The organism is Lachnospiraceae bacterium JLR.KK008, from assembly GCA_037015955.1.
GTDB lineage: Bacteria > Bacillota > Clostridia > Lachnospirales > Lachnospiraceae > VSOB01.
Genome location: CP143548.1, coordinates 232,844 through 348,186 on the forward strand (window position 1 = coordinate 232,844; position 115,343 = coordinate 348,186).

Sequence of the window (115,343 nt, forward strand, 5' to 3'; positions counted from 1 at the left end):
TATTTACCCAACAGTATGACCGCCCTTTGTATTTGACAAATTCGCCCTCTGCGGTCTGATAATTCAGTAAAGCCGGATTATCAGTAAGAATGTGTCCTAACTTTGACGGTTCTAACAATCCTTTTCTTGTCACACAAAAGCCGCCAGTGATTTTGCTTCCAGTAAAAAGATAGACTTTTTTCTCTATTGTGGCGTTGTACTCTGTAAGAGCCTGTGTGGGGAGATGGATTGTCAAATCATCTCGTATCAGTGATTTCCCGAAAATAAATTTACCGCCTTTGTTCATTTGTGGCATATATCATCAACTCCTTTTCTTAAAAGTGGAAGTCCACTATACCACAAGAAAATTCAAATGTCACTAAGGCTCTCTAAAGTGTGGCAAGCTATTTTTCAGCATAGCGAGAATGATTAGTTGCCGGGATATATTTTTTAGAGAGAGTGCCTGTTGCCTCTAATTGTTTTCGGAAACGTTGTTCTCCGAGTAATAACGGAACGCTTTTACAATATAATCAGAAGCCCCTTTTCCATATTGACTGTCAGTCATGCTTTTAATATAATCGCTTGAATATGTGTCGATAAGAACATTGATATAGGGCTTATCAAGGGATACGTTAGAGCTGTTTTTCTGTATAAGCTGCAACAGTTCATCTACAATGGATTGTATGTTAGGGGAAGAAACATCTTCTGACAAATTGGCGGCTAATCTGCCATACAGTATATCAGACTGTTTTCCGATTTCTTTCACTTCTTCCGTTAATTGTGTTTCCATAAGTTTAGAGAAATGCTCTAAATTATGTTTCATGGCTTCGGTGTATTTTTCAATACTGCCGAATTGTTGAATGGCAAGTTTAGCTACCTCTGCTTCATCATCTTTATTTTTTTGAATAAACATATCAAAATTTTCAATGCTTCTCCAATGTTTGATAACATCATCAGTGCTGTTATTTTTAAAATCCTCTAAAGCGGTGATGTAATCAGACAGGTCAAATTCCTTAAAACTCATACATTGCTCTCCTTTCTCTAAGCGGCTAAGAAGCTGTATAAGTTTGTCTGTCCGATTGCGCTTCAGCAAAAGCAATTCTTTTTGTCTTTTGAAAGCATTGATCTTGTCAAAGTCGGGTTTTTGCAGAATTTCTTTAATCTCTTTCAGCTTAAATCCCAATTCCTTAAAAAACAGGATTTGTTGTAGCTTTTGCAAGGCTTCATCATCATATAGGCGATAGCCGGATTCGGTCAATTCGCTTGGCTTTAACAATCCAATTTCGTCATAATATTGTAGTGTTCGAGTGCTTATGCCTGTTAATTCTGCAACTTGGCTTATGGTTCGCATTCTTATCAGCTCCTTAAATTTGTGAAGAAGCAAGACAGAGATTGCCGGCTTATTTCTATTCTGCTCCTATGAGAAAAGAATACAGTATCACGTTACGTGGAAGTCAATACTTTTTGCTCAAAATTTTTATCACTCATTTTCGGGATATATTTTAACGGATATTCCCCGAACACCTTTTTTGACAATCTTACTGTCATCAAGAATACTCTGCTTAACAGCGTCTAAATCCTTTGAGAGTGCTTCAATCGCCCGTTGGTGTTCTTCCTCTGACGAGAAGCGTTCCGTATCATTCAAAAGGTTCTCCTGCAATTCTCTTGCTTTCATATATACGCCCAACTTATGATTGAGCAGGGAGTTCTTGAAGGATATTTTGATTGTAGCGGGATTGAAACTTCCGTCCTCGTATCTCTCTGCTTCAAAGTTCATATCTAATTGTTCGTCCATTTTCAAAATCAAAGACAATACATCTGACACTGTTTCTATATCAAAATCCATGAAAACATTGATACTGATACCCAAAGCATTTGCAATTTTCATCAGTTGGTCGGGCTTGGGATTGCGGATGCCATACTCGTATTTCTTTATTGTGGCGGAATTGATGCCGGAAAGCTGACCGAGCGTTTCCTGCGATATGCCGCGCAAATTCCGAAAGTGTTTAATCTTTTCCCCGGTAGTCATGCCAATACCTCCAATTTATGTGATTTTCGTCAGTGCTTAGTTCAATTCTATCACATTAGGACACATTTGTGTATAAAAAAATAAAATAAATACTTGACGTTCACAAAAGTGTACCGTATAATAGAAACATAAAGGTCACATATGTGTACCTAAAATAAAAAAGGAAAGGGAAGGACTATATGGAGAATGGAAAGAAAATGTATGTAACGGCAGAGGAAGCGGCTGAAATGCTTGGCGTATCAACGGGTTATGCCTATAAGATTATCCGGGGGCTGAATGAGGAACTGAAAGCAAAAGGCTATCGGACAATCTGCGGCAAAGTCCCGACAAAATACTTTGAAGAAAAATTCTACGGTCTGACCGTAGCCATGTAGGAAAGGAGAGATTTTATGTCAGCGACAAGGGACGGAAAGATGTGGCGTTGCCAGTTCTATTATAAGGACTGGCAGGGCGTAAGCCACAAGAAGAATAAGCGGGGATTTAAGACAAAAGCGGAAGCGGAGCAATGGGAGCGTGACTTTCTGCAACAGCAGCAGAGGAATTTAGACATCAATTTTGAAAACTTCGTACAAATCTATTATGAGGATATGGAACATCGTCTGCGTGAAAATACCATGCGTACAAAGAAATTCATTATTGACCTGAAAATCATTCCATATTTCAAGAAAAAGAACATGAATGAGATTAAGGCTTCCGACATTCGGGCGTGGCAAAATGCACTGATGAAAAAAGGATATTCGGAAACGTATCTGAAAACGGTCAATAATCAGTTGTCGGCAATCTTCAATTATGCGGTTCGGTACTATGACTTGAAAGATAATCCTTGCAGGAAAGCCGGGAGTATCGGAAAGAGCCACGCCGGGGAAAAGGAGTTTTGGACAAAGCAGGAGTTTAAGCAGTTTCTTGTAACTGTGGAGAACAAGCCGGAAACAAAAATGGCGTTCCTGCTCCTTTACTGGACGGGCATGAGGATTGGGGAATTGCTTGCTATAACCTATAATGATATTGATTTAGAGAAACGTACCATTTCCGTAAACAAATCTTATCAGCGGATAGAGGGCAGGGACATTATCACACCGCCTAAAACACCAAAGAGTAAGCGTATCATAACGATACCGCCGTTTTTGACGGAAGAATTAAAGGAGTACATTTCGCATTTATACGGAATTATGGCAGACGAAAGAATGTTCCGTTTTACAAAATCCTATATGGAGCATGAAATTATCAGGGGTATCAAGGCTTCGGGAGTGAAAAGAATACGCTTGCACGATATTCGTCATTCCCACGCTTCGTTGCTCGTGGAAATGGGTTTTACGCCATTAGCGATTGCGGAACGGTTAGGGCATGAGAAAATCGAAACAACATTAAATACTTATTCACATTTATATCCCAATAAGCAGGGGGAACTTGCAGATAAATTGGAGATTGAGAACAGCAGGGAGGAAGAAGAATGAGTGGAGTGCATAAATATCCGACAATCAGCTTTCGCATTTCCCCCAGAGAGAGGGAAGAAATCGAAGCAAAGATTTTGGCAAGCGGACTTTCTAAGAAAGATTATTTTGTCCGTTCCTGTATTTATAACCGGGTGTGCGTGGTCGGCAAAAAAGAACTGGTTTATCAGTTGGTAGAGGAACTAAAGATAATGCAGACCAATATCCGGGAAGTGACGGAACAGTTTGAAAAGACAGATGTAGATTTAACGCCGGAGGGACTGGAAGATATGCGGAATGACTGTCTTGATATGCTGAAAGCTATCCTGTGGGTATTGGACGGAGCAAAATATCTGTGGCAGGGAAGCACCAACGGAGAAGAAAAGAGCCCCGACAGCGGCAACTGTTAGGGCTGTGATAACTGGAAAACCTCTGTTATCAACAATCACACTATCAGTATAGCAGAGGTTTCTTCCAGTGGCAACGATTTTTCAGAAATGGAGGGCATTTATGGAAGAAACAAAAATCGAATTACAGTTGATTAAATTGTCAGAGATACAGTCGCAGGAAGTTTCTTGGCTTTGGTTCCCGTTTATCCCCTATGGCAAGCTGACTATTGTTCAAGGCGATCCGGGTGACGGAAAGACAACATTTATACTGAATGTAGCGGCGAAGCTATCTAAGGGAGCAAGTTTAGACGGAGGAATGAACTTTACAGAGCCTTTGAATGTAATCTATCAGAGTGCGGAGGACGGTCTTGCCGATACGGTAAAGCCCCGGTTAGAACAGGCAAAGGCAGACTGTGAGAAAATCTCGGTCATTGATGAAAAGATAAAATCCCTTTCTATGATAGATGAACGCTTGGAAGAAGCTGTTATAAAGACAGGCGCAAGGCTGTTGATTTTAGACCCGATACAAGCCTATTTGGGCGGCGGCATGGATATGAACCGGGCAAACGAAGCAAGGGATATGACAAAGAAATTAGCGGCACTTGCAGAGAAATACCAGTGTGCGATTGTCCTTGTCGGGCATATGAACAAGGCAGCAGGAAATAAAGCGGCATACCGGGGAATGGGTTCGATTGATTTCTTTGCAGTCGCTAGAAGCGTTCTCTTAGTCGGCAGGGTTGAGGGGGAAGAAAATATAAGGGCTGTTGTGCAGATTAAAAACAACCTTGCGGCGTTCGGACACCCGAAAGCGTTTGCATTGTCAGAGGACGGTTTTCAATGGCTCGGGGATTATGAGATTACCGCTGATGAAGTGTTAGGCGGCATTGCTCCAAAAGCAAATAAAATGGAACAGGCGAAACGGTTACTTCGGGAACTGGCAGAAACAAACAATGCCATGCAGAGCAATGAGATTTTCAATCTAGCGGACGAACAAGGCATATCGAAGCGGACACTGGAAAATGCGAAGAAAGAGTTAGGTGTCCGGGCAAAGCGCATAAACAACACATGGTATTGGGAACTGGATAAAATCAGACAGTGACGGACAGGCAAGGTAACAGCGCAACAATGCAGGGTATTAGAATTTTGCAGTCTTGGAATTGCGTTCTTGAAGATTGCAAGGTTGCAAAAATTATAGACATTGCAATGTTGCGCTGTTGGGAGAGAGCCGGAAAGCGGCGGTATCAAGGCGGCGAAAAGCTGCCCCGTCCGGTAGGACGGAAAAGCCCCCGGCAGGGCGCAAAACCCGCTTGCGGGTTGCATTTTTGTTGGCGTAGCTGACAAAAGTGCTTTTGCGTTACTTTCGCAGAAAGTAACAAAGGCTATGCGCCGTGTCCGGCGCTCATTACCCGATAGGGAGAAAGGGAAATTGATTGAAGCGGACTATCAGCGTTATGACAGGGAAAGGCTCTGTCAACCACAACAGCAGAAAATTCCACGCAAAGAACACTGACCCGGAACGGAGTTGTCTGAACGTGGAATACTGCAACGAAAATATCAAAGATGTTTACCATGAATTATTTGATGAAGCACTCGCCCGGTACAATGAGAAGCAGATCAGAAGTGACCGCCGGATTGATGATTACTATGAGAAAATCTGTTCCGGCAAACAGGAAAAGCCGTTCCATGAGATTATTTTGCAAATCGGGAATAAAGACGATATGGGAGCAAAAACAGAGGACGGACAGCTTGCGGCAAAAATACTTGATAAATATATGCAGGACTTCCAACAGCGCAATCCTACATTGAGGGTGTTCTCTGCCTATCTCCATATGGACGAAGCAACGCCACATCTGCATATAGATTTTATACCCTATACAACTGGAAGTAAGCGGGGACTTGATACAAGGGTATCATTAAAAAAGGCACTAGCAGAACTTGGTTTTAAAGGCGGTACAAGGAGCGAAACAGAGCGTAACCAGTGGGTAGCGGCGGAAAAGGAACGGTTTGCGGAGATTATGTTGCAACATGGTATTGAGTGGGAGAAAAAGGGAACACATGAGAAGCATTTATCCGTTTTGGATTTTGAGAAAAAGGAGCGTGCAAAAGAAGTTGCGGAACTGGAACAGACAATCTCCGGCAGTAAAGAGGAATTATCCAATATTCTTCATCAGCAGATAGCGGCAGGACAGGAAACGGAACAGATACGGAAAGAGGGCGAAGCAATCCGGCAGGAAGTATCAGAACTTTCCGCTACTAATTATCTGCTCAAAGAGCAGACGGAAGAACTGACAGAGGATAAGGAAAAGCTGTTATCCGAAAATGAGAAATTGGAAAAACAGCAGAAAAAGTTACAGCAGGAAATCAACAAAATGGTGCAGTCAAAAGAGGATATGGAGCGCAACATTCACGCCTATGATGAAGATGTGAAATGGCAGTTGGCAGAGCCGGGGGCATTGATGAGCGCAAAGAATTATCGGGATAAAAAAGCACTTCCGCTTGTGGAGAAATTGAAAGAGGTGGTAAAAAATCTGACTATCAAATGCGTACAGCTTACAGAACAAAGCAAGAAGCTGACCGCCAAAGTGGACGGGCAACAGAAACAGATTAGTCGCTTGACAGATAAGGTTATGGAGCAAAGCGACATCATAGAGCGATTGCAGGAAAAAGCAGTTGATTTGGGGCGTTTGGAGCGTCATTTAGGCAGGGAACAGGTACAGTTGATAGTAGAACGGTCAAGGGCATTAGAGCAGGCAGAAAGGGCAAAGAAACGCCCGAAGCGTGCCTTTGAAGTGAGCCGATAGGAAAGTGAGGATTGATTTGATATGACGGATATGGAGAAGAAAGTCATGGTGTGGCTGTGTACTAAAATCGTAGCAGAAACAGACCTATACGAAACGGACAAGGAAGTGCAGAATCTGATAGACTGGGTATGTTTATCGGAGCAGATAAAGGAAAATAATAATACAATTCGCAATCTGACCGGGGAATATAAGAAGATAGAGCCGGATTGCCGGGAGGGAGTGAGGGCGCAGTTGGAGCGCATGAAAGAACTCTGCAAAGAGCGGAATAATCTGTATGAGAAGCAGAATGACTTGAAAGGGCAGAAACAGAAGATTGAGAAGTCGTTGGAACGATAAAAGATGTGGGGCGTGGCGGTTGCTATGCCCTGTATTTTATAGTGGCAGATACCGGGAGAAAATGCTATAATCGAAAGCGTGATTTAAGATATGGGAGATGAAATGCAATGGAAATAAATGTTGGAGATATTTTTACGCTGTTATTTGATAGAAATAATAATACGGCATACAAAGCATTACAGACGTTAGAAAAAGAATGTGAGGAATCGGACAGGGTATATTGTTATATGGATCAGTTAGCTGATATGATTGACAGTGATAATTCCTACATTCGGACAAGAGGGCTTACGCTGATTGCCTACAACGCTAAATGGGATATAGATAATAAAATGGATGAAATTATAGACGAATATTTGAAGCATATAGAAGATGTTAAGCCGATAACGGCAAGACAGTGTATAAAATTACTGCCTATGATTGCAAAGAATAAGCCGGAATTAAAGTGTGATATTGTTGCCGCACTGCAAAAAGCAGATACATCTATTTATGCAGACAGTATGCAACCATTGGTTTATAAGGATATTCAAAATTCTTTGGCAGAGATAGAGAAGCTATAAATTTATTGAGATTTTAAGGAGTATAGAGTAATGGATAACTGGTTTACAATAGATAAGATTGATGAAAATACATATATTATCAGCGAATACCGCCATTGGGAGGAAACGCATTGCTATCTGTTGAATGGAAATATCCGAAGTCTGCTTATTGATACAGGGCTTGGCATTTCCAATATCTATGAGGAAGTGCTGAAACTTACCGATAAGCCAATTACGGCAGTAGCCACGCATATTCACTGGGATCATATTGGCGGGCATAAGTATTTCCCGGATTTTTATGCTCATGCTGATGAATTGGATTGGCTGAATGGTAAATTCCCTTTATTAATTGAAACGATAAGAGAGATGGTCATAGACCGCTGTGATTTGCCCGAAGGGTTTTGCGTGAGCGATTATGAATTGTTTCAAGGTATACCAACAAAAGTGCTGACAGACCATGACATCATTGATATTGGCGGCAGGGAAATTGAAGTGCTGCATACTCCCGGACATTCTCCGGGGCATTTGTGCTTTTGGGAAAAAAGCAGGGGATATTTATTTACAGGCGATTTGGTTTATAAAGATATTCTGTTTGCTTATTATCCGTCTACTGACCCGGAGGCATACCTCGATTCTTTGGAAAAAGTTGCGGCATTGCCTGTGAAGAAAGTGTTTCCGGCACATCATTCACTGGATATAGAACCGGAAATCTTAATCCGTATGCGGGAAGCGTTTAGAAATCTCAAGATGGACGGAAAACTTCATCATGGCAGTGGAACATTTAATTATGGGGATTGGGGAGTATGGTTATAGGAAATAGGCTGTGACAAAGATAATGTTCTCTTTGATAATAGTTATTACATGGTGCTAGCGCCATGTAACTTAAAGCAGATAAGGAAAATGGTAAAATGGCAGTTTGCAGTTATATGTGGATTGCCATATTTTTGTGGAAAAATGGGCGTTTATATGGTAATATATAGGGGCAAAGATAAAAACACAACGCAAGGCAATCTTGCAGAACTGGTAGGTAGTCCAGTCGCACCGATTTGGTGTAAGTAGCCCTCCCTCCTTAGGGTCGTCCGTTCTTTGTTCATTACAATTATTTTAAGGAGGAATTGTCATGGACAAAGTATCAGGAAAATTGACAGTATTTTTTGAAGCTCCCTTTTGGGTGGGAGTGTTTGAGCGGGTATCAGATGGAAAGTTAGCTGTGTGTATGGTTACGTTTGGGGCAGAACCAAAAGACTATGAGGTATATGATTTCGTTCTGAAAAATTACTATCGGTTAAGATTTAGTCCGGCTGTGGCAACTGATGTAAAAGAAGCTGGTCGCAATCCTAAACGGATACAGCGGGAAGTGCGGAAACAGGTACAGAATACCGGGATAGGTACAAAATCGCAACAGGCTTTGAAATTACAGCAGGAACAGTTGAAAACTGAACGCAAGATAGTGAGTCGAAAACGGCGGGAAGTGGAGAAACAGCGGCAGTTTGAATTGAAACAGCAGAAAAGGAAAGAAAAGCATAGAGGCAGGTAATGGTATTGGAATAACTAATTTAAAGGAAGTAAAAGAATGGAGAAAAGAATACGAGATATAGTGAATAATGTCATTGAGAAGTGTATTGAACTAGAAAAGAGTGTTCTACTCGAAGATGGTAGCATAAAAGAAGAGTATCAAGAAACATTAGTAGATAGATATTTAGATATTTTAATGATGCTTGAAAAGGAAATATCAGTAGCTGATTTGGGGATTTGTATTGAGAATGAAAGTGATAAAGTAAAACGGTTCTATATTGCGTATTATCTATTAGATGAAAGAATGTTTAGACAGTTAAATAAAGAACTGGGAACCGTACCTGGGTGGAAAGCAGAAGCAAGGATACGGCTCTATATGATGTATTTAAAAGTCTTTAGAGAAGTACTGTTTCTATTGGCGAATGGTTACTCGGATTGTGCTTTGGCAAGGACGAGGACGTTATATGAATTGGGGGTATATATTAGTATTATAAATAAGAATACAGATGTTTTAGCCGAAAGATTTTGCAGACATTGTAATGTTAAAAGTTTGAAGATGGCAAAGGCAATTTCAACAGAGGAAAGAATGAATAAAATTGAAGAATTTATAGATCAGTTTAATTATGAAAAAGGATACAAAAAAGATAATGGATGGGCAAGGGTGTTGTTACCTCATATAAATGACAAAAGCAATATTCAATTTCGAGATTTGATTTCTTTGACGGATTATAATCAATATGAAAATATGTATAAAATGGCATGTAATTTTGTGCATGGAAGTTTGTTTTCTTCATTAGAAAGCTTGGATAGTGCCAAAGAACAGAGAGGAAAAACATTTTGGAATACTTCTCCGAGCGATGAAGGAATAGAAGAAGTTATACATTTTTTGAAAATATATATTGTTATGTTTGTTTCAGAATATACCCGAGGATTAAAGGATAAAACAATTTTTGAAAATATGTTGACGCTTTTTTTGCTTGGGAAAGAAATTCTTCAAGATGGCAATGAATAAAAGGTTACATGATTATAAATAGCATTGCTATATAATCAAACTTTATAAAGGGGAAAACTATGGAAGAAGATATTATCAGTGAACAAAATGAAGAACAAGAAGATACTAAAAAAAATAAATCAAAAGACCAAAGCGAATCTAAAAAAGCGATGAACGGGCTTCAGGGTGGTATAATTTGTGGATTGCTTTTAGGAATTGGAGCATGGGGAGTATACCATTACTATCAATATGCTATTTGTAAAATATTATTTTGGACTATCATTGTCCTAATGGTAATTTGTTTTGCTGCTGCTGTAAGCTGTTTTGTTGATTGGAAATCAGCGAAGAAAAGAGAAAAGTTAGAAGAAGAAGCAAAAAAAGAAGAAGAGGAATTTTCAGAAATAGATCCAAGTAAAAGGGCACTAAGGGCAGAGAAAATGTTTAAATTGAATCAAAAAGATTTAATGAGATATTATGATATGAATTTGTCTCAAACAAGGTTTCTTTCCGGGCTTGGAATTGTGATGATAATTTTGGGTATATTGATAGTAGTAGCTAGCTTAGTTTTATATGTATATTTGAATTCAGATAGGATTTTATTATTTGTAGGAAATATAAGTGGTATTATTGTTGATTTTGTAGGGGCAATTTTTATAAAAATGTATACACAAAATGTTGATGCAGCTGTAAGGTTTCATGCTAAATTTGCAGAGAGTAATAATCTTCTGCTTGCTAATTCAATTGCAAATAAAATAGAAAATGAAGAACTAAGGGAAGCAACCTTATCTGAAATTTCAAAGCAAATTGTGGCGTTGAAACAAAATAGTAATACATAGTAATGGCTCTATTTTGGCTCTAAAAATTTTGATTGGCACAAATACGAGAGCAATTTTTGAAGAATATGGATAATAAATGCTTGAAAAATGAGGGAAAAACAGTCAGTTCAAGCTATCCGCCGAGGAGTTCGAATAAGCAAAAATGCTTAGTAAATCCAGTGTTTATGCGGATTTGCGGGCTTTTAAAAGGTCTTTTGATAACAAATTGATAACAGTCGTTGGAGTGTGATTATTCTTGCTGTCAAGTGGTTTATTGGTGGGAGAATGATTTGCAAGAGGTTTGGACGGCTGAAATAAATCCATATTAGAAACGCCCTTAGCTGTGGGTAGGAACTCATGGCTGAGGGCGTTTTTTGTCGCTTACGAATAAAATTCGCTGTTTACGATTTCAACTTGAAAGAGGCTGTAATGGGGAGCATCTGCCGAAGAAAAGTGTTTTGTTAATACAGGACATTCCTCTAACATCCTTTTCTTGATGGTTGGGTCAACACATTCGGTTGCTATGCCGCTTACCCTTACCCAGTCCCGTGTACCGTTTTTCAGTGCGACTATCTGAATTTTGTTATGTTTGGCAAGCTGTTTATACACTGATTTTGTGTCTGAGGTGGAAATGTATAGGTTGTTATTGTATTCCATAATTGCGCCAAACGGTCTGCCTGCTGGAAAATCATTATTAAAGGTTAATACGAAAAATGTACCACATTCTTTTATGAAGTTGTATATTTGGCTCATTTGCATACCTCCATGTATTAATCTTTTAACTGGTCTTTGAACGCTTCGACTAAGGCATTGTTCAATTCCTTAGAGGGGACTTCCGCCCAATGCTGCGTGGTGTCAAACTTCGGGTAATTGTACCGCCACTGGTCGTAATCTTCCCTGCTGATTTCTTCGGCGGAGAGCTTGTCTGCCTGCTCTTTCCAAGCGCAGAGCATTTTCAGCAGTTCGGCGGCATCCTTATTTTTGTTTTTGTTGACTTTTAAGCAGATTTCACCGTCTGATTCACTGACGGTAAGACCGTAAATGTCCTCTAGGGTAAATAAGGTGTGCATAAGCCCGATGTAACTGTCAATGTCGGGTATGTCAAGAGCCTGCGGCGCAACGTCAAGAGCCTGCGCCAGTGCAGCCGTCAAGTCTGCCTTTGGCTTGCGTGAGCCAGTTTCATACTGTGCCAGACGCACGTCTGCGCTCCGTTCGGGAAACCCGACAAGCATACCAAGATATTTCTGTGTCATGCCCCGCATGATGCGGAAAAAATGTATTCTTTCGCCAATTGCCATGATGTTTCACTCCTTGTTTTTATGTTTATGAGGAGTATAGCATATATGTTTAGAGAAAGTCAAGTATAAACGAAACAAAAAAGTTTAATATTTTCTTACAAACCTATTGACAGTAGCAAAAATGTTTAGTATTATAAATTAAGCAAAAACGCTTAGAAAAAGAAACGCCGCAAGGGCATACCTATATGCCCAGAGTACTGGGCGGCAATAAGGAAAGGAGAGGTTGTATGGACAACAAATTTATCCGTGTGGACGAGGTGGCGCAAGAGCTTTCCGTATCAAAGCCTTATGCTTACAAGCTCATCAAGAAACTGAATGACGAGCTGAAGGAGCAGGGCTTTATCACGATTGCGGGGCGTGTCAACCGCCAGTATTTTGAGGAAAGGCTCTACGTGGCAGGAGAAAAACAGGGAAAGGAGATGGAGTAAATGCCAGTATTTAAGAATGAGGGCAACGGCACATGGTATGTGATGGCAAGGTATGTGAATTGGAAGGGCGAACGGAAACAGAAATGCAAGCGTGGGTTCGCCACAAAGCGGGAGGCGCAGGAGTGGGAGCGGAAATTCCAGTTGCAAAATTCCGCTGACCTTGACATGGACTTTGAAGCCTTTACAGAGCTTTATGCGAATGATGTCAAGAACAGATTGAAAGAAAACACTTGGCTGACAAAGGAGCATATCATTCGGACGAAGATTCTTCCGTACTTCGGCAAGATGAAAATTAGCGGGATTGGCACAAAGGAAATCATTGCATGGCAGAATGAGCTGCTTGCCTACCGTGATGAAAAACGCAATCCTTATTCGCAGACGTATCTGAAAACTGTCCACAACCAGCTTTCCGCTATCTTCAACCATGCAGTGCGCTATTATGACCTCCGTTCCAACCCTGCGGCAAAGGCGGGCAATATGGGGAGCGAGGAATACAAGGAAATGCTGTTCTGGACGAAAGAGGAATATAAGAGGTTTGCGGATGAAATGATGGACAAGCCAGTTTCCTATTATGCGTTCCAGATGCTTTACTGGTGCGGAATCCGAGAAGGAGAATTATTAGCTTTGACCGCCGCTGATTTCAATTTTGATAAGGAAACGGTCACGATTAACAAATCCTACCAACGCCTGCATGGGGAGGACGTGATTACCTCTCCGAAAACAAAAAAGAGCAACCGCACAATCAAGATGCCAAAGTTTCTCTGTGAGGAAATGCAGGAATATATCGGTATGCTGTACGGCTTAAAGAAAAAAGACCGTATTTTCACAGTGACAAAGAGTTACCTCCATCACGAGATGGACAGGGGCGCAAAAGCCGCAGGGGTGAAACGCATACGGATTTACGATTTGCGTCATAGCCACATCAGTTTATTGATTGACATGGGTTTCTCGGCGGTGGCGATTGCTGACCGTGTAGGGCATGAGAGCATAGAAATCACTTATAGATATGCTCACCTGTTTCCGTCAAAGCAGGCAGAAATGGCAGACAGGCTTGACGATTTGGGAAAGGGGGATTTTTGATATGTCGGCAAAGAATTTAGACAACTGTAACCGTTGGAGAAATAAAACCGTCGCCTTTCGGGTATCTCCCGAAGAAAGTGAGCAGATTGACAAAGCGGTGCGGCTTTCGGGGCTTACCAAGCAGGACTATATCACAAGGCGGCTTTTATGCCAAGACGTGGTAGTGCAGGGCAATCCGAGGGTGTATAAGGCACTCCGCAATGAGCTTGTCGTCGTTCTTGCAGAATTGCAGAGGATTGAAGCGGGCGGGGGCGTAAATGAAGAACTGCTTGATACAATCGAACTGATTGCTGTTATCCTCGGCGGTCTGAAAGGAGAGTGTGAAGATGGCGAATAAAAAAGAAACGGCTGCCCCGAATGTATCTGTTGGCGCAGATACGGAGCAGCCAATTCATAAATGTAGTAGTAATAGTATAACCCTAAAAACCGAAAAATACAATATTTTCGTAGAAAAAGGCGGTGGCTGCAATGGCTGAGCTTAAAATTTTGAACATGGACGAGATACCTGCAACCGAGGTCGGGTGGCTTTGGTATCCGTATATTCCTTATGGAAAGATAACCATTGTCCACGGAGACCCTGGCGATGGAAAAACAATGATGATTTTACAGTTAGCTGCTATCTTATCAAGGGGAGATAAACTGCCTTGTGATGATACGGAGCGTGAGCCGATAAGAATTATTTACCAAACCGCAGAGGATGGACTTGGCGATACAATTAAGCCCCGTCTGCTTGCAGCCAATGCAGACTGTACGCAAATCAAGGTGATTGACGAGTCGGAAGCTGCACTCTCAATGCTTGATGAAAGAATTGAACAGGCAATTAATGAAACGGGCGCAAAGGTAATTATTTTGGACCCCGTACAAGCGTATATCGGCTCCCAAATTAATATGAACAGGGCAAACGAAGTCCGCAATGTTCTTTCGCAGTTAGGACGGGTAGCAGAAAAATATGGGTGCGCCGTTATCCTTGTCGGACACTTAAATAAAGTACAGGGCGGCAAAGCAAATTACAGAGGGCTTGGCTCAATTGACTTCCAAGCAACGGCACGAAGCGTACTCATTGTCGGCAGGCTCAAGGAAAACAAGGAAGTGCGGGTAGTTGCGCATGAAAAATCTTCCCTTGCGCCTGAGGGCGAGCCGATTGCTTTTGAACTGAGTAAAGAAACAGGATTTGTGTGGAAAGGTCATTATGATATTTCCATTGATGATTTATTGAACGGCATCAGCCGTGAAAAGAAATCCGAACAAGCAGAGAAATTAATTATGGATTGCCTGTCTGATGGGAAATACCAACAGCAGCTTATATTAAAGAAAGCACAGAATATCGGCATCTCAAAAAGAGTACTTGACGAAGCAAAAAAATCTCTCGGCGTTAAGTCAATAAAGGAAGGCAATGGGTGGTATTGGGAACTTCCCGAAGAAAAAGGAGTGAGTAACTGTTAAGGTTGCAACATTGCATATGTTTAGGACAAGTGCAATCTTGCAATGTTCTTTTTCGGTTTGGTGTGAGCGATATTGAAGTTTGGGGGAGAGTGCAGAGAGCGCCTTTTCAAAGGCGGCTCTTTGCCCCTCGGAGAGCGCAAAACCTGCTTGCAGGTTGCATTTTTGTTGGCACAGCCGACAAAAGTGCTTTTGCGTTACTTTCGGGAAAGTAACAAAGCCTACCAGCCGAAAAGAAAGGGTGTGATTTTATAAGACGGACGATTAGCGCAATGGTGGGGAAAGGCTCGGTCAACCATAACAGCCGCAAGTTTAAGGCTGAAAATGTAGATAGAGAGCGTTCACACCTTAATGTAGACTATTGCAACGAGAGCATCAAGAAAGTGTATCATAAGCTATTTGATGAAGCATTATGGAGATATAACCAGAAACAGACAAGGGCAGACCGACGCATTGCTGATTATTACGAGAAGATAAGGTACTCGAAGCAGGAAAAGCCGTTCCATGAACTGATTTTGCAGATTGGGAATAAAGAAAATATGAGTGCAGGAAGTGAGAACGGACAGCTTGCAAGGAAGATTTTAGATGAATATTATCATGGATTCCAAGAACGAAACCCGAACCTTTATGTATTTTCCTCTCATATCCATATGGATGAAGCAACGCCGCATCTGCACATTGATTTTGTCCCGTTCACGACTGGCAGCAAGCGCGGGCTCGAAACAAGGGTATCTTTGAAGCAGGCGTTGGCGGCGCAGGGATTCAAAGGCGGCTCCCGTGGCGATACGGAGTGGAGTCAGTGGGTACAGTCCGAAAAAGAAAACCTTGCCGCTGTGATGGGGCGGCATGGCATTGAATGGGAGCATAAAGGCACGCATGAGAAACATTTGTCTGTCCTTGATTATAAAAAGCAGGAGCGGGAAAAAGAGGTCATCCAGCTTGAGGGGCAGATTTCAGAGAAAAAAGAGGAATTTCAAGTATTGTCGGACAGGGTGGAGAATTACGACAAAGGAATGGAAAACCTAAAAACTCTGGAACAGGTGCTTGACACTTCTCCAGAGTACCAGTTGCCAGAGCCGCAGGGGTTCATGTCGGCGAAGTCATATAGAAATAAAGTGGCAGAGCCTTTAGTGCAAAAGCTGAAATCGCTTGTTAAAACAGCTCTTATAAGGTGTTTTGAAGTGTGGGACAGCTACTATCGGCTTAACGTCACAAACAGCAATCTCCACCGTGAGAATGAGGGGTTAAGGAGAACCAATGAGAAACTGGCAGGGGAAAATGAAAACCTCCGTGCGGAAAACAAAGATTATAAGCTACTCCGCAAGGCATTTGGAAGTAAGCAGATGGGCAGTCTTTTGGAGCAGGCAAAAGCAGTACAGCAGTCCAAACAACGTGGAAAACGCTTTAGAAATAATCAAGAGGAAAGGTAGGAAAAACACTATGGAAAACAGGATTTATGATGAAAATAGCGGCTTTTGGTATGCAAAGCAAGGCGAGTATTACTTCCCAGAGCTTGCATTACCTTCCAAAGAAGAAAAGCCGATTGGAATTTGGGGGCAACGTCATTTGCAGTATCTAAAAGAGCATAAGCAGTTTGTATATCTCAATCTGCTGACAAGCGGCAGATTTAATGAATACCTTGTAAGCATAGATGAACAGGCAGCGGATATGTTTTTTCGGCTGGTAAAGGAATATGCTGACAGGCAAGGTGTGACGGAACAGCTAAAAGCAGAAAATCAGCTTTTATGGATTCAAAAAATGAATAATATTCGGGTTTGTGTGAGGGAAGTAGTGGAGGAAGAGATTATTTGTGTATGGTAAGGATAGTGACACTTCTGTGTTAAGCAGGAGTGTCATCTAAAAGGTCTAATGTACTATTAGATTAAAGAATATACGTTCTAAAAACTCATATTTTCGTGAGATTATCTTGATATATAGAGGAAAGTGTGATATGCTAATACGAGTGAATAAAAGGTAGGGAAATATTATGCCAGTGTGTTATGATAAATTATGGAAATTATTAATAGACAGAAAAATGAAACGAACAGATTTAAAAGATATGGCAGGGATTAGTTTTAATGTTCTGGCGAAAATGGGAAAAGGAGAAGCAGTATCATTGGAAAGTCTGTATAAAATATGTATGTCACTGAATTGTAATATAGGTGATATAGTGGAATTTTCTGATGAGAAAATCAAGTAGAGATAATTTTTAAGATGATTGTGAGGAAGATATGAATATGAACATATATGTGAAAATCAAAGAACTTGCAGATAAATATGCATCAGAGCTTAAAAATCAAGTAGATGCTCGAATTGAGGAAATGAAAAGTGATGACACATCGCATTATTTGATATATAGAGTATTAGGGGTTACTAATGAAGAAGGAAATCTTATTGATTTATATCAGAATAAAGGACGATTCTTATATAAGTATGCAGGTGCCTTTTTGGAAGAAGCTGCTTGTTTGTGCATAAAGCATAAGTATTCTGAAGCTGCAAAAGTAAGAATTCCCAATACGCTAGGGAGCAGACCAAAGACCTTTGAAATTGATTGTTTGGTTAATGGAATGGCACATGAAATAAAATGGAGGGATGCAACAACGGATGGGGATCATATTACAAAAGAGCATACACGAGTTAAAGTTATAAATGAGAAAGGCTATACACCTATAAGAGTTATGTTCTATTATCCACAACGTTCGCAGGCAAAAAAGATTCAAGAAACTTTAGAAACGTTGTATAGGGGGATTGGCGGACAATATTATTATGGTGATGCTGCTTGGGAATATATAAAAGAATTGACAGACATTGATTTGCTGGATGTTCTTCAGAAAATTGCAGATTCAAGGAAGTGATAGTGAAATGGTAATACATGGAGATTGTTTGGATATTCTGAAACAGATAGATAGTAATTCGGTTGATATGATTTATTTAGATCCACCTTTTTTTACGCAGAAAATGCAATCTTTGAAAGATACACAAGGGACTGAATATTTTTTTGGAGACGTTTGGAATAGTCGAGAAGAGTATTTGGATTATATGAAAGTACGTGTATATGAGTTAAAACGAGTTTTAAAAGATACAGGAAGTATATTTTTGCATTGTGACGAAAAGGCATCACACTATTTGAGAATAATATTAGATGATATTTTTGGAGAAGAAAATTTTAGAAGTGAAATCATATGGACTTATAAGAGATGGTCTAATTCAAAAAAAGGATTATTGCCAGGACATCAAACAATTTTCTTTTATTCCAAAACAAATAATTATAAATTTAATATTATTTATACAGAGTATTCTCCAACTACTAATATTGACCAAATCCTTCAAGAGAGAGTGAGGGATAATAGAGGAAAAGCAATTTATAAGCATGATGACAATGGTGAAATTATTTTATCAAAGGAGAAAAAGGGGGTACCAATGTCGGATGTTTGGGAGATTCCATTTTTAAACCCTAAAGCTAAAGAACGAGTTGGATATCCTACGCAAAAGCCTATTGAATTACTAGAAAGAATCGTTCGTATTAGTACTGATGTAGGCGATACAGTGCTTGACCCTTTTTGCGGGAGTGGAACGACAATGGTTGCGGCTGAATTAGTTAATAGAAAAGGAATAGGAATTGATATTAGCCGGGATGCGGTAGAAATATCCGAAAACAGATTGAAAAATCCGTATAAAACAGAATCCAGATTAATGAAATTAGGTATTGAATCATATAAGACAAAAAGTGATGTTGATAGTGCTATTCTAAATCAATTGGATTGTGATGTGGTGCAAAGAAATAAGGGGATTGATGGATTTCTTAAAAAATATTATAAAAATGCACCTGTGGCAGTAAAAATTCAAAAAGCAACAGAAAGTTTTAGTGAGGCAGTGGAATTGCTAAAAAATGCAGGAAAGAGAAAGAAATGTAGTGCAACAGTTTTGATACGTACTCAAAATGACAATTTAACTAGGCATGTTGATATCCCATCAAATATGATTATAATTGATGATTATAAGATACAGCTTGAACATGAATTAGAAGAAATGTTTTTTGCTGTATGTGTATCAGTTATGTAAACATATTAGATTAAGAATGTATGCTTTGTTTAGAATTAGAAAGGAAGTGTATAGTGGAGTTTTTAGAAGTTGTGAAGAAAAATGTTGAGAATATAGGTAAAACAACTTTAACAATTGCGGGTGGTTTATTTACTATTCTCTCAATAGTGTTATCATTCATAACGTGGGAAGATGTGGGAATAACAAATATTTATGTAAAAATCTTGATTTTTTTATCAATTTTAGGTGTAGCATTGATTATGAGTATTTTATGGATATGCATAATAAAAAGAAATTATCTGATTTGGGATAATGGAGATGGAAAGATAAATATTTGTTATGCTGATATTATGAAATTGGGATTTCCTAAAAAAGATAAGACAAAGAAAATTGTAGTTATTCCTGTAAATACATGTTTCGATACTATTGTTGATGAAAACTTATCCTTATATGACAAACCACTTGTATCACCTACAACAGTTCATGGTTTGTGGGTAAAGAACATGATAAAACATGGATTCCAGGTAAGCGATATAGATTCTGCAATAGATAACTATCTTTCACTAAAAGGCATTATGCCTATTAAAGAGTTGAGTGAACAAGAAAAGAAACGTGGGAAACGAAAATGCTTTGAAAATGGAACGATAGTTGTTGTTGAAGGAAAAAATAATATTGAGTTTTTTCTATTGGCATTATCAGAATTTGATGAAAACAATAAAGCCCAGGCTTCAAAAGAAGAAGTTATTAAATGTTTGAAAAAGCTATTGGAATTTTATGATATAAATGGACAAGGGTATCAAATGTATATAACATTGATGGGAACTGGCAGGTCAAGAGCGGGTTTAACGCATTATGACTCGCTTCAAATTACAAAATCAGTACTTTCATTGTATAATGAAAAAATACATGGAACTATTAACATAGTAGTTTATCAAAAAGATAGAAATAAAGTATCTATCTTCGCTTAAATATGAGAGGAGAAATATTATGTACAGAACAAGGACATATATTGCGGCTGATTGGTCAGGAGATTACGATGCGGTGGAACAGTTACATAAATGGAATAATAGTAAGCATTGGAGTTTATCTTTTACAGATGCTCATGATTTAATGCAAGCACGAGATAATAGTTTGAATTGTAGTATCAAATCTTCGCTGAATAAAAGATTAGATGCTTCTAAAGCTTTCGTTTTGATTGTGGGTAATAATACAACAACAGTGCGAAGTGGAAGTTGTCAGTATTGTGGAAGTTACAATAGTTATACACACTCATGTGGACGAGGTTATTCTGTCGATTATCGAAGTTACGTCGAGTATGAATGTGAGAAAGCTGTTAGAGATGGCTTGAAAATTGTTGTTTTATATAATGCGGCAACAGTAAATAAGTCTAAATGTCCAGATGCGGTAAAAAACGTTGGAACTCATACAGCCATGTGTTATTATGAAAATGGACAGTATTATTGGGATTATCAAGCGGTTAAAAATGCTATTGGATAAATTCTCATTAGTGTTTGAATAAATAGGGAGCTTGGATGGAAGCCAATGATTTGGGTAAAATACTTATAAACCGTTCATGGCTTTTCTTATCAAAATTGCTTATAATTTAATACATAGCATATAGCTATTATCCGCAGTTACAAAGCAGATGTTATCAACAGCGATAACAAAATGATAACATTAGCTCATATAGGCAGGATAATATGGATAAATCAAATTATCAAAAGAAATGTAAACACGACAATGAATAATCTCTAAACAAAATTGATTAGTAATTGTCGAGTTTGAATAGTAAACAGAGAGCCGGGAATCCGCATAAACAGCGGACTTTCCGGCTTTTGATGTGGGGCGTGATACCTTTTTGATACCTATATTCTCAAATAAACTTATTTAGTATATTTCCTAAATAACGTTGCAGTAAATAACATCATGATTATAGAACCGCATAATAGTTCGACAGACATAGCTATTTGCGTAATACCAGATGTGGGAGCAGCACTGCCTTGTCCTACGGTTATAAGTGTAAAAAAGCTGAAATATAGACTTTGGAGCCAATCAAATATTGTCTGACGATTAATATCAAAAATGCAATTTCTAAAATAATTGATTGAACAAGTAGAGGAGTTGGGTGTAAATCCAGTAAACATATAAATAAAGCTGAATAATAGTATTAAAAAGATTATGCATTATAAATGCTTTGAATGGTTTTTCTCCATACCCTATTATTGCCTCTAATAAATAGTAAGGGAAAGCAGATATGCCTTTTTTGCTTCTTGTTTCCGCTCTTTTGCGTTGATAATAAAAATTAGCTATATGATTATCATCTTCCCGTATATGATTGGAAGTCCATATTTGTTCTACTGCATAAAATGTATCAGCAATTTCGCCATATGTCGAAGATTTGAATAATTTATATGTCCTATATTGACGAATTGTAAAATTAACAATGTCATGATAGCAAAAAGCAGTAATTTTGCACCTTGAATCAACATGAAAATCCTCCATTGAACCACGAAATATAATGTTGAAGTTATGTGAGGGTGAAAGAATGGAAGTCTGATTCATGATTGTCTTTCCTAAAAATACAACATGATTAAAATTCATTCTATGAAATACACATTTGCATAGGGTCATACTGTCAAAGATAGTGTGGGATAAAGAACCTATGCTGAAGAAAATATTATCTAAATTACATTTTTTAAAATGGCAATTATAAAAGTCACATGCGCTAAATCCTTGTTTAAAATCTGGAACTATAAAAAGACTTGGTGTTTTACAAGAAATTATATTTAAAAAATCGCAATTTCTAAAAATGCAATTATGGAAACATATCTTCTCTAAACAAATAGATTCAAAAATTACGTTATTGAATGTTATTCCCTCAAAAAAGGTTGAGGGCTTTATAGACGTAACTTTTAATTTGGGTAATTTGCTTAAAAATGCTTCTTGACCACTAAAATTATAATTATATTCTTTGTCAGGAAAACGTTGAAAGAATAATAGTGGTTGTCGAGAGATTTTCTTTGCCCACTCAAAGAAAATCAAATCATATGAATTATCAGTTAATTTTAATTCAGTATTGTAACAAATTTGCGTATATTGGTTATTGTCTTTGAAACTTTTGAAGAAAGGTTCTTTATAATGTACCCATAAGCGTGGACAATCTAATTAGTGTAGTCCCCTCATCTTAGGCATATCGTCAAGTCGGTTCCGACAGATTGGACAGTCACACTAATTGATCCCGCTTCCTTGGACATCAGCACGAATCCTACCCTTTAAATTGGACAGTCTCTTGCTCTGGCATGGTATAGTAGATACAGAAGGAGGATGCCATGAGCAGGAAACAGTTTACCGAAGAGCAGCAGCAAAAGCTGCGCCAGAATCCATATGTTTATAGCGTCACGGCCACGCGCCTTTCCCTCACAAGGGAGTTCAAAGAACTATTCATGGAAGCCTGCAGGGCCGGTGGAACACCCAGGAAGATCCTCGAAGACCACGGGTTCAGCGTTGGATTGATCGGCGAGAGGCGTTTCTTTAGCATCCCGCAGCACATACGCGAGGAATTCAAAAGGCACGGGGGATTCCGCGAGGGCTACAGCAGCCGCAGCAATGGGGGAAATGCCCTGGAAGGCCATCCGTCCGGCGATGACGAACTGAAACAGCTCCGGCATGAAGTCGATTACCTGAAGCAGGAAATGGAGTTCCTAAAAAAAATTTCCTCAATCAGGAATACAGGAAGGTAGGTGCACTGCTGATGAATGGATCCTCTTGCGCCTATGAGATCATCCAGGAAACCCTACAGGCCGCAGGCAACTCCCTGTCAGTCAGCTCCTTATGCTCCATGGCTGGCGTATCCCGGAGCGGATACTACGCCTGGCTCAAGGCTGCACCCATCAGGGAAGCGCAGGAGCAGAGGGACCGTGAGGATTTTGACCTGGTACTGGAAGCCTATCGTATGCGTGGCTATTCCAAAAGGGCAAAAGGCATATATATGGCCCTCCTCCATATGAACCCCCCGGTCATCATGAACCTCAAAAAAATACGGAGGCTCATGGACAAATACAACCTGTCATGCCCTGTTCGCAAGGCAAACCCCTACCGAAGGATGGCCAGGACCCTGAAGACCAGCAGCGTAGCGGACAACCTGCTGCGACGCGAGTTTGAATGCTACGGCCCGCGGATGGTGCTGCTGACGGACATCACGTACCTTCCATACAATGGGACGTTCGCCTACCTGTCGACCATGCTGGACGCATTCACGAAGCAGATCCTGTCGTATGTCCTCAGCCCGTCATTGGAAGTGGACTTCGTCCTGGAAACAGTAGAGCAGCTTATCAAAAGGCATGGTATCTCGCTCCATGCCGAGACGGTCATCCACAGCGACCAGGGATGCCATTATACAAGCCACAAGTTTATTGATATCGTGCAGGACAAAGGGCTCAGGCAGTCCATGTCACGCAAGGGCAACTGCTGGGACAATTCGCCGCAGGAAAGCTTCTTCGGCCATATGAAAGACCACATAAAAGACAAGATCGCGGCCTGTTCCTGCTATGGAGATGTCAAGGTGGTCGTGGACGATTACATGGACTATTACAATAAGCAGCGTTACCAGTGGCACCTGGCAAAACTATCGCCAAATGAATACTATCAGTTCGTCACAAGTGGGATCTGCCCACTGGATGTCCCAAACACACCGGCGCCACCAGCATATGAGAAGCAGCCGGAAGAGTTGGGCATTCACGCAGCCGACAAGAAAACCGAAAACAATTAAACCCTGCATCACCATGCGGAAGGAGCGGAACCGTTGTCAAGGGAACCGTGGAATACCGTAGCCCGACACGTTTTTGGCCGGGTGAGGATATGCCGCGAAAGTCCCTTGACATAAAGTTCACGGATTACCCTTTTATAAGGAAAAAGGATTATTTCCTTTTTCCTGCCCCCGGCGAGGGCGGGTTCGGGCAGAGCCCGGAGTAAAAGTTTAGGCCAGGGATGCCTGAGCGGCGGGACACCCTTTTCAGAGGGCGTCCCAAGAGTGGATTAGATTTTTTCAATGCGCCAAGGCAAAGTGGTGATCACACGAAATGTCTTATCCATGGCATGGGGTATGGATTGCGTGTAGATGTCCGAAAATCGGGTACTACACAAATTCAAAATGTCCTTGACAAGGGGTACAATTTATATTGTGTTTCAATTTTGGCTTCATATCCCTTGTGTACGCCTGCACAAATTCCCCGAAAGTCATATCCAAGTCAGCCGCTTCTTTCATACGGAAATGATGTTCCCACTCCGTAGCTTCTCTTTTAGTCTTAAAACCTCTCTTGACTTTCCGGCAGTTCTTCCCCGTCCAGTCATAATAATGGAACGATACATACCACGTTCCACGCTGTTCATCTTTATATGCCGCCATAATCCGCCCTCCTTAGTTCGCCGCCTGCGCCATGCCGTAGAATTTTTCTTCATAATATTTTCTGCTGACACGTCCGGCGATTGTAATAAAACCCTTTTCTTCCAGTTCCTCATTCATCTGTCGTACTAATTTGTAAGCAAATGGTTTGGAAACACCCAACTCCTGCGCTACCTCCCCGGCAGTTACAAATAGTTCATTCCTCATTCAATATCCTCCTTTTTGTTTAGCGTTTTTGTTAAGTTCTGTATTTGAATTATACTTAACATTTCTGTTATTGTCAATAGCCTATTTGTTAAACTTATCTTTTTTATTAAATTTAGCATTTCTGATAAGTTTTTATTGCTGTATTATCTGAATTATGCTAGAATATATGGAGAATACAGAATTGAGAGGTCAGCTATGGACGTAACGATACGAAAAATACAAAAACAGGAATATCCGTTACTGGATAATTTTCTATATGAAGCAATTTTTGTTCCAGAGGGTATCGAACCTCCACCTAAAACCATCATTACATCTCCAGAATTACAGGTTTATGTTGAGCGTTTCGGGGAATCCAAAGATGATTGGGGATTAGCAGCAGAGGTTGACGGTAAGATTGTCGGTGCTGTTTGGGTTCGCAGTATGAACGATTACGGACATATAGATGCTGAAACGCCCTCTTTGGCAATCTCTCTTTATAAAGATTACCGGGGCTTTGGCATTGGAACGGCTATGATGAAAGAAATTCTTGCCCTGCTTAAATCACATGGGTACAGTCGGGTTTCTCTTTCTGTTCAAAAAGCCAATTATGCGGCAAAGATGTATTTAAAGATTGGTTTTGAGATTGTAAAGGAGAACGAGGAAGAATATATTATGGTGTACTACCTATAACAAATTTATAAATAAATTGGAGAAAGGACATTCCATTTATGAGAATCCGACCATATATACCAAGCAAAGATTACGAATATGTATCAAAATGGATTGATGACGAAAGAACTCATGCTTTTTGGTGTGCAAATCTTTTGCCCTACCCCATGACACAAAAATCTTTCCATGATTTATTAGAGAAAAATGCAATGGACTGGACGGACAGTGCTTATGTCGCAACAGAAAACAGCGGACAGGCAGTAGGCTTCTTCTGTTATTCTGTCAATACAGCAGACAATATCGGTTTTCTTAAATTTGTTATTGTTGATAAAACTAAACGTGGAAAAGGTTACGGAAAAGAAATGCTGAATCTAACTCTGCAATACGCTTTTCAGATAAGTGGAGCAAAAGCGGTTCAACTAAATGTTTTCAATGAAAACACATTAGCGAAACAATGTTATGAAAAAATCGGCTTTGTTGAAAGAAAGATTGATAAAGATGTATTTGCATATAAAGACGAGTTGTGGAGCAGATGCAACATGATAATTTCAAAACAATCATTCTAATTTTCAGAAAGGAAACATGACTATGGTATTAGGAGAACGGATAAAGAGAATACGCACGTTCCGGGGCTTGACACAGCGTGAACTAGGCTTGAAATTGGGATATGAGGAACGCAATGCTGATGTTCGTATCGCACAATATGAATCCGGCTATCGTGTTCCCAAAAACAACACTTTAATGGAAATGGCAAAGATACTGAACGTCAATTATATTCACTTTATTGGTGTTACCCCCGGTTGCGCCGAGGATATTATGCTCACATTCCTTTGGCTTGATGAAGACGACCGCAGCACGATCCATTTATTTCAGCTTGTCCGTAATCCCGGCAAATGCAACGCTTCTGATGATAAGTCGGTGCGTTACTATGACAATGATGACTGGCCTGCTCATGCTCCAGTGGGTATGTGGCTAGAGTACGGTTTAGTCAATGATTTCATGCGAGAGTGGTGTCTGCGGAAAGAGCAGCTAAAAAGCGGAGAGATTTCAGAGGACGAGTATTTTGAATGGAAAATCAACTGGCCTGCTACAAGTAGCAGTGTTGATGAAAAAGGGAATGACAAGAAAAATAATAGTTATAAATGGAGAAAACCATAATGTCAAAACGCAAATATATAAACGCATTAGCTAAACATTTTTGCAACTCACTTCATATCGCTTCATATGACCTAAAAAAATGTATATGGTTATGGGTTATTTATATAAAACACATTATAATCCAAAAGAAGTATGAACCCAAAGTAAATTGTACCCCTTGTCAAGGACATTTTGAATTTGTGTAGTACCCGATTTTCGGACATCTACACGCAATCCATACCCCATGCCATGGATAAGACATTTCGTGTGATCACCACTTTGCCTTGGCGCATTGAAAAAATCTAATCCACTCTTGGGACGCCCTCTGAAAAGGGTGTCCCGCCGCTCAGGCATCCCTGGCCTAAACTTTTACTCCGGGCTCTGCCCGAACCCGCCCTCGCCGGGGGCAGGAAAAAGGAAATAATCCTTTTTCCTTATAAAAGGGTAATCCGTGAACTTTATGTCAAGGGACTTTCGCGGCATATCCTCACCCGGCCAAAAACGTGTCGGGCTACGGTATTCCACGGTTCCCTTGACAACGGTTCCGCTCCTTCCGCATGGTGATGCAGGGTTTAATTGTTTTCGGTTTTCTTGTCGGCTGCGTGAATGCCCAACTCTTCCGGCTGCTTCTCATATGCTGGTGGCGCCGGTGTGTTTGGGACATCCAGTGGGCAGATCCCACTTGTGACGAACTGATAGTATTCATTTGGCGATAGTTTTGCCAGGTGCCACTGGTAACGCTGCTTATTGTAATAGTCCATGTAATCGTCCACGACCACCTTGACATCTCCATAGCAGGAACAGGCCGCGATCTTGTCTTTTATGTGGTCTTTCATATGGCCGAAGAAGCTTTCCTGCGGCGAATTGTCCCAGCAGTTGCCCTTGCGTGACATGGACTGCCTGAGCCCTTTGTCCTGCACGATATCAATAAACTTGTGGCTTGTATAATGGCATCCCTGGTCGCTGTGGATGACCGTCTCGGCATGGAGCGAGATACCATGCCTTTTGATAAGCTGCTCTACTGTTTCCAGGACGAAGTCCACTTCCAATGACGGGCTGAGGACATACGACAGGATCTGCTTCGTGAATGCGTCCAGCATGGTCGACAGGTAGGCGAACGTCCCATTGTATGGAAGGTACGTGATGTCCGTCAGCAGCACCATCCGCGGGCCGTAGCATTCAAACTCGCGTCGCAGCAGGTTGTCCGCTACGCTGCTGGTCTTCAGGGTCCTGGCCATCCTTCGGTAGGGGTTTGCCTTGCGAACAGGGCATGACAGGTTGTATTTGTCCATGAGCCTCCGTATTTTTTTGAGGTTCATGATGACCGGGGGGTTCATATGGAGGAGGGCCATATATATGCCTTTTGCCCTTTTGGAATAGCCACGCATACGATAGGCTTCCAGTACCAGGTCAAAATCCTCACGGTCCCTCTGCTCCTGCGCTTCCCTGATGGGTGCAGCCTTGAGCCAGGCGTAGTATCCGCTCCGGGATACGCCAGCCATGGAGCATAAGGAGCTGACTGACAGGGAGTTGCCTGCGGCCTGTAGGGTTTCCTGGATGATCTCATAGGCGCAAGAGGATCCATTCATCAGCAGTGCACCTACCTTCCTGTATTCCTGATTGAGGAAATTTTTTTTAGGAACTCCATTTCCTGCTTCAGGTAATCGACTTCATGCCGGAGCTGTTTCAGTTCGTCATCGCCGGACGGATGGCCTTCCAGGGCATTTCCCCCATTGCTGCGGCTGCTGTAGCCCTCGCGGAATCCCCCGTGCCTTTTGAATTCCTCGCGTATGTGCTGCGGGATGCTAAAGAAACGCCTCTCGCCGATCAATCCAACGCTGAACCCGTGGTCTTCGAGGATCTTCCTGGGTGTTCCACCGGCCCTGCAGGCTTCCATGAATAGTTCTTTGAACTCCCTTGTGAGGGAAAGGCGCGTGGCCGTGACGCTATAAACATATGGATTCTGGCGCAGCTTTTGCTGCTGCTCTTCGGTAAACTGTTTCCTGCTCATGGCATCCTCCTTCTGTATCTACTATACCATGCCAGAGCAAGAGACTGTCCAATTTAAAGGGTAGGATTCGTGCTGATGTCCAAGGAAGCGGGATCAATTAGTGTGACTGTCCAATCTGTCGGAACCGACTTGACGATATGCCTAAGATGAGGGGACTACACTAATTAGATTGTCCACGCTTATGGGTACATTATAGGTCTCCTTCCCACAGATACTTTGCACCATCCAGCAGGTCAATAATAGCTGTCAGCATATTGGTGTATTCAGTCTGTAATTCCTTAATGGATTCCAAAGAAGGAAGCGCATCAGGAGTAACATCGTTTGCGGTAAATTCTTTTTGCATTTTAAGTAATTGCAGATACAGCGCATTGACAGTCTGTACTAAAGGATATATGGTTTCTTTCTTACCGACAACGCAGATGCGGTTGTAAATGCAGGAACGGACAAAGTAATCTTTTTTCATCATTCCACTGGCAAGAATGCGAGCTTCGATTTGTTTTCGTTCGGCATCGGTGATTCTGAAACTAATGGTTGGATTTTTATGTTTGTTGCTCATAGCAGTGCTCCTTTCGCTTTGACAGTGGCAACGGGTGTAATAGATAGCCTGACAGCCACATGGATTTATTTGTTGTAAGTAATAAAAAAGTAGATTATATCAAGCCGATGGAAAATTATCGGTGCAGATACTGCAACTAATTTGCTACTGAAAACTTTGAAAACGATGCGAAAAGAGTAATATTTGGCGAAATAGATGTATCTGAAACGTAGGAAATATCAGCATTTGAGAGTTGCTGATAAAAACTTCGGGAAGAGTTTGAGTAGTCTGAGGTGAGCCGTGGAGCCAGTAAAATCAAGGCTTTGCAGCTTTTTTTCTCATTTTATTGCATTACGATTGCATTTTTTATTTTACTTCTTTGTGATAGGCTGCGGTGTGCTGGTTGCTCGTATAGTCTGCAACGCTTTGCGTGGCAGGCGTATATTGCAGTATCCCGGTCAGCTTATTGGCAACTTCAAGATTGGTGTTAGGATACAGATGACCATAGGTTCCCAGGGTTGTCTGTATTTTTTCATGCCCCAGACGCTCTTTGATCAACAGGGGATTTTCGCCCATGCTGATGAGCAGGGAGGCATGGGAATGCCTCAGTGCATGGATTTTAATGCGGTGTACACCGGCAAGCACGGCAAGTTTTTCCAGTGCCCGTGGCAGGGTATGCTTGCTGGTTGGTATGCCGTTGTAGCTTAACACATAGTCACAGTTTTTCAGTACCTTTTTCTGGACTTCCTGCCATGCCTTCAGTTCCCTTATGGTATCCTTGTTGAGCTGGTATAATAAAGTTGTAACACCGAACCGGAAATAAATGATACATTTATACACGGGAGGAGAGACAACTGCTTATGGCAAATACAAATAAAAAGTATGAACCAGAATTTAAAAGAAAAATAGCCCGTCTTTATCTGGAAGGCGGAAGAACCATCGAAAGTATTAACAAGGAATACCATCTGGGTGACGGTACTATGCGTATCTGGGCACGCAAGTACCAGGAAGAATGCGCAGACAGCCCAACACAAAAAGAAGAATTGGATACCCTGGCAGAGATCAGGCGGTTGAAAAAAGAATTGGAAGACAACGGCATCAGGGTGAATTTGGTGTCCGCCGGCTGTTGAGGCGTTTCAAGCTGTGCCCAAACGGCTATTATAACTATTTAAAACACAGGAAGGCAGGTACCAAGCCGGCCGGGAAAAAGCATTTAATGCCATCGTGGATATTTACCGTACCTATTCAGGACGTCCGGGATACCGTATGATGCGTGTATTCCTGGAACGCCGCAATATTACCTTAAGCGCAGTGAATGTCCATAAATACATGAAGGAGCTGGGGCTTAAGTCTGTTGTGGCACCCAGAAAACCCCATTATGTAAAAGGAGAATGTTATAAAAAATTGGAGAATCTTCTGGAACAAAAATTTGAAGCGCAACGGCCAAACCAAAAATGGTGTACAGATTTTACATACTTATATTTAAAAGAAGGGGAAAAGCGGTATAACTGCAGCGTGATTGATTTATATGCCAAATCGGTAGTTGCAACTAAAAACAGCAGCCGTATAGATGCCAAACTGGCAATTGATACATTAAAACTGGCGATGGAAAGGAAGGTCATAAAGGAAGGGCTGATCCTTCACAGCGATCGGGGTTGCCAATACACATCCAGGATTTTTACGGAATACTGCGAAGGGAATGGGATTGTCCAAAGCATGAGCAGAGCGGGCTGCCCATATGACAATGCACCAATGGAAAGTTTTTATGGAACATTGAAAGCGGAATTGATAAGACAAAACGAGTTTACAGATGATGAGCATTTGAATGAAGCAATCATGGAATATTCCTATGTGTGGTATAACCATATGCGTAGGCATTCGAGTAATGGTTACATGACGCCGTTTGAAAGACGAAACAGTGATACAAATAAACCATAAATTTTCCGGATCAGTGTTACAAAAATGCTTGACCAGCTCAATGATAAATCGTTTCATGCGCGGATACGCGTGAGAGGAAATAAGAACGACTGTATGCAGGACAGCGGTTTATGTGGTAATATAAAGGCGGGGAACACAGCGCAAAATGATCTTGCAGAATGGGCAGTCCTGCAGTTACGGCAGGATCAGAGGGAAGCAGAGAAAGCAGCAGATTACACGGAAGCAGCGGGCGAGAAAGCACAGGGCGGACAGAATAATTACGGACAATATAAGGTTGTGCGCAGATGGGAGAAAGTCGGTGAAGAAATGCCAGATAATCTACATAGGCGTAAGGGAAATGAGAAAGCGAGGGGAACAAAAATGCCATATATTACAGTAGAAAGCGGAGTATTATCAGATGAGCAGAAAGAAGAGTTGATCAGGCGCCTGACGGAAGTGTCTTCCGAGATTATGAAAGTGCCGCAGGAATTTTTTGTCACTACGATCAAGGAACTGCCGGATCAGAATTTTGGCATTGGCGGCAAGACGATCGATAAAGTGAAAGCGGAGTACAGGAAGAAGCATTCATAGCTTTTATTATATGACTGCCGTCCATAACCCCGCCCTGTCATAGGGCGAGGCCGCATTCAAAAGCGAGGACCATATATTTCTCTGCGTCAGAGAGACCATAGGAACACAGATCTCTGATCTCCCATATATCGGAACTGAGGCTATCAGCTCCATATAAAAACTGAATCAATGGGAGGTGTCTGTATCTGGCAACAGCCAGCATAGAGGCGCATTCCATTTCCACGGCAAGGCAGCCTTCTTCCTTGCGCTCTTTGATGGCGGAGAGTGTTTCTCTGTAGATCGCGTCCGATGTCCATGTTTTGCCTTTTACATAGGAGTAGCCACAGGCTGTCAAAACGGATTCCAATATCCGGACGGAGCGGGTGTCCATGGGGACTTCCGCTGAAGGAGCCATATAATGATAACTTGTGCCCTCATCGCGAATCGCGGAAACAGGGACGATGATATGATCCTTTACTTTCTCGTCGTCGAGGACGCCGCAGGAGCCGAACAATACAAACTTTTTTGCACCCATGGCGATGATTTCCTCGAAACAGGAAACGCAGGCGGGCGCGCCTACCATAGAGCGATAGAAAGCGATCGGCGTATTCTTATAATTGATCTGATAGACCGGCAGGACACCGTTTGCAGAGCTAAGTTCTGCTATTTTCTTCGTACCGTCCAGGGAACAAAATTTCTGAATGATCGGTTCGGAAAAGGTGGAGACACAGATTGCCGGAAAATTGTCTATCTTTTTTGTGGTGTCGGCAGGGCTGAATAAGGCCGGTTCGGAAATTTCAGTTCGTTGAAAGATTGTTTGCATGTTTATACACCTCAATACGGTCAATTTAACGTTGTCTTATTCTATATTCTGACATATCGTAAACAATTACGCAATGATATTTTATAGCTCCGGGCACAGGTTGATGAGAGATGCGGTTTCTGACCGCCGTGATTGTTGCCGGGTTTCCATATGCAGCGATAAATGAGTCTTTCACGACAGAGTGGAGGACCTTTTTTCTTGGGGAGGATGAGGTGACGGAGAGTTCCGCTTGGATCTGGCCTGAAAACCGCAAGAATTATGAAACGAAAGACATCTGTTTCTGGTATCATAGTTGATATTCTATGCAAGAAGGCTGTTGATGAGGCATTTATGTGAGGGAAAGGGGGATCAGGCAATGCGAAGGCAAAATGAGACTGGAACTGTCATGGAGGCGATAGATTATATGGAAGAACATCTGTCTGAAAAACTGTATCTGGAGCAGATTGCCGAGGCAGTGCACTATTCGAAGTATCATCTGCATCGTATGTTTGTCAGGGAAGCCGGTCTGACCGTTCATGATTATGCACAGCGCAGGAGGCTGACGGAGGCAGCAAGGCTTCTGGCCTTTTCAGACAGGCCGATCATGGAGATTGCTCTGTCTGCCGGATATGAGAGCCGGCAGGCGTTTACAACGATTTTTAGACAGATGTACAAAAAGACACCGAACCAGTTTCGGGAAGAGAGGATCTATTATCCGTTACAGTTAAGATTTAAGTTTAACAGAGATGATGTAAAATCTGAAGACATGTCTTTCTGGAAAAGACAGATCACATTTGCTACTTTGGAGGATATTTCGCAGTGGATGAGTCTGGTGTATCTTGTCATCGATGGGTTTCCGTATCTGCACGAGGCACAGTACCTTGTGCAGCTGCGGGAGGCGATTGTACATCACAGAGCGCTGATCTTAAGGGATGGCGGTACTGTGATCGGTATTATGACGTTTGTGGAAGAGAGTGGAAAAATTGATTTCCTGGGAGTTCATCCCCGGTACAGGAGACAGGGAATTGCTGGAGCATTTTTGGGAAAGCTGCGGGAAGAACTTGTCAGTGCGGATCTGGATATTATGGTAACAACTTTTCGGGAAGGCGACAAAGCGGATACGGGCTATCGCAATATGTTCAAAGCGCTCGGCTTTTCCGAGGCGGAGCTGCTCGTTGAATTTGGGTACCCCACACAACGGTTTATTTTGCGAAAAGAGGACAGGGGGACGGACTGAACTATGAGTGAGATACGATCTGCGGACAAAAATCCATTGGCAGGGGAATTTGACGTCCGGTCACTATTGCGGTTTGCGCTGCCTACGATTGTGATGATGATATTTATGGGGCTTTATACGATTGTGGATACGATCTTTGTCTCACGGTTTGTGAACACGGATGCACTGTCTGCAATGAATATTGTCTGTCCGGTGATCAATCTGATCGTCGGACTTGGGACGATGCTCGCGACCGGAGGGAGTGCCATCATCGCCCGCAAAATGGGAGCGGGTGACGGGAAGCGGGCCTCGGAGGATTTCACGCTTCTTGTCAGTGCGGGTGCGGTGACAGGACTGCTCCTTTCATTCTGTGGGCTTTGCTTTCTCTCCTCTGTCATATGGGGGCTTGGCGCAAGTCCGCGGCTTTTTCCCTATTGCCGGGAATATTTGCTTCTTTTACTGCTCTTTACGCCGGCCTGTATCCTGCAGGTTCTTTTTCAGAATCTGTTTGTGACGGCAGGGCGCCCCGGACTGGGGATGGCGTTGGCGGTCAGTGCGGGGGCAGTCAATGTCTTTCTTGATTACTTTTTTATCGTTGTACTGCACATGGGGATTGGGGGATCGGCTCTTGGCACAGGAATCGGCTATCTGATCCCGACATTGGCAGGTCTGCGTTTTTTTATGAGGAATAGCGGGACGCTGAGATTTCGAAGACCACAGTTTGACTGCTCCGTGCTCACGGAGAGCTGCTTGAACGGTTTTTCCGAAATGGTAAGTCAGATGGCGGCGGCAGTCACCACGTTTTTATTTAACAGAATTATGATGCGGTTATTGGGGGAAAACGGAGTGGCAGCGGTCACGATCATGATCTATAGTCAGTTCCTGCTGACAACTTTGTACATTGGTTTTTCGATGGGAGTGGCACCGGTCATCAGCTATCACCACGGGGCGGGAGACAGACTGCGCCTGCGAAAGATCAGTAAGCGCTGTCTCTTGTTTGTAATGATTCTGTCGGTCATTGTATTTGGAGCAGCGATGTTGCTGGGGGCACCTCTGGTCGGTATGTTCTCGAAAAAAGGGACGCAGGTTTACAGCATTGCGCGGCAGGGATTTCTGATCTTTCCCTTTGGCTTCCTGTTTTGCGGGATCAATATTTTTGCCTCCGCATTCTTTACGGCCTTGTCAAATGGAAAAGTGTCGGCAGTCATCTCTACGCTGCGCACTTTTGTGCTGCTCATTTTCTTTCTGCTCATCCTGCCGCCGCTTTTTCAGGAGACCGGCGTCTGGCTGGCGGTTCCCCTGTCGGAATTGCTGACAATGTCTGCTGCGGTCGTCTTTTTTGTACGGGAACTGTGAAGTCAGTCCGTTTTTCTTTTTTTCATCACATAGTTGACGAGAAAGATTCCCTGCCGTTCGACCTGCTGCGCTCTGATTGTCCGGTACCCTCTTTTTTCAAAAAAAGGTTTTGCGGTAATTGATGCGTGGACGGTGATTTCTCCGGCAGTCGTCTGTTCCAGTTTCTCGCAGATCATGGTTGCGATTCCCCGGCCTTGGTAGTCTTTATGAACATACAGCCGGTCGAGATAGCCGGCAGGGTCGATGTCGCCAAATCCCACGATCTTTTTGTCGAGGGTAGCGACAAGACTGTAATGGCTCTGCAGAGACCGATTCCATTTTTCCGCATCAATCGTTCCGGTCGCCCAGGCGTTCAACTGCTTCGCGGTATAATCTCCGGCATTGACGGTGTGAACGGTGTCATAAAAAAGTTCTGCGAGGATCGCGCAGTCTGCGGGTTGGTATTTTCTTAAGATAATCATTGTAACAGTATATCATATTTTCCTGGGATATGGGCTGTGAAAGTCAGGGATCTGTGTGATAAGATAAGAAGAAAGAAAAATCAGGAGGCGAAAAGAGCGTTATGCAGGAAATAAAGTGTCCGAGCTGCGGGGAACTCTTTGTGGTCGATGAAACCGGTTATGCGCAGATCGTTCAGCAGGTCAGGGATAAAGAGTTTGAAAATGAATGTAAACGGCGCGAAAAGGAAATCGAAGAGAAAAAGGAAAGGGAACAAAAGCTCGCAAGGATGGAACAGGAAAGGCAGTTCGGTGAGGCGCTTTCATCCAAAGACGCGGAGATCTTTGAGAAAGAGAAGGTGATCGAACAGTTGAGATCTCAGATCGCGGGAAAGGAAACGGAGAAACAGCTCGCGGTCAGAGAGGTCGCGAGTGAGAAGGAAAAGGAACTTTTTCAAAAAGACGCCAAAATCCTGGAGCTGAAAAGTCAACTGTCCAGTAAAGAAGCGGAACATGAATTAAAGGAACGGTCTCTGCACGAACAATATGAGGACAAGCTCAGACTGAAGGAAGAACAGATCGAATACTACAAAGATTTTAAGGCGAGACAGTCCACAAAGATGGTGGGAGAAAGTCTGGAGCAGCACTGCCTGAATCAGTTTAACTCTCTGCGGATGACTGCTTTTCCGGCCGCATATTTTGAGAAAGACAATGATGTGAAAGCGGGAAGCAAAGGGGACTTTATCTTTCGGGAGTCTGCGGACGGAGTGGAATTTATCTCCATCATGTTTGAGATGAAAAATGAGATGGATCAGACTGCTACCAAACATAAAAACGAAGATTTCTTTAAGGAGCTTGACAAGGACAGGCGTGCAAAGCAGTGTGAGTATGCGGTGCTTGTCTCCCTGCTGGAGATCGACAACGAATTGTATAATAACGGCATCGTGGATGTTTCCTATAAATACGAAAAAATGTACGTGATCCGGCCGCAATTTTTCATCCCGATGATCACGCTGCTGCGCAACGCGGCCCTGAATTCTCTGCAATATCGCCGGGAACTGGAGATGGCGAAACATCAGCAGGTCGACATTCTTCACTTTGAAGAAAATATGAATGCGTTTAAAGAAGGATTTGCGAGAAATTACAGGATTGCCAGCGATAAATTCAAGACGGCGATTGATGAGATTGACAAAACGATCTCTCATCTGCAAAAGACGAAAGAGGCACTGCTGTCATCCGAAAACAATCTCCGGCTGGCAAATAACAAGGCGGAAGATCTCAGTATCAAACGGTTGACGAAAAATGCGCCAGCGGTAAGAGAGATGTTTGAAGAGATCCATAGAGCATAAGTATTAAGAGAGCATCTCAGCGGTTTTTCTTCATTGTCTCGATGTAGTCGGCAACAGGAAAGCTCGACTTGGGCGCATGGGCATTCAGATATAATGGGTGATGAGGATGACCGGCTTTGGAAAGACGACCGAACGTGATCCAGTTGTAACCGGAAGTGACCGCATGGATGTTCGACAGGCAATCCAGTAAATAGCGGCGTTTGGTGATCAGTGTTCCCCATGCGGCCCAGATCTCCGGGATGTCGTAGCGGCTGAGGAGGGAGCTGATTATGCGCCGGTTTTGTTTGTCAAGATCACTGTTTAGCTGCTGGTGCATTCCATTGGGGTCTGTGGAGCGCTGGGGATAAAGGTTTATCATGATCCATCCGTCGTAATTGTTGTTTTGGGCGATTCTGGCGACGGACTGCAGCGTCGGGTCCAGTTTTTCCGGGGACGCGGTACTGGGATTGACGCCGATGCAAAGAAGCGGTGATCTGGCGCAGTGCCCGAGAGAAAAACGGCATAAATTGTCAGCGTCCGTGTCGTAGATCCAGGTTTGGTCTGTCATAGATTGTCCTCTTTGATAATCTGTAGTCTTATGTTTATATCTGACACATATTATAGCATACAAGGAACAAAATTTAAACATAAAGTTCCGCATAAGTAATTACTTTTCTATATTGTATTATAATTACTATATGATATAATTAAACGAACAGGAAGGTGATAGATTTGGAAATGTATGAGAATAAAACGTACAAAGCACAGATGTTCAATCGGGGGCAGTCGGCGAAAGTTTTCAAAGAAGTGGTTGAAGGTGATCTGCCTGCGTGCGTAATACGGAACAGTGAACCCTATGTGGCAATTCTGAAATATGAATCTTATTTAAAGTTAATAAAAAAGGCACAAAAATATGATGAAATGGAGGAACGGCACAATGTTAAGTGATGTATCGTTGGAAATTATTCAGAAATGTCTCAATGGATGTGTTCATTGCTCGTCCTATTCGAACTGTGCTTCAGAAACGATTTTGGGTCTTAAGACCATAAAAATTGTCATAGATGATTTTGTGCATCTGGGAGTGAAAAGATTGTGCCTGTCAGGTGGAGAACCATTTTTGCATCCGGATATTATTAGTATCGTTCAGTATGCTTCAGGTAAAGGATTGCTGACAGATGTCTATTCAAGCGGAATCACAGGAAAAGATGGTGATTATCATCCGATCAATCGAGCGACGCTTTATGAATGTAAGATGGCCGGGATAAACAGGATAATGTTTAATCTTCCGGCGGCACATGAGGAAATCTATGATGAAATCATGCAGACGCATCATAATTTTGGTCAGGTGATTGAAAGTATCAAGAGAGCACAGGCGTGTGGGATTGAGACCGAGATCCATTTTGTTCCGATGAAAAAAAATAAAAACGAGATAGAAAGTGTTGTCTTATTGGCAGACCAGTTGGGTGTTTGTCAGGTCAGCTTTCTGAAATTAGTTCTTCATGGACGAGCCAAGTTATATGAAAAAGAGATTATGTTAGAAGAAGAGGAACAGAAATATGTTCAGGAAAAATTATATGAGATTAAAAACAAAGGCGGAAAAATTAGAATTGGTTTGCCATTATCGTATCCTCAAAATGATAATAGATGCCATGCGGTGAAAGGGAAATTATATATAAAGTTTGACGGCAGCGTTTTTGGATGTGAAGCATTTAAATATATTCGATTCTATGACGAGCATGAACAGGAAATCATACCAAATCGTATTCAGGATAAAAGAGTTTCAGAGATTGTGGAAACTTCTGATTATCTTAAAAGGAGCAAGGAATTGATTGAAAAATATTCATACAGGGATTCTGGGTGTGAAAACTGTCCTGTGCAAAAGTATTTGAAGGAGACGAAAAATGATGTTTAACATTAATGACAAAAATTTAATTAGTGATATAAATAGAGATTTTTGTGAAGAAATTAAGAAAAGAGAAGAAATGTTTGCAAAGAAGAAGTTTAAACATCCATTGGATGACGAAGTAAGAGAATTGTTAAAAGCCCTGATTATTGATGAAAAAGATACGATAGAATATTCCCAAGTCAAACAAGTTGACAGATTGTGGATTATGTTGATCAACAAGGCGATCATATGCCTGCGTTTTTTTGACAAGAGAGAGCCTTTTTTGAATAATCAGGATAAAAAACCAGTGGCATATGGGATCAATAAACTGGAACAATATCATGAAAGGTATGCTTCGTTTGAAAGTCTGCTTTATGGAGCGAGCTCCTATTACAGAGATCATGTGTTTCATGTGGTTCGTACATGGATGCTTGGTGTATTCTGCCTGCTTAAATCGATCAAAAGCAATGGTGAAAAACTGATAGATCAGATTACGATTGATGGATGCGCCGATGATACATTCAGTTCTGACATTAACTTTTTTGAAAAGATAAGTATGTGGACATTGATTGCATTGTGTCATGATCTTGGTTACCCACTGGAAAAATCTCAGCAGATTCTGGATAAGACACAAAAAATGATGAAAGAGTTTATTCCGAACCCTAATATCTGGAATAATTTTGGCTTCAGCGGTGTACAGGATAACATCAATGAGTACATAATTAAATTTATGAGTACGAAAATGATGTTAGTAAAAACAGATTGTACACGGCTCCGAAAGAATCCGAATAACGAGGAGCATGGGGAAGCACAGTATTCACGGGAGGATAATCTGTATTATGGAAGAGTTCAGCCTAAGTACTATTTAAAATATACCAAATCCCTGGAGCATTTTGATCATGGTGTTATTAGTTCTGTGATTATATATAAAATGTTGCTTTACTTTTTGGAGTCGGATTTTAATCTGAATGATGACTATGAATATAAATACGAAGATGCAAGGCAATTTTATATAAGAAGGGAAATCTTACGAGCTATGGCATCGCATACCTGTTCAGACATATACAATATCTATCTCACTACATTTTCCAGTATCTTGTTCATTTGTGACGAATTACAAGAGTGGGGAAGAAAGACATGGAATGAACTGTATTCCGGTTTGCAATCGAATGCGGTAAACTTATCGATCGATGAATTTGACCCACAGGCTATCAGTGTAAAAGAAGAGATCAACATGGAACAGGTAGAGGAAGAACAGATATTCATTGATAATATTAAAAGGATTTGGAAAAGGCAGTACGAACATTATAAAGTAATTTTCAGAGATGGCCAGTATACACAGGCTAGAGAATTTAACTATAAAAAAGAAATGGAAATTAAACTGAAGCAGGATGGTACGGATGCTAATCTGCTAAGGATACAATATGAATTAAAAGCGAAAGAAAAAAATTATTTCAGAGTTGATCTAAGTCAATCCTGTCAGTATGGCAACGAGCAGATAAAGAAAAAACTGGAGAAAGAAATCGCATCATCTGATAATGCGGATGAGATCGAAATCACAGCCCGCGCCTGATATAGATCACTCCGTATATTATGAGATAAATAACGAGATATAGCGCTGAGACTATCAGTACCCGCACATATCTCTGCCGGAGTCCGGCCGTATAGCTCCTGGCGGTTTCCTCCGGTTCCACGGTAATGTAAGAACCGCGATCAGATATGGTGAGGACCCGGCGCTGTACCCCGACTCCTGCATCGACTGTATCCTGTCCGAGTGCCCGGCTGCCCGCCTCCTCCTGCCAGCGGTAGCCGCGGCCGGCAGTATCCTGATAATATACCATATAAACAGTGCGGGTAGGGTTCATCCGCCGGTAACGTCCGGTGGCTCCGGTATTTTTAACCTGGATGGGCAATACCTGATACGGGACAAACGTATAGACGCCATTGTCCTCATAGCTGTCTGCCGGAGTGAGGGAAGACATACTTTGTATGGCGACATAGATTGTCGTTCCGGACAAGAGTGCCAGCATGAGACCGATGATGAAGAGTATGGATTTTAACTTTTGCATAGGGTCCTCCTGATAAGCTGTTATATTTTATTATAACGGGCCGGTGGTGTTTTGCAAATGCTTTCCTTCTTTTTTCGTTCCTATCGGATGTCAGTTCGGCTATATTTAGATGGATGTGCAATGTATTTCAGAAAAACGGGAGCATTTGCGAGGTTCAATGGTTGACCTCAGACAGCTTTTTGATGGCTGCGAAAGCGACAGGGGAAAATGCCCTGAGTGTTTTCTAGGATTTTGATATGATTATATCAGCAAGAGAGGGAGAGCGCGCGAATGAAATCCCTTATATAATAGTAAAAAAACATCAAAATAAAGAGGTGAAAAATATGGCTCTGAGTTCATGCGGATCTGTGGCCGACCGACAGGGGAGGGAACTGACAGTCCATGGCACATCGCTGTTTCCGATCGCCTGCTATCGCGATGACTTTGCGGTAGACACTGTTCCCTGGCATTGGCATGATGAACTGGAATTTATCATTGTCGATACAGGGACTGCCGTGGTAGCGGTGGACGGTGAAAACTATCTGATCGGGCAGGGAGACGGCTGCCTGATCAATGGCAAGGCGCTGCACAGTGTCTGGCCGGCTGACACTGATACCTGTCGGCTGCACTCGGCTGTCTTTCACCCAAGACTGGTGGGAGGGAGCATGGAGAGCATTTTCTGGCAGAAATATCTGCAGCCTTTTCTGTCGGACGCAGCCTGCCGCTGTATCTGCTTTGACAGCGCGGTTTCCTGGAATCAGAAGGCGCTGCGGATAATGGAGGACACGTGGCAGACATGTGTGAAAGAACCGCCGGGATATGAATTTGCCGTGCGCAGCACTTTATCAGAGCTGATGTATCTGTTGACAGAGCATCGTTCGGCGATACAGAAAAGCCCCTTGGAGAAGTTTCTGAGAGAGGCGGAACGCATAAAAACAATGCTGCAATACATACAGGATCATTATGGAGAAGCGCTGACGATCGCACAGATTGCGCAGAGCGCGGCGATCAGCGAGAGCGAATGTCTGCGCTGTTTTCGCAGTATGATCGGTTCCACACCCATCCAATATGTAAAACAGCTCCGCGTTCACAGAGCGGCGCAGTTATTGCTGTCTACCGATCAAAAGATAGCGGACATCGGTGCGGCGTGCGGCTTTCAGGAGATGAGCTATTTTGCCAGGACATTTCGGCAGTTAAAAGGGGTCACACCGAGCGAATACAGAAATCAGGCGGAGGCGAAGCCGGTTGGCAGTTGAGATGGGAACGGGAGAAGTTATGAGAGTTCTGGTCCGGAAATACAGAGAAGGATACGCGGATGGAAGAGAGTGGGAAGCGCAGGAATAAGGAAAACAATAAAAAGGAAAACAATAATAACGATACCTGGTATCCGGTGATGACCGTTCTGCTGATCTTTGTGACTGCTGTGACGAGTATTCTCACGGTTCATTTTTATATGAGAAGACTGACGGTGGAGCAGGATACCCAGAAATATGACAAATATTATGTGATGATCGCAGAAAATACCAATGCGTCCCTCTGGCAGTCAATCTATGAGGGAGCCTGTGAAGCCGGTCAGGAAGAAAACAGTTATGTGGATCTGCTGGACGGGATTATGGACAATGATTATTCAAAAGAAGATCTGATGCGGATCGCCATCTCTTCGGAGGTGGATGGGATTATCGTGGCTGCGGATGAGAGCGATGAGATGACAGGACTGATTGATGAAGCCGCGGCCAGGGGAATCCCGGTCGTCACGCTGTACGGAGATAATACGAAGAGCGCCCGGTGCAGCTTTGTGGGGATCGGCAGTTATGATCTGGGCAGAGAATATGGCAGGCAGGTATTGAAGGTGGCAAATGAAAGAGAGACGACGGATACCGCTGCCAGGAAGCGCCCGGTGCGGGTCATGGTGCTCGTGAGCTCCTACACACAGGACTATGGACAGAACATTCTTTGTTCCGGCATTCAGGAGACGATCGAGAAAGAAAAACAGGCAGGGATGGAGATCGAACTGTCTTTGTTTTCCACGGATGATGTCAGTATGTTTTCCGCCGAGGAGTCAATCCGTGATATTTTTATGGAAGAAGAGCTGCCGGACATTATTGTCTGTCTGAATGAGCTTAGCACGACCTGTGTTTATCAGGCGGTGGTGGATTACAATAAAGTAGGACAGGTCAGTATTCTCGGATATTATGATTCCGATACGATTATAAAGGCGATTGACAGAAATGTGATCTATGCCACGATCTCGATCGATACGAGACAGATGGGCAAATATTGTGTGGAGGCGCTGACGGAATATAATACGACCGGCAACACAAGCCAGTATTTTATTGCAGACATTGCCCTGATCAATAAAGAGAATGTGCACCTTTTTACAGGGGGGGATAATGAGAAAGATGTTCCATAGAATACGCGGCTTATTCAGCTTTTCCCTGCAGGGAAAGATTACAAGTATCTATATTTTGACGAATCTGCTTGTCTGCCTCGTCAATATCATTCTGATTGCGGGGATTGACCGCATGTCAAATGAGCTGGAACTTGTCTATGAAGATAACCTGCATCTGAATGAGCTGTCTACAGCGCTGGAGGATGTGCAGGACAGTATGACGGACTATCTGAACGCGAAGACGAGCGAATCGCTGGAAGAATACTACAGAAATGCACAAAACTTTCAGACGCTGATCGAACAACTGGACGATGAGGTTACGGGAAATTCCTTCGCCCGGATGAAGCGGAATATCAAACATATGTCCGGTCAGTATCTTGAGATCACAGATCAAACGATAGAGGCGAAGCGGGGCAGAAATGTGGAGAAATACCGAGTCCGTTATGAGAGCGCCACACAGCTGTACGGATATATTGATACCTATATCTATAGCCTGAACAATGAGCAGTTTAAATATAATTCCGAGAATTACAATACACTCGTACATGCGTTCCGTCTGTTTGAACTGGTCGGTGTGGGTGTGATGCTGATCGTCATGATCGCCAATGTATGTATCATTATCAAGCTGGTGAGCGCGATGATCGGCCCGCTGAAGACGCTGGCCGGATCGGCGGACGAAGTGGCCAACGGCAACTTTGAGATCGGGCTTCTGGAAGTGAGGGCCAGAGATGAGATCGGTGTGGTTACAAGAGCTTTCAACAAGATGATCGTCAGCATCCGGCAATATATTGAGCGTATCCGCCACAGCATGGAAGTGGAACGGGTGATGAAAGAGAACGAGCTGATGATGGAGGCACATTTAAAAGATGCTCAGCTGAAATATCTTCAGGCGCAGATCAATCCGCATTTTCTGTTTAACACACTCAATGCAGGCGCCCAGCTTGCGATGATGGAAGGCGCGGACAAGACTTATCAGTATGTACAGAACATGGCGGAGTTTTTCCGCTATAATGTAAAAAAAGGCGATGAGACGGCGACCATTCAGGAAGAGATCGAGCTGGTGGACAATTATCTCTATATCTTAAATGTGCGTTTTTCCGGAGATATTCACTATGAAAAAAATATCGATCAGACATTGTTGCATGTAAAAATGCCGAGCATGATCCTGCAGCCCATTGTGGAGAACTGTGTCAACCATGGGATCCGCGAGATGGCCGGAGAAGGCAGAATCCAGATTGCAGTTTATCAAACGGATGATATGGCCTGCATCAGTGTCCGCGATAACGGTGTCGGAATGAGCAGAGAGAAGATCGGCAAGGTTTTGAGCGGCGCGTGCCGGGAAGAGGGACTGACGTCCGGATCCAATGGTATCGGTATGGATAATGTAATCGCCAGAATGAAACTTTTTACTGAGCGGGACGATGTGATGTCGATCGTCAGCGAAGGGGAAGGCAAAGGCACGGAAGTGATCCTTTATCTGCGGATCAGAGAACGGGAGGAAGACAATGTATAAAATCATGCTGGCAGACGATGAGGGGATCGTGATCGATTCCCTGAAATTTATTATCGGAAAAGAATTCGGGGACGAGTGTATCGTGGAATATGCCAAGACAGGAAGAAGCGTCATTGAGCTGGCGGAGAAATTTCGTCCGGATATTGCGATCATGGATATTCAGATGCCGGGAATCAATGGGATCGAAGCCATGAAAGAGATCCGCAAGAGCAACGATCATGTTCTTTTTATCGTGATGTCTGCTTACGATAAGTTTGATTATGCCCAGGAAGCGATTAAGCTGGGCGTTCTGGAGTTTATGACGAAACCGATGGAACGCACGAAGATCGTGTCAGTGCTGAAAAAAGGGATGGAGATAATCGAACAGGAGCGGGAGAAACGGAGCAATGATTTGCTCGTCAAAGAAAAGCTGGAAACCGTGGAGCCGATCATCGAGAGCGGACTGATCTATAATATCTTGTTTCAGGAGCGGTTCGAGGAAGACATTGACAACTATAAAACGATATTGGGGATCGACAAAAGTCATGCCTATATGATTTCTATCGTCTGCGGAGACAGTCAGGTTGGAAGCCATATGACGAACGCAGTCGGCAGCAGTGTAAAGATGCAGCGGCATTATCAGGAAGTGCGCAGATATGTCAAGGAATATTTCGACTGTATAGTGGGTACGGTGATGGCAAACAAACTGGCGGTGCTCGTTCCATATGAGAAAGAACGGATGGATTATAATGAACGGATCGGGCTGATTGACAGAGCGAGAGAGCTTGCCCGCCATATGGGAAAGCGGATCGGCATCAGCTTCCGCATCGGTATCGGCAGAGTGGGAAAACTGACAGAAATGTCGAAATCTCACAGTGAAGCATTAAACGCTCTGCTGATGACGACAGGGAGTGTGGCTCATGCAGATGATCTGCCGATCGGCTGTGACTATGAGGAAGACTATCCAATCCAACTGGAGCAGCGTATGTTTGATGAGATCGAAAAGGGAAAGGTTGACAATGTGGCCTCTTCGGCGAATCTCTTTTTTGACTGGATGCTGGAAAATACAAGAGAGGATCTGATGGAGATCCGTCTGAAAATATTGGAGTTTGCACTTTGGGCGGAACACCTTGCCTATCTCAAAGGCGGTATGACTTACCAGTTTGACTCCAGACAGGATTACCTGCCTGCGGTCATGGGCACGGAGGATGCAGATGTACTCAGAAACTGGTTTGTGGAGAAAACGACAGGCGCCTGCCGGAATATTTCAGGGAAACGGGAGGAAAAGTCGAACAGTGTCGTTGAGACTGCGGAAACCTATATAAAAAATAACTTTAATAAAGACATATCTCTGGATGAGGTGTCCAGAGTGGTTAATATCAGCCCCTATTATTTCAGCCGGATATTTAAAGAGGGCACCGGGACAAATTTCATCGAGTATGTGACAAATATTCGCATCGAGAAAGCGAAGGAGCTGCTCGGTACGACCGAATATTCGATGAAGGAGATCTGTACGATGTGTGGATATGCGGACCCGAATTATTTCAGTCGGTCGTTTAAGAAGAGAGTCGGAGTGACGCCGACAGAGTACAAGGGAGGAGGCAGGGAAGAACTATGAAAAGAGTGATCGCTGTCTGTCTGCTAATGCTCTGCCTGCTGCCTATGCTCGCCGCCTGTGCCAGTGTGGATAACGGACAAAGCGAGCATGCGCTCGAGGAAGAGAAAAAATTGCAGATCGGTATGAGCTTTGACTCTTTTGTTATTGAGAGATGGCAGAGAGACAGAGATGTGTTTGTGTCCACGGCCAAAGAGCTGGGAGCCGAGGTCAATGTGCAGAATGCCAATGGCAGTCTGGAGGAACAGAAGAAGCAGATCGAATACTTTATCGAGAAAGAGGTCGATGTGATTGTTATTATCTGCATCGATTCCGATGGATTAAAAGATTCTGTCGCCAAGGCGAAGGAAGCGGGCATCCGGGTGATCGCGTATGACCGTCTGATCACAGATGCGAATGTTGATCTTTACATATCGTTTGATAATGCCAGAGTCGGGGGAATGATGGCGGAGGCGCTGATCGACAATGGCCTGGCCGGCGGCTGTGTGCTGATGCTCGGCGGTTCCCCCGCAGACAGCAATGTACCTTTGGTAGAGGGGGAATTTAAAAGAATCATGGACGAGAATGACGTGAATATCCTCGATTCGATCCATGCGGACGGCTGGCTGGCGGAAGTAGGCGCAGAATATATTTATGATCATATGGATATTGTTGCAGAGACGGATGCTATTATGTGCGGAAATGATGACATTGCGAGCCGGGTAGTGCCCGCACTGGCGGAAAAGAGATTGGCCGGAGAAATATTGGTAGTGGGGCAGGACGCGGACCTGGAGGCATGTCAGCGGATCGTGGAAGGAACGCAGGTGATGACTGTATACAAACCGGTGGAGAAACTTGCGCAGCGGGCTGCGGAATGTGCGGTTGCGCTGGCGCGGGGAGAGGAAGTCACGGGTGCGGACATGACGATGATCGACAATGGAGCATACCGGATTCCTTATGTGGGATTGGAGCCGGTGAGTGTGACGGAGGATAATATTAATGAAGTGATCATTAACAGCGGCTTTCATCTGAAAGAAGATGTTTATCTGAATGTGCCAAGCAAGATGCCAAAATAGAATAGGATTTTTTTGTGTCGCAGCAACTATGTCTGACAAAATTTTCCGGTTCTGTTATTCGGCTGGCAGAGTACTGTGAAAAATATACAGAAAACAACAAGTTTTTCCTGCCTGCATTATGGTATATTAATAGCATCAAAAGAAAGGGAGGAATTTCAGATGAAAAAGAAATTACTTGGCGTTTTATTAAGCGCTGCAATGGTTGCAACACTTCTGGTTGGCTGCGGCGGTTCCGAACCGGCTGCAACAGAGCCGGCAGCGGAAGAGAATGCTCCGGCAGCAGGCGATGAGGCAGCAGCGGATGAGGCGGCTGACGCTGATGCAGGCGAGGCAGCAGCTTCCGGCACAGGCAAGATCGGTATCTCCATGCCGACACAGTCTCTTGAGAGATGGAACCGTGACGGTGCATATCTTGACGAGCAGTTTAAGGCAGCAGGATTTGAGACTGTTCTTACTTACTCGGACAATGACTCCGGAAGACAGGTAAACGATATTCAGAACATGCTCGCTGACGGCGTAGATCTGCTCGTTGTGGCAGCTATCGATGGCGAGGCACTCAATACGGCAATGAATGAGGCTGCTGAAGCCGGTGTCAGAGTCATTGCCTATGACCGTCTGATCATGAACGATGCGGTTTCCTATTATGTATCTTTCGATAACTATACGGTTGGTAAACTTCAAGGTCAGTTTGTTGTAGATACGCTTGATCTTGAGAACGCCGGCGATAAAGTATACAACATGGAGTTTACGGCAGGTGATCCGGCTGACAACAATGCAGGTTATTTCTTCAACGGTGCGTATGACACACTGAAACCTTATATTGACGCAGGCACTCTGAATATTGTATCCGGCCAGACAGATTTCGACTCCGTGGCAACCGATCAGTGGAATACGGATACGGCTCTTGAGAGAGCACAGAACGTTCTTTCTTCTTACTATGCAGACGGTACACAGCTTGACGTATGGCTTTGCTCCAATGACTCTACGGCTCTCGGTGTAGCTCAGGCGATTACATCCGACTATGCAGGCTCCAACTCCGTACTGATCACAGGTCAGGATGGTGACGAAGCAAACCTGAAGAACATTGTTGACGGCGTTCAGACGATGACAGTTTACAAAAATGTCAGCAATGAGTCCATCGTTACTCTGGCTCTTGCAAAGGCAATGATGGCAGGGGATACGATTGACGAATCTCTGATTCCGTCCTTCGGCATTGACTGTGCGTTTGATACAGAGTCTTATGAGACTTCCGCAGGCAATAAGTGCCCGTCCTTCCTGCTCGTACCGAGCGTGATCACAAAAGACAATCTGCAGGATCTGGTTGATACCGGCCTGTACACAATGGGTGATGACGGTTATCTTTCTGCAACAAACTAAATGTAGGATACAAATTGTAGACCTGAGAAAAGGGCGGGGCGTCTGCCTCGCCCTTTTTTATCGAAACGATGATGTGATTTTCGGATAAAACGACAGAGAAAGAGGGAGAGGAGGAGGATCTTTTGGCTGATATTATTTTGGAAATGAAATCGATTACCAAAGAATTTCCGGGTGTAAAAGCACTGGACGATGTCAATCTGGTAGTAGAGCGGGGAGAGATTCATGCGCTGATCGGAGAAAACGGTGCGGGAAAATCGACTCTGATGAATGTGCTGTCCGGCACTTATCCTGTCGGCAGTTATACGGGTGAGATTTATTATAATGGGGAGCTTTGTCAGTTTAAGACACTGAAAGACAGTGAAGAAAAGGGAATCGTGATCATTCATCAGGAATTGGCGTTGATACCGCTTCTCACGATCGGTGAGAATATGTTCCTGGGGAATGAGAAGAAGAATAAATATGGATATATCGACTGGGATATGACTTACAACGAAGCCGAGAAGCATATGCGGCAGGTGGGATTGGGAGAGTCGGCCCAGACGCTGATCAAGGATATTGGAACAGGCAAGCAGCAGCTTGTGGAGATCGCGAAGGCGTTCTCTAAAAATGTAAAACTGCTCATCCTCGATGAGCCGACGTCTTCGCTGAACGATGAAGACGCGAAAATGCTGTTAGACCTTCTGATCGAGTTCAAGAAAAATGGTCTGACCTCGATCATTATCACACATAAATTAAACGAGATCATCTATTGTGCGGATAAGGCGACAATCATCCGCGACGGTTCCACGATTGAGACGCTTGTAAAAGGCGTGGATGAGTTCAGTGAGGATCGTATTATCAAGGGGATGGTCGGACGCCCGATGGATGACCGCTATCCCTCCCGTGAGCACAAAGTGCGCAGGGAGATTGGGATGGAAGTTAAAAACTGGACGGTTTACCATCCGCTCTATCATGAGAAAGTTGTGGACAATAACATTTCTTTTAAAGTACATAAAGGAGAAGTCATTGGCTTCTCAGGACTTCAGGGTGCGGGCCGTACGGAGCTTGCCATGTCTATTTTCGGAAGGAGTTATGGCACGAACATCAGCGGGGAGCTTTATCTGAACGGAGAGAAAGTGGAGCTGAAAAATCCGGAGCAGGCAATCCATCATAAGCTCGCCTACGTAACGGAGGACAGAAAGGTCAATGGCCTGATTCTCGGCGAATCTATCCGGTTTAATACGACGCTTGCCCGGATCGACAAAGTCTGCGCCAAAGGCGTGATCGATACGACGGCTGAGAAAAACGTAGCCGAAGAGATGACGAAGGCGATGGGGACGAAAACGCCGTCCATTGAGCAGAAAGTCGGCAATCTGTCCGGCGGCAACCAGCAGAAAGCGCTGCTCGGTAAATGGATGTTCACAGAGCCGGATGTGCTCATTCTCGATGAGCCGACGCGAGGTATCGATGTTGGTGCCAAGTATGATATATACTGCCTGATCAATGAGATGGTGGAAAACGGAAAATCTGTGATTATGATTTCCTCCGAGATGCCGGAGCTGATCGGCATGTGCGACCGCATCTATGTAATGAATGAAGGAGAGCTTCGGGGAGAACTCGATGCGAAGGAAGCGACTCAGGAGAAAATCATGAGCTATATCATCAGTGCTGCCAATTAAAGGGAAAGGAGTGTTATAATATGTCAACGAATCAAGAAAACCAGAGCGGCGGTGAATTTAAATTAGGCGCTTTTTTGACAAAATACAGTATGGTCATCGCGCTTGTTATCGTATTTATTCTGTTTTATTTTCTGACAGGCGGCCGCCTGTTGTATGCACAGAACATGTCAAACCTTCTGCTTCAGAATGGGTATGTGCTTGTCATGGCCTGCGGTATGCTGCTTTGCATCCTCACAGGTGGTAACATTGACCTTTCGGTCGGTTCTGTCATCTGTATGGTTGGGGGTGTGGCGGCAGTGCTGATCACCAATCATGGATTCAACATTTATCTGACAATTCTCATCTGTCTTCTGCTTGGTCTTGCAGCCGGTATTTGGCAGGGGTATTGGATCGGTTATGTGCGGATTCCGCCTTTTATTACGACTCTGGGCGGCATGTTTATCTTCCGTGGTCTGGGCCGGCTGATCCTTGACAGCAAGACTGTGTCTGTGCAGGATCAGACATTTCTGAATATTTTTACGGCTTATATTAAGATTCCCGGACTTGACACGGAGAGCCGTATTTTATCTCCGCTTGTCGTCGGTGTTATTGTCGTGGCCTTTATTATTTACAGCACCATTGCTTCCCGCAAAAACAAGGCGAAAAAAGGGTATCGCCAGAACAGTATGCTGGCTGATTTTGGCAGCAGCGGACTGATTTCTGTTGTGTTGTTGGCTTATTGTTACCTGTTGTGCCAGTATAAGGGGATTTCTGTGATGCTCCTGTGGGTCGTTGCAGTCTGCCTGATCTATCATTTCATTACATCCAAGACGGCGTTCGGACGTTATTTTTATGCGGTGGGAGGTAATGAGAAGGCGACTCAGCTCTCAGGTATCAATACGAATAAAGTGTATTTTATTGCTTATTCCAATATGGGCCTGCTGGCCGGTCTCTGCGGTCTGCTCTGCCTTGCCCGTGTCGGCTCTGTCAACGGCTCCACCGGAACTTCTTTTGAGATGGATGCCATCGGTTCCTGCTTTATCGGCGGAGCTTCCGCATACGGCGGGAGCGGTACGGTTCCGGGCGTTATCATCGGTGCGCTTCTGCTCGGCGTCATCAACATGGGAATGTCGATCATGGGTATCGGCGATTCGTGGCAGTATGTGGTAAAGGGCGGCGTCCTGCTGATCGCAGTTATCTTTGACGTTGTTTCCAGCCGCAAGAGTGGAAAATAGAAAAGACGGAAACGGTAACAACTGAAAATTGAAATGATTGGTATGATAGAAACATTATAAGATAGAAATATCAGAAAACAGAAAAGGAACCGGTGCGACAACGAAGATTTGTCCGCCGGTTTTTTTGTCTGCCTGCGTGGGACAGGTTAAACGTAAGAAAATGAATAAAGTATTTTCTGAAGGGAATGTTTGTGGTATGATAAAAATATTCATAAGATTTTTTAATTTAATAAAAGTCACAAAGAGGTATATATGGACAATTTACAGAAAATCGTACTTTTAATTGACGCAGACAATACACAGTTGTCCAAGTTGGAAGCCGTGATCCGGGAGATTTCCACGCATGGCCGGATCGTTGTAAAGAGAGCGTATGGGAACTGGAAAAAAGAAGCCTTAAAAAACTGGGAGAATGAGTTGAAGAGGCTGGCTATCAAGGCGGAACAGCAGTTTGATTATGTTTCCGGCAAGAATGCGACTGATATGGCGCTTGTGATCGACACATTGGATTTATTGCACACGGATATATATGACGCTTTTGTCATCGTTGCCAGTGACAGTGATTATACGCCGCTTTCAATCAGGCTGCATGAATCGGGTGTATTTGTGATCGGAGTGGGGGAGAAGAAGACTCCGGCGGCTTTTCGTAACGCCTGTGATGAATTTGTTTTTCTGGAAAACCTTGAAAAAGGAACGGAGGCGAAAACTCAGCCGCACAACAACGCGAAACCAGGCAAGAAAAAAGGAAAAAATAAAGAAAGCAGTGAAAATGGAGAAGCGCTGGACGGATTTCAGGAGATCCATAACCTGTTAAAGATTGCATCGGACAAATATCAGGATGATGACGGTTATGTCAATGTCAGCTCTGCCGGGACATTTATCAAAAGAGCCAAGCCGGATTTTGATTCTAGGACGTATGGCTTTTCCAAGCTGCCTCAGTTATTGGAGGCATTTCCGGATAAGTATGAGATAAAAAAATATTCCGGGAAAGGAACGGTTACTATCATTGCCTATAAATGTTTGTAAGTGTTTATGCAGATAGAGGTAATTTTATTTTATTGATCAAAGGAGGCAAATGTTATGAAATGTTGCAGAGTAGGGCTTCTTGCCGAAGTATATGAGTATGAACAGAATAAAGAGATGGAAGACGGATTTGAGCTGTTGTCGGATGTCGTGACAAAGGGCTGGACGGTCACAGATCTTCTGGTAAAGATGCAGAGAGAAGATGGTTCGATTGTATGTCCTTATATCAAACACCGCCGTGGCAGAACGTTTATTGAAGAGGGAGATTATATTATTGTCGACGAAGACGGGACAAGGCATGTGTGTGGAAAAGATAAGATTTTTACCCGTTATCAAAAGGTGGATGAGGAATGATCAGTAGATTTTACTCTGTTGTAAGGAAAACAGGGAAATGAAATATTGATATAATTTTCGGGAATTTTTACAGTCATTTTGGACTGTCCCGAACTGGAATTTGCAGGAAAAATTGCAATAAAATAACAACTGTAATTTGAGAAAGATTCTCAAGGCATTGAGAAAAAAGAAAAGGATTCGCTTATTGAACGGCGAATCCTTTTGATTTGAGATGATTTTCGACTTCGTAAATATCGTCCGTATGAAGGATGATGATTGGCATTCCCGTTTCCCGGTTAAAACACAGATATGTGTAATCGAGATTGATGTTTCCATAGGAGAGCTCCTGCAGCAGATAATTCAGGCTGCCTGTCTTATCCTCTACTTCCACACCGATAATATTGGTGGCTCTGCACAGGAAACCGGCTTCCTTGAGCGCGGCAAGCGCCTTTTCCGTGTCGGATACGATCATGCGCACTGTCCCGAAATCGACGCCGTCTATAGTGGCGGAGCCGAGAATGTTGATGTCTTCTCGCTGCAGGATTTCAGTAATTGAGCGGAAAGTCCCCTTTTTGTTTTCAGCAAAAATTGAAACTTGTTTTAACATAAAATTAACCCTCCTTGATCGGTAAATTGGCCAGGATTTGCACGAAACCACGATGCGACTTCGTGCATAAAAGTGAGCAGTGGCGCACGAAACCACGATGCGACTTCGTGCATAAAAGTGAGCAGTGCCGCACGAATCCGCATCGCGGTTTCGTGCTCACGGGCTGTCGCCCTATGAAAAAAGTCATTTCAGAAAATATTTACGTACAAGTACGACATATTTTCTGAACTGGCTTTTTTCGCACTGCTCATTGCTTTCGGGCATATTATAGCATATCATTTTGTTTTTTCCAATAGCTTGCAAACTGCAGGCGGAGTGGTGTATATATAGTAATAGATGGGATTCGATGCGGCTGATGTTCCGGCAGCCGGAGAGCACGACAGAGGAATAAAAGACAGAGGGGGTACATTATGGATTTTTTATATGTTTTCAGTAAGATGGCGGAGCTTTTTCTGATTATCGTCATCGGTTATCTCACATGTAAACGGGGTATTTTCGGAAAAGAAGCGCGGATTCAGGTGACGAAACTGGTGCTGAATGTGGCAATTCCCGGCATTACGCTCTCGTCGGTCCTCAATCAGGACAGTCTGCCGGATGCGTCACAGATATTGGGACTGTTTGCAGTGGCTCTTTCCAGCTATTTTGTATTGGTGCTGGCAGCATTTGTCGTACCGCGGCTGATCGGAGCCAGCAGGCAGCAAAGGGGCATCTATCAGTTTATGGTAACATTTGCCAATGTCGGTTTTATCGGTTATCCGGTCACACAGGCAATTTTCGGAGACAGAGCCGTATTTTATACGTGTGTGTTTAATCTGCCGTTTAATTTTCTCGTCTATTCGATCGGCGCTATTTTTATTCAGAAGAGCGCGGCACTATCGGCCGGAAAGGATGGCGATACGATGGAGAGAGCCGCAATCTCGCTGAAAACCTTTCTGACACCCTGTCTGATTTCAGCGGTACTTGCTATTTTACTTGCTTTTACCGGCTGGAAGGCTCCGGCCATGATCGGAGAAACATGTGAAATGCTCGGCAATATCACGACGCCGGCAGCATTGATGATTATCGGTTCCTCCCTGGCGGAGATGCCTGTCCGGGAAATGTTCAGCAATGGCAGAGTCTATCTGTTTGCAGCCTTCCGGCTGCTTCTCCTTCCCCTGCTTGTCTATGTCATTTACCGAAACTTTGTGACGGATACGCTGCTTCTGGGCGTATGTGTAATCATCTCTGCCATGCCGGTGGCAACGAACGGAACAATGCTCTGTCTTCAGTATAAAGCTGACGAGAAACTGATGGCACAGGGGACCTTTATCACCACACTGGCGTCAATGGTGACGATTCCTCTGCTGGCGATGCTGTTTCAGTAATGAGAAAACGGAATAAACGTTATTCTCCATTCATATAGTTCCTGTAAGAGGGCAAGGCTGCCGATCATACGGGAGAATACATAAATGACAGAATTTTTAAGGCGGACAGACGCAGTCGTATGGGGACCGGGAATGCTTGGTTTTATGCTGGGCACCGGTCTGTATCTTCTCATACGTCTGCGTTTTTTGCCGATCCGCAATCTGGGATATGCGCTGCGATGTGTGATTGGCCGGGAGAAGGGGAGCGGGCAGTCCGGAGAAATTTCTCCTCTGGCTTCCCTGACAACGGAACTGGCCGCAACGATCGGAACGGGGAATATCGTTGGGGTGGCAACAGCCATGGTACTGGGCGGTCCGGGTGCACTGCTGTGGATGATCGCAGCAGCCGTCGCCGGATTATCCACAAAATTTGCGGAGAGTATGCTGTCGGTAAAGTACCGGGTGAGAAACGGAAGCGGCAGTCTGGTCGGCGGTCCTATGTATACACTGCAAAGAGCAATCCCCTGTAGATGGCTCGGAAGCCTGCTGGGCGGCTTGTTTGCAGTCTTTGCGGTGTTTGCCTCCTTTGGTATGGGTAATATGACGCAGTCAAATTCTATCGCTTCTTCCCTCAATGAGACATTTGGCATATCGAAGGCAAAAATTGGCCTGATTCTGACAATAGTGGTCATTTTGACAGTACTTGGAGGGATCCGTTCAATCTCTAAGTTTGCACTGTATCTGGTGCCCTGCATGGCGATTTTTTATATTGCGGGTTCCGGGGCAGTGATCATTTCCCATTGGGAACAGCTTCCGGGAGGGCTCATGGAAATTATACGTTCGGCCTTTTCCACAGAAGCGGCAGTGGGCGGCGCAGGCGGTACGGCAGTGATCACGATGCAGAGCGCCATACGGTGGGGCGTATCGCGGGGCGTGTTTTCCAATGAGGCAGGTCTTGGCGCCGGAGGGATCACCGCGGCAGCCGCGCATACGGACAGTCCGGTGCGACAGGGATATATCAGTATGACGGGAGTGTTTTTTGATACGATCGTCATCTGTACACTGACCGGACTGGCGATTGTCTGTTCGGGAGTGCTTGGAATGACAGATGATAAAGGGGTGATGCTCACAGGAACGGCGTTGACGATCGCCGCCTTTTCCACCGTATTTGGCAGGATGGGTGGATGTTTTGTCAGTGTCGGCATCACATTGTTTGCATTTGCCACAATTATTGCATGGGAATATCAGGGAGAGAGGGCATTTGAGTACCTTGTGAGAAAGAGGAAATACTGCCTTTGCTACCGGTTTATTTATGCGCTGATTACCTTTGCAGGCGCGGTCTGCACGCTTGAGGCAGTGTGGGATTTTTCGGATATTATGAATGCGCTGATGGCGGTTCCCAATCTGACAGGCGTTCTCTTATTGGCTGGTGTTGTGTGCGCAGATATGCGCTCCTATGAGGACAAAATAAGGAAAAATCAACAAAATTAGATAAAATCCATAAAAACATAATCGATAATAAAACAAAAATTATTCAAAATATCCATATTTATTTCGCCTTTTCATTGACTTTATTCGACAAAAGTGTATAATAAAAGAATCGAATTGTCAGAAAAATCGGAAGGTGGGATGAGGTGTGGAAACAGGGGCAACGAAAAGAACAGGGAAATTGAAGGGGTTTCGCAGTCTGACGGTCATGCTGATCATGATTATTTTTATTATGATCACCATTCCGGCGGTATGTTTGGGAGGGCTGGGAATTTATTTTCTGAACCAGTCGATGGAGACCTCTACAAAACAGTATGAAGAAGCGATGACAGAAGGCTATCATATGGAGATCAAATCTCAGGTACAGGCAGCGCTGGCGGCGGTACAGAGATATTATGATATGTGCCAGAACGGGGAACTGACGGAGGAAGAGGCGAAGGAACTCGCCAAAGAAGCCGTCCGCAGTATGCGTTACCGGGATGATGGCTCGGGCTATCTGTGGATTGACGGGGTGGATTATATTCTTGTAATGCATCCGATCCTGACAGAGCAGGAAGGCGACAACCGTTATGACATGACAGACCAGAATGGGGTCAAAGTCACGCAGAATGTTGTATCTGCTGCAAAGGCAGGCGGCGGATACAATTCTTTTTATTTTACAAAATCAGACGGTGTGACAGTGGCGCCGAAAGTGGCATATTCCGAGCTGTTTGAGCCGTGGGGATGGGCGATCGCCACCGGGAACTATGTGGATGATATGGAAGCGCAGATCGTCGTCGCGCAGGAAGAAATCCAGAGCCATTTCGATCAGATGGTTAAGGTCTATGGACTGACAGCCGTTGTAATTCTGGTGGTTGCGCTGGTAGTTGCTGCGCTGGGCGGCATCCGGATCACAGGCGGCATTAAGAAAGTGGAGGTCAATCTGCGGCAGGCGGCGACCGGAGACATGCGTTTTCAGGTTGACGGCAAACTGCTTAGGCGCGCCGATGAAATCGGAGCGATGGCCCGTTCGCTGGAGGATGTCAGAGCGGCGCTTACCGGTATGCTGGGCAATGTTGTTCATACCGGAGATGAGTTGAACCGGAGCAGTGAGCGGTTCAGTGAAAAATTTGAATATATTTCCGACAGTATCAGGAATGCCAATAAGGCGATTGAAGAACTGGCAGAGGGCGCTACCAATCAGGCCGGGGATACACAGACAGTGAACGAAAAAATCGTCGAGCTCGGCAATGTAATTGAGATAGAGCGTGGCGGTGTGTATAAACTGGAAGAGTCCGTGGGCGCCATGATGAAATATTCGACGGAGGCACTCCAACGGATCAAAGAACTGGATAAAATTACGGATGTCACGATTGACGCGATCGGCATTGTATCGGAACAGACAGGTAAAAATAATGAGTCTGCGGTAAGTATCAACAAAGCGGTGGAGATTATCAAAGGATTGGCGGCTCAGACAAATCTGTTATCGCTGAATGCCAGCATAGAGGCAGCCAGAGCCGGAGAAGCAGGCAGAGGCTTTGCCGTGGTAGCGGAAGAGATCAGAAGTCTTTCGGAAGAATCTTCCAGCAGTGCGCAGGAGATCGAGACGATTGTGAAGGAATTGACGAACAATGTGGCAATTTCAGTCAATAAAATGCAGCAGGTAACTTCCAATGTGAAGGAACAACGCCGACAGCTTGATGAAACGGGAACAGCGTTCAACAATCTGTACGGTGAGATCAGTTCCGTGGAGACGGTTTCCAAAGAGATTGGTGAGCAGACAGAGAAACTGGACTCTCTGAAGCAGATCGTGACGGACTCGGCCAACAGTCTGGCCAGTGTCGTGGAAGAGAACGCAGCTTCCACGGAAGAGACAAGTGCGAGCATGTCGCTGCTGTCGCAGACGATCAAGGAATGTACAAACGATACGATGCAGCTCGTGACATTGAGCCAGCGTCAGCATGAAGAGACGGAGAAATTCAAATTATAATCTGTAAGATGCCGCCTCCCGGCAGGGGGGCCGGAGGCGGCAAAAGTCATGAAAGATCAGTCACATTTACGGATACATGGATTTTTGCAGTCGCATTCCGTTTCTGATACACTGCCGCACTGTACTTTTGCGTGGTCGACTTTGACGGCGGCGCCAAAATGCAGAGGAAGTTTGATGCAGAGTTTCTGCGTGATCGTGAACTCACATACTTGGTCTATTTCGCCCTGACACGTATCGCCTGCGGTAATTACCGGGGAACCGCAGCAAACTGTCGTACAGGGGCCTGCTTTTGCAAAGGGCACTACTTTTACCGGTACACTTACAAGGTCAGTCTGATAAAATACGTTGCTGCATGCAGAGGGATCAAACCTGTTGTCACAGCAGTCGCAGTCTCTGCCGCAGACGTGGATTTCTTCCGCGCTGGTCATCTCATCCATTCTTTCCGTTTGTTCTATTGGTTGCTCAAAAAAACCTTCCATAATCGCTCCTAAATACATACTTTATTTATGATATGAAAAAGGTTTGACGGTGTGACGAAATATGGTTATACTGATAAGGAACATCGCGAAGAACAAAGGGTCTGGATACATACCCGACAGGAAAGAAAGGATGGATATTATGAAGCTCCAGAAACTGGCAAGAATGATTTCTCTGCTGACCGTAACGGCGACTGTGACAGCGCTGGTGCCGGCAGGAAAAGTACAGGCAGAAGAGATTCGAAGCGTATATACGAATGAGGTGATCTCGCAGGAACAGGCATTGACCCGCCCGATCGCTGTGATGATGCCGACCGACAAGGTAGCACAGCCCTCTTATGGTATCAGCCATGCAAAAATTTTATACGAGATTATGGAGGAAGGAGACATCTCCCGCCAGATGGCAGTCATTGATGACTGGCAGGGGCTTTCCAAGATCGGTAATATCAGAAGCTGTCGTGCTTACTATATCCCGCAGGCTACGGAGTGGGACCCGATTCTCATCCATTTCGGCGGTGTTGTCTATATGAAGGACCGTATCTCGTTGCCGGACATCAACAATATTTCCGGTACTTATGAGTATGGTGTGGGCGGTGCAGCGCCTGGCGCAGGTGCATTTTTCCGGACGTCTGACCGGAAAGCGCCTCATAATGCCTATATCAGCGGAAACGGTATTGTCAAAGCAGCTGGCCAGCAGGGATATTCACTGACGATCCGTCCTGAGTTTTATAATGCGAAGCATTTTACATTTGCGGAAGGCGTGAATACACTGGAGCAGTACGGTGAGGCGGCAGCTACAGCCAACAACATCGACCTCTCACAGATATTCCCGTATACGAAGAGCGCGTTTGCCTATGATCCTTCCACAGGATTGTATAATAAGACGATCCATGGAAAAGCACATGTGGATGGCGCAAATGGACAACAACTGGCATTTGCCAATGTGATCATTCAGAATACGAAGTGGGACAAGCTCGACAAGAAAGGGTATCTCAGCTTCCAGAATCTGGACAACACGGAGGATGGTTATTATTTCACAAAAGGAAAAGTGATCCATGTTACATGGGCAAAAGTAGCGGAATATTCGCCGACTGTATACTTTGATGACAATGGCAATGAGATTCAGTTAAATGAAGGAAAGACTTACATTGCGATTGCGCAGAAAGACAGAAAAGTAAACTTTTCATAAGGAAAACAAGGACAGGCAGGCATTCGTGTCTGCTTGTTTTATGCGCAGGGGCGCACAGAGGAAGGAGCCGCAAGGCGGCGTGCGCCCCGCGCGGCGGGCGGAATAGAAAAGAGTCATGCCGCCCGACAGGAAAGCAGAGGACGCACGGAGGAAGGAGCCGCAAGGCGGCGTGCGACAGGGGAAATATGAAGGCGAAAAGCGAGAAGGAAACGAAGATAGAATTGCTGGCGGCGCGGATCATGAAGCTGGCCCGTGACAGTATCATCATGCACCTGCGCTTTCTGGATACGGCAATGGCAGAACTGACTGCGCAGCCGGGAAAGGTACAGGGGTGTATGGCCTGTGACGGCAGACATCTGTATTATGATCCTGTGTTTGTATTGCAGAAGTATCAGGAAGAGCCAAACAGCATTACTCACATGTATCTGCATGTACTGCTACACTGTATTTTTTATCATGGATTTCAGTATGATAAATTAGAGCAGGAGTATTGGGATATGGCCGCAGATCTGGCAGTGGAGAATACGATACTGGAGATCGGCTTTCCGGATATTGCCCTGAGGCAGGACGAAGAAGCCCGGCGCAAGCTGCACTGGATGAAGATCGATGCCGGAGGACTGACGGCAGAAAAAATTTATCGTTATTTCCTGTTAAATGGGATGGGGCCGTTAGAACGTCAGGAGCTGACGGCATTGTTTTATAAAGACGCTCATAGTTACTGGCGGGGGCAGGAAGAACTGACGGTGACAATGGAGCAGTGGAAAAAGATCAGCGAGCGTGTCAAGACGGATCTGAAGACATTTTCTCAGGATAAAAACCGTTCCGAAAGTCTGGAGAAAAACCTGGCGGAGGCAACGAGGGAAAAGTACGATTATGGGGAACTGCTGCGCAGATTTACGGTAATGGGCGAGGATGTCCGTATCAACGAGGACGAGTTTGACTATGTCTATTACACGTATGGGTTATCTGTCTATGGCAATCTGCCGTTGGTGGAACCTTTGGAATATAAGGAAGAGCATAAAATAAAGGAATTTGTCATTGCCCTGGACACTTCCGCGTCCTGCCGGGGACCGGTAGTCAGAGGGTTTCTGCGAAAAACATATTCGATCCTGAAAGGAACGGAAAATTTTTTTCATAAAATCAATGTACACATCGTCCAGTGTGACAATGAGATCCAGAGTGACACAAAGATCACCTGTGACGAAGACTTTGATTTGTTTATGAGAGAGGGAAAGCTGCATGGATTCGGAGCTACGGATTTCCGGCCTGTGTTTTCGTACATCGATGAGCTGCGGCGGAAGGACGAGTTTGAGAATCTCAGGGGACTGATTTATTTTACGGACGGGTATGGGATATATCCGGAGAAAATGCCGGATTATGATGTGATCTTCGCCTTTCTTGACGAAGATGACAATCGCCAGGACCCGCCGCCATGGGCGATCGCTGTGACATTATATGACGATATGTTTGAGGAGGAGAAAGAGAATGAACATTAAGCAGGCAAAAGATTATATCAAGGCCTGTATCAGGATATATTTGAAGAAAGATGAGTTTGGGGAATACCGGATTCCGGTCGTCCGTCAGAGACCGGTCTTTCTGCTGGGCGCGCCGGGGATTGGCAAGACGGCGGTCATGGAGCAGATCGCACAGGAGCTGGGACTTGCCCTCGTGTCTTATTCGATGACGCATCATACGAGACAGTCGGCGCTCGGACTGCCGTTTATATGTAAAAAGGAATATGACGGTAAGAGCGTCGATGTGTCCGAGTATACGATGAGCGAGATTATTGCCTCGGTCTATGAGACAATGGAGGCGAGCGGTATCAGGGAGGGCATTCTTTTTCTTGACGAGATCAACTGTGTGTCCGAGACATTGGCTCCGTCTATGCTGCAATTTCTGCAGTACAAAGTGTTCGGCAGACATCAGGTGCCGGAAGGATGGGTCGTGGTGACAGCGGGAAATCCGCCGGAATACAATAAATCTGTCCGTGAATTTGATGTGGTCACTTTGGACAGACTGAAAGTACTGGATGTGGAGGCCGATTACCGCACATGGAAGGAATACGCGGGAGAGCAGGGAATCCACAGTGCGATTTTAAATTATCTGGAACTGAAGAAAGAACATTTCTACCGGATCGAAGCCAGTCTCAGGGGCAAGACTTATGTGACAGCCAGAGGATGGGAAGATCTGTCGCAAATATTGCAGATGTATGAAGAAGAGGCAATGGAGGTGGACGAGACACTCATCAGCCAGTATATCCGCAATGAGAAAATTGCCAGAGAATTTGCAGCCTATTACGATCTCTACAATAAATATAAGCGTGACTATCAGATTTACGAAATATTGGCGGGCAATGCGCCCGAATCTGCGAGAGTGCGGGCACAGGAGGCGCCCTTTGACGAAAGGCTGTCTCTTGTCGGTATGCTGCTCGACAAGATACAGAGCGAAATGCGTGAGGTCATGGAGACTGCCGATTATCTGAAAGAGCTGACGGTCTCTCTGAAAGCGGTAAAAGCGCTGCTGGCGAAAGAGGGAGGCGGCACGACTGCGGAGGCGCTTTTGGACGATCAGGCGGCCCGGCGGGAGAAAAAGATGGAAGCATTGCAGCGAGCCGGTGCATTGTCCCGGGCGGACCGCAGGAAAGAAAAGAGAGTGCTTGCGTTCCTGCTCGATGAGAAGAAAAGACAGATACAAAAAGAATCCGATGTGGAAGTTGGCTTTTCGGGAATTGAAGGACGGTTTCACAGGCAGGTGGCGGCGATGCGTGAGGAGACGGAGAATGTGGGCCGGAGGCTGCATTCGTTATTTGCCTTTATGGAAGAGGCATTTGCGGATGGCAATGAAATGTTGATCTTTGTCACAGAATTGACAGTCAATGAGCACAGTGCACGATTCATCGGTATGTTTGGCAGTGAGGATTATCACAGGCATAATGAAGAACTGATGATCACGGAGCGCAGACAGGAACTGCAGGCGGAGATCGCAGCGCTGGAGCTGTGATACGGAGAGACAGGTATGGTCAGGGAATGGGTAGAAGGAGAACAGGCGCTGCAATATGAAGAGACGGAGGCAGGGCTCAAAGTATTGCAGTGGAAGGGGACGGCAATTACGGCGCAGGTGCCGGCAGCGATCGACGGAGCTGCTGTCACCGCTATCGGCAGAAAGGCATTTTTGAGCAACAAACGGGTACAGGAAGTGTGGCTGCCGGACGCAGTCACGGAGATCGGCGACTGGGCATTTGCTTATTGTGACAGGCTTGTCAGTTTGTGCCTGCCGAAACGTCCCGTTGCTTTTGGCAGAGGGGTGTTTCTGCAATGCGAAAAACTGGAACGGATCATTTTACGGGAGCAGGAAGAAGAGGACGCTGTTCTGGGGACCGGGAGACCTTCGGGGGCTGCGGCGCCGGTTTCCGGCCGGGATGCGGATTTTGTCGACAGCCTGCTGGCCGCCGCAGTTCATAAGCTGGATGCGCCTTATCTGCTGGATCTTCCGGAGGCCGGCAGTGTGCAATGGCTGGAGAAGTGGGATGCCAGACTGCTGCATCTGTTATATGTGCCGGACCGCGAAGGATTCTCGAAGATGCTCCTGTGCGGGGAGGAAGACTACGGCAGCAAGGAAAATGACCCCGGCCATTATATGAGTCAGAAGCGCAGGGGAAAGGCAAGGCTGGCAATGCTGCGCCTGCTGCATGACAAAGGGCTGTCTGAGCAGATGCGCGGTATCCTGGTCCGTTACCTGTGTACCCATACAAAGGGCTGTGAGCACGAGGAGACATGGCAGGTCGTGAAGGAAGAATATGGACTGCGAAAGGAATATTATGATCTGTTGCTGGACATCGGGGCGCTGACAGAGCATAATTACGACGCGGCGCTCTGCGATATGGGGACAGAGCTGGCGGAAATGAAGGCTTATCTTCTGCGGGAAAAGGAAGAGAGATTTGGCAGCGGCGGTTTTTTTGATTCCCTGTCACTGGAATTATAAGGAGGAAAAGATATGACGTATGAAGAGGCGTACAAGAAGTTGGAAACATATGGACAGCTCCATGTTTTCCGGTATTATGATGAGCTGAGCGAAGAACAGAAGGCAGAGCTGCTTGCGCAGATAGAGGCTACGGATTTCTCCGTATTGTCCACGAGGGAGAAGGAGCAGGGCAGGCACGGGGAGCGGGGTGTGATCACACCGATGCCGGCGATGGAGCTGGATGAGATACGGAAGCGGGAAGAAGAGTTCCGGCAGATCGGTCTGGAGGCAATCAAAGCGGGCAAAATAGGCGCTGTCCTGCTTGCCGGCGGTATGGGGACGCGGCTCGGTTCCGATGCCCCGAAGGGGATGTATGACATCGGCCTTACGAAACCGGTCTATATCTTTGAGCGGATTATTGCAAATGTAATGGATGTTGTAAAAATGAGCGGTGTATGGATTCCGTTCTTCGTAATGACGAGTGACAAAAATCATGACACAACTGTCAGATTTTTTGAAGAGAAAAATTACTTTGGTTATCATAAAGACTTTGTCTTTTTCTTCCGGCAGGAGATGGCGCCCGCTTCGGATTACGACGGAAAAGTATATATGGAGGAAAAGGGAAAGATCTCTACTTCCCCGAATGGCAACGGCGGCTGGTATGTTTCTTTGGAGCGGAGCGGCGCGGGCAGGAAGATGCGGGAGCTTGGCGTGGAGTGGATGAATGTGTTTGCAGTGGACAATGTATTGCAGAGAATCGCTGATCCATGCTTTGTCGGCGCCGTCATCGCTTCGGACTGTGCGTCAGGTTCCAAAGTTGTCAGGAAAGCGGCGCCCGATGAAAAAGTAGGTGTCATGTGTCTGGAAGACGGCAGGCCCTCGATCGTGGAATATTATGAACTGACAGAGGAACTGATGAGTACGAAAGACGAAAAAGGTGATCCGGCCTATAATTTTGGCGTGATCTTAAACTATCTCTTCCGGGTAAAAGATCTGGATGCGATCATGAATCATCATCTGCCGCTGCATGTGGTTGAGAAGAAGATTTCCTATTTGGATGAGGAAGGACAGCCTGTCAGTCCGGGGCAGCCTAACGGCTACAAATATGAGCAGCTCGTGCTCGATATGATTCATGAGATGGACAGTTGTCTGCCATTCGAAGTTGTCCGGGAGAGAGAGTTTGCGCCGATTAAAAACAGGACAGGGACGGACTCTGTGGAGAGCGCCAGAGCGCTTTTGGAGAAAAACGGGGTCTCGCTGTAAAGCTGCTGCCGGTATCTTATGTTCCCGGAGGGCAGCATATAACATTTTCACAGGTTTCTGTAACATTCACATCTTGCGCGGACAGGCGGGCGGATTTAAACTGATGGCAGTAAATGAAAAAGGCAATGGAAAATACTTTCCGGAACAGGAGGAGCTATGACAATCTTGGTAACAGGCGGCGCCGGCTATATTGGAAGTCATACGGTGGTGGAGCTGCAGGAAGCAGGCTACGATGTCGTTGTCGTGGACAATTTGAGTAATTCCAGCGAGAAATCCCTGAAGCGTGTGGAGAAGATCACAGGGAAGCCGGTGACATTTTATCAGACAGATATTCTGGACAGAGAAGGACTGGAGCAGATCTTTGAGAAAGAGTCGATTGACTGCTGTATCCATTTTGCAGGATTAAAGGCGGTAGGTGAGTCGGTGGCCAAGCCATGGGAATATTATTACAATAATATCTCCGGCACGCTGGTGCTGGTAGATGTCATGAGGAAACATCAGGTGAAAAATATTATTTTCTCATCCTCCGCTACCGTATACGGGAATCCGGCCTTTATCCCGATCACGGAAGAGTGCCCGAAAGGCTGTATTACCAACCCGTATGGACAGACGAAAGGCATGCTGGAACAGATTCTTATGGACATGCAGAAGGCAGACCCGGAGTGGAATGTGATCCTTCTGCGTTATTTCAATCCGATCGGTGCGCATAAGAGCGGAACGATCGGAGAAAACCCGAATGGGATACCCAACAATCTGATGCCCTACATCACGCAGGTGGCAGTCGGCAAATTAAAAGAGCTGGGTGTTTTTGGAAATGACTATGATACGCCGGACGGCACGGGCGTCAGAGATTATATCCATGTTGTAGACTTGGCAAAGGGACATGTCAAGGCGGTAGAGAAGATCCGCCAGAATCCGGGCACCGAAATTTATAACCTGGGCACAGGAACCGGATACAGTGTGCTTGACATCGTCAAAAATTTTGAAGAGGCTTCCGGAGTGAAGATCCCTTATGTGATCAAAGAAAGACGTGCGGGAGACATTGCGACCTGTTATTCTGACGCTTCCAAAGCGGAAAAGGAGCTTGGCTGGAAAGCGGAATACGGCATCAAAGAGATGTGTGAGGACTCCTGGAGATGGCAGAAAAATAACCCTGACGGGTATGAGGAATAAGGCGGCAGAACTCAGAATTAAAAATAAGACAGGGAACGGATTTACATCCGGTTCCTGTCTTATTTTACTACGGGAAACTTCTTCTTTCTCAGTCTTTCAGGGTGTTTCTCCCTGATTGTATTGCAATACCTGATCGTTGAGTGACAACATACGGTCATCCAGCTCGGAAATGATCTTCGAACATTCGATCAGTTCGTTTTTGATAAATACGGGAGCGTTGCCTTCGAATTTATAGTTGATCTTATGCTCCAGGCTGGCCCAGAAGTCCATGGCTACCGTACGGATCTGGATCTCGACTTTGGCGTCCGCGCTTTTATCGGAGAGAAAGATTGGTACGGAGACGATCATATGATAGCTTCTGTAGCCGCTTGGCTTAGGTGTTTTAATATAGTCTTTGACGGAGAGTACCTTAATGTCGCTCTGGTTGGAGAGAATCTCTGCGATCCGGTAAATATCGGATGTAAAGGAGCAGATCACCCGTACGCCGGCTATATCGTTCACATAGCGCACCATATTTTCAATCGTCGACTCATATCCGTGTCTCTTTAATTTTTTGACAATACTTTCCGGAGCCTTTAACCGGGATTTGATATGCTCGATCGGGTTATATCTATGTACATGCTGAAATTCGTCGTTAAGGATTTCAAGTTTGGTTCCGATTTCCTTTAATGCGGAATGATAGATTAAAGTGACTTCCTTCCAAGAGTCAATCTCACTGTTGGTTGACGGTTTAAATTCCATTTGCATACCTCGTTTGTTTATGGCAGAATACTATTATTGTATGCGGCATACAGCCATAATATGCCTTTATGTATAGTATACCATAGAATGTTGAAAAATGTGCAATTTTCACAAAATATTAATAGTTTTTATGAATAATTATAGAAAAAATACAGGAGGATTTTATATGTTCCGTATGTGGTGCAAAATATGGAAGGACAGTCATATGCTCCGGGACACTGTCGTGGAGCGGCCGGAGGAAGATTCGCGCACGCATAAAGTATTTCATGCGCTGGAGGCCTGCTGTTATGAATTTGACCTCGAACAGCCGATCTGGCTGGATGCGGTCGTGGCGGAATTTAAGCGTCATGCAAAGGCCAGATTTACAAAAGACTGCTTTATGGAGGCGGTGGACTTTGACTATCTGGAAATACAGATCATTGAAGAAGACGGATGACAGATGTTTGTCGTGATGAATGCGTATTTCTTGTTGACATTGCATATAATATACAGTAATATTAAACATATAACAAGTAGTAATGAAAACTACATCATAAAACAAGGCGTATGATGTAAAGGCGGGAGGTATTATATGCAAATTACGATTAGAGAACCTGGAAGTGCAATCACACATTTCATCGGCATGATGCTGGCAGTATTTGCCTCGGTGCCTCTGCTTATAAAATCAGGAATCAGTACGGGAAGCAACAGCTTTGGGGCGATGGTGATCTTTATACTCAGTATGATCCTGCTGTATGGAGCCAGCGCCACATATCATACGGTCAACGTATCGGACCGGGCGTTGAAAATATTCCGCAAAGTTGACCATATGATGATATTTGTGATGATAGCAGGGTCCTATACACCGGTGTGCCTGCTTGTGCTGCAAGGTAAGACAGGTCTGACACTTCTGGGGCTTGTATGGGGGATTGCGATGCTGGGTATGGCAATCAACGTTCTCTGGATCACCTGCCCGAAGTGGTTCTCATCCATGATCTATATTGCCCTTGGCTGGGTGTGTGTACTCGTATTCAAACAGCTCTGGGCCGTGCTGTCTGTCAGCGGTTTCCTCTGGCTGCTTGCAGGCGGTATTGTCTATACGATCGGCGGCGTGATCTATGCGCTGAAACTGCCGCTCTTTAACGGAAAACATACGAATTTTGGTTCTCACGAAATTTTTCATTTATTCGTAATGGGTGGAAGTATCTGCCATTTTGTTTTTATGTATGGATATGTGATATAGGAAATCTGCTGCCTCGCCGTGACCGGCGGGGCTGTTGTTTTTCGGAATATTTGCATGATGTCGATCAATGGCGATAGAATGAGGAGTGCCCCGATACTCAATTAGAGTACCGGGGCTATTATGAAAAAATTTATCTGTTTATGTCATAGAAATAAATTAACTTTCCGATTTGAACTAAAATCAGTATAGCACTTAAATATGAATAAATTATGAATGAAGTGTAACGTTATGGTAAAATATTATAAGATAGACGAACACGTAAAATAATAATTATACATTATGCACAAAAATGGAATAATTATGCAAATATAGAAGATCGGGAACGCCCTGTATGGAGAAACCGGAAAACGGACTCGTTCTGTCGGCTGTTTTTTTACAAAAGCGCGATTGATTTGGCGTAATCCGCCGGTGACAACGGTTGTCATTTGTGTGTAAAAATGATAGAATGAACGAAATATATAGTTATGATACAGAAAGACAACGATCGCGTTCGGAGGAATATGGATGGACAATTTTATTGATAAGCTGGCGCAGCGCTTTAATGCTCAGGAGATCATCAAGGCAAATGCACAGGCGGAAGCGAAAGAGATGGACAGGCTGAGAGAGCAGATAAAGGCATACGATGAGTGTCTGGAGGAAATGCGCAGGCTGAATCTGAAAAATATAGAAGCGGCAGAGCAGGTGCGGGCTCTGGCAGACCAGGTGAATAATCTGACCAGGCAGGCGATCACGGAGATCGGCGAGAAAAAGGAGAAAGAGGACGAGCATGTTGGTCAGATAGAAGCCGTCAGAGAGGAAATAAAAGCAGTGCGGGAGGAGACGAGACAGGCCCAGCAGGAGGCAGAAAATGCCCGGGGTGAAATGAAAAATGTTCAGGGAGAAATCAGGAACGTCCGGGAAGAGACCAGCGGTATTCGTGAAGAAGTAAAAGACATTCATGAAGAGATGAGTATTGCTCTGGAAGAAGTGAAGTCCGTTCTGGCCAGGAATGGAGAGCTTGCGGAGGAAAGCCGGAAAAAGCTGGCAGCCGCAAATGAAGGACTGGAAGATTTCATGCACAAAGAAAGCGTCAAAGTGTATAGAAATGTGCAGGCAGTGCTGATGGAAGAACTGAAAAATCAGACAGAAATACTAAGCGGCAGAATAGACAATACGATCGGAGAGAGCAAAAAAGGGGACCGGACGCTGTGTATTTTTGTCATACTGACACTTCTGGCATCATTAGGCAGCCTGGGGGTCGTGATTGCACAGGCCTTTGGTCTGATGTGAGAGGGAAGGATTTTTTATGGGCACGATGGACAGACAGATCTGGAAACCGGGAAATATGCTCTATCCTCTGCCGGCGGTGCTGGTAAGCGTGTGTGCGAAGGACGGGCGGAAAAATGTGTTTACTGTGGCCTGGACGGGCACGATATGTTCCGATCCACCGATGGTATCGATCTCCGTGCGGCCGGAGCGCTATTCTTATTCCATGCTCTGTGAAAGCGGGGAGTTTGTGATCAATCTGACGACGCGGGAACTGGCGCTGGCCACGGACTATTGTGGTGTCAGAAGCGGCAGAGAGGTAGACAAGTGGAAGACTATGAACCTGACACCAGTGTCAGGGAAACATGTGGCAGCGCCGCTTATTCAGGAGAGTCCGGTCAATCTGGAGTGCAGAGTGACGGACAGACAGGAACTGGGAAGCCACCATATGTTTCTGGCTGAAGTGGTTGCTGTCCATGCCAGGGAAGACTATATGGACGAGAAGGGCAGATTTGACCTGGCGAAAGCGGAGCCGATCGTCTACTCACACGGGACTTATTATACGCTCGGCAGACCGCTGGGAACATTTGGCTACAGTGTGAGAAAGAAATAGAGCTCAATGCTTTTTGTAGGTATCCTTTTTTCCGAGCAGACTGCCACGCACAACTGAATTTTTTCCAAAACGTTTTCGAATATCGTCAATCGCTTCATCTAACCGATGCTGCTTTGGCGATATTTGTGTCTGATCGAGATCGAACAGGGAAAGCTGGGTAGGTTCCTCCGCGTCACACAGCTTTGCGGTGCGGATGCCAAGCAGTCTTACCGGCTTGTTGTTCCACGTTTCCTGAAACAGTTTACAGGCGGTCTCGTAGATCGTCCGGTCAGTGTCTACAGGCGACGGAAACGTGGTCTGATGAGAGACGGTCTGAAAATCCGCATACTTAATCTCGATCGCTTCGGTCAGAGCACACTGATTTTCTGTGCGCAGACGTGATGCCACCGATTCTGCGAGGAAGAGCAGCGCTGTCTTTGCATCCTCAAATGTCACGGCATCCTGCGCCAGGGTGATGGAATTGCCAATTCCCTTGGCTTTTTCCGGCCCTGCGAGAACAGCAGAGTCATCGATACCGTTTGCATACTCCCACAGCAGACGGCCATGACTTTTCAGATGCGCCTCTAAAATAAGGGGGTCGGCATGAGCGAGATCGCCGATTGTGATGATCTCCAGTTTTTTCAGCGCCTCGACGCTGGATCTTCCGCACATGTATAAGGAGGAGACAGGAAGAGGCCACATTTTCTTTTCTATCTCATCTCGAAACAAGGTATGTGTCAGATCCGGCTTTTTAAAATCAGAAGCCATCTTTGCCAGCACTTTACAGTCCGAGATCCCGATATTCACAGTAAACTGAAACAGGCGGAATATTTCCTGGCGCAGCCTGTCGGCACACGCCTGCGGCGAAGGGTATCTGTGAGAGACCGGTGTGAAATCCAGATAACATTCGTCAACGCTGACTTGCTCAATATCAGGGCAGACATCATATAAATAATCCATCAGCGCCTGAGAACATTTGGCGTACAGGCTGTGGTCCGGCGGAGCCATCACGAGAGAGGGGCACTTCCGAAATGCGTTTACGACCGGTTCACCTGTCTGGATGCCGTATTTTTTTGCGGGAATTGATTTGGCCAGCACCACACCGTGCCGCTTCTCCATGTCTCCACCGATAATGGCGGGAATCTGCCGCAGATCTGTCGGGTCCCCTGCTTTTAACCGTTCAAGGGCAGTCCAGCTTAAATATGCGGAATTTACATCAATATGAAAAATAATCCGATTCATGACATCTGCCTCCGACAACTATTTTACAAATTTGGAAATTTCTTTACAAGTAAAATATTAACTGTTAGAATAAATCTGTTACAAAAATGTTACACGACTTACGTGAAGAATACAATACGGAGGATTCCGGAAAGTTAACAGAATATGAAGACTTCAAAAAAGAACAGATGGGCGTTACTCAAAGGATGGGGACTGGCAATTATTGTCAGCGCATTCTTTCTGCCACATTATATGAAATTGGAAAGTACGGGAAATAATATATTTCACATATCATTGAACGGTGTGGCGGTCGGAAGCAGCGCAGCGGAAGATGTGGACGATTATGTGCGCAGGGCACGTCTGCAGATTGCCGGAGAGAGAGACAGCCTTGTGATGGTCGACGCACAGGTAGAGGTGCAGGGCGAGGAAGTATGGTTCGGAAAGGTGGATTCTGACAAAGCGATCATTGCCAATATGGCACAGGTGATGAGAGAGAACGAGAAGGAGACACTGCATCGGTCCTATACGGTCAAGATCAATGATTATACGATCAACCTGGCAAGCTCTCAGGAAGTGCTGGATCTGCTCGATGCGGTGCTGGACAAATATGACACAACGGGCAATTACAGCGCCCGGCTCGTCATGGACCCATCCAGAGAATTGAATGTGTTGACGACGCAAATCGTAGACCTGGATGAGGAACAGAAAAAAGAAGAGGAGGACAGAGACTTTCGCAAGGAAGTCGGTGCGGAGGCATGTCTGAATCAGGCGTTCGAAATGATAGAACCAGACCGGGAGAAGGAGTTTGGGGATTATGAGCTGGGACTTATCTCGCTGGCGTATGGCGATCTGGTGGAAGTGGTGGAGGCATATCTGCCGGCGGAGGAATTGACATCGCTTCCGGAAGCGATCGATCAGGTGACAAAAGAGCAGGAGAAGAATAAAATATACGAAGTAGTGGCGGGAGACACGCTTTCTCAGATCGCAGAAGACAACGGTCTGCGTATGGACAAGCTGATTGCCATGAATCCGACGATCGAGGATGAGAGTTCCACGATCCGCGTGGGCGACGAGATTATCGTTACCTCTCCGGAGCCGGAGCTGTCCGTCGTGCGTCAGGAACAGGAGTACTATGAAGAAGACTATGACGCGGAAGTGATCTATGTGGATAACGACGACTGGTACACGACGGATCAGGTGACGCGGCAGGAACCGTCCGCGGGGCACAGACAGGTCGTGGCGATTGTCTCTTACCGCAACGATACGGAAACCGGACGGGAGATACAGAAAGAAGAAGTGACGATGGCGGCGGTTCCCAAAATCGTTGAACGGGGAACAAAAATACCGCCTACCTATATCAAACCGATTTCGGGCGGGAGACTCTCATCCGGATTCGGCAGAAGAAAATCACCGACAAAAGGAGCCTCTTCCAATCACAAAGGCATCGACTGGGCGACGCCGATCGGAACTGCCGTTATGGCCTCTTGCAGCGGAACGGTCACGAAGGCGGGCTGGGGAAGCGGCTATGGTTATGTCGTCTATATCGATCACGGCGACGGCAGGCAGACCCGCTACGGACATCTGAGCAAGGTCCTTGTCAAGGCGGGGCAGAAGGTATCGCAGGGACAGAAGATCGCCCTCAGCGGAAATACCGGAAGGAGTACGGGGCCTCATGTCCACTTTGAAATATTGATCGGCGGTTCCCAGGTCAATCCGTTTAATTATTTGTCATAAACGATAAAAAGAAGCTGCCGGTGCTGATGATAAATTCTTCTGGCTTTACAAATATAAGAAATGTGGTATACTTTACTATAGTTTTTTAAATATTTCAGAGGTTGAATGATGGAACAATATGCGATTAAAGGCGGAAATCCGTTAGTTGGGGAAGTGGAGATCGGCGGGGCTAAGAATGCGGCGCTGGCGATTCTGGCGGCTTCCGTGATGACGGACGAGACGGTAGTGATAGAGAATATGCCCGATGTGCGCGATACGAACGTGCTGTTACAGGCGATTTCCAGTATCGGCGGACTGGTGGACCGGGTAGACAGGCATACAGTAAAGATCAATGGTTCCCAGATACACAATCTGATCATTGACGGCGATTATATTAAAAAGATCCGCGCTTCCTATTATCTTCTCGGCGCGCTTCTCGGCAAGCGCAGAAAAGCGGAAGTGGCGCTTCCGGGAGGATGTAATATCGGCAGCAGGCCGATCGACCAGCATATCAAAGGCTTTAAGGCTCTGGGGGCCAGTGTCAGCATTGCGCATGGTCTGATCATTGCTGAGGCGCAGCAGCTCAAAGGCAGCCATATTTACATGGATGTGGTGACGGTGGGCGCTACGATCAATGTAATGATGGCGGCAGTGATGGCAGAGGGGCAGACAATCATTGAGAATGCGGCGAAGGAGCCGCATGTCGTCGACCTGGCCAATTTCCTCAACAGTATGGGCGCCAATATCAAAGGCGCCGGTACGGATGTAATCCGCATCAAAGGGGTGTCCAGGCTGCACCGGACCGAATATACGATTATTCCGGATCAGATTGAAGCGGGTACGTTTATGTTTGCGGCGGCTGTGACGAAAGGTGATATTACTGTAAAGAATGTGATTCCCAAACATCTGGAGTCGATCAGCGCAAAACTTCTGGAGATCGGCTGCGAGATTGAGGAGTCAGATGATGCGGTGCGTGTGGTGGCGTCCAGAAGACTGAATCACACACATGTAAAGACACTGCCTTATCCGGGATTTCCGACGGATATGCAGCCGCAGATAGCGGTTGCGCTTGGGCTTTCAGGCGGCACAAGCATCGTGACCGAGAGTATTTTCGAAAATCGCTTTAAATATGTGGACGAGCTCACCCGTATGGGAGCCAGCATTAAGGTAGAAGGCAATACGGCGATCATCAATGGTGTGGACCGGTATACGGGAGCGGGCATCTCGGCTCCGGATCTTCGTGCCGGCGCAGCGCTTGTTCTGGCAGGACTGGCGGCGGAAGGCGTGACGACGATCGACGAGATCCGTTATATCGAGAGAGGGTATGAGGATTTCCCGCAGAAACTGACAAGCCTCGGCGCACAGATCGAGATGATAGACACGGAGAAGGCATTGCAGAAATTCCGTCTGCGAGTCGGATAGCTATTGACAATCCATATACACAGGTGTATGCTGATGTTGATATAAAAATTCCATATTGGTTATTTCTCTTATTCAGAGTGGTGGAGGTACATAGGACCTGAGAAGCCACGGCAACCCCGTAAGGAAGGTGCCAACCTGAGCGAGTAGATCGAACAATAAGAGGATTTGCATATCACAAACTGACAAGTCCGCTTATCCAGCGGGCTTTTTTATTTCATAGATCAGTGCATTCTATGAAATAAAGAAAATACACAGCGCGCAGAGTGAAAATAACTGCCTGGCAGCCCGCTCGCGTGCACAACTTAATTTCAGGAGGAAAAACAGATGGAAAAACTTTTATTTACTTCAGAATCTGTCACAGAGGGCCATCCCGATAAAATGTGTGACGCCATATCCGACGCCATCCTTGATGCGCTGATGGAAAAGGATCCGATGAGCCGTGTAGCCTGTGAGACAGCGACATGTACGGGTTTCGTACTTGTCACAGGAGAGATCACGACCAACGCATATGTGGACATCCAGAGGATTGTACGCGATACGGTAAAGGAGATTGGCTACGACAGGTCGGAGTATGGATTTGACGGCAATACCTGCGCTGTAATGGTGGCGATCGACGAGCAGTCTTCGGATATTGCCATGGGTGTCGATAAGGCGCTGGAAGCAAAGGAGAACAGAATGTCCGATGCCGAGATCGAGGCAATCGGAGCCGGCGATCAGGGCATGATGTTTGGATATGCCACAAATGAGACACCGGAGTATATGCCATATCCGATCTCGCTTGCTCATAAACTTGCACTGCAGCTTACAAAAGTGAGAAAAGACGGCACATTAAAATATCTGCGTCCGGACGGAAAGAGCCAGGTTTCCGTGGAATACGACGAAAACGGAAAACCGAAACGGCTGGAGGCAGTCGTTCTCTCCACGCAGCATGACGCGGATGTGACACAGGAACAGATCCATGAGGACATCAAAAAGTATGTGTTTGACCCGATCCTGCCGCAGGAGCTGATTGACAGTGAAACAAAATTCTTTATCAATCCTACGGGACGCTTCGTCATCGGCGGACCTCACGGTGATGCCGGCCTTACGGGACGTAAAATTATCGTGGATACTTATGGCGGCTATGCACGTCACGGCGGCGGCGCTTTCTCCGGTAAAGACTGCACAAAGGTAGACCGTTCTGCGGCTTATGCGGCGCGTTACGTGGCAAAAAATATCGTGGCGGCAGGACTTGCCGAGAGATGTGAGATCCAGTTGTCTTATGCGATTGGCGTGGCACAGCCGACTTCCGTGATGGTGGATTCCTTTGGCACAGGTAAGGTATCCGATGAAAAGCTGGTAGAGATCGTACGCAGCAATTTTGATCTGCGTCCGGCAGGCATCATCAAAATGCTTGATCTGCGCCGTCCGCTCTATAAGCAGACAGCGGCCTATGGACATTTCGGACGTAACGATCTGGATCTTCCGTGGGAGAAAACGGATAAGGCTGATGAGTTAAAGAAATATATGTAAACTGATGCTTTGGGCGGACCGCCGCCCGGAGAAACAGTTCAGATGAGGACACCGTCTTTTGTCTGGCATGGATTATGTGCAGACAAAAGGCGGTGTTTTGCCTGAAGACTTAAGTTTTCAGGCGACTTGTGATATAATATCGATAGCTATTATACCTGCCGGATGGCGTCAGCTATCATGTCCGCAGGGCATAGTATCATATTCACGAAAGCATAGCGGATGCGGGCCGGACTGTACGTCTAGCGCACGCATCAATGACACGATCACCATACAGGAGACACAGACCATGGCATTTGCACATTTACACGTTCATACGGAATATTCGCTGCTGGACGGTTCCAATAAAATAAAAGAATATGTGAAACGGGTAAAGGAGCTGGGTATGGACAGCGCTGCCATCACCGATCATGGAGTTATGTATGGCGTCGTAGACTTTTACCGCGCAGCGAAGGAGGCGGGTATCAGGCCGATTCTTGGCTGTGAAGTGTACGTGGCACCAAATTCCCGCTTTGACAAGGAGCTGACGGGTGGTGAGGACCGCTATTATCATCTTGTGCTTTTGGCGGAGAATCAGACGGGCTATGCCAATCTGGTCAAGCTCGTGAGCAGAGGGTTTACGGAAGGGTATTATTACAGGCCCCGGGTGGATATGGAAGTGCTGCAGGAGTTTCATGAGGGGATCATAGCGCTCTCGGCCTGTCTGGCGGGAGAAGTACAGCGGTATATTTCCAAGGGACTGATCGGGGAGGCGAAGAAGGCTGCCCGGAAGTATGAGGACTGCTTCGGAAAAGGCAATTATTTCCTGGAGCTTCAGGATCATGGGATTCCCGAGCAGCGGACGGTCAATACCGCACTCATGCAGATCAGCAAGGAGCTGGAGATTCCGCTGGTTGTTACAAACGATGTCCATTATACCTATGCGGAGGACGAGAAGCCGCATGATATACTTCTGTGCATTCAGACAGGTAAGAAGCTGGCCGATGAAGACAGAATGCGCTATGAAGGAGGGCAGTACTACGTAAAAAGTGAAGAAGAGATGAAAAGTCTGTTTCCCTATGCCTGGGAAGCAGTGGAAAATACGCAGAGGATTGCGGACCGCTGTCATGTGGAGATCGAATTCGGGGTGACGAAGCTGCCGAAATTCGAAGTTCCGGAAGGCTTTACTTCCTGGACATATCTGAATGATCTGTGCTATAGAGGACTGGAGGCACGATACGGCGGACAGGATGAGGAAGAGATCAAGGCGAAGACCGGAATGACCCTGAAGGAGCGCCTGGATTATGAGCTCGGTGTCATAAAGAACATGGGGTATGTGGATTATTTCCTGATCGTCTGGGACTTTATTAATTATGCGAAGAGTAACAGTATCGCGGTAGGGCCGGGCAGAGGGAGCGCCGCGGGCAGTATCGTCTCGTACTGTCTGCGCATCACGGACATTGATCCGATCCGTTATAATCTGCTGTTTGAGCGTTTTCTCAATCCGGAGCGGGTGTCGATGCCGGATATTGATATTGACTTCTGCTATGAGCGCCGTCAGGAAGTCATCGACTATGTGGGAGAGAAGTACGGAAAAGATAAGGTTGTACAGATTGTCACGTTTGGTACGCTGGCGGCCAAAGGTGTGATTCGCGACGTGGGGCGCGTGATGGATTTGCCGTATTCCTATGTGGATACCATCGCCCGGATGGTGCCCAATGAGCTGAATATTACGATCGACCGGGCGCTGGAGATCAACCCGGAGTTTCGCAGCCTGCTCGAAAGCGATGCGCAGGTCAGTGAGCTGATCGCGATGTGCAAGAGACTGGAAGGTCTGCCCCGGCATACGTCGATGCACGCGGCAGGTGTCGTCATCTGTCCGGAGAGCGCGGACGAGTTCGTACCGCTCTCCAGAGGATCTGACGGTTCGGTGACGACACAGTTTACGATGACGACGCTGGAGGAACTTGGGCTTTTAAAGATGGATTTTCTGGGACTGCGCACGCTGACAGTCATTCAGAATACGATCGACAACATACGAAACAACAAGGGGATCACGATTGATGCCGGGGGTATAGACTTTAATGACAAAGCGGTGCTGGACGCTCTCGGGACAGGCAGAAATGAAGGCGTGTTCCAGCTTGAAAGCGGCGGCATGAAAAGTTTCATGAAAGAGCTGAAGCCTCAGAACCTGGAGGACATCATCGCAGGCATTTCTCTATACCGTCCGGGACCGATGGACTTTATCCCCAAATATATCAAGGGGAAAAATAATAAGGACGACATTGCCTATTCCTGCCCGCAGCTGGAACCGATCCTGCAGCCTACATATGGCTGTATCGTCTACCAGGAGCAGGTGATGCAGATCGTCCGCGATCTCGGCGGATATACGCTGGGGCGCAGTGATCTGGTGCGCAGGGCCATGAGTAAGAAAAAACAGGCTGTGATGGAGAAGGAGCGGGCCAATTTTATATACGGCAATCCGCAGGAAGGTGTGCCCGGCTGTATCGCGAACGGGATACCCGAACAGATTGCCAGCCGGATCTATGACGATATGATGGATTTTGCCAAATATGCGTTCAATAAGTCTCACGCCGCCTGTTACGCGGTTGTCTCCTATCAGACCGCCTGGCTGAAACATTATTATCCGCTGGAATTTATGGCGGCGCTGCTGACATCTGTGATCGACAATCCGCGAAAAGTATCGGAATATATTATGACATGCCGCAGCATGGGGATCTCTATCCTGCCGCCGGACATCAATGCCGGTGAGGCAGCCTTTTCCGTATCGGGCAATGCGATCCGCTATGCGCTGACTGCGATCAAAAGTATCGGCAAGGGCGTGATCAGTGTGATCGTCGATGAGCGGAAGGAGAGAGGGCCGTATAAAAATCTCAAAGATTTTATCACACGTGTAACGGGGACCGATCTCAATAAAAGAGGGATTGAAAATCTGATCAAGGCCGGCGCTTTTGACAGTCTCGATGGGACGAGAAAGCAGCTCATGAGTATTTATATACGGGTACTGGAGAACATTCAGCATGACAGGAAAAATAATATGGCCGGACAGCTGACGCTGTTTGATCTGGCAGAGGAAGAGGAGAAGGAGAGCTATGACATTCAGCTGCCGGATGTGGGAGAGTATTCGAAAGAGATGATGCTGGCTTTTGAAAAAGAAGTGCTGGGCATTTATATCAGCGGACATCCGCTTGAAGAATATGAGGCAATCTGGAAGAAGCATATAACTGCCATGACTTCTTCGTTCCAACTGGACGAGGAAAGCGGCGCCGTACCTTTGCAGGATGGCAGCAGCGCGACGATCGGCGGTATCATTACGGAGAAAAAAATAAAATATACGAAAAATGACAAGGTAATGGCATTTTTACAGGTGGAGGATCTGGCAGGCAGTGTGGAAGTCATTGTATTCCCGAGAGATTATGAGAAAAACTCTGCCGCGCTCGTTGTGGATAATAAAGTGTTCATCAAAGGCCGGGTTTCCGTTGATGACGAGAGAGATGGCAAACTGATCTGTGAACAGATCACTACTTTTGATGAGGTTCCAAAGACGCTGTGGGTGAAGTTTGCATCGATGGAGGACTATACGGAGGGTGAGAAACGATTGCTTTCGATGCTGCAGGAGTCCGATGGCAAAGACCGGGTGACGATTTACATTGAAAATCCGAAATCGATCAAAAAACTGCCGGCGAATATGGGCGTGCGGGCGGATGCGCTGCTCTTGCGGGCGCTTGTCGATGTCTGGGGTGAAGAGAATGTAAAAGTCGTATAAATTGTGATAAATACGATTGAAATCGCGGAAAAAAACGTTTAGAATAAAAGAAATTGCAGCATATTTTGAGAAAACGGCAGGAGGAGGAATCGGCATGGCAAAGGAAATTAAAACCGTTGGTGTGTTGACCAGCGGCGGCGATGCGCCGGGAATGAATGCGGCTATTCGTGCGGTCGTCCGGAAAGCGCTCAGCAACGGAGTGAAAGTAAAAGGGATCAAAAAGGGCTATCAGGGTCTTTTGAATGAAGAAATCATAGATATGGAAGCATGCAATGTTTCCGACACGATCCAGCGGGGCGGTACGGTGCTGGGTACGGCCAGATGTCATGAATTCCGCACGGAGGAAGGACAGGAAAAGGGCGCGGAGATATGCAAAAAGCACGGGATCGACGGGTTGGTCGTGATCGGCGGCGACGGTTCTTACCGGGGCGCACAGGCGCTTGCGCGGCATGGGATCAATACGATCGGTGTGCCGGGAACAATCGATCTGGATATTGCCTGTACGGAATATACGATCGGATTTGATACGGCTGTCAATACGGCCATGAATGCGATTGACAAAGTGCGGGATACTTCTTCTTCGCATGAGAGATGCAGCATTATTGAAGTCATGGGGCGGAATGCAGGTTATATCGCGCTCTGGTGCGGCGTGGCAAACGGCGCGGAAGATATTCTTCTCCCGGAAAAGTATGATTACAATGAACAGGAAATTATCAATAACATTATCCGCAACAGGAAAAAGGGCAAGAAGCATCATATTATCATCAACGCGGAGGGGATCGGACATTCCACTTCCATGGCCCGCAGGATCGAGGCGGCGACCGGCGTAGAGACGCGTGCGACCATTCTCGGATACATGCAAAGAGGCGGCAGCCCTACATGTAAAGACCGGTTTTATGCATCTATCATGGGAGCGTATGCGGCGGATATACTGTGTGAAGGGAAGACCAACCGGGTAGTCGGTTATCAGCACGGTGAGTTTTTGGATTTTGATATTGAAGAAGCACTGGCGATGCAGAAAGATATTAATGAATATCAGTTTGAAGTCAGCCGTGTGTTATCTGTATAGAGGGAGCTGTAAGATGATTACAAGTCCGGGAAACGCAAGGATAAAAACGGTTGTACGGATGCAGCAGAGAGCAAAAGCGCGCAGGGAAGAAGATGCCTTTCTGACAGAAGGTGTCAAAATGTTTCTCGAGGCGCCAACGGAGCAGATTCGGGAAGTTTATATTTCCGAATCTTTTTCCTGTTCGGACCGGAAAATAAAAAGCGCCGTAGCAGAAAAACTGAAATCGGTACACTGTGAGACCGTATCGGCGGAAGTGTTCAGGAAAATATCCGATACCTGTTCGCCGCAGGGCATTCTCTGTGTGGTCAGGTCTTTTCATTATCAGCTGTCCGACCTGCTGCATGAGGAACATCCGCTGCTGCTCATTCTGGAGGATATTCAGGACCCGGGGAATCTGGGGACGATCGTACGGGCGGGCGAAGGAGCAGGCATTGATGGTCTGATTCTTTCCAGAGAAACGGCAGATATTTATAATCCAAAGACGGTGCGCGGAACGATGGGTTCCGTATACCGTGTGCCTTTTTATTATGCTGATGATCTGAGTGAGATCATAAAAAGATTGAAAGAGAAACACATTCTGGTCTATGCGACCGCTCCGGATGCGGGTCAGGATTATGATACGTGGGATTATTGCCGGGGCAGTGCATTTCTGATCGGCAATGAGGGGAACGGTCTGAAAAAAGAGACGGCGGATTTGGCGGACTGCCGCATGAAAATCCCCATGATGGGAGCGGTGGAATCATTAAATGCGGGCGTAGCCTCGGCGGTTCTGTTATATGAGGCGGCAAGACAGAGGAGAGTGAAGAGATGAAGACAGGAATCATCGGGCTTGGCAATATGGCAGACGCTGTCATAAATGGTATGCTCCGTAAAGAAATCGTAACAAACAAAGAAATATTTGGCAGTGCGGCGTCTGCGGGAACGATCAGCCGCATGGCGGAGAAATACGGGATACGGACGACGCTTGATAACAGAGCGGTTGCGGAAAGCGCTGAAGTGCTGATACTGGCGGTAAAACCGCAATTTCTGGAAACTGTGATCGGGGAAATCAGAGACAGTATCCGGGAAGAGACACTGATGATTACAATCGCCGCGGGAAAGAGCCTTGGCTGGTATGAAGAGAAATTCGGGAAAAAGATCCGTCTTGTGCGTTGTATGCCTAATACGCCGGCAATGGTGGGAGAGGGGTGTACGGCAGTCTGCGCGAACGAAAATGTGACAGAAGAGCAGCTGGAAGCGGCGCTGGATCTGCTGGGAAGTTTCGGGCATACGTGTGTCATACGGGAGCAGCAGATGGATGCGTTTTCCGCTGTGGCAGGCAGCTCGCCGGCCTATGTGTTTCTGTTTATCGAGGCGCTGGCTGACGGGGCGGTGGCCGCGGGAATGCCGAGATCCCAGGCGTATGAGGCGGCGGCGCAGGCCGTGCTCGGCAGTGCGAAACTGCTGCTTGAGAGTGGCAGACATCCGGGAGACTTAAAGGACATGGTCTGTTCGCCGGGCGGCACTACGATCCAGGGGCTGCGGGTGCTTGAGGAACGGGGAATGAGGGGCGCAGTGATCGATGCCATCGGAGCCTGTGTGGAGAAAGCGGGACAATTATAGGAGAAAGCTGAAAAAATAATAAAAAAACCGGTATAAAAATCTCTAAACATGTTAAAACTTGACAAAAGGTAATGTTTTTGCTATGATTTACCAAAAGTTAATAAAATTGTAACACTTTTTCACAAAAATGTTACAAACATTTTGGAGGTTACTATGAAGGGAAAAGGCAGAAGGCTGCTGCGTCGTTTGTCCGGTATGCTCATGGGAGTGACCGCACTGGGACTTTTGCAGCTAACCGCTGCAGCCGGTAATACGGACAGTTTTCAAAAGCTGAACGCTGGTGCGGCTGTAGTCCTGGAAGCTGATCTGACCGACGTTGTTACGGAAGGGCCGGAGGAAGCATCCGCTTCACGTAATGTGGAAGAGAAAGAAGAGAGAGACAGTAAAGGCGCCGCCGAAGAGGATGACGCCGAGGAGTCCAACCTTGTTATGGCAAATGTTCAAAATGCGGTGAACGTGAGGAAAGAAGCCGATGAAGATTCTGAGAGAGTCGGCAAACTTTACAGTGACTGCGGCGGCGAGGTATTAGAGAGACGTAATGGTTGGACGAAACTGAAATCAGGAAATGTTACGGGATGGACGAAAGACGAGTATCTTTTGTTCGGAAAAGAAGCCGAGGAAATGGCGGAGGACGTGGGAAATCTGATCGCGAAAGTGGATGCGGACGCCCTGCGGATCAGGAAGGAACCGGAAGAAGATGCCGATGTGTACGGCATGGCCGGCAAAGATGAAAAGATGGACGCACTGGAAGTCATTGATGATGACTGGATCAGTGTGGAATACGAAGGAGAGATCGGGTATGTCTCCGCAAAATATACGACGATAGAGTTTATTATCGATTCCGGCGAGACGATGGATGAAATTCACAAGCGGGAAGAGAAAGAACAGGAAGAGAAGCGCAAAGCGGATGAGGCGAAAGCCAAACAAAAGGAAAACCGCGGCGCAGTCGCGGTGGAAGCGGCGGACGATATATTGCTGGCGGCGCTTATTCAGTGTGAAGCGGGCAATCAGTCCTATGAGGGTCAGCTGGCGGTAGGCGCGGTCGTTATGAACCGTGTTCGCAGCGGCGGATACCCGAATACGATTTCCGGTGTGATCTACGCTTCCGGACAGTTTACCCCGGCGCTGAACGGCAAGGTGGCAAAACGTGTGGAGGCGGGCGTGAGGGACAGTTGTCTGCAGGCAGCCCGGGAGGCGATTGCCGGAGTTTCCAACGTGGGAGGAGCCACACATTTCCGGAGAGCAGGCAACCATGAAGGCCAGATCATTGGCAGCCATGTGTTCTGGTAAACATCGGTAAATAGACAGGTAAGAAAAGGAAGGTCATTGTGACCTTCCTTTTTTGTTGGATCAGATACGGGTGTCAGACGATACATGAACGGTAGATGATATGTTGTCCGTATGATCGTGTGCGAGGTCATTCTCCGAAACATTATATGGTAAATCCCTGTTTTTACTTGAAGGAAAATGCGTAATATAGTAAGATAAAAGAGCGAAATTCTACGAAAGGAGAAATGCGCATGTTTAATTGGAATATGGCTGTGGTATGGCTGGTGATCCTTGTGGCCTGTCTGGCTGTGGAGATCGCAACGCTGGGACTGACTTCGATATGGTTTGCAATCGGAGCGCTGGCAGCGACAGTGGCGGCTCTTCTGGATCTTCCGCTCTGGTTTCAAAACACGCTGTTTGTCGTAGTTTCCCTCGTATTCCTGTTTTGCACCCGTCCGATCGCGGTGAAATATTTTAACAAGGACAGAGTCAAAACGAATGCGGAGAGTCTGATCGGCAAGCAGGCGATCGTGATCAGCGAGATTGATAATCTGCAGGGAATAGGGCAGATAATGATCAGTGGTCAGGAGTGGAGCGCCAGAACGGCCGATGAGGGGGAAAAAGTTTCTGTCGGCGCGATCGTGGAAGTGACCGCCATACAGGGCGTAAAGTTGATTGTAAGAGAAAGGAAAGGGGAAAATTAAATGGGTGGAATTATTGTACTGATTTTATTTCTGATTTTGCTTGGAACAGTAGCTTCCTGCATCAGGATTGTCCCGCAGGCGCATGCCTACGTTGTGGAGAGACTTGGCGCATATCAGGGCACATGGGCGGTTGGAATCCATTTCAAAGTGCCTTTTATCGATAAGGTTGCAAAGAAAGTGATCTTGAAGGAGCAGGTTGTGGATTTTGCTCCGCAGCCGGTGATCACGAAGGATAATGTCACGATGCAGATTGACACAGTTGTGTTTTTCCAGATCACGGACCCGAAGCTGTTTGCCTATGGTGTGGAAAATCCGATCATGGCAATCGAGAATCTGACGGCGACAACGCTGCGTAACATCATCGGTGAGATGGAGCTCGATCAGACGCTGACTTCCAGAGAGACGATCAATACAAAGATGCGTTCTTCCCTGGATATTGCGACCGACCCCTGGGGTATTAAGGTCAATCGTGTGGAGCTGAAAAATATCATTCCGCCGTCTGCAATCCGCGATGCGATGGAGAAGCAGATGAAAGCAGAGCGGGAACGCCGTGAAGCGATTCTGCGTGCGGAAGGTGAAAAGAAATCCACTGTCCTTGTTGCGGAAGGTAAGAAAGAATCTGCAATTCTGGAAGCAGAGGCAGAAAAGCAGTCTGCGATCCTGCGTGCGGAGGCACAGAAGGAGAAGATGATCCGTGAGGCAGAAGGTGAGGCGGAAGCAATCCTCAAAGTGCAGAAGGCGACGGCAGACGGACTTCGTTTCATCAGAGAGGCAGGAGCCGATGAATCCGTGCTCAGACTGAAGAGTCTGGAGGCATTTGAGAGAGCGGCAGACGGCAGAGCGACGAAGATTATCATTCCTTCTGAGATTCAGGGTGTTGCAGGGCTTGTTTCCTCTCTGAAGGAAGTTATGGCCGATAAGTAAGGGAAAGTAACATGAATTTAAAAGGACGTCATTTTTTAAAACTGTTGGATTACAGGCAGGAAGAGATTCTCTTCCTGCTTGATCTGGCAGCAGAGCTGAAAGAAAAAAAGAAAAAGGGCCAGCCCGTCGATTGTCTCAGAGGACGGAATGTGGCTCTTATTTTTGAAAAGACAAGTACAAGAACCCGCTGTTCTTTTGAAGTGGCAGCGCACGATCTGGGAATGGGTACGACTTATCTCGACCCGTCCGGTTCGCAGATTGGCAAAAAGGAAAGCATTGCCGACACGGCGAGAGTACTCGGCAGAATGTATGAAGGCATTGAATACCGGGGCTTTGGTCAGGAGATTGTGGAAGAGCTGGCCAGGCATGCAGGTGTGCCTGTATGGAATGGACTGACTGACGAATTCCACCCGACACAGATGCTGGCCGATATGCTGACGATCCGGGAACATATTGGAAGGCTGAAGGGCGTGCGGCTGGTCTATCTGGGAGATGCCCGTTTTAATATGGGCAATTCCTATATGGTAGTCTGTGCGAAACTCGGACTGCATTTCACGGCTTGTGCGCCGGAAAAATATTTTCCGGATGCAGCTCTGACGGAGACCTGCCGGGAAATCGCCAGGGAGACGGGAGCGACGATTACTTTTACTGAGAATCCACAGGAGGCCGTAAGGAATGCAGACGTAATCTGTACGGACGTATGGGTTTCCATGGGAGAACCGGACGCGGTGTGGGAGGAACGGATCAGAGAATTGTCTCCCTATCAGGTAAACCGGAAACTGATGGAGCAGGCTGGGCCGCAGGCGATCTTCCTGCACTGTCTGCCGGCATTTCATGACCTGAATACAAAGATTGGCAGGGAAATGGGAGAGCGGTTCGGTATCACGGAGATGGAAGTGACGGATGAAGTGTTTGAATCTGCGCAGTCTGTCGTGTTTGACGAGGCGGAAAACCGGATGCACACGATCAAGGCTGTGATGGCGGCTACGTTAGGAGCGAATGTGTGAGAACGGAAATATTGACGATGCTCCGGCAGGCGGACGATTATGTGTCGGGACAGGAATTATGTGAGCGGTTTGGGGTTTCCCGGACGGCCATATGGAAAGTAATCAACGGACTGAAAGAACAGGGGTATGAGATCGAATCTCAGACCAATAAGGGGTATCGGCTGAAAGCAGCGCCGGACATCTTATCAGAGAGTGAGATCGCCAGCCGGATGACAACGAAATGGCTGGGGAGAAACGTCGTCTACTTTCAGGAGACCGATTCCACGAACACGCAGGCCAAACGTCTGGCGGAAGAGGGAGCCGTTTCCGGAACTCTCGTCGTGGCTGATATGCAGAATGCGGGAAAGGGCCGGAGAGGCCGTTCCTGGCAGCAGGCCCCGGGAACTATGATTTCGATGACACTGATTCTCAAACCGGAGTTTGCACCGGAGCTGGCATCAATGCTGACGCTGATCGCGGCGCACAGTGTATCAAAAGCGATTGAAAATATGACAGGACTGTCAGCGCTGATCAAATGGCCGAATGATATTGTGATTCATAATAAGAAGACTGTGGGTATTCTCACAGAGATGAGCCTTTCTCTGGAGCAGGACAGCATTCATTATGTGGTTGTGGGGATTGGAATCAATACCAATATCCGTACGTTTTCGGACGAAATTAAGGATATAGCTACCTCACTTTATCTGGAGACAGGGAAAAAGGTAAACCGCAGCGGAATGATTGCCGAAGTTATGAAATGCTTTGAGGAAGATTATGAAACATTTTTACAGAAGGAAGACTTGTCAGAGATCCTGGAAGATTACAATGCACATCTGGCAGGCAGAGACAGAGAAGTGAGAGTGTTGGACCCGAAGGGCGAATATACAGGAATTTCCAGAGGTGTGAACAGGACGGGGGAATTGCTTGTGCAGAGAGCGGATGGCAGTGTGACGAACGTGTATGCCGGGGAAGTGTCTGTGAGAGGATTATATGGCTATGTCTGAAGAGCGGATCATATTATGCGGCGCTAGCGCCTATGACAAAAAGTATTATTTTAATCAAAGATTCCGGCAGATTCCCGAGTCAATTCAGGATGAGCTGCATATCATATGTGTATTGTTCACGGAAGAGGCGGGCGGTGTGTTTACGATCGTATTTGAACCGGACGGCGGTGTATCGCTGGAGACAGACGCTGATGAAAATGATATTTATTATGATGAGATCAGCAGCGGGCTCCTTGTACGGGAGATACAGCGCAAACGACGGGAACTGCTGCAGTCTTTGAGCCTGTACTACCGGGCGCTGATTCTAAACGAAGATTTGTCTGAAATGTCAGAGGAGGAGATGTGACGAAACCTGCCGGAATTCCGTATGGCAGGCACACATCACAGAATAATTATGTTATTGGTTGTGGATGTAGGCAATACAAATATTACGTTTGGTGTGTTTGAGGGGAAGAAGCTGCGCAACAGTTTCCGCATCACTACCAAAATATCAAGAACTTCCGATGAGTTTGGCATCGCTATCATGGAGCTGCTGCGAATCAACGGCATTTCCGTTGAGGACATCAATGGTATCAGTATGGCCAGTGTCGTACCGAATATTATGCACTCACTGACAGGAGCGATGCACAAATATATTCATCAGAAACCGCTGATCGTGGGACCGGGTATCAAGACGGGCATCAAGATTGCCGGAGAAAATCCCCGTGCCGTTGGTGCGGACAGGATCGTCGATGCGGTTGCGGCCTATGAGAAATATGGAGGGCCGATTCTGGTGCTTGATTTCGGAACTGCGACTACGTATGATCTGGTGAGGGAAGACGGCAGTTTCAATGAAGGCGTGACTGCGCCCGGACTGCGAATCTCTCTGATGGCGCTTTCTCAGGAGGCTGCGAAGCTGCCTGAAGTGGAGATCAGAAAACCCAAATCGATTCTGGCGCAGGAGACGATCTCCAGTATGCAGGCCGGACTTGTGTACGGACAGATCGGTCAGACGGAATATATCATCAAACAGGTAAAAAAAGAGACCGGCTACAGTGATTTGAAAGTAGTGGCAACGGGCGGTCTGGGACGGATGATTTCCGAGGAAACGGATTCGATCGACATCTATGACAGCGCTCTGACATTGGACGGGCTGCGCATCATTTACGAGAAAAATGTAGACAATATGGGAAAGAAGAAATGAAAGAGAAGCAGATCAGAGAGCTGCGGATAGGGAATGTGACCCTTGCGAACAATATCATATTGGCTCCTATGGCAGGTGTGTCGGACCTGCCATTTCGTTTGCTCTGTGCCGAACAGGGTGCAGGGCTTGTGTGTATGGAGATGATCAGTGCCAAGGCGATCTTATATCACAATAAAAATACGGAAAAGCTGCTGGAGATCGATCCGCGGGAAGGCGCCGTGTCATTGCAGTTATTCGGTTCGGACCCGGAAATCGTGAGCGAGATGGCGAAAAAGATTGAGGACAGGCCGTTCTCAATATTGGACATTAATATGGGATGTCCGGTGCCGAAAGTCGTAGGTAATGGAGAGGGTTCGGCGCTGATGAAAGATCCTCTTCTGGCGGGAAAAATCATTGAGAAGACAGTAAAGGCGATCAGTAAACCTGTGACGGTAAAGATCAGAAAGGGCTTTGACGCAGAGCATATCAATGCGCCGGAGATGGCACATGTCGCGCAGGAATCGGGTGCAGCGGCGATCGCTGTACATGGACGGACGCGGGAGGAATATTACAGGGGAAAAGCGGACTGGAATATTATCAGGAAGGTCAAAGAAGCGGTGCGGATTCCGGTCATCGGCAATGGGGATGTGGTGGATGGTCCCACTGCGGAGCGTTTGTTTCAGGAGACAGGCTGTGACGGAATCATGGTGGGCCGCGCTGCTCAGGGAAACCCCTGGATTTTCCGCCGGATAGCGGACTATCTGGAAGATGGCAGGATCACGGAAAAGCCTTCGCCCCAGGGGGTAAAAGAGATGATCTTCAGACATGCCTCCATGCAGCTTGCCTGCAAGGGAGAATATATCGGCATCCGCGAGATGAGAAAACATGTATCCTGGTACACGACCGGTTATCCTCACGGCGCCAGAATCAGGCAGAAGGTCAATGAGACACAGACAATGCAGCAGTTGGCGGAAGTTCTGGAAGAACTGTGGCCGCAGGGACAGGAAAGCTAAGGAGCGTGCATGGCTGGCCGGTATCGGTCATATACTGGAGTATGGAAAAAATCATTTATCTCTACACAGTCAAAGAGGAAGAAAACAAAAAAGGAATATGGCGCCGGATGCAGAATGTGCTGGGACTCAGTTATCCGGTCAGGGAAAAGAACGGGGTTTTTGCAGGCTGCCCGTTGGAAGCATATGCAATCACAAGCCCATGCACAGAGGGGCGGAGATTTCGCCGGACTCTTAGAAAAATAAAGAAACGGATACAAAGGAGAGAGATGCAAAGAGTGGCAAGAACGTCACAAAGTGCATTTCTTTTTTGTCAATGGGAAGACTGTGTCTTTCCGGCAGAACTGCTTGTGAATTTTTACAGACAATGTCAGGAGGAAAATGTTTTTGTCTTTCGCGCGGAGCAGCTCATATTCATAGACGGATGGGAGAGGCCGGAAGGGGAGGAAGAAAGCAGAAGCATTGCATGGGATGGAAACGACGGCGAGGAAATGACATTTATGTCAGAAATATACTCGACGTATAATTATGTGACGATCGTGACACAGAGATGGGAGGTGTGGCGGGGGTTTGTAGAGACTGCCTATGAGGAGTATGGACTCTCGGTGCGGTGCGTCGCTGACAGTGCCAGGCTGACTTTCCGCGACAAGGCGACACTCATTATCGACCTGTATCATGGCGGACAGGATTGCTACCGGTGTTTCCCGGGAAACAGCGTTTACATGGACCTGCGGGAGGGTAGCGGGAAACAGCGTATAATCTCAGCAAAATGCGGGGAAATTCCCTATATATCACTGCGCAATTCCCTTGACACTACGCTGAAAGATACGGTATAATACACGAGTTGTCGAGCATACAATGATTGCGGGACAAGGGGAATGAAAGATGTAATTATGGAGAGGTAGCGTCATGGAAGAAAAGAAAAATATATTAACGTATGAGGGTTTGAGAAAATATGAAGACGAGCTTCATGAGTTGAAGGTCGTCAAGCGGCAGGAAGTAGCTCAGAAGATCAAAGAGGCGAGAGAGCAGGGCGATTTGTCTGAGAATGCGGAATACGATGCGGCAAAGGACGAACAGCGTGATATAGAAGCAAGAATCGAAGAGCTGGAGAAGATCTTAAAAAATGCGGAGGTCGTGGTCGAGGATGAAGTTGATCTGGACAAGATCAATATTGGCTGCCGCGTGAAGATTCTTGATCTGGAATACAATGAGGAACTGGAATATAAAATCGTCGGCTCTACGGAGGCTAACAGTCTCAAAGGAAAGATCTCGAATGAGTCGCCGGTGGGAAAGGCGCTGATCGGAAAGAAGATCGGTGATCTCATTCAGGTAGAGACACAGGCAGGTATTCTGGAATACGAGGTTTTGGAGATTCAGAGGAGCAACTAGGAAGAAATACAGAGCAGTGAAGAGGAGTGGCAGACGTGGGAGAGACACAGAGCAGACCACAGGAGCAGGATATTCATCAGCTTTTGAAGGTAAGAAGAGAGAAACTGGCGGCGCTTCAGGAAAAGGGAAAAGACCCATTCCAGATCATGAAATATGATGTGACCCATCACAGCATGGACGTGAAAGAGCATTTTGAGGAGATGGAGGGGAAAGAAGTCTCTCTGGCAGGGCGTATTATGTCCAAACGTGTCATGGGAAAGGCTTCTTTTTGCAACATTCAGGATTTGAAAGGAAACATTCAATCTTATGTGGCGAGAGACAGCGTCGGAGAAGAGTCCTACGCAGAGTTCAAGAAATATGATGTCGGCGATATTGTAGGGATTGAGGGAGAAGTTTTCAAGACAAAAACCGGGGAAATTTCCATTCATGCGGCAAAAGTGACACTGCTGTCAAAAAGTTTACAGATATTGCCGGAGAAATATCATGGGCTGGTCAATACCGATCTCCGTTACCGGCAGCGCTATACCGATCTGATTATGAATGAGGAGGTAAAAGATACCTTTATCAAGCGTTCCCAGATCATCAGCGCGATCCGCAGATTTCTCGACAGCCAGGGATTTATGGAAGTGGAGACTCCCATGTTGGTATCGAATGCAGGCGGTGCGGCAGCAAGACCGTTTGAGACACATTTCAATGCGCTGGATGAGGATCTGAAGCTGCGCATTTCTCTGGAACTCTATTTAAAACGTCTGATTGTTGGCGGCCTCGAACGGGTCTATGAGATCGGTCGTGTGTTCCGCAATGAGGGACTTGACACAAGACACAATCCGGAGTTTACATTGATGGAACTGTATCAGGCCTATACCGACTATAACGGCATGATGGATTTGACAGAAAAGCTGTACCGGTATGTGGCTCAGGAAGTATTGGGTACAACAGTCATCACTTATAAGGGTACGGAAATGGATCTGGGCAAGCCTTTTGAACGGATTACGATGGTGGATGCCGTCAAAAAATATGCCGGAGTGGACTTTCATGAGATTCACACACTGGAAGAGGCGAGAAACGCTGCAAAGCAAAAGGGCGTAGAATACGAAGAACGTCATAAAAAAGGTGATATTTTAAATCTGTTCTTTGAACAGTTTGTGGAAGAACATCTGATCCAGCCGACGTTCCTCATGGATCACCCGGTGGAGATTTCTCCGCTGACGAAGAGAAAGCCGGATGATCCGGATTATGTGGAGCGTTTTGAATTTTTTATGAACGGCTGGGAGATGGCAAACGCTTATTCGGAGTTGAATGACCCGATCGATCAGCGGGAGCGTTTCAAAGCGCAGGAGGAACAGTTTGCCCAGGGAGACGAGGAGGCAAACCATACAGATGAAGACTTCCTGAATGCACTGGAGATCGGTATGCCACCCACAGGCGGCATTGGCTACGGCATTGACCGTATGGTTATGCTGCTCACAGACTCTCCGGCGATCCGGGACGTACTGCTGTTCCCGACGATGAAGTCATTAGATAAAAAAGACCAATAAAATCAAGGGTTTGCGGACTTCCAACTTGTATGGTACGACAGGAGTACGACAAAATAACCTATCTTAAAGGGTTAAAACAAACGATTTTAAATTAAAATCGAGTCAGTTCAAGTTCATATTTTGTACTATAAGGACATTTTTCTAAAAGAAATTTTAGAGGAATGTCCTTTTTTGTTATGGTCAACGGAACAAAATAAGAAAATGGAGGAAGTCAGTATGAACAGTACAGCGTTAGGAGCAGAAAAAGAAAATATTAACTTTATCAGTGAAGCACATGAGAAATTCTACTATGAAAAAATTCAGAAAGTTAGAGAAGCAGATGTATATCACAAGGCACTTTGCTATTGCATTGGAATGAACGAAGATACACGAAGAAATGTGGATAGAATTTATAATTTCAAGACTGGATGTGTAAAACCGGAGTGCCTGCATGAAGGCTGGCAGACCAGTGGAAGTGCAAAGGTTGTCAGAATGGCATTTAATCTGTATTGCAATGGTACACCGAGCGTGGATGATGAACAGGACACAGAGGAGCAGGTGGATGAGTGCCGGAGATATTCAGTAGAGGATTTGTTCTGCTGTTGCTATGCACCATATTTCTGGCAGGCAATACAGATTCGCTATCCGGAGTATGCCACATACAATAAAAATTTGTATGCAATGTTTGGAGGAAATGATTGATGTTAAAGATTCGGTTGATGGGAACAAAAAATGATATTACATGGTTCAAAAAAATCATGCAGAGACACCCAAAGGTAGAGGTTCTGGAAATGTCAGACCTCTATCCCAACAAGGGAACAGATAAATATTACAGATCGTATGTAGAAGTAAAAAAGAGCAATGTAAAAGAATAATAGTAGAATTTGGAGGAATTTCATCATGTGTAAAATTATAGTAATCGGAAACCAGAAAGGTGGAGTTGGAAAGACCACCACAACGAGTAATTTAGGTATTGGACTTGCAAAAAAAGGGAAAAAGGTGCTTCTGATAGATGCGGATGCACAGGGAAGTCTGACAGCAAGTTTAGGCTTTCAGGAGCCGGATAAACTGGATGTATCTCTTGCAACCATTATGGCGAATATCATCAATGAAGAAGATATGGAGCCGGATTATGGCATCCTAAAGCATGACGAGGGTGTAGACCTTATGCCCGGCAATATAGAGTTGTCGGGATTGGAAGTATCACTGGTAAATGTCATGAGCAGGGAGCTTGTGCTTCGGACTTATATAGAACAGCAGAAAGAAAGGTATGATTACATTCTGATTGATTGTATGCCTTCCCTTGGCATGATTACCATAAATGCCTTTGCAAGTGCCGACAGCATCCTTATTCCGGTGCAGGCAGCATATCTGCCGGTAAAAGGTCTGGAACAGCTTATAAAGACCATAGGAAAGGTAAAAAGGCAGATCAATCCAAAATTGGAGATTGAAGGTATTCTGCTTACTATGGTTGATAACAGAACGAATTATGCAAAAGACATCAGTGCATTGGTTGTGGAGAATTATGGTAGCAAGGTAAGAATATTTGAAAACAGTATTCCGATGTCGGTAAGAGCTGCGGAGATTTCTGCTGAAGGTGTCAGCATTTATGAGCATGATCCAAATGGAAAAGTAGCGAGTGCCTATCAGTCATTGACAGAGGAGGTGCTTGCAGATGAATAAAACAGGAAGTGCCGCAAAGGTAAAACTGAACAGCTTCGATGATTTATTCGGAGATGGACAGCCACAGGCAGGAATAGAGCAGGTACAGGAAATTGCATTATCAGAACTGCATGAGTTCAAAGGTCACCCATTTAAGGTACTGGACGATGAAAAGATGCAGGAGACGGTGGAGAGTGTCAGAGAGCATGGCGTGCTGATGCCGGGTATTGCAAGACCAAGAGCTGAGGGCGGCTATGAAATTATTGCAGGACACCGAAGGAGACATGCGTGTGAGCTTGTAGGACTTGATACAATGCCGATGTTTATTCGTAATTATACGGACGATGAAGCCACGATTATCATGGTGGACAGCAATATTCAAAGAGAAGATATTCTTCCAAGCGAAAAAGCGAAGGCATATCGCATGAAATACGAAGCCATGAAGCATCAGGGAAGCAGAGCAGGTGGACTTACGCTGGACGAACTGGGAGGAGCTGCAGGAGAGAGTGCAAAAACTGTTCAAAGATATATATGGATTTCACGATTATCGGAACCGTTGCTTGATATGGTGGATTCGGGGAAAATAGGCATTATGCAGGCGGTGGACATCTCGTTTTTATCAGAGGATGCACAGCAATGGGTATTGGTTGCCATACAGGACACCAATGCTGTCATAACCAAACAGCAGAGTGCCATGCTGAAGGAAAGTGACAAAAAAGGAGAGTTGACCTTTCCAATGGTGCGTATGCTTCTGGAGAAAGAAAAGCCAGTAGAGCGTAAGGTTGTTATAAAAACAGAACGCATTAACAGTTATTTCCCGGATACATACAGCACAGATGATATAGAAAAAATAATATTTCAGCTATTAGATAACTGGAAAAATACGCAGTAGGAAGGAGGAGACGAGAATGGGAGAAATTTTGCAGCTAGACTATTATTACGGAATAGAAGCGGAACAGTTCTCATTCTATCGTGTTCCACGCCTGCTGATAAAGGACGAGAGATTTAAGAAGCTGTCCAGTGATGCAAAATTATTGTATGGACTTATGCTTGATCGTATGTCGCTGTCTATGAAAAATGAATGGTTTGACGATGAAAATCGTGCATACATCATTTATACCATAGACAGCATTATGGAGGATTTGGGATGCGCTAAGGAAAAAGCTGTTAAGGTATTGGCAGAGCTTGATTCTGTAAAAGGAATTGGTCTGGTAGAAAAGGTGCGCAGAGGACTTGGAAAACCGGATATAATTTATGTGAAAAATTTTGCTTCAATTTCAGAGCAGATGGACGAAAAAGAGCCTGCTAATGCTGATGAAATCACAGAAGTCGGAAAATCGAACTTCAAGAAGTCAGAAAATCGAACTTCTGGAAGTCAGAAAATCAAACTTCAAGAAGTCAGAAAATCGAACTTCCGGAAGTCAGAAAATCAAACCTCTGGAAGTTCGGAAATCGAACCTCAAGAAGTCGGAGAATCGAACCCTAATTATACTAACTATAATCAGACTTATATGAATCAGACTAATTATAACCATACTGAGGAGAGTTATAACAATCCTATCAATCAATCTGCAACAGAAAAGCCACAAGATGATGTGATTGATTCGATGGATGATGCACAGGCATACATAGAACTGATTAAAGAAAATATCAATTATGATCATCACATGAAGTATGATGGTTATGGTGAAAAAGAACTTTATGACGAATTATTTGGGATAATCTGCGAAGTAGTGTGCGTAAAGAGAAAATCAATCCGAGTTGCAGGTGAGGATTATCCGTATGAGCTTGTAAAATCCAGATTCTTGAAACTGAACAGCAGTCATCTGGAATATGTGATTGGTTGCATGAAAGAGACAACGACAAAGATTACAAATATCAAAGCGTATATGATAACAGCACTTTATAATGCACCAACTACGATAAATCATTTCTATCAGCAGGAAGTGCAGCATGATATGTATGGAGGTGGATGGCATGAAAAGGGTATTATTTAAGGTGATTTTGCCGCTGGCATTTGTTGCAGTATGGCTGAATATGTGTTACTGGATATGTCTGGGAGAGAACGGAGTAAACTGGTTTCAATTCTGGATTATGAGTGGATTTCCATTCGGCATACAAAAGATGCTCGTACTGCTGATACCTCGCAATTTTGGAATTGCAGGGAGCATTGGAGTGTTGGCACTTGACGCAGTCATAGGCGGCATGATCGGAGTGATTGTCCTTGCAATAAAAATTATTGCAATCATTAGGGAAGTAATCAATATCATAATGGAACTTGCAGGAAAGAGAATTTCTTGCTGAACAGGAGCAGGTATGAAATGAAAGTTTTTATACCTGCTTATTTTATAACTTCTGGTCACAGCGTCCAGAAGTGGAAAGGAACTGATATGGAATCAATGAGAGACACCAAGCGTATCATGGAGCGTGAAATCAAAAAAGGAAGCACACCATTATCTTTTGAACAAATGGAGATTGATACAAATAATTATCAAGAGATTACTTCTGTGGAGAAGCTGACACAGGTATTGCAGTACCTTCACAGGGTAGGCAATTACAAGTCTTTAGCGGGAAAAACGGTGATCAATAATGTTTACACTTTTATGCGTGGAAGGACACCTGATTTTACCAGAGCAAGAAGTATATTTGACCGGGAAAAGATATATCATCAGATGCTCCGGCAGGAAAGGAAGATGAAGCCTACTTATGAGGGAGACTGCTATATCGAAACAGCAAAGTGCTATTTTTCATTGCCGGAGGAATGGGAAAAGCATAAAATGATATATCTGAATAATGATGCGTATGGTTTTATCCTGTCGAATAAGTATATCTTGGGATTGTATAAGTATTGCAGGGAAGCAAGGCGGGATATTGCAATGGAAGCTCATGAAATACCGGAGAATACAAATACTGTTGTTCAACGGCTGATAAACATGGAAAATCTGGAAGTGTTATCACATTGTCTGCTGCTCGATGATGTATGGATAGAAGATAATCTGATCGGTGCAAAGATGTACACGATTTTCAAGTTAGGAATTTCTTCTCAAAGCACAGCTTTTCTGCTATAATGGGCATTAGCTTATTATGTCTGGAGGAAATGAATATGTGCGATGAAAATATGAATTTAGAAGAACAGGTTACTGAGCCTGTTGAGCCAAAGGTGGAAACAGAACCATTATTTGAGGAAATGGTGGATTTTGATACATTCAGCAAGTCAGATTTCCGTGTTGTAAAAGTAAAAGAATGTAGTGCTGTGAAGAAAAGCAAAAAGCTGTTACATTTTGTTTTAGATGATGGCACAGGAACAGACAGAATTATTCTCTCTGGAATCCATGCATATTATGAACCGGAGGAACTGGTCGGAAAGACATTACTTGCAATTACAAATTTACCACCTAGAAGTATGATGGGAATTGATTCCTGTGGTATGCTTTTATCCGCTGTTCATACAGTAAATGGAGAGGAAAAGCTTAATTTAGTTATGCTGGATGATGCAATTCCGGCAGGTGCAAAGCTCTACTAATCAAAAAGAATATAGAAAAATATACAGCGTTAAGGCAGATATGAGATCGAAAGATTTTGTATCTGTTTTTTTATTGCAACAACTTCTGGTCACGGCGTCCAGAAGTGGAAAGGAAAAGGAAATGAACAGAAAAGATGTGAAGAAATTATTGCTTGCTGTTATTGCTGTGGTAATTGTGGCAAAAATAGCAAGAGACATTATGAAAGCGAGAAAGCAGAAAGAAAATATTCCTGCTGATATATTCGAGGATTTTTATGAGGAAGAAATGAACTGGTGGGATAAAGACCTTGAGGAAGGGGAGGAGCAGTAAGTATGGCAATGAAAACACAGCTTCACAGGCTGTTGGTTCCACCCTAAATCAAGTTGGTGCAGATAAGGAAGGAGGTACACCGTGCAGGAGGAAACAACACAGAAAACCATTGCTCTTGCAATCAAGACTTCCAAACTGACCGCAAGCGTGTTACAGAAGGCGATGAAGATGTATCTGGAACACCAGAAGCATAAGGAGCCTTCCCATGGGAAAATCCCGGTAAAAAAGCTGGTCGGTCAGGGAGAGGGTGCAAAGTCCATTGAGGTTACGGATAGCAATATTAAATCCTTTGAGCGTGTTGCAAGGAAATACAATGTCGATTTCGCAGTAAAAAAGGATAAGACCATGGAACCACCCAAGTATCTTGTATTTTTCAAGGGCAAGGATGCCGATGTGATTGCACAGGCATTCAAGGAATTTGTCAAAGTTAATGAGAAAAAACAGCAGCGTCCGTCACTCAGACAGAAACTGAAAGGACTTCAGAAGATTGTTGCACAGAATAAAAATAAGGAGCGCAGCAGAGAGAAAAATAAGGACAAGGGACAGAGCTTATAAGCAAGGTCATTGACGGGATTGTGAAAGATTTGCAGTCAATTCCGAAAACTCTCAAAGAAAAAACAAAAGGGGTAAATAAAAAGCAGCTTGCCCTGAAATGTGCTCCCTATGTGATCTTCGGGTATGTTCTGAATAAGGTTTCATGGCTGTATGGACAGCAGGCAGGTGATAACACCTTACAGAAGGTGTTGGACACAATCAATGGGATTGGAGGTGCGTTCCATAATCCGCTACCAAGTTTTCTGCCGAGGGATTTACTGGTAGGAGTGGGTTGCGGAATTGGATTTCGTATGGTAGTTTATTATAAAGCGAAAAATGCAAAGAAATTCCGGCAGGGAGTGGAGTACGGTTCAGCAAGGTGGGGAACCGCCAAGGATATTGAACCGTATGTTGATCCTGTATTCGAGAACAACGTATTATTAACTGCAACGGAGAGACTTATGATGTCGGGCAGACCAAAACAGCCGAAGTATGCGAGAAATAAAAACATACTTGTAATCGGTGGTTCCGGTTCCGGCAAGACCAGATTTTTTGTTAAGCCGAACCTCATGCAGATGCACAGTTCCTACGTTGTGACTGATCCCAAAGGCACAGTCCTCGTGGAATGTGGCAAAATGCTGTCTAAGAATAATTACCGGATCAAGGTGCTGAACACGATTAACTTTGCAAAATCAATGCATTACAATCCTTTCGCTTATATCCGTAGCGAAAAGGATATTCTGAAACTCGTAAACACAATCATTGTAAATACCAAAGGGGAAGGACAGCAAGCCTCTGAGGATTTCTGGGTGAAAGCGGAAAAGCTCTATTATACAGCCCTGATCGCATATATCTGGTACGAAGCACCGGAGGAGGAACAGAATTTTTCCATGCTGATTGATCTGGTAGATGCCAGTGAAGCAAGGGAAGATGATGAGAATTTCAAAAATGCGGTTGATCTGCTGTTTGAGGAGTTGGAACAGGAGAACCCGAACCACTTTGCAGTCAGACAGTATAAAAAATACAAGCTGGCGGCAGGAAAGACAGCAAAATCCATTCTGATTAGCTGTGGTGCAAGGTTAGCACCATTTGATATTAAGGAGCTGCGTGACCTGACTTCTTATGATGAACTGGAGCTTGATACTCTGGGAGAAAAAAAGACAGCATTGTTTGTTATTATCTCGGATACCGATGCAACATTCAATTTTATTGTAAGCATCATGTATTCGCAGTTATTCAATCTGCTTTGTGACAAGGCAGATGATGTATATAACGGGAGATTGCCGATTCACGTCCGATGCTTACTGGACGAGTTTGCGAACATCGGTCAGATTCCACAGTTTGAGAAGCTGATTGCTACCATTCGTAGCAGGGAAATATCAGCTTCTATTATTTTGCAGTCAAAGTCACAGCTAAAGGCTCTGTACCGGGATAACGCTTCCACGATTGAAGGAAACTGCGACACTACCCTGTTTTTGGGAGGAAAAGAGAAAGATACTTTAAAAGATCTGGCAGAAATCCTTGGAAAAGAAACGATTGACCTTTACAATACCTCAGATACAAGAGGTACGAGCCAGTCCTACGGTCTGAATTATCAAAAGACCGGAAAGGAACTGATGAGTCAGGACGAGATTGCGGTCATGGATGGCAGCAAATGTATCATGCAGCTTAGAGGTGTGAGACCATTTTTCTCAGATAAGTTTGATATAACGAAGCATAAGCAGTACCCGCTGTTATCCGATTATGACAAAAAGAATGAATTTGACATTGAAAAATACGTTAAAAACCTTAACAAGCTGCGGTTCAAGCAGAATGATGTGGTCGATGAGGTATGCGATGTCGGAGAAATCACAGCTTAACTTCTGGTCACAGCGTCCAGAAGTGACTTTACAACTAAATATTGGAACTATTGTTATGGGAGTTTTTCTGAAAAATCATAAATCAGAACAGCTCCCTTTTTTAATTCATTTTTCAGAAAAAGGAGACAAAAGAATGAGCTTTTTTACAACATCAGTAACAGGACTTAAAACAGTAGTAACCGCTATCGGCGCAGGTGTAGGTGTGTGGGGAGTTATCAATCTTCTCGAAGGATATGGAAACGATAATCCCGGTGCAAAATCACAGGGCATCAAGCAGGTCATGGCTAATTAGAGGTAATCAAAAGAGGAAAGGAAAAGCACAATCCAGACGGAACCGGCGATATCGTCAAGAAATATTTGTGGATTAGCAAGAAACCTGATATAATGGGGGCAAGCGCCCATCCGGGGCAGAAAGGCAGGGAGAAAAATGCACATCAGCTACAAACCGCTCTGGCACACGCTGATAGAGCGAAACATGAGGAAAGAAGATTTAAGGCTTGCCGCTGGCCTAACCACAAATATGATTGCCAATATGGGCAAAGAAGGAAAACACATCAGCATGGACACGCTGGCACGAATCTGCGAAACGCTGGATTGTGGCATTATGGACGTGATTGAACTGGCCAGTGACGAGCCTTCCGCCACAAGAGGGAACGATAATGGAAAAACTGAAAGAAAGAATCACAGAGAACGGCATTGATTATATTCTGGTAGGCGATTATTATATCCCGGACTTGAAGCTGCCGGAGGAAAACCGCCCTATCGGATATTATGGGCGGCTGCACCGGGAATATCTGAAACAGGAACATCCGGCATGGTACAGTTCCCTTATCCTAACAGGGAAATTATGGACGTACCTTGCCGACCTGAACGAGCAGGCGGAGGAACGGCTTGACTTAATCATAGAGCAGATGAAAGCCACCGAGGGAGTGACCGAGGAACTGAAAGCCCGGAACCAGCTTGAATGGGTAGGGCGGATGAACAATATCCGAAACCGGGCAGAGGAAATCATAAAAAGCGAATTGATTTATATTTGATTGGATATGCAAAGGCCAGCCGATTACCGGCTGGTCTTTCTAATCTTCCCTGCGCTCCAATACCGCCCGAATCATGGCAGCGGCGATTTCCTGCTGGCTGGGCGAAGTGCTTTCCCACAACTCTGCCAGTTCCCGTATATCACTGACCTCATTATCTCCCAGCGCATCCCGCAGCAGATAATCCGGGGAAATTTTCAGTGCGTTGCAGATATTGATAAATACAGGCAGGCTGGGAACCTTTGTCCCGCCTTCAATCTGCCGGAGATAGGTTGCGTTTATACTGCATAATTCTGAAAGCCTGTCAGCCGTGAATCCCCGGTCTTTCCTCACCATGTTGATACGTTTGCCCAATCCTTTTGTTTCCATAATGCCCACCCATTTCATAAGCTATTAGCATTTATTTTGTTCACTTTTAGACTACATCACACATAGGGATTGCAATAGCTTCTAAAAGACTATATAATATTAGCCAATAGACTATAAGCTATGAAAGGGGAACAACAGAATGAAACTGAATTATTTTAGGGACAAACTTTTTGATTTACTGAACGACAGCGAAGGGATGGGGATTGCCGACCTGAACGCAGACGAGCAGAACAGCCTGCTCACTGTCAGGACAGAGGATGGGGATGTATTTGAAATCGTATGCCGGCAGGCGGCGGGGAAGGAGGACGGATGGACGACCGCAAACTGACCGTTTATAATGGGCGAGGTGCTTTCAAAAAATCGCCGCCGCAGATTCTTTTACAGGGAAACTGGCTGGAACAGGCCGGTTTTTCCGCTGGGGATAAAATTACCGTGAAATGCCAGCAAGGGCGGCTTGTTATCACGAAGAATGAGCCGGAATCAGATACCAAAGCGGAAAGTTGACAAACATAGAGGTTTTGAATGAATTTTTGAGGAAGCCTATTCCATCTGGAAGGACATTGTAATATAATAAAGCCAGAAAAATCGGGAGTTGTGGAGGTAATTATCAATGAGAAATGTTTACGATAATAGTGAATTTTTTGCCGCATATGCGGAAATGGGAAGAAGCAAAGACGGTCTGAAAGCTGCTGGAGAGTGGCATCAGTTGCAACCGTTATTCCCTAAATTACAGGGAAAAAAAGTTTTGGATTTAGGATGTGGTTACGGTTGGCATTGCAAATATGCCGCACAAATGGGAGCTACTGAAATTCTTGGTATTGATAGTAGTCAAAAAATGATTGCAAAAGCAGTAGCTGATAACTCTGATGACAAAATCAAGTATAAAGTTTGCGGTGTTGAAGAATACATTTATCCTGAAAATACTTATGACCTAGTTGTTTCTAACCTGGTACTGCACTATATCGAAAATTTAGCTAATGTTTATCAAAAGGTGTATTGCACATTAAAAGTAGGTGGGTATTTCCTATTCAATATTGAACATCCGACTTTCACCGCAGGTGTTAATGAGGATTGGATTTATGATGAAAATGGGAAACCTAAATATTGGCCAATCGACAATTACTATTACACAGGCGAAAGAGAAACCAATTTTCTTGGTCAACGAGTAATTAAACAGCACCACACATTAACGCAGATATTGAATCCACTTATAAAATGTGGTTTTCAAATTGAGGCTATTGAGGAAGCAATGCCTCCGGCAGATATGATGGATATGCCGGGAATGTGTGATGAAATGCGTAGACCTATGATGTTGTTGGTTAAGGTTAAAAAGGTTTAATAAACAACTTCCAGTTTATCAAGCCACGTTCTCAACTAAATACCACCAGCACAAAACCGCTGCCACATGGAAACATACACAACCATGCAACAGCGGTTTTTTATTTCCGTTTTTTTCTCTGGCCGACATAGCTTTTGAAGAATTTCGATTTTTCAAGGATATGTACAAGTTGCCGGAACTCCACATCAGACAGCTTGTTATAATTGATACCCAGCCGCTTGCAGTAAAGCGCAGCCTGTTTTTCAAGAGGGCTTCCCTTGAAATTTGCAACATCCTCTAAGTCCTGTTTCAATTCTTCGGCAATGGTAGTCGGTGGCGCACTCTCACTGTCAGACTTGTGTGCAGCACGAATATCATGGACGATTACGCTTATATCATCCTGTATCATGTGGCTGAAATATTCGTCATCCTCAATGTGTGCGGCCTGTAAAATCCGCAGGTACGGGTCATCTTCTCCGGGGCGGTAGCGTTCTATAATTTCATGCCGGACAGTATCGACAAGGGAGTTGAGGTTCTGAATCTGCATGGAAGCAATCCCATCCACATAAACCTCAATATCAGCCAAAAACTTTATAAAGTCCTTGTGGGTGGCAAGTTCGCACAGCAGACGGTTGTTAATCCGGCCACTTTTCAGAAGCGCAACCATTTCGTCATTCAAATGCAATTCTGTTAAAGGCGTGTTGACCTGCTCCCTGTTTTCTGTCCGGCATAACAGATAATCAATGGACACTCCATAGAAATCCGCCAGCGTGATAAGGTTGCCATGATTGATTTCTTTATTGTCCTTAGATTCATAGCTGGCAAGGGCAGATTTTGAAATCTTTGTCAGTTGTGCCAGTTCTTCCAGATTTAATCCTTTTTCCTTGCGTAAATCCCAAAGGCGTTCCTGTATGGTAGTCGCTCCTTTCATGTGCGCACGCTCCTTTCCAGCGGCTGCTTCCCTGCCGCCTGACTGGATTATACCATACTTTCCACAATCGTGGAAATTTCCGATATTTGCCCTTAATTCCTTTTTTGTGGACATACGGCACAAGGCTCAAAAATGTTCTATGATACAGGTAGTTCATCGATGGATTATTCCAATCGAATGACCGGCCTGTATGGGATATGCTCCCCGGCGATGTAGCGCAACGACTTCCGGCAGGGAAACGGAGGAACCCTGACCGCAACGAGCGTACCAAGGAGAGCGAAACGCCGCCAAAGACGGGGGCAGGAACGACAGCAGAGGGAACCGGCAAAATGAACACCGAAACGATACCGAAACACAACAATTTCACGGGGCATAGTCTGCCCTGCCCGTAATACTAAGGGGGATTTTGGGGCGGCTCTGCGGCTGTATTTCCCCTGAAAATCGCCCCGAAACGATACACAAAAAACCACTATCCGCCCATTCCGGCTGTTACTGCTGAATCGGGCGGTTTTTCTATGAAGGAGGCATTATGCCGAGAATGTCAAAAAAACGGAAGAAAGAGCTTGCTTTCTTCCTGAATGACCGGGGGCGCAGAAGCTACAACGGACTCTGCCGGAAATGCCAGCATGAGTGCAAGCAGAGTTTCCGGGCTGTCATGATTGACTGCCCCCGTTACCTATCCAAACGAGCCAAAAGGAGGACACCACCCAATGAATTGTGAATTTATGATAGCCAGTACACCCCTGCCGCCCTGTATGCCGCTCCCAAAGGCAATGCTCCGACTTCCGGTCAGCAATACAGCAAAAGTCATGTACGCCCGCCTGCTGGATGAAATTCTGACAAGGGGAACCGAGGACAGCAACGGGATTCTGTTTATCCGCTTCCCCGTCATGGAGATAGCGGCTGCGCTTTCCCGAAGCCCTCAGACCTGCAAGCGTTCCCTGAACGAGCTGGAACAGGCCGGGATGATCATGCGTGTCCGTCAGGGAATCGGGGAGGTCAGCCACATCTATATCCTGCTCCCCAGGGAGGATGCTGCCCATGAATGAGAAGCTGGAAAAACTGAATCAGGAGATTGAAAAGACCGAAGCAAGGCTGCGGCGGGCGCAGCATAAGGAGAAAATGCTGGAACACCAGATAAAGACACTGAACCGGAAGGAACGGACGCACCGGCTCTGCACCAGAGGGGCAATGCTGGAAAGCCATCTCCCCCACCCGGAATCCGTGACGGACGAGCAGGTCAGCACCATCTTGAAGGTACTGTTCCACCGGGGCGACACGAAGCGGCTTGTGGCACAGGTTCTTACCGAAAACCGGAAGGAGGACACGGAATGAAATTTTCAAAAAGCGAGCTGGATATTATCTACCAGTATGCCGCACCGACCAAGGCGGAAACCCTTGCGGGCATGAAAGAAATCGTGCCGGTGATAAAGGACTTACTGACAAAGGCAATCGTGGAGAACGCCATCCGAAAACTGGAAAAGATACCGGAGCCGGAGTGCAGCCGGTTTGTTGCCGCCACAAAAGCCCGGTTCCTTGCAGAGCGTGACAATTCCATCCGCCAGCGGCTTGCGGCGGCAAAGGCACAGGAGCCGATTTTGCAGGGGCATGACCTGTCAGGAAAGGAACGGTTCCACCCGGAAACCCGGCACATGATTACGCTGGAAGTACAGAAGCAGTGCTTTGTCGGTTTTAAGGGGGAGCGGTTCCGTTTCTTCCTTTCCGATGAAGGCTACCGGAACGCAAAGCGCAGCGAGCAGGAAGGGGAAATCAAGATAAAAAGCCATGCCGCCGTTGTCGCCGGGAAGCTCTATCCTGACAAGAAGCCCCGACAGCAGGAACGATAAAAAAGACTGTTCCAGAATCAAAGTGCGCCGGGCGCGTCTTGATTTTTGAAGGGAAGTTTTAACGTGGACGAGCTGGGCGCGTTCACGTTGACAGCTTCCGAAGTGACAAGCTGGAAAATCCCCCTCTGAAAGAGGGCGCAATTATACACCACTTCGGGAAGTGGTGCATTGCGCCCTGCCGGGGGCGTCCTGCGGACAGCAGATGATTTCCGTAGATTTTCAATCTGCTCCAATCATCACAGGGGAAGTTACCCTTCCCCTGCGCTGGCTTACGCCAGCTACCCCTTTGTGGACTTGCCGCCCGGAATTATCTTGCGTTGCAAGTTGTTTCCATCTGACAAGTTTGCTGAAATTCGGCTATACTTTTTTTATGAGATAGCGTATAATGGAGCCGGTGACAAATCGGAGTTTGGAGGTGAGAATATGACAGCGCATATGAGATTAAGATAACACCGCGGGTTATGTTGCGGTGAATCTGTATTGCATAGCTCGCTTATTGGGCAAGTAATGTAATAACGGAGGGAATAATGAATAAAATACTTAGATTTAGTGACAGTGAAAAAGTTTTTCAATGTCCTATATGTAAAACAGATTTAAAATTGAAACAAAAAAGTTTATTTTGTTCTAATCATCATTGTTTCGATATTTCAAAAACGGGTTATGTGAACTTTGCTGTAGGAACAAAATCTTCAAAACATTATAGCAGAGAGACTTTTCAAATTAGGCGGGAGGTTTTAGAAAAAGGCTATTATTCACATATCCTGAATGAAGTGGTGCAGCTTATAAAAAGCTTTAGCAGCATTGATACAATACTTGATATTGGCTGCGGTGAAGGATATTATTCAAAGCAGATAAAAGAAGTATCAGGTGATAAAGAAATTATTGCATTTGATATTTCTAAAGATGCTGTTCAGCTTGCAGCAAAAAGTGATTTCAGTAATTCTATCAAATGGTTTGTGGGAAATTTGGAAGAAATGCCCATAAAAGACAAAAGGATAGATTGCATATTAGATATTTTTACTCCTGCTAACTATTCCGAATTTAACAGAGTTTTGAAAGAAGGCGGTTATGTAATTAAGGTAATTCCGGGAAATGCTCATCTTAAGGAGCTTCGAGAGACGGCAAAAGAACAATTGAAAAGCAATCAATATTCTAATGCGGCTGTCGTAGATTATTTCCAAAAGAAGTATTCCGTTGTTTATCACAAGAAAGTTTCAGCAACGTATACAATGACATCCGAGGAAATAAAAACCTTTGCGGATATGACTCCACTACTGTTTTGTGTAAATAAAGATGGAATAGATTTAAAAAAAACAAAAGAAATCACTATTGATGCAGAGATATTTGCAGGGAAATTATAAATTCAATTTCAATTTGTCGAATTGACAAACTATTAAAAAATTAAATAACCCGCCGCCCATCAACGGCACACCCAAGCAGGAAATCTGAAAAGGTATCCTGCTATTTTTTTGCCCCGAATCCGGGAGAAAGGAGGACGTACTCTTGCCATGCCCGCATTGTAAAATCACCATCATCAAGCGGAGCAACAATGAATCCGCTGTTTCTGCCGCCGCCTACCAGAGCGGCGAGAAGCTGTTCTCTGAATATGACCAGGAACAGAAATACTATCCCTACAAGAACGAAGTCACCCACAAAGAAATCATGCTCCCGCCCCATGTGCCGCCGGAGTTTGCAGACCGCAATACTTTATGGAACTCAGCCGAAGCGCAGGAAAAACAATGGAACTCCCAGCTTGCCCGGAGATTCGTGCTTGCCATCCCAAGGGAAATCCCGCCGGGACAGTACGCCGACCTTATCCGTGACTACTGCCGGGAGTTTTTTGTTTCCAAAGGCATGATTGCCGACTTTGCCATCCATGACAAGGGGGACGGCAACCCACACGCCCATATCCTGCTCACCATGCGGGCGATGGACGAAAAAGGCAAATGGCTCCCCAAGAGCCGTAAAGTGTACGACCTTGACAAGAACGGGGAGCGCATCCGGCTTGCGTCCGGCAGATGGAAAAGCCATAAGGAGAACACAGTAGACTGGAACAACCGGAAGTACGCCGAAATCTGGCGGCAGGGATGGGCGGACACGGCCAACCGCTATCTGGAAGCCAATGACCGCCCGGAACGGCTTGACCTGCGCTCCTATGCCCGACAGGGGATTGACCAAATCCCTACCGTCCACATGGGAGCGGCCGCCTGCCAGATGGAGAAGAAAGGAATCCAGACCAACATCGGCAATCTGAACCGGGACATCAAAACCGCCAACCGGCTCATGCAGTCCATCCGGCAGATGGTACGGAGCCTAAAGGGATGGCTGTCTGACTTAAAAGAGAAAAAGGCTGTATTACTGGAAGCATTGGAGCAGGCGAAGGAGCCGACACTCCCGGAACTGTTATTCCGGTATCTGGAACAGCGGAGTGGGGAACGTGCCGACTGGACTTCCAGAGGGAAGCTGAAAGGAACCGTTGCCGATTACAATAAAGTGCAGGCGGCGATGGACTTCCTGCGGAAAAAGGGAATCTCCACCGTGGAGAGCCTTGACACCCGGCTGGACGAAATCAGCCAGACCGCCGTTTCCGTCATGGGGAGCATGAAAAAAAGCGAGAAGCGGATAAAGGCCATCAATACCATGCTCTCCTACATTGACAAGTACGAAGCCGCCAAGCCAGTCCATGCGGAGTATGCCGCCATCGGCTGGAAAAAGAAAAAGGAGAAGTTTGCGGAGAGCCACCGGGAGGAACTGGACGCTTACAACGCCGCTGTCCGGTATTTGAAAGCCAACCTGAAAGGCAATTCCTACTCCCGTAAAGATTTGGAATCCGAACGGGAACAGCTTGCCGCCGCCCTGCCCGGACAGAGGAAGGAACTGGAAGCGGTTCAGGCAGACGTGAAGGTACTCCGTGACGTGCGCCACTGGCTGAATCAGGTTTTGCCATCCGAGCAGTACCGCCAGACCGCCGAGCCGGGGAAGAAACCATCCGTACAGGAGAGCCTGAAAGGGCGGCAGGAACGCATCCGGCAGGAGCAGGCAGGGAAACAGAAGCCGCCCCGGACACAGAAACAACAGAATATGGAACTTTAAACAGGCACTTGTTTTGTGATTTGAAATCGCTGGCAGGTGCCTTTTTCATTATCAGGAGGGAACGCCTATTGAACGTATTTGAAGCCGTGAAGCAGTCCGTCACCACAAGGCAGGCTGCGGAGCGTTATGGAATCAAAGTAAACCGGAACGGGATGTGCGTCTGCCCGTTCCACAACGATAAGAACCCAAGCATGAAGGTTGACCGCCGCTTTTACTGTTTCGGCTGCGGAGCCACCGGGGACGTGATAGATTTTGTTTCCCGGCTCCATGGTATCAGCAGCAAAGAAGCCGCCCTTATGCTGGCACAGGACTTCTCTATCCCTTATGAGGATGGGAGGAACGGCAAAAAGCAGCCCATAAGGCCACGCTTGCGAAAAGAAACGGAGGAACAGAAATTCAGGCACATGGAGCGGCACTGCTTCCGGGTGCTGTCCGACTATTACCATCTCCTGCGCCGCTGGAAGGAGGAATACGCCCCACGCCAGCCGGATGAAGCGTGGAACCCCCGGTTTGTGGAAGCCCTGCAGAACATGAGCCGGGTGGAATACCTGATGGACGTGCTTCTCTCCGGGGACATTCAGGAGCGGGCAGCCCTTATCACAGGACACGGAAAGGAAGTGAGGAACCTTGAAAGACGGATGGCAGAATTTACCGCCCCAGATACGGCAGGAAACAGCGAACATGGCAGACAGCGCAGAGCCGCCCCGGAGCGTTGAGGAAGTGAAGGCCATGCTGGAAACCACCGAAAAAGGCGGCTTCCGCAACAGCATGAGCAACTGCCTGACCGTGTTCCAGTGCGACCCGCTCCTTTCCGGGGCGGTTGCCTACAACCTGCTGACCGACCGCACCGATATTTTAAAGCCAATCGGCTACAAAAGAACTGCCGGAAGCCCCATGACCGACACGGACATGAAATATATCCGGCTGTATCTGGAAAAGACCTATGGCCTGACAAGCGAGAAAAAGATACAGGACGCCGCCGCCCTTGCCGCCGATGAGAACAGCTACCACCCTGTCCGGGATTATTTAAACGGCCTGACATGGGACGGAACCGAACGGATACGCTCCTGCCTGCGTCACTTTCTGGGAGCCGGTGAGGACGAGTATACTTTCCAATCCCTGCGCCTGTTTTTGTTGGGAGCCATCCACCGGGCATTTTCCCCCGGCTGCAAGTTTGAAGTCATGCTCTGTCTGGTGGGCGGGCAGGGAGCCGGGAAGTCCACCTTCTTCCGCCTGCTGGCAGTCAAAGACGAGTGGTTCTCCGATGACCTGCGGAAGCTGGACGATGACAACGTATACCGCAAACTCCAAGGCCACTGGATAATCGAGATGTCGGAGATGATTGCCACCGCAAACGCCAGGAGCATAGAGGAAATCAAGTCATTTTTGAGCCGCCAGAAGGAAGTCTACAAGATACCCTATGAAACCCACCCGGCAGACCGTCCAAGGCAGTGCGTGTTCGGCGGGACATCCAACGCCCTTGACTTCCTGCCCCTTGACCGTTCAGGAAACCGCCGCTTCATTCCTATACAGGTATGCCCGGAACAGGCGGAAACACACATTTTAGAGGACGAAGCCGCTTCCAGAGCCTATCTGAATCAGGTATGGGCGGAAGCGATGGAGATTTACAGGAGCGGCAGGTGGAAGCTGACATTCAGCCCGGAAATGGTGCGCCATTTAAAGGAACACCAGCGGGACTTCATGCCGGAGGACACCAAGGCCGGTATGATACAGGCTTTCCTTGACAGCTACCCCGGCGATACCGTCTGCTCCAAACAGCTTTACAAAGAAGCCCTGAACCATGACTTTGACGAGCCGAAACAATGGGAGATACGGGAAATCAACGAGATAATGAACCAGTGCATCACCGGCTGGAATTATTTCTCCAACCCCCGGATGTTTGCCGGGTACGGCAGGCAGAAAGGATGGGAACGGGAAAACGCACGGACAGAACCGGCAACGGACAGCGGCAACGGGACGGAAAAAATCCCGGAAGGATTTACGCCGGTGCCGGAACAGATGGAGCTTCCATTCTGAAAAAATCCGGGCAGGGACAGCCCGTTGCACACTCCGTTGCTATCCCGTTGCCGACCCGGTTGCCGGGAAAAATCCCGTAACTGCGGGCTTTTCTCCCCTTTAACAACCAAAGCAACAGAAAAATAAAAGAAAAAGTATAAAATAACCCAACTGCCAGACAAGGATTAGCTCCAAGGTTTTTTGAAGCCCGTTGCCGGACTTCGTTGCCGCTATCCCCTGTCTGGCTTATTTCATGTATGGAGGACAACTGCCTATGGCGAAAAATAAAACAGAGATTCATGTCACCACAGTATTTGACGGCGAACTGGACGCTACGGACGTTTTCGTGAGCCTTATCGCACAGAAACACACCAGAAAAACAGATAAAGAATATCTTGCTAAAACGCAAGAAATGAGATATAATAAAGACGAGGTTCATAGTGACCGTGTTCCGTCTGGATTGTGTGGGTAAACGGTTATGATGAACGGATTAGATTATGACGTGATTGGCACGGCGCTTGCCGGGGGATTCCGGGCAGCTATCTATTGCAGGCTCTCGAAAGACGATGACCTTCAGGGCGAGAGTGCCAGCATCGCAAACCAGCGGGATATGCTGGAAAAGTTCTGTGAAAAGCAGGGATGGGAGGTTGCGGCAGTCTATCAGGACGACGGCTTCACCGGCCTGAACATGGAACGCCCCGACCTGAAACGGATGTTGAAGGCCATTGAGCGGAAGCAGATAAACCTTGTCATTACGAAAGATTTATCAAGGTTAGGGCGGAACTACTTGCAGACCGGGCAGCTTATCGAGGACTTCTTCCCAAGGAACGGCGTGCGCTATATCGCCATGAATGACGGTATCGACACCATGCGGGACAACAACGACATTGCGCCCTTCAAAAATATCCTGAATGAGATGTACAGCAAGGATATTTCCAAGAAAGTCCATTCTTCCTATGTGCTGAAAGCCCAGAAAGGCCAGTTCACCGGCTGCCTTGCCCCCTTCGGCTACAAAAAAGACCCGGAGGACAGGAACCGCCTGCTGGTAGACGAGGAAACCGCCCCGGTTGTCCGGCTGATTTTCGGGTATGCGCTGGACGGGCACGGCCCCAACTACATCCGGCGCAGGCTGGAGGAAGAAAAGCACCCCTGCCCCACATGGTGGAACCGGCAGCGTGGGCACAGGAACATCCGCACCAAATGGGAGAAGAAAGACCCGGAGAATGGGCGGTACATCTGGGATTTTACAGTGATTAAGGAAATCCTGATGAACCCCGTCTACACCGGCGCAATCGCTTCCCAAAAGACCGAGTACCGCTTTAAAATCGGCACTATCCGGGACAAGAAGCCGGAGGACTGGATTGTGGTGGAAGGGACGCATGAGCCGCTGGTGGACAAAAAGAGTTTTGCCATCGTGCAGGAGAAGCTGAAATCCCGCCAGCGGCCGGGGCAGTCCGGGGAGCCGAGCCTGTTTGCCGGACTTCTCAAATGTGGTGAGTGCGGAAAGTCCCTGACTGTCCGCTACACCAATGCCAAGCACCCCCAGAGGATTTATTCCTGCAAGACTTACAATGCCTTTGGGAAACAGCACTGCACCCAGCACCGGATTGATTATGACACGCTCTATGCCCTTGTGCTGAATAAAATCCGGGAGTGCGCCGCCGCTGCCCTGACCGACAGTGAAGCGGTGGCCGGGCGGCTGACCGACACCTGCGAAGCCGAGCAGAAAGGCCAGAGGGAAGCGATGGAGCGCACCCTTGCCAAAGACGAGGAACGGATTGAAGTGTTGGAAAAGATGGTGCTGCGGCTCTATGAGGACATGGTTGCCGGACGAATCACAGACGCAAACTTCAATCTCCTGCTGGAAAAGACGCAGAAGGAACAGGCGGAATTAAAGGCAAAAGTCGAGAAAGGCAGGAAGCACCTTGCCGATGAAATCCGGCTTGCCGTGGACGCAAGGCAGTGGGTGGAATCCATACAGGAATACCGGGACATCACCGAACTGGACGCTTCCACCTTAAACCGCCTGATTAAAGAAATCGTTGTCCATGAAACCATAGGCAGCGATAAGACAAGACACATTTCTATCGAAATTCATTTTAATCTCAAACCCATACCGGAAGTGGAGCAGGTCACAGGCTGACCGCTCCCCGCTCCGGGGAGGTTCTTTAAAAACTCCATATATATTTCTTGACGTGCCGCCGCCCGCCAGAAAGCTGTATTGTTCCTACTAATTGGGGATAACACAGCTTATGAGTGGCGGTGGCATCATCATTGTGGCACAGACGGTAATTCCACAGCTTACCACTCTGTTCTCATAATTCATGGGCGGAATCATTGATAAGATTACTGAATTCATAAAGGAACTGTTGCAGGGGTGGGTTCTGACCAACTTTGAAACCATGTTTACCGATGTCAATGACAAAGTAGGTACGATTGCAGGGGAGGTCAGCAAAACTCCCAGCACATGGAACTCCGGTATTTTTGATATGATAAAAACCTTGTCCGACAATGTGATGATTCCCATAGCGGGAATGATCATCAGTTTTGTACTCGTCTATGAGCTTATTTCCATGGTCATTGACAAAAATAACCTGCATGACTTCAATACAGCCATTTTTATCCGCTTTTTTATGAAAGCGTGTATTGCAGTCATGCTTCTTAGCAAGACTTTTGACATTGTAATGGCAGTATTTGATGTGGGAAGCCATATCGTAAATTCTGCCGCATCAGCGATTACCGGAAGCACCAGTATTGATGTGGCAAGTACGCTGCAGACGATGTTCAATGAGCAGTTTTCGGAAATGAGCATAGGAGAGCTGTTGGGACTGGGAATGGAGACCATGATCGTCAGTTTATGTATGAAAATCATGTCAGTCCTTATCACCGTCATTCTTTATGGGCGAATGATTGAAATATATCTTTATGTATCAGTAGCACCAGTTCCCTGTGCAACCGTAACAAACCGGGAATGGGGAACGATAGGAACGAATTATTTTAAGGGGCTTTGTGCTCTAGCATTTCAGGGATTTTTTATGATGGTATGCGTTGCAATCTATGCAGTGCTTGTGGCTGGTGTGGCAGTATCCGACAACCTGCATACGGCACTCTGGTCGGTGGCAGCATATACCGTTATTTTATGCTTTTCACTCTTTAAGACTGGTTCATTATCGAAATCTATCTGGAATGCGCACTAAGGGAGGAACGATATGGCAATATCCGTGCAGGTGCCGAAGGATTTGTCCGGTATCAAGACAAAAGTGGCACTGAACTTAACAAAGAGACAGATCATCTGTTTCAGCGGTGCGGCAGTAGCCGGGATACCCTTGTATTTTTTAACCAAGGGACTGATCGGAACATCAGCCGCATCACTTCTTATGATGGGAGCAATGCTTCCATTCTTCTTTTTTGCAATGTATGAGAAAAACGGATTTCCGGCAGAGAAGATTTTGTATTTTATGCTCCGGCAGAAGATACTCACACCGGGCATAAGACCATACCGGTCAGAGAACTTATACAAGCAGTTGGAAGAAAAAGAAAAATTACGAAGGGAGGTTCGTTATCTTGAAGAAAAAGCAAAAGGCAGAACCGGAAAGCCGCAGAAAAAGCAGCTATAAGGGCAATAGCAGGAATAACAGCAAATGCGGTGGACTTACCTTTTCAGAGAAGAAGCGTCTTATACAGTTGAAACATATTTTATCGGGAAAGAGCAATGAGAAAGAAAAGCCGACTACCGCACAAAAGACGATTACTTTTGAAAAGATGTTCCGTGACGGTATCTGTCAGGTCAGCCACCGTTATTATACAAAGATGGTGGAATTTTTTGATATAAACTATTCGCTTCTGGAAGTGGACGAGCAGGCGGACATACTGGCACAGTACAGCAAGCTCATCAATTATTTTGATCCGTCTGTGAGGTTTGAACTGGTGCTTTTCAACAGGCAGGTCAACGAACAGATGCTTACAGAACAGTTTGACATTCCGTGGCAGGAGGATGATTTTAACGACATTCGTGAAGAATATACGGAGATGTTAAAGAAGCAGGCGGCAAAGGGAAACAATGGCATCATCAAATCAAAATATCTGATTTTTGGTGTGGAGAGCAATGGCTACAAGGAAGCCAAGAGCCGCCTTAACAACATTGAAAAAGATGTCATACGGAACTTAAACAACATAGGAACCCTTGCGAGGGGACTGGACGGAAAGGAAAGACTGCGTATCCTGCATGAATATTTTAATCAGGATACCATGGAGCCTTTCCGCTTTTCGTTTAAGGATCTGGCAGAATCCGGTAAGTCGGTCAAGGACTATATTGCACCGCCGGGGTTTGATTTCCGCTATCCGAACCGCTTCAAGTCGGGAAATATGTATGGCTGTGTGTCCTATCTGGATATTATCGCACCGAAGTTTACGGACGAGCTGATCAAGCAGCTTCTTGATATTGATGCCAACCTTACGATTTCTATGCACATGCAGACGGAAGATCCGGTAAAGGCAATCAAGAAGTTAAAAGCGGTCATTTCCAATATCCAGAAAATGAAGATTGAGGA

At 45.7% G+C, this 115,343-nt stretch carries 129 protein-coding genes, 3 pseudogenes and 1 riboswitch (2 of these 133 running past the window's edge); of the genes and pseudogenes, 110 read left to right on the forward strand and 22 right to left on the reverse strand.

Annotated elements, in window-relative coordinates; all coding sequences use genetic code 11:
* From V1224_01110 to V1224_01120, 3 genes are all read right to left on the reverse strand, one after another.
* Positions 1-295, reverse strand: the 5' portion of a protein-coding gene (locus tag V1224_01110) for a hypothetical protein (GenBank protein ID WWR16086.1). It extends 173 nt beyond the left edge of the window; the window shows 295 of its 468 coding nt (coding positions 1-295); the start codon lies at positions 293-295; the stop codon falls past the left edge of the window.
* Between the two features lie 156 nt (positions 296-451).
* Complete coding sequence (locus V1224_01115; GenBank protein WWR16087.1) at positions 452-1,330, reverse strand: MerR family transcriptional regulator; 879 nt, start codon at positions 1,328-1,330, stop codon at positions 452-454.
* A gap of 129 nt (positions 1,331-1,459) precedes the next feature.
* Positions 1,460-2,008 (reverse strand): helix-turn-helix transcriptional regulator, encoded by a 549-nt coding sequence (locus V1224_01120; GenBank protein ID WWR16088.1) that lies wholly within the window; start codon positions 2,006-2,008, stop codon positions 1,460-1,462.
* Between the two features lie 179 nt (positions 2,009-2,187).
* Here V1224_01120 and V1224_01125 point away from each other — a divergent pair, with 179 nt between their 5' ends.
* The 11 genes from V1224_01125 to V1224_01175 all read left to right on the forward strand — a co-directional run bounded on the left by V1224_01125 (position 2,188) and on the right by V1224_01175 (position 10,842).
* The gene (locus V1224_01125) at positions 2,188-2,382 is read left to right on the forward strand and encodes an ICEBs1 excisionase (protein WWR16089.1); all 195 of its coding nucleotides are present in this window, start codon (positions 2,188-2,190) and stop codon (positions 2,380-2,382) included.
* A gap of 15 nt (positions 2,383-2,397) precedes the next feature.
* A complete protein-coding gene (locus V1224_01130) occupies positions 2,398-3,462 on the forward strand; it encodes a site-specific integrase (GenBank protein WWR16090.1) in 1,065 nt (354 codons plus the stop codon).
* Complete coding sequence (locus tag V1224_01135; protein WWR16091.1) at positions 3,459-3,848, forward strand: hypothetical protein; 390 nt, start codon at positions 3,459-3,461, stop codon at positions 3,846-3,848. Before V1224_01130 ends, V1224_01135 begins: the two co-directional genes overlap by 4 nt.
* Positions 3,849-3,948: 100 nt before the next feature.
* The gene (locus tag V1224_01140; protein WWR16092.1) at positions 3,949-4,926 is read left to right on the forward strand and encodes an AAA family ATPase; all 978 of its coding nucleotides are present in this window, start codon (positions 3,949-3,951) and stop codon (positions 4,924-4,926) included.
* Between the two features lie 352 nt (positions 4,927-5,278).
* Positions 5,279-6,628 carry a plasmid recombination protein gene (locus V1224_01145; GenBank protein WWR17398.1) on the forward strand — a complete coding sequence of 450 codons (1,350 nt, stop codon included), beginning with the start codon at positions 5,279-5,281 and terminating at the stop codon, positions 6,626-6,628.
* A 21-nt stretch (positions 6,629-6,649) separates the two neighbouring features.
* A complete protein-coding gene (locus V1224_01150) occupies positions 6,650-6,964 on the forward strand; it encodes a hypothetical protein (protein WWR16093.1) in 315 nt (104 codons plus the stop codon).
* A gap of 107 nt (positions 6,965-7,071) precedes the next feature.
* Positions 7,072-7,521 carry a SufBD protein gene (locus V1224_01155; protein WWR16094.1) on the forward strand — a complete coding sequence of 150 codons (450 nt, stop codon included), beginning with the start codon at positions 7,072-7,074 and terminating at the stop codon, positions 7,519-7,521.
* Between the two features lie 30 nt (positions 7,522-7,551).
* Positions 7,552-8,313 carry an MBL fold metallo-hydrolase gene (locus V1224_01160; GenBank protein WWR16095.1) on the forward strand — a complete coding sequence of 254 codons (762 nt, stop codon included), beginning with the start codon at positions 7,552-7,554 and terminating at the stop codon, positions 8,311-8,313.
* Positions 8,314-8,620: 307 nt separating this feature from the next.
* A complete protein-coding gene (locus V1224_01165) occupies positions 8,621-9,037 on the forward strand; it encodes a YjdF family protein (GenBank protein WWR16096.1) in 417 nt (138 codons plus the stop codon).
* Positions 9,038-9,073: 36 nt separating this feature from the next.
* Positions 9,074-10,027, forward strand: coding sequence for a DUF5677 domain-containing protein (locus V1224_01170; GenBank protein WWR16097.1), 954 nt, complete (start codon positions 9,074-9,076; stop codon positions 10,025-10,027).
* Between the two features lie 59 nt (positions 10,028-10,086).
* Entirely contained in the window at positions 10,087-10,842 is a 756-nt protein-coding gene (locus tag V1224_01175; protein WWR16098.1) for a hypothetical protein, read from the forward strand.
* A 360-nt stretch (positions 10,843-11,202) separates the two neighbouring features.
* Here the strand turns inward: V1224_01175 and V1224_01180 are convergent, their stop codons facing one another.
* Both V1224_01180 and V1224_01185 read right to left on the reverse strand, forming a co-directional pair.
* Positions 11,203-11,574 (reverse strand): pyridoxamine 5'-phosphate oxidase family protein, encoded by a 372-nt coding sequence (locus V1224_01180; GenBank protein WWR16099.1) that lies wholly within the window; start codon positions 11,572-11,574, stop codon positions 11,203-11,205.
* A 17-nt stretch (positions 11,575-11,591) separates the two neighbouring features.
* On the reverse strand, positions 11,592-12,119 hold the full coding sequence (locus V1224_01185) for a helix-turn-helix transcriptional regulator (GenBank protein WWR16100.1): 528 nt from the start codon (positions 12,117-12,119) through the stop codon (positions 11,592-11,594).
* A 227-nt stretch (positions 12,120-12,346) separates the two neighbouring features.
* On the opposite strand from V1224_01185, the gene V1224_01190 reads away from it, so the two are divergent.
* The 12 genes from V1224_01190 to V1224_01245 all read left to right on the forward strand — a co-directional run bounded on the left by V1224_01190 (position 12,347) and on the right by V1224_01245 (position 20,605).
* Positions 12,347-12,547 carry a LysR family transcriptional regulator gene (locus V1224_01190; protein ID WWR16101.1) on the forward strand — a complete coding sequence of 67 codons (201 nt, stop codon included), beginning with the start codon at positions 12,347-12,349 and terminating at the stop codon, positions 12,545-12,547.
* On the forward strand, positions 12,548-13,627 hold the full coding sequence (locus V1224_01195) for a site-specific integrase (protein WWR16102.1): 1,080 nt from the start codon (positions 12,548-12,550) through the stop codon (positions 13,625-13,627). It abuts the gene before it with no gap.
* Between the two features lies 1 nt (position 13,628).
* Entirely contained in the window at positions 13,629-13,964 is a 336-nt protein-coding gene (locus V1224_01200; protein WWR16103.1) for a hypothetical protein, read from the forward strand.
* Entirely contained in the window at positions 13,954-14,103 is a 150-nt protein-coding gene (locus V1224_01205; protein WWR16104.1) for a hypothetical protein, read from the forward strand. The genes V1224_01200 and V1224_01205 overlap by 11 nt, the downstream gene beginning before the upstream one ends.
* Complete coding sequence (locus V1224_01210) at positions 14,096-15,070, forward strand: AAA family ATPase (protein ID WWR16105.1); 975 nt, start codon at positions 14,096-14,098, stop codon at positions 15,068-15,070. Before V1224_01205 ends, V1224_01210 begins: the two co-directional genes overlap by 8 nt.
* A gap of 269 nt (positions 15,071-15,339) precedes the next feature.
* Entirely contained in the window at positions 15,340-16,497 is a 1,158-nt protein-coding gene (locus tag V1224_01215; GenBank protein ID WWR16106.1) for a plasmid recombination protein, read from the forward strand.
* A gap of 10 nt (positions 16,498-16,507) precedes the next feature.
* Positions 16,508-16,888 carry a TnpV protein gene (locus tag V1224_01220; protein WWR16107.1) on the forward strand — a complete coding sequence of 127 codons (381 nt, stop codon included), beginning with the start codon at positions 16,508-16,510 and terminating at the stop codon, positions 16,886-16,888.
* Between the two features lie 166 nt (positions 16,889-17,054).
* Positions 17,055-17,267 (forward strand): helix-turn-helix transcriptional regulator, encoded by a 213-nt coding sequence (locus tag V1224_01225; GenBank protein ID WWR16108.1) that lies wholly within the window; start codon positions 17,055-17,057, stop codon positions 17,265-17,267.
* A gap of 37 nt (positions 17,268-17,304) precedes the next feature.
* The gene (locus V1224_01230) at positions 17,305-17,922 is read left to right on the forward strand and encodes an ApaLI family restriction endonuclease (GenBank protein WWR16109.1); all 618 of its coding nucleotides are present in this window, start codon (positions 17,305-17,307) and stop codon (positions 17,920-17,922) included.
* 7 nt (positions 17,923-17,929) lie between these two features.
* Positions 17,930-19,129, forward strand: coding sequence for a DNA methyltransferase (locus tag V1224_01235; GenBank protein WWR16110.1), 1,200 nt, complete (start codon positions 17,930-17,932; stop codon positions 19,127-19,129).
* A 53-nt stretch (positions 19,130-19,182) separates the two neighbouring features.
* A complete protein-coding gene (locus V1224_01240) occupies positions 19,183-20,076 on the forward strand; it encodes a macro domain-containing protein (protein ID WWR16111.1) in 894 nt (297 codons plus the stop codon).
* 19 nt (positions 20,077-20,095) lie between these two features.
* Positions 20,096-20,605 (forward strand): molecular chaperone Tir, encoded by a 510-nt coding sequence (locus tag V1224_01245; protein ID WWR16112.1) that lies wholly within the window; start codon positions 20,096-20,098, stop codon positions 20,603-20,605.
* Between the two features lie 594 nt (positions 20,606-21,199).
* Here V1224_01245 and V1224_01250 read toward each other — a convergent pair.
* A complete protein-coding gene (locus tag V1224_01250; protein ID WWR16113.1) occupies positions 21,200-21,670 on the reverse strand; it encodes a hypothetical protein in 471 nt (156 codons plus the stop codon).
* Positions 21,671-22,437: 767 nt separating this feature from the next.
* On the opposite strand from V1224_01250, the gene V1224_01255 reads away from it, so the two are divergent.
* Positions 22,438-22,848: an HTH domain-containing protein gene (locus V1224_01255; protein WWR16114.1), complete on the forward strand. Its 411-nt coding sequence runs from the start codon at positions 22,438-22,440 to the stop codon at positions 22,846-22,848.
* A gap of 11 nt (positions 22,849-22,859) precedes the next feature.
* A complete protein-coding gene (locus tag V1224_01260) occupies positions 22,860-23,876 on the forward strand; it encodes an IS3 family transposase (GenBank protein ID WWR16115.1) in 1,017 nt (338 codons plus the stop codon).
* Between the two features lie 366 nt (positions 23,877-24,242).
* On the opposite strand, the gene V1224_01265 is transcribed toward V1224_01260, so the two are convergent.
* Complete coding sequence (locus V1224_01265) at positions 24,243-24,512, reverse strand: Arm DNA-binding domain-containing protein (GenBank protein ID WWR16116.1); 270 nt, start codon at positions 24,510-24,512, stop codon at positions 24,243-24,245.
* A gap of 12 nt (positions 24,513-24,524) precedes the next feature.
* On the reverse strand, positions 24,525-24,716 hold the full coding sequence (locus V1224_01270; protein ID WWR16117.1) for a MarR family transcriptional regulator: 192 nt from the start codon (positions 24,714-24,716) through the stop codon (positions 24,525-24,527).
* 195 nt (positions 24,717-24,911) lie between these two features.
* On the opposite strand from V1224_01270, the gene V1224_01275 reads away from it, so the two are divergent.
* Genes V1224_01275 through V1224_01285 form a run of 3 tightly spaced genes read left to right on the forward strand, consistent with a single transcriptional unit; the run spans position 24,912 to position 26,522 of the window.
* Positions 24,912-25,385, forward strand: coding sequence for a GNAT family N-acetyltransferase (locus V1224_01275; protein WWR16118.1), 474 nt, complete (start codon positions 24,912-24,914; stop codon positions 25,383-25,385).
* 38 nt (positions 25,386-25,423) lie between these two features.
* Positions 25,424-25,930: a GNAT family protein gene (locus tag V1224_01280; GenBank protein WWR16119.1), complete on the forward strand. Its 507-nt coding sequence runs from the start codon at positions 25,424-25,426 to the stop codon at positions 25,928-25,930.
* Between the two features lie 22 nt (positions 25,931-25,952).
* The gene (locus V1224_01285) at positions 25,953-26,522 is read left to right on the forward strand and encodes a helix-turn-helix transcriptional regulator (GenBank protein ID WWR16120.1); all 570 of its coding nucleotides are present in this window, start codon (positions 25,953-25,955) and stop codon (positions 26,520-26,522) included.
* Positions 26,523-27,073: 551 nt separating this feature from the next.
* Here V1224_01285 and V1224_01290 read toward each other — a convergent pair.
* From V1224_01290 to V1224_01305, 4 genes and pseudogenes are all read right to left on the reverse strand, one after another.
* Positions 27,074-28,090: an IS3 family transposase gene (locus V1224_01290; GenBank protein WWR16121.1), complete on the reverse strand. Its 1,017-nt coding sequence runs from the start codon at positions 28,088-28,090 to the stop codon at positions 27,074-27,076.
* An 11-nt stretch (positions 28,091-28,101) separates the two neighbouring features.
* On the reverse strand, positions 28,102-28,512 hold the full coding sequence (locus tag V1224_01295; protein ID WWR16122.1) for an HTH domain-containing protein: 411 nt from the start codon (positions 28,510-28,512) through the stop codon (positions 28,102-28,104).
* A 190-nt stretch (positions 28,513-28,702) separates the two neighbouring features.
* A complete protein-coding gene (locus V1224_01300; protein WWR16123.1) occupies positions 28,703-29,068 on the reverse strand; it encodes a hypothetical protein in 366 nt (121 codons plus the stop codon).
* A gap of 345 nt (positions 29,069-29,413) precedes the next feature.
* Positions 29,414-29,833, reverse strand: a pseudogene (locus tag V1224_01305) (tyrosine-type recombinase/integrase).
* 74 nt (positions 29,834-29,907) lie between these two features.
* On the opposite strand from V1224_01305, the gene V1224_01310 reads away from it, so the two are divergent.
* The 3 genes and pseudogenes from V1224_01310 to dmpI all read left to right on the forward strand — a co-directional run bounded on the left by V1224_01310 (position 29,908) and on the right by dmpI (position 31,555).
* A complete protein-coding gene (locus V1224_01310; protein WWR16124.1) occupies positions 29,908-30,177 on the forward strand; it encodes a transposase in 270 nt (89 codons plus the stop codon).
* A gap of 73 nt (positions 30,178-30,250) precedes the next feature.
* Positions 30,251-30,985, forward strand: a pseudogene (locus tag V1224_01315) (IS3 family transposase).
* Between the two features lie 360 nt (positions 30,986-31,345).
* Entirely contained in the window at positions 31,346-31,555 is a 210-nt protein-coding gene (gene dmpI / locus V1224_01320; GenBank protein ID WWR17399.1) for a 4-oxalocrotonate tautomerase DmpI, read from the forward strand.
* A gap of 37 nt (positions 31,556-31,592) precedes the next feature.
* On the opposite strand, the gene V1224_01325 is transcribed toward dmpI, so the two are convergent.
* Positions 31,593-32,357, reverse strand: coding sequence for a nucleoside phosphorylase (locus tag V1224_01325; protein ID WWR16125.1), 765 nt, complete (start codon positions 32,355-32,357; stop codon positions 31,593-31,595).
* A 355-nt stretch (positions 32,358-32,712) separates the two neighbouring features.
* Here V1224_01325 and V1224_01330 point away from each other — a divergent pair, with 355 nt between their 5' ends.
* Together V1224_01330 and V1224_01335 are read left to right on the forward strand one after the other, a co-directional pair.
* Entirely contained in the window at positions 32,713-33,573 is an 861-nt protein-coding gene (locus V1224_01330; protein ID WWR16126.1) for a GNAT family N-acetyltransferase, read from the forward strand.
* A gap of 3 nt (positions 33,574-33,576) precedes the next feature.
* On the forward strand, positions 33,577-34,908 hold the full coding sequence (locus V1224_01335) for an MATE family efflux transporter (GenBank protein ID WWR16127.1): 1,332 nt from the start codon (positions 33,577-33,579) through the stop codon (positions 34,906-34,908).
* A 2-nt stretch (positions 34,909-34,910) separates the two neighbouring features.
* On the opposite strand, the gene V1224_01340 is transcribed toward V1224_01335, so the two are convergent.
* The gene (locus tag V1224_01340) at positions 34,911-35,366 is read right to left on the reverse strand and encodes a GNAT family N-acetyltransferase (protein WWR17400.1); all 456 of its coding nucleotides are present in this window, start codon (positions 35,364-35,366) and stop codon (positions 34,911-34,913) included.
* A 104-nt stretch (positions 35,367-35,470) separates the two neighbouring features.
* Here V1224_01340 and V1224_01345 point away from each other — a divergent pair, with 104 nt between their 5' ends.
* Positions 35,471-36,694: a DUF2130 domain-containing protein gene (locus tag V1224_01345; protein ID WWR16128.1), complete on the forward strand. Its 1,224-nt coding sequence runs from the start codon at positions 35,471-35,473 to the stop codon at positions 36,692-36,694.
* 16 nt (positions 36,695-36,710) lie between these two features.
* Here V1224_01345 and V1224_01350 read toward each other — a convergent pair whose 3' ends face one another.
* The gene (locus V1224_01350) at positions 36,711-37,241 is read right to left on the reverse strand and encodes a DUF1643 domain-containing protein (GenBank protein ID WWR16129.1); all 531 of its coding nucleotides are present in this window, start codon (positions 37,239-37,241) and stop codon (positions 36,711-36,713) included.
* Positions 37,242-37,411: 170 nt separating this feature from the next.
* On the opposite strand from V1224_01350, the gene V1224_01355 reads away from it, so the two are divergent.
* The 3 genes from V1224_01355 to V1224_01365 are packed head-to-tail and all read left to right on the forward strand — an operon-like array spanning position 37,412 to position 40,131.
* The gene (locus tag V1224_01355; protein ID WWR16130.1) at positions 37,412-37,621 is read left to right on the forward strand and encodes a hypothetical protein; all 210 of its coding nucleotides are present in this window, start codon (positions 37,412-37,414) and stop codon (positions 37,619-37,621) included.
* Positions 37,611-38,585 (forward strand): radical SAM protein, encoded by a 975-nt coding sequence (locus V1224_01360; GenBank protein WWR16131.1) that lies wholly within the window; start codon positions 37,611-37,613, stop codon positions 38,583-38,585. Before V1224_01355 ends, V1224_01360 begins: the two co-directional genes overlap by 11 nt.
* Positions 38,575-40,131 carry a hypothetical protein gene (locus V1224_01365; GenBank protein ID WWR16132.1) on the forward strand — a complete coding sequence of 519 codons (1,557 nt, stop codon included), beginning with the start codon at positions 38,575-38,577 and terminating at the stop codon, positions 40,129-40,131. Before V1224_01360 ends, V1224_01365 begins: the two co-directional genes overlap by 11 nt.
* Here the strand turns inward: V1224_01365 and V1224_01370 are convergent.
* Positions 40,115-40,627: a hypothetical protein gene (locus V1224_01370; protein WWR16133.1), complete on the reverse strand. Its 513-nt coding sequence runs from the start codon at positions 40,625-40,627 to the stop codon at positions 40,115-40,117. The two genes, V1224_01365 and V1224_01370, sit on opposite strands and share 17 nt — an antisense overlap.
* Before the next feature lie 323 nt (positions 40,628-40,950).
* Between V1224_01370 and V1224_01375 the strand changes: the two genes are divergently transcribed.
* From V1224_01375 to V1224_01420, 10 genes are all read left to right on the forward strand, one after another.
* Complete coding sequence (locus V1224_01375) at positions 40,951-41,862, forward strand: AraC family transcriptional regulator (protein ID WWR16134.1); 912 nt, start codon at positions 40,951-40,953, stop codon at positions 41,860-41,862.
* Between the two features lie 59 nt (positions 41,863-41,921).
* Positions 41,922-43,016 carry a substrate-binding domain-containing protein gene (locus tag V1224_01380; protein WWR16135.1) on the forward strand — a complete coding sequence of 365 codons (1,095 nt, stop codon included), beginning with the start codon at positions 41,922-41,924 and terminating at the stop codon, positions 43,014-43,016.
* On the forward strand, positions 42,997-44,508 hold the full coding sequence (locus V1224_01385) for a histidine kinase (protein ID WWR16136.1): 1,512 nt from the start codon (positions 42,997-42,999) through the stop codon (positions 44,506-44,508). Before V1224_01380 ends, V1224_01385 begins: the two co-directional genes overlap by 20 nt.
* Positions 44,501-46,105, forward strand: coding sequence for a helix-turn-helix domain-containing protein (locus V1224_01390; GenBank protein ID WWR16137.1), 1,605 nt, complete (start codon positions 44,501-44,503; stop codon positions 46,103-46,105). The genes V1224_01385 and V1224_01390 overlap by 8 nt, the downstream gene beginning before the upstream one ends.
* Positions 46,102-47,157: a substrate-binding domain-containing protein gene (locus V1224_01395; protein ID WWR16138.1), complete on the forward strand. Its 1,056-nt coding sequence runs from the start codon at positions 46,102-46,104 to the stop codon at positions 47,155-47,157. The genes V1224_01390 and V1224_01395 overlap by 4 nt, the downstream gene beginning before the upstream one ends.
* Positions 47,158-47,316: 159 nt before the next feature.
* A complete protein-coding gene (locus V1224_01400; protein WWR16139.1) occupies positions 47,317-48,534 on the forward strand; it encodes a sugar-binding protein in 1,218 nt (405 codons plus the stop codon).
* A 122-nt stretch (positions 48,535-48,656) separates the two neighbouring features.
* A complete protein-coding gene (locus tag V1224_01405) occupies positions 48,657-50,192 on the forward strand; it encodes a sugar ABC transporter ATP-binding protein (protein ID WWR16140.1) in 1,536 nt (511 codons plus the stop codon).
* A 20-nt stretch (positions 50,193-50,212) separates the two neighbouring features.
* Positions 50,213-51,406 (forward strand): sugar ABC transporter permease, encoded by a 1,194-nt coding sequence (locus V1224_01410; protein ID WWR16141.1) that lies wholly within the window; start codon positions 50,213-50,215, stop codon positions 51,404-51,406.
* A gap of 252 nt (positions 51,407-51,658) precedes the next feature.
* Positions 51,659-52,429 (forward strand): NYN domain-containing protein, encoded by a 771-nt coding sequence (locus tag V1224_01415; protein ID WWR16142.1) that lies wholly within the window; start codon positions 51,659-51,661, stop codon positions 52,427-52,429.
* A 54-nt stretch (positions 52,430-52,483) separates the two neighbouring features.
* Positions 52,484-52,780 (forward strand): hypothetical protein, encoded by a 297-nt coding sequence (locus V1224_01420; GenBank protein ID WWR16143.1) that lies wholly within the window; start codon positions 52,484-52,486, stop codon positions 52,778-52,780.
* 181 nt (positions 52,781-52,961) lie between these two features.
* On the opposite strand, the gene V1224_01425 is transcribed toward V1224_01420, so the two are convergent.
* Entirely contained in the window at positions 52,962-53,366 is a 405-nt protein-coding gene (locus tag V1224_01425) for an amino acid-binding protein (protein WWR16144.1), read from the reverse strand.
* Between the two features lie 410 nt (positions 53,367-53,776).
* Between V1224_01425 and V1224_01430 the strand changes: the two genes are divergently transcribed.
* The 3 genes from V1224_01430 to V1224_01440 all read left to right on the forward strand — a co-directional run bounded on the left by V1224_01430 (position 53,777) and on the right by V1224_01440 (position 58,166).
* Positions 53,777-54,730: an AEC family transporter gene (locus tag V1224_01430; GenBank protein WWR16145.1), complete on the forward strand. Its 954-nt coding sequence runs from the start codon at positions 53,777-53,779 to the stop codon at positions 54,728-54,730.
* 84 nt (positions 54,731-54,814) lie between these two features.
* Positions 54,815-56,200: a sodium:alanine symporter family protein gene (locus tag V1224_01435; protein WWR16146.1), complete on the forward strand. Its 1,386-nt coding sequence runs from the start codon at positions 54,815-54,817 to the stop codon at positions 56,198-56,200.
* A gap of 145 nt (positions 56,201-56,345) precedes the next feature.
* Complete coding sequence (locus V1224_01440; protein ID WWR16147.1) at positions 56,346-58,166, forward strand: methyl-accepting chemotaxis protein; 1,821 nt, start codon at positions 56,346-56,348, stop codon at positions 58,164-58,166.
* Between the two features lie 56 nt (positions 58,167-58,222).
* Here the strand turns inward: V1224_01440 and V1224_01445 are convergent, their stop codons facing one another.
* Positions 58,223-58,603 carry a hypothetical protein gene (locus V1224_01445; GenBank protein WWR16148.1) on the reverse strand — a complete coding sequence of 127 codons (381 nt, stop codon included), beginning with the start codon at positions 58,601-58,603 and terminating at the stop codon, positions 58,223-58,225.
* 172 nt (positions 58,604-58,775) lie between these two features.
* Here V1224_01445 and V1224_01450 point away from each other — a divergent pair, with 172 nt between their 5' ends.
* The 7 genes from V1224_01450 to galE all read left to right on the forward strand — a co-directional run bounded on the left by V1224_01450 (position 58,776) and on the right by galE (position 66,227).
* Entirely contained in the window at positions 58,776-59,831 is a 1,056-nt protein-coding gene (locus tag V1224_01450; protein WWR16149.1) for a DUF3048 domain-containing protein, read from the forward strand.
* Between the two features lie 33 nt (positions 59,832-59,864).
* Positions 59,865-60,020 carry a hypothetical protein gene (locus tag V1224_01455; protein ID WWR16150.1) on the forward strand — a complete coding sequence of 52 codons (156 nt, stop codon included), beginning with the start codon at positions 59,865-59,867 and terminating at the stop codon, positions 60,018-60,020.
* A complete protein-coding gene (locus V1224_01460; protein WWR16151.1) occupies positions 60,017-61,327 on the forward strand; it encodes a VWA-like domain-containing protein in 1,311 nt (436 codons plus the stop codon). Before V1224_01455 ends, V1224_01460 begins: the two co-directional genes overlap by 4 nt.
* The gene (locus tag V1224_01465) at positions 61,317-62,831 is read left to right on the forward strand and encodes an AAA family ATPase (GenBank protein ID WWR16152.1); all 1,515 of its coding nucleotides are present in this window, start codon (positions 61,317-61,319) and stop codon (positions 62,829-62,831) included. Before V1224_01460 ends, V1224_01465 begins: the two co-directional genes overlap by 11 nt.
* A 15-nt stretch (positions 62,832-62,846) precedes the next feature.
* The gene (locus tag V1224_01470; protein WWR16153.1) at positions 62,847-63,812 is read left to right on the forward strand and encodes a leucine-rich repeat protein; all 966 of its coding nucleotides are present in this window, start codon (positions 62,847-62,849) and stop codon (positions 63,810-63,812) included.
* A gap of 12 nt (positions 63,813-63,824) precedes the next feature.
* Positions 63,825-65,054: a UDPGP type 1 family protein gene (locus tag V1224_01475; protein WWR16154.1), complete on the forward strand. Its 1,230-nt coding sequence runs from the start codon at positions 63,825-63,827 to the stop codon at positions 65,052-65,054.
* Between the two features lie 156 nt (positions 65,055-65,210).
* Entirely contained in the window at positions 65,211-66,227 is a 1,017-nt protein-coding gene (galE, locus tag V1224_01480) for a UDP-glucose 4-epimerase GalE (GenBank protein WWR16155.1), read from the forward strand.
* A 96-nt stretch (positions 66,228-66,323) separates the two neighbouring features.
* On the opposite strand, the gene V1224_01485 is transcribed toward galE, so the two are convergent.
* Positions 66,324-66,968 carry a GTP pyrophosphokinase family protein gene (locus V1224_01485; protein ID WWR16156.1) on the reverse strand — a complete coding sequence of 215 codons (645 nt, stop codon included), beginning with the start codon at positions 66,966-66,968 and terminating at the stop codon, positions 66,324-66,326.
* 166 nt (positions 66,969-67,134) lie between these two features.
* Here V1224_01485 and V1224_01490 point away from each other — a divergent pair, with 166 nt between their 5' ends.
* From V1224_01490 to V1224_01505, 4 genes are all read left to right on the forward strand, one after another.
* Positions 67,135-67,404, forward strand: a complete 270-nt coding sequence (locus V1224_01490) for a hypothetical protein (GenBank protein ID WWR16157.1) — start codon at positions 67,135-67,137, stop codon at positions 67,402-67,404.
* Between the two features lie 135 nt (positions 67,405-67,539).
* Positions 67,540-68,190: a hemolysin III family protein gene (locus V1224_01495; GenBank protein WWR16158.1), complete on the forward strand. Its 651-nt coding sequence runs from the start codon at positions 67,540-67,542 to the stop codon at positions 68,188-68,190.
* A gap of 504 nt (positions 68,191-68,694) precedes the next feature.
* Complete coding sequence (locus V1224_01500) at positions 68,695-69,459, forward strand: hypothetical protein (GenBank protein WWR16159.1); 765 nt, start codon at positions 68,695-68,697, stop codon at positions 69,457-69,459.
* 25 nt (positions 69,460-69,484) lie between these two features.
* Positions 69,485-70,048 carry a flavin reductase family protein gene (locus V1224_01505; GenBank protein ID WWR17401.1) on the forward strand — a complete coding sequence of 188 codons (564 nt, stop codon included), beginning with the start codon at positions 69,485-69,487 and terminating at the stop codon, positions 70,046-70,048.
* Between the two features lie 3 nt (positions 70,049-70,051).
* Here the strand turns inward: V1224_01505 and V1224_01510 are convergent, their stop codons facing one another.
* The gene (locus V1224_01510) at positions 70,052-71,269 is read right to left on the reverse strand and encodes a DNA polymerase IV (protein WWR16160.1); all 1,218 of its coding nucleotides are present in this window, start codon (positions 71,267-71,269) and stop codon (positions 70,052-70,054) included.
* Between the two features lie 144 nt (positions 71,270-71,413).
* Between V1224_01510 and V1224_01515 the strand changes: the two genes are divergently transcribed.
* From V1224_01515 to V1224_01670, 32 genes and pseudogenes are all read left to right on the forward strand, one after another.
* On the forward strand, positions 71,414-72,982 hold the full coding sequence (locus V1224_01515; GenBank protein ID WWR16161.1) for a M23 family metallopeptidase: 1,569 nt from the start codon (positions 71,414-71,416) through the stop codon (positions 72,980-72,982).
* A 108-nt stretch (positions 72,983-73,090) separates the two neighbouring features.
* Complete coding sequence (locus V1224_01520) at positions 73,091-74,383, forward strand: UDP-N-acetylglucosamine 1-carboxyvinyltransferase (protein WWR17402.1); 1,293 nt, start codon at positions 73,091-73,093, stop codon at positions 74,381-74,383.
* A gap of 65 nt (positions 74,384-74,448) precedes the next feature.
* Positions 74,449-74,545, forward strand: a riboswitch (SAM riboswitch).
* 162 nt (positions 74,546-74,707) lie between these two features.
* Complete coding sequence (gene metK, locus V1224_01525; GenBank protein WWR16162.1) at positions 74,708-75,895, forward strand: methionine adenosyltransferase; 1,188 nt, start codon at positions 74,708-74,710, stop codon at positions 75,893-75,895.
* Between the two features lie 286 nt (positions 75,896-76,181).
* Positions 76,182-79,658 (forward strand): DNA polymerase III subunit alpha, encoded by a 3,477-nt coding sequence (locus tag V1224_01530; GenBank protein ID WWR16163.1) that lies wholly within the window; start codon positions 76,182-76,184, stop codon positions 79,656-79,658.
* A 94-nt stretch (positions 79,659-79,752) separates the two neighbouring features.
* Positions 79,753-80,727 carry a 6-phosphofructokinase gene (gene pfkA, locus V1224_01535; GenBank protein ID WWR16164.1) on the forward strand — a complete coding sequence of 325 codons (975 nt, stop codon included), beginning with the start codon at positions 79,753-79,755 and terminating at the stop codon, positions 80,725-80,727.
* A 13-nt stretch (positions 80,728-80,740) separates the two neighbouring features.
* A complete protein-coding gene (locus V1224_01540) occupies positions 80,741-81,538 on the forward strand; it encodes an RNA methyltransferase (protein WWR16165.1) in 798 nt (265 codons plus the stop codon).
* Positions 81,535-82,329, forward strand: a complete 795-nt coding sequence (proC, locus tag V1224_01545; protein ID WWR16166.1) for a pyrroline-5-carboxylate reductase — start codon at positions 81,535-81,537, stop codon at positions 82,327-82,329. Before V1224_01540 ends, proC begins: the two co-directional genes overlap by 4 nt.
* 153 nt (positions 82,330-82,482) lie before the next feature.
* Complete coding sequence (locus V1224_01550) at positions 82,483-83,619, forward strand: cell wall hydrolase (GenBank protein ID WWR16167.1); 1,137 nt, start codon at positions 82,483-82,485, stop codon at positions 83,617-83,619.
* A gap of 230 nt (positions 83,620-83,849) precedes the next feature.
* Positions 83,850-84,302: an NfeD family protein gene (locus tag V1224_01555; protein ID WWR16168.1), complete on the forward strand. Its 453-nt coding sequence runs from the start codon at positions 83,850-83,852 to the stop codon at positions 84,300-84,302.
* The gene (locus tag V1224_01560) at positions 84,303-85,226 is read left to right on the forward strand and encodes an SPFH domain-containing protein (GenBank protein WWR16169.1); all 924 of its coding nucleotides are present in this window, start codon (positions 84,303-84,305) and stop codon (positions 85,224-85,226) included.
* Positions 85,227-85,237: 11 nt separating this feature from the next.
* On the forward strand, positions 85,238-86,233 hold the full coding sequence (argF, locus tag V1224_01565) for an ornithine carbamoyltransferase (GenBank protein ID WWR16170.1): 996 nt from the start codon (positions 85,238-85,240) through the stop codon (positions 86,231-86,233).
* Positions 86,230-87,216 carry a biotin--[acetyl-CoA-carboxylase] ligase gene (locus V1224_01570; GenBank protein ID WWR16171.1) on the forward strand — a complete coding sequence of 329 codons (987 nt, stop codon included), beginning with the start codon at positions 86,230-86,232 and terminating at the stop codon, positions 87,214-87,216. Before argF ends, V1224_01570 begins: the two co-directional genes overlap by 4 nt.
* Positions 87,203-87,562, forward strand: coding sequence for a DUF6145 family protein (locus tag V1224_01575; protein WWR16172.1), 360 nt, complete (start codon positions 87,203-87,205; stop codon positions 87,560-87,562). The genes V1224_01570 and V1224_01575 overlap by 14 nt, the downstream gene beginning before the upstream one ends.
* Before the next feature lie 48 nt (positions 87,563-87,610).
* Positions 87,611-88,399 (forward strand): type III pantothenate kinase, encoded by a 789-nt coding sequence (locus V1224_01580; protein ID WWR16173.1) that lies wholly within the window; start codon positions 87,611-87,613, stop codon positions 88,397-88,399.
* Positions 88,396-89,391, forward strand: a complete 996-nt coding sequence (gene dusB, locus V1224_01585; GenBank protein ID WWR16174.1) for a tRNA dihydrouridine synthase DusB — start codon at positions 88,396-88,398, stop codon at positions 89,389-89,391. The genes V1224_01580 and dusB overlap by 4 nt, the downstream gene beginning before the upstream one ends.
* Before the next feature lie 41 nt (positions 89,392-89,432).
* Complete coding sequence (locus V1224_01590; protein ID WWR16175.1) at positions 89,433-90,224, forward strand: hypothetical protein; 792 nt, start codon at positions 89,433-89,435, stop codon at positions 90,222-90,224.
* Positions 90,225-90,297: 73 nt separating this feature from the next.
* Positions 90,298-90,780 carry a transcription elongation factor GreA gene (greA, locus tag V1224_01595; GenBank protein ID WWR16176.1) on the forward strand — a complete coding sequence of 161 codons (483 nt, stop codon included), beginning with the start codon at positions 90,298-90,300 and terminating at the stop codon, positions 90,778-90,780.
* A gap of 35 nt (positions 90,781-90,815) precedes the next feature.
* Positions 90,816-92,318 carry a lysine--tRNA ligase gene (gene lysS / locus V1224_01600; GenBank protein WWR16177.1) on the forward strand — a complete coding sequence of 501 codons (1,503 nt, stop codon included), beginning with the start codon at positions 90,816-90,818 and terminating at the stop codon, positions 92,316-92,318.
* Between the two features lie 216 nt (positions 92,319-92,534).
* Entirely contained in the window at positions 92,535-92,999 is a 465-nt protein-coding gene (locus V1224_01605; protein ID WWR16178.1) for a DUF6075 family protein, read from the forward strand.
* Complete coding sequence (locus V1224_01610; protein ID WWR16179.1) at positions 92,999-93,172, forward strand: hypothetical protein; 174 nt, start codon at positions 92,999-93,001, stop codon at positions 93,170-93,172. Before V1224_01605 ends, V1224_01610 begins: the two co-directional genes overlap by 1 nt.
* A 25-nt stretch (positions 93,173-93,197) precedes the next feature.
* A complete protein-coding gene (locus V1224_01615; GenBank protein WWR16180.1) occupies positions 93,198-93,980 on the forward strand; it encodes an AAA family ATPase in 783 nt (260 codons plus the stop codon).
* Positions 93,973-94,851: a ParB/RepB/Spo0J family partition protein gene (locus tag V1224_01620; protein WWR16181.1), complete on the forward strand. Its 879-nt coding sequence runs from the start codon at positions 93,973-93,975 to the stop codon at positions 94,849-94,851. The genes V1224_01615 and V1224_01620 overlap by 8 nt, the downstream gene beginning before the upstream one ends.
* 16 nt (positions 94,852-94,867) lie before the next feature.
* Positions 94,868-95,956 (forward strand): DUF6017 domain-containing protein, encoded by a 1,089-nt coding sequence (locus V1224_01625; protein ID WWR16182.1) that lies wholly within the window; start codon positions 94,868-94,870, stop codon positions 95,954-95,956.
* Entirely contained in the window at positions 95,937-96,263 is a 327-nt protein-coding gene (locus V1224_01630; protein ID WWR16183.1) for a DUF6050 family protein, read from the forward strand. Before V1224_01625 ends, V1224_01630 begins: the two co-directional genes overlap by 20 nt.
* An 86-nt stretch (positions 96,264-96,349) precedes the next feature.
* Complete coding sequence (locus tag V1224_01635; protein ID WWR16184.1) at positions 96,350-97,027, forward strand: hypothetical protein; 678 nt, start codon at positions 96,350-96,352, stop codon at positions 97,025-97,027.
* 35 nt (positions 97,028-97,062) lie between these two features.
* Positions 97,063-97,482, forward strand: coding sequence for a methionyl-tRNA formyltransferase (locus V1224_01640; GenBank protein WWR16185.1), 420 nt, complete (start codon positions 97,063-97,065; stop codon positions 97,480-97,482).
* Positions 97,483-97,522: 40 nt separating this feature from the next.
* On the forward strand, positions 97,523-97,792 hold the full coding sequence (locus V1224_01645) for a hypothetical protein (protein ID WWR16186.1): 270 nt from the start codon (positions 97,523-97,525) through the stop codon (positions 97,790-97,792).
* 81 nt (positions 97,793-97,873) lie between these two features.
* Positions 97,874-98,347: a PcfB family protein gene (locus V1224_01650; GenBank protein ID WWR16187.1), complete on the forward strand. Its 474-nt coding sequence runs from the start codon at positions 97,874-97,876 to the stop codon at positions 98,345-98,347.
* A 20-nt stretch (positions 98,348-98,367) separates the two neighbouring features.
* Positions 98,368-100,185: a type IV secretory system conjugative DNA transfer family protein gene (locus V1224_01655; protein WWR16188.1), complete on the forward strand. Its 1,818-nt coding sequence runs from the start codon at positions 98,368-98,370 to the stop codon at positions 100,183-100,185.
* A 133-nt stretch (positions 100,186-100,318) separates the two neighbouring features.
* Positions 100,319-100,471: pseudogene (locus V1224_01660) on the forward strand (Maff2 family protein).
* Positions 100,472-100,612: 141 nt separating this feature from the next.
* A complete protein-coding gene (locus V1224_01665) occupies positions 100,613-100,885 on the forward strand; it encodes a helix-turn-helix domain-containing protein (protein WWR16189.1) in 273 nt (90 codons plus the stop codon).
* Entirely contained in the window at positions 100,845-101,222 is a 378-nt protein-coding gene (locus tag V1224_01670; GenBank protein ID WWR16190.1) for a TnpV protein, read from the forward strand. Before V1224_01665 ends, V1224_01670 begins: the two co-directional genes overlap by 41 nt.
* 39 nt (positions 101,223-101,261) lie before the next feature.
* Here V1224_01670 and V1224_01675 read toward each other — a convergent pair whose 3' ends face one another.
* Positions 101,262-101,588, reverse strand: coding sequence for a helix-turn-helix transcriptional regulator (locus V1224_01675; protein ID WWR16191.1), 327 nt, complete (start codon positions 101,586-101,588; stop codon positions 101,262-101,264).
* A gap of 139 nt (positions 101,589-101,727) precedes the next feature.
* On the opposite strand from V1224_01675, the gene V1224_01680 reads away from it, so the two are divergent.
* The 3 genes from V1224_01680 to V1224_01690 all read left to right on the forward strand — a co-directional run bounded on the left by V1224_01680 (position 101,728) and on the right by V1224_01690 (position 102,927).
* Positions 101,728-101,916 (forward strand): hypothetical protein, encoded by a 189-nt coding sequence (locus V1224_01680; GenBank protein WWR16192.1) that lies wholly within the window; start codon positions 101,728-101,730, stop codon positions 101,914-101,916.
* Positions 101,898-102,092 (forward strand): SymE family type I addiction module toxin, encoded by a 195-nt coding sequence (locus V1224_01685; GenBank protein ID WWR16193.1) that lies wholly within the window; start codon positions 101,898-101,900, stop codon positions 102,090-102,092. The genes V1224_01680 and V1224_01685 overlap by 19 nt, the downstream gene beginning before the upstream one ends.
* 106 nt (positions 102,093-102,198) lie before the next feature.
* A complete protein-coding gene (locus tag V1224_01690; GenBank protein WWR16194.1) occupies positions 102,199-102,927 on the forward strand; it encodes a class I SAM-dependent methyltransferase in 729 nt (242 codons plus the stop codon).
* Between the two features lie 100 nt (positions 102,928-103,027).
* Here V1224_01690 and V1224_01695 read toward each other — a convergent pair whose 3' ends face one another.
* Positions 103,028-103,837, reverse strand: a complete 810-nt coding sequence (locus V1224_01695) for a helix-turn-helix transcriptional regulator (GenBank protein ID WWR16195.1) — start codon at positions 103,835-103,837, stop codon at positions 103,028-103,030.
* A gap of 529 nt (positions 103,838-104,366) precedes the next feature.
* Between V1224_01695 and V1224_01700 the strand changes: the two genes are divergently transcribed.
* From V1224_01700 to V1224_01765, 14 genes are all read left to right on the forward strand, one after another.
* Positions 104,367-104,558: a hypothetical protein gene (locus V1224_01700; protein ID WWR16196.1), complete on the forward strand. Its 192-nt coding sequence runs from the start codon at positions 104,367-104,369 to the stop codon at positions 104,556-104,558.
* Positions 104,548-104,886, forward strand: a complete 339-nt coding sequence (locus V1224_01705) for a MarR family transcriptional regulator (protein ID WWR16197.1) — start codon at positions 104,548-104,550, stop codon at positions 104,884-104,886. Before V1224_01700 ends, V1224_01705 begins: the two co-directional genes overlap by 11 nt.
* Positions 104,879-105,172, forward strand: a complete 294-nt coding sequence (locus V1224_01710) for a DUF3847 domain-containing protein (GenBank protein WWR16198.1) — start codon at positions 104,879-104,881, stop codon at positions 105,170-105,172. Before V1224_01705 ends, V1224_01710 begins: the two co-directional genes overlap by 8 nt.
* Complete coding sequence (locus V1224_01715; GenBank protein WWR16199.1) at positions 105,169-105,684, forward strand: DUF5720 family protein; 516 nt, start codon at positions 105,169-105,171, stop codon at positions 105,682-105,684. The genes V1224_01710 and V1224_01715 overlap by 4 nt, the downstream gene beginning before the upstream one ends.
* A gap of 527 nt (positions 105,685-106,211) precedes the next feature.
* Positions 106,212-107,045 carry a methyltransferase domain-containing protein gene (locus V1224_01720; GenBank protein ID WWR16200.1) on the forward strand — a complete coding sequence of 278 codons (834 nt, stop codon included), beginning with the start codon at positions 106,212-106,214 and terminating at the stop codon, positions 107,043-107,045.
* 142 nt (positions 107,046-107,187) lie between these two features.
* Positions 107,188-108,777, forward strand: a complete 1,590-nt coding sequence (gene mobQ, locus V1224_01725) for a MobQ family relaxase (GenBank protein ID WWR16201.1) — start codon at positions 107,188-107,190, stop codon at positions 108,775-108,777.
* 68 nt (positions 108,778-108,845) lie between these two features.
* Complete coding sequence (locus tag V1224_01730) at positions 108,846-109,493, forward strand: CHC2 zinc finger domain-containing protein (GenBank protein ID WWR16202.1); 648 nt, start codon at positions 108,846-108,848, stop codon at positions 109,491-109,493.
* On the forward strand, positions 109,459-110,814 hold the full coding sequence (locus V1224_01735) for a virulence-associated E family protein (protein WWR16203.1): 1,356 nt from the start codon (positions 109,459-109,461) through the stop codon (positions 110,812-110,814). Before V1224_01730 ends, V1224_01735 begins: the two co-directional genes overlap by 35 nt.
* 253 nt (positions 110,815-111,067) lie before the next feature.
* Entirely contained in the window at positions 111,068-111,265 is a 198-nt protein-coding gene (locus V1224_01740) for a hypothetical protein (GenBank protein WWR16204.1), read from the forward strand.
* 6 nt (positions 111,266-111,271) lie between these two features.
* Positions 111,272-112,936, forward strand: a complete 1,665-nt coding sequence (locus V1224_01745) for a recombinase family protein (GenBank protein ID WWR16205.1) — start codon at positions 111,272-111,274, stop codon at positions 112,934-112,936.
* 91 nt (positions 112,937-113,027) lie between these two features.
* A complete protein-coding gene (locus tag V1224_01750; protein ID WWR17403.1) occupies positions 113,028-113,114 on the forward strand; it encodes a Maff2 family protein in 87 nt (28 codons plus the stop codon).
* 3 nt (positions 113,115-113,117) lie between these two features.
* On the forward strand, positions 113,118-113,990 hold the full coding sequence (locus V1224_01755; GenBank protein WWR16206.1) for a CD0415/CD1112 family protein: 873 nt from the start codon (positions 113,118-113,120) through the stop codon (positions 113,988-113,990).
* A 12-nt stretch (positions 113,991-114,002) separates the two neighbouring features.
* A complete protein-coding gene (locus V1224_01760; protein WWR16207.1) occupies positions 114,003-114,410 on the forward strand; it encodes a PrgI family protein in 408 nt (135 codons plus the stop codon).
* A protein-coding gene (locus tag V1224_01765; protein WWR16208.1) for a conjugal transfer protein TraE crosses the window boundary here: on the forward strand, positions 114,358-115,343 show its beginning. It continues 1,486 nt past the right edge of the window; only the first 986 of its 2,472 coding nucleotides appear in the window; the start codon lies at positions 114,358-114,360; its stop codon lies off the right edge, out of view. The genes V1224_01760 and V1224_01765 overlap by 53 nt, the downstream gene beginning before the upstream one ends.

Coding starts and splice junctions, on each gene's coding strand:
- V1224_01180 (WWR16099.1), bottom strand. CDS start 11,574: ATGAGCCAAATATACAACTTCATAAAAGAATGTGGTACATTTTTCGTA.
- V1224_01175 (WWR16098.1), top strand. CDS start 10,087: ATGGAAGAAGATATTATCAGTGAACAAAATGAAGAACAAGAAGATACT.
- V1224_01445 (WWR16148.1), bottom strand. CDS start 58,603: ATGGATGAGATGACCAGCGCGGAAGAAATCCACGTCTGCGGCAGAGAC.
- V1224_01500 (WWR16159.1), top strand. CDS start 68,695: ATGGACAATTTTATTGATAAGCTGGCGCAGCGCTTTAATGCTCAGGAG.
- V1224_01735 (WWR16203.1), top strand. CDS start 109,459: ATGGCAGACAGCGCAGAGCCGCCCCGGAGCGTTGAGGAAGTGAAGGCC.
- dusB (WWR16174.1), top strand. CDS start 88,396: ATGAAAGAGAAGCAGATCAGAGAGCTGCGGATAGGGAATGTGACCCTT.
- V1224_01710 (WWR16198.1), top strand. CDS start 104,879: ATGAATGAGAAGCTGGAAAAACTGAATCAGGAGATTGAAAAGACCGAA.
- V1224_01195 (WWR16102.1), top strand. CDS start 12,548: ATGCCAGTATTTAAGAATGAGGGCAACGGCACATGGTATGTGATGGCA.
- V1224_01140 (WWR16092.1), top strand. CDS start 3,949: ATGGAAGAAACAAAAATCGAATTACAGTTGATTAAATTGTCAGAGATA.
- V1224_01700 (WWR16196.1), top strand. CDS start 104,367: ATGCCGAGAATGTCAAAAAAACGGAAGAAAGAGCTTGCTTTCTTCCTG.
- V1224_01495 (WWR16158.1), top strand. CDS start 67,540: ATGCAAATTACGATTAGAGAACCTGGAAGTGCAATCACACATTTCATC.
- argF (WWR16170.1), top strand. CDS start 85,238: ATGAATTTAAAAGGACGTCATTTTTTAAAACTGTTGGATTACAGGCAG.
- V1224_01150 (WWR16093.1), top strand. CDS start 6,650: ATGACGGATATGGAGAAGAAAGTCATGGTGTGGCTGTGTACTAAAATC.
- V1224_01260 (WWR16115.1), top strand. CDS start 22,860: ATGAATGGATCCTCTTGCGCCTATGAGATCATCCAGGAAACCCTACAG.
- V1224_01465 (WWR16152.1), top strand. CDS start 61,317: ATGAACATTAAGCAGGCAAAAGATTATATCAAGGCCTGTATCAGGATA.
- V1224_01375 (WWR16134.1), top strand. CDS start 40,951: ATGGCTCTGAGTTCATGCGGATCTGTGGCCGACCGACAGGGGAGGGAA.
- greA (WWR16176.1), top strand. CDS start 90,298: ATGGAAGAAAAGAAAAATATATTAACGTATGAGGGTTTGAGAAAATAT.
- V1224_01145 (WWR17398.1), top strand. CDS start 5,279: ATGACAGGGAAAGGCTCTGTCAACCACAACAGCAGAAAATTCCACGCA.
- V1224_01270 (WWR16117.1), bottom strand. CDS start 24,716: ATGAGGAATGAACTATTTGTAACTGCCGGGGAGGTAGCGCAGGAGTTG.
- V1224_01205 (WWR16104.1), top strand. CDS start 13,954: ATGGCGAATAAAAAAGAAACGGCTGCCCCGAATGTATCTGTTGGCGCA.
- V1224_01170 (WWR16097.1), top strand. CDS start 9,074: ATGGAGAAAAGAATACGAGATATAGTGAATAATGTCATTGAGAAGTGT.
- V1224_01265 (WWR16116.1), bottom strand. CDS start 24,512: ATGGCGGCATATAAAGATGAACAGCGTGGAACGTGGTATGTATCGTTC.
- V1224_01155 (WWR16094.1), top strand. CDS start 7,072: ATGGAAATAAATGTTGGAGATATTTTTACGCTGTTATTTGATAGAAAT.
- V1224_01215 (WWR16106.1), top strand. CDS start 15,340: ATGGTGGGGAAAGGCTCGGTCAACCATAACAGCCGCAAGTTTAAGGCT.
- V1224_01255 (WWR16114.1), top strand. CDS start 22,438: ATGAGCAGGAAACAGTTTACCGAAGAGCAGCAGCAAAAGCTGCGCCAG.
- V1224_01200 (WWR16103.1), top strand. CDS start 13,629: ATGTCGGCAAAGAATTTAGACAACTGTAACCGTTGGAGAAATAAAACC.
- V1224_01575 (WWR16172.1), top strand. CDS start 87,203: ATGGCTATGTCTGAAGAGCGGATCATATTATGCGGCGCTAGCGCCTAT.
- V1224_01125 (WWR16089.1), top strand. CDS start 2,188: ATGGAGAATGGAAAGAAAATGTATGTAACGGCAGAGGAAGCGGCTGAA.
- V1224_01415 (WWR16142.1), top strand. CDS start 51,659: ATGGACAATTTACAGAAAATCGTACTTTTAATTGACGCAGACAATACA.
- V1224_01395 (WWR16138.1), top strand. CDS start 46,102: ATGAAAAGAGTGATCGCTGTCTGTCTGCTAATGCTCTGCCTGCTGCCT.
- V1224_01135 (WWR16091.1), top strand. CDS start 3,459: ATGAGTGGAGTGCATAAATATCCGACAATCAGCTTTCGCATTTCCCCC.
- V1224_01310 (WWR16124.1), top strand. CDS start 29,908: ATGGCAAATACAAATAAAAAGTATGAACCAGAATTTAAAAGAAAAATA.
- V1224_01590 (WWR16175.1), top strand. CDS start 89,433: ATGGAAAAAATCATTTATCTCTACACAGTCAAAGAGGAAGAAAACAAA.
- V1224_01285 (WWR16120.1), top strand. CDS start 25,953: ATGGTATTAGGAGAACGGATAAAGAGAATACGCACGTTCCGGGGCTTG.
- proC (WWR16166.1), top strand. CDS start 81,535: ATGAAGACAGGAATCATCGGGCTTGGCAATATGGCAGACGCTGTCATA.
- V1224_01435 (WWR16146.1), top strand. CDS start 54,815: ATGACAGAATTTTTAAGGCGGACAGACGCAGTCGTATGGGGACCGGGA.
- dmpI (WWR17399.1), top strand. CDS start 31,346: ATGCCATATATTACAGTAGAAAGCGGAGTATTATCAGATGAGCAGAAA.
- V1224_01410 (WWR16141.1), top strand. CDS start 50,213: ATGTCAACGAATCAAGAAAACCAGAGCGGCGGTGAATTTAAATTAGGC.
- V1224_01510 (WWR16160.1), bottom strand. CDS start 71,269: ATGAATCGGATTATTTTTCATATTGATGTAAATTCCGCATATTTAAGC.
- V1224_01190 (WWR16101.1), top strand. CDS start 12,347: ATGGACAACAAATTTATCCGTGTGGACGAGGTGGCGCAAGAGCTTTCC.
- V1224_01185 (WWR16100.1), bottom strand. CDS start 12,119: ATGGCAATTGGCGAAAGAATACATTTTTTCCGCATCATGCGGGGCATG.
- V1224_01450 (WWR16149.1), top strand. CDS start 58,776: ATGGATATTATGAAGCTCCAGAAACTGGCAAGAATGATTTCTCTGCTG.
- V1224_01605 (WWR16178.1), top strand. CDS start 92,535: ATGAACAGTACAGCGTTAGGAGCAGAAAAAGAAAATATTAACTTTATC.
- V1224_01665 (WWR16189.1), top strand. CDS start 100,613: ATGCACATCAGCTACAAACCGCTCTGGCACACGCTGATAGAGCGAAAC.
- V1224_01610 (WWR16179.1), top strand. CDS start 92,999: ATGTTAAAGATTCGGTTGATGGGAACAAAAAATGATATTACATGGTTC.
- V1224_01460 (WWR16151.1), top strand. CDS start 60,017: ATGAAGGCGAAAAGCGAGAAGGAAACGAAGATAGAATTGCTGGCGGCG.
- V1224_01475 (WWR16154.1), top strand. CDS start 63,825: ATGACGTATGAAGAGGCGTACAAGAAGTTGGAAACATATGGACAGCTC.
- V1224_01490 (WWR16157.1), top strand. CDS start 67,135: ATGTTCCGTATGTGGTGCAAAATATGGAAGGACAGTCATATGCTCCGG.
- V1224_01715 (WWR16199.1), top strand. CDS start 105,169: ATGAAATTTTCAAAAAGCGAGCTGGATATTATCTACCAGTATGCCGCA.
- V1224_01130 (WWR16090.1), top strand. CDS start 2,398: ATGTCAGCGACAAGGGACGGAAAGATGTGGCGTTGCCAGTTCTATTAT.
- V1224_01720 (WWR16200.1), top strand. CDS start 106,212: ATGAATAAAATACTTAGATTTAGTGACAGTGAAAAAGTTTTTCAATGT.
- V1224_01365 (WWR16132.1), top strand. CDS start 38,575: ATGATGTTTAACATTAATGACAAAAATTTAATTAGTGATATAAATAGA.
- V1224_01165 (WWR16096.1), top strand. CDS start 8,621: ATGGACAAAGTATCAGGAAAATTGACAGTATTTTTTGAAGCTCCCTTT.
- V1224_01425 (WWR16144.1), bottom strand. CDS start 53,366: ATGTTAAAACAAGTTTCAATTTTTGCTGAAAACAAAAAGGGGACTTTC.
- V1224_01560 (WWR16169.1), top strand. CDS start 84,303: ATGGGTGGAATTATTGTACTGATTTTATTTCTGATTTTGCTTGGAACA.
- V1224_01675 (WWR16191.1), bottom strand. CDS start 101,588: ATGGAAACAAAAGGATTGGGCAAACGTATCAACATGGTGAGGAAAGAC.
- V1224_01695 (WWR16195.1), bottom strand. CDS start 103,837: ATGAAAGGAGCGACTACCATACAGGAACGCCTTTGGGATTTACGCAAG.
- V1224_01385 (WWR16136.1), top strand. CDS start 42,997: ATGAGAAAGATGTTCCATAGAATACGCGGCTTATTCAGCTTTTCCCTG.
- V1224_01685 (WWR16193.1), top strand. CDS start 101,898: ATGGACGACCGCAAACTGACCGTTTATAATGGGCGAGGTGCTTTCAAA.
- V1224_01210 (WWR16105.1), top strand. CDS start 14,096: ATGGCTGAGCTTAAAATTTTGAACATGGACGAGATACCTGCAACCGAG.
- V1224_01505 (WWR17401.1), top strand. CDS start 69,485: ATGGACAGACAGATCTGGAAACCGGGAAATATGCTCTATCCTCTGCCG.
- metK (WWR16162.1), top strand. CDS start 74,708: ATGGAAAAACTTTTATTTACTTCAGAATCTGTCACAGAGGGCCATCCC.
- V1224_01430 (WWR16145.1), top strand. CDS start 53,777: ATGGATTTTTTATATGTTTTCAGTAAGATGGCGGAGCTTTTTCTGATT.
- V1224_01335 (WWR16127.1), top strand. CDS start 33,577: ATGAGTGAGATACGATCTGCGGACAAAAATCCATTGGCAGGGGAATTT.
- V1224_01380 (WWR16135.1), top strand. CDS start 41,922: ATGGAAGAGAGTGGGAAGCGCAGGAATAAGGAAAACAATAAAAAGGAA.
- V1224_01120 (WWR16088.1), bottom strand. CDS start 2,008: ATGACTACCGGGGAAAAGATTAAACACTTTCGGAATTTGCGCGGCATA.
- V1224_01295 (WWR16122.1), bottom strand. CDS start 28,512: ATGAGCAGGAAACAGTTTACCGAAGAGCAGCAGCAAAAGCTGCGCCAG.
- V1224_01630 (WWR16183.1), top strand. CDS start 95,937: ATGAAAAGGGTATTATTTAAGGTGATTTTGCCGCTGGCATTTGTTGCA.
- V1224_01390 (WWR16137.1), top strand. CDS start 44,501: ATGTATAAAATCATGCTGGCAGACGATGAGGGGATCGTGATCGATTCC.
- V1224_01620 (WWR16181.1), top strand. CDS start 93,973: ATGAATAAAACAGGAAGTGCCGCAAAGGTAAAACTGAACAGCTTCGAT.
- V1224_01245 (WWR16112.1), top strand. CDS start 20,096: ATGTACAGAACAAGGACATATATTGCGGCTGATTGGTCAGGAGATTAC.
- V1224_01740 (WWR16204.1), top strand. CDS start 111,068: ATGGCGAAAAATAAAACAGAGATTCATGTCACCACAGTATTTGACGGC.
- V1224_01330 (WWR16126.1), top strand. CDS start 32,713: ATGCGAAGGCAAAATGAGACTGGAACTGTCATGGAGGCGATAGATTAT.
- V1224_01640 (WWR16185.1), top strand. CDS start 97,063: ATGTGCGATGAAAATATGAATTTAGAAGAACAGGTTACTGAGCCTGTT.
- V1224_01755 (WWR16206.1), top strand. CDS start 113,118: ATGGGCGGAATCATTGATAAGATTACTGAATTCATAAAGGAACTGTTG.
- V1224_01350 (WWR16129.1), bottom strand. CDS start 37,241: ATGACAGACCAAACCTGGATCTACGACACGGACGCTGACAATTTATGC.
- V1224_01540 (WWR16165.1), top strand. CDS start 80,741: ATGATTACAAGTCCGGGAAACGCAAGGATAAAAACGGTTGTACGGATG.
- V1224_01275 (WWR16118.1), top strand. CDS start 24,912: ATGGACGTAACGATACGAAAAATACAAAAACAGGAATATCCGTTACTG.
- V1224_01745 (WWR16205.1), top strand. CDS start 111,272: ATGATGAACGGATTAGATTATGACGTGATTGGCACGGCGCTTGCCGGG.
- V1224_01420 (WWR16143.1), top strand. CDS start 52,484: ATGAAATGTTGCAGAGTAGGGCTTCTTGCCGAAGTATATGAGTATGAA.
- V1224_01555 (WWR16168.1), top strand. CDS start 83,850: ATGTTTAATTGGAATATGGCTGTGGTATGGCTGGTGATCCTTGTGGCC.
- V1224_01225 (WWR16108.1), top strand. CDS start 17,055: ATGCCAGTGTGTTATGATAAATTATGGAAATTATTAATAGACAGAAAA.
- V1224_01580 (WWR16173.1), top strand. CDS start 87,611: ATGTTATTGGTTGTGGATGTAGGCAATACAAATATTACGTTTGGTGTG.
- V1224_01160 (WWR16095.1), top strand. CDS start 7,552: ATGGATAACTGGTTTACAATAGATAAGATTGATGAAAATACATATATT.
- V1224_01355 (WWR16130.1), top strand. CDS start 37,412: ATGTATGAGAATAAAACGTACAAAGCACAGATGTTCAATCGGGGGCAG.
- V1224_01635 (WWR16184.1), top strand. CDS start 96,350: ATGGAATCAATGAGAGACACCAAGCGTATCATGGAGCGTGAAATCAAA.
- V1224_01115 (WWR16087.1), bottom strand. CDS start 1,330: ATGCGAACCATAAGCCAAGTTGCAGAATTAACAGGCATAAGCACTCGA.
- V1224_01670 (WWR16190.1), top strand. CDS start 100,845: ATGGAAAAACTGAAAGAAAGAATCACAGAGAACGGCATTGATTATATT.
- V1224_01530 (WWR16163.1), top strand. CDS start 76,182: ATGGCATTTGCACATTTACACGTTCATACGGAATATTCGCTGCTGGAC.
- V1224_01400 (WWR16139.1), top strand. CDS start 47,317: ATGAAAAAGAAATTACTTGGCGTTTTATTAAGCGCTGCAATGGTTGCA.
- V1224_01645 (WWR16186.1), top strand. CDS start 97,523: ATGAGATCGAAAGATTTTGTATCTGTTTTTTTATTGCAACAACTTCTG.
- V1224_01680 (WWR16192.1), top strand. CDS start 101,728: ATGAAACTGAATTATTTTAGGGACAAACTTTTTGATTTACTGAACGAC.
- V1224_01470 (WWR16153.1), top strand. CDS start 62,847: ATGGTCAGGGAATGGGTAGAAGGAGAACAGGCGCTGCAATATGAAGAG.
- V1224_01250 (WWR16113.1), bottom strand. CDS start 21,670: ATGAATCAGACTTCCATTCTTTCACCCTCACATAACTTCAACATTATA.
- V1224_01300 (WWR16123.1), bottom strand. CDS start 29,068: ATGAGCAACAAACATAAAAATCCAACCATTAGTTTCAGAATCACCGAT.
- V1224_01615 (WWR16180.1), top strand. CDS start 93,198: ATGTGTAAAATTATAGTAATCGGAAACCAGAAAGGTGGAGTTGGAAAG.
- V1224_01345 (WWR16128.1), top strand. CDS start 35,471: ATGCAGGAAATAAAGTGTCCGAGCTGCGGGGAACTCTTTGTGGTCGAT.
- V1224_01235 (WWR16110.1), top strand. CDS start 17,930: ATGGTAATACATGGAGATTGTTTGGATATTCTGAAACAGATAGATAGT.
- V1224_01760 (WWR16207.1), top strand. CDS start 114,003: ATGGCAATATCCGTGCAGGTGCCGAAGGATTTGTCCGGTATCAAGACA.
- V1224_01625 (WWR16182.1), top strand. CDS start 94,868: ATGGGAGAAATTTTGCAGCTAGACTATTATTACGGAATAGAAGCGGAA.
- pfkA (WWR16164.1), top strand. CDS start 79,753: ATGGCAAAGGAAATTAAAACCGTTGGTGTGTTGACCAGCGGCGGCGAT.
- V1224_01220 (WWR16107.1), top strand. CDS start 16,508: ATGGAAAACAGGATTTATGATGAAAATAGCGGCTTTTGGTATGCAAAG.
- galE (WWR16155.1), top strand. CDS start 65,211: ATGACAATCTTGGTAACAGGCGGCGCCGGCTATATTGGAAGTCATACG.
- V1224_01550 (WWR16167.1), top strand. CDS start 82,483: ATGAAGGGAAAAGGCAGAAGGCTGCTGCGTCGTTTGTCCGGTATGCTC.
- V1224_01485 (WWR16156.1), bottom strand. CDS start 66,968: ATGGAATTTAAACCGTCAACCAACAGTGAGATTGACTCTTGGAAGGAA.
- V1224_01690 (WWR16194.1), top strand. CDS start 102,199: ATGAGAAATGTTTACGATAATAGTGAATTTTTTGCCGCATATGCGGAA.
- V1224_01325 (WWR16125.1), bottom strand. CDS start 32,357: ATGCAAACAATCTTTCAACGAACTGAAATTTCCGAACCGGCCTTATTC.
- V1224_01515 (WWR16161.1), top strand. CDS start 71,414: ATGAAGACTTCAAAAAAGAACAGATGGGCGTTACTCAAAGGATGGGGA.
- V1224_01705 (WWR16197.1), top strand. CDS start 104,548: ATGAATTGTGAATTTATGATAGCCAGTACACCCCTGCCGCCCTGTATG.
- V1224_01370 (WWR16133.1), bottom strand. CDS start 40,627: ATGCAAAAGTTAAAATCCATACTCTTCATCATCGGTCTCATGCTGGCA.
- V1224_01520 (WWR17402.1), top strand. CDS start 73,091: ATGGAACAATATGCGATTAAAGGCGGAAATCCGTTAGTTGGGGAAGTG.
- V1224_01290 (WWR16121.1), bottom strand. CDS start 28,090: ATGAATGGATCCTCTTGCGCCTATGAGATCATCCAGGAAACCCTACAG.
- V1224_01360 (WWR16131.1), top strand. CDS start 37,611: ATGTTAAGTGATGTATCGTTGGAAATTATTCAGAAATGTCTCAATGGA.
- V1224_01230 (WWR16109.1), top strand. CDS start 17,305: ATGAACATATATGTGAAAATCAAAGAACTTGCAGATAAATATGCATCA.
- V1224_01280 (WWR16119.1), top strand. CDS start 25,424: ATGAGAATCCGACCATATATACCAAGCAAAGATTACGAATATGTATCA.